This window comes from Vibrio sp. YT-18 (assembly GCF_033337345.1).
Lineage (GTDB): Bacteria > Pseudomonadota > Gammaproteobacteria > Enterobacterales > Vibrionaceae > Vibrio > Vibrio alginolyticus.
The window spans coordinates 57,672-161,742 of sequence record NZ_JAWOQO010000011.1; the positions used below are offsets into that span (position 1 = coordinate 57,672).

The window sequence follows — 104,071 nt, forward strand, 5'->3', positions numbered from 1 at the left end:
TTCTTGATAGCGTTCGATCTTCTCTTGCTGACGCAGCGCGTTTTGCACCAGTTGCAAGTGATCAGAAGCCGCTTGGTAGTCTTGCTCTAAAGAAGATTCTGATTCGATCAGCAGTTCCAGCTCTTCTTGAACGCGATTAAGCAGATTGTTTTGCTCAATCAAGGTCTCGCGAGAACCAAATAACTCTGAACGCAAAGACAATGTCTGTTCTAGTTTTTTACGACGCTCGTTAGCATGGCGCATATAGTCCGCTGCCACGTAGTTAGTCGACTCTGTGATCAAGTGTTTGAACAAGTCACGGTCTGCTTGCGTAGTTTTGATCGCTTCTAGCGTCATGCGGTTTTCACGCAGCGCCGATTCCATATCTTGGAACGCTTTCTTCACGCCGCCGTTTTGTGGCAGAAGGTAGTCACGTAGCGAACGGGTAATCGCACTTGAGATACCACCGTAAAGCGATGCTTCGATCAGGCGGTAGAATTTAGAACGGTCACCAGAGTTACGCAGTTTCTTCGGAATCACACCGAATTCAAACATTTGCGCGTGGTAATCCACGATCGAAGAGAAGGCTTTAAATTGAACACCTTCAAATTCTGCGATCGATTCTTTTACTTCGTTGATTTGACGTACACGAGCTTGAGTCGCTGATACGCTTTCAATCAAGATATCCGTTGGTTTCACATGGCTTGGAAGACCTTGGATAACAAACGGTTTGATGTCTACTTTCTTATCACGACCCGCAACTTGCTGCAGTTTTACTGCGAACAATAGGCGTTGGTTACGTGAGTTCACCACATCTAGCGCCGCATAACATGCGCCCGGCTGTAGCTTACCGTACAAACCTTTGTCGCGAGACGATTGGCTGCTGCCTGCTTCTGTGGTGTTACGGAAGTGCAGTAGCGTTTGGTCAGGAATCAATGCGGTGATGAACGCCGCCATTGTGGTTGATTTACCTGCACCGTTACCACCTGATAGCGTGGTGACCAGACCATCGATGTCAAACGTACGGGCAAAGAAGCCGTTCCAGTTGACCATGGTCAGCGATTGGTATTTACCGCGTTCAATCATGCTCATGCTTCACCCTCTTCTGTCGTTTCTTCTTGGGCTTGGTCGTCTTGATCTTCTTCAGACAATAGGCTGCCTTGGCTTGGCTCTTTGGTGTGCACTACTGCTTCACCATCACGGATCAGACGCAGTTGCGCTTCACGCATGTCATCGCCAATACGTACATCGGCACCAAAGCGGAATACCGCTTCACTGATGCTGAACTTACCGGTTTCACCGATGTTGATGATCATGCCTAGGCGACGCAGACGACGAAGTGACGTACGTACTTTTTCAAACAGCTTTTCTTTATCAAGGTCAGAACCGGTAGCACGGTTCGTCACTAGCTTCATCAGCTTATTTTCATCTGCTAGAGCAAGCAGTTCGTCGTACAGCTCTTGGTTAGTGAAGATGCCTTCGTGCGCAAGACGCTCTGGGCTTAGATAAAGGAAACACAGTACCTTGCCCACCAGCATATCCAGTTCAGAAAGAACACTACGGCCAATCAGAGACGTTGAACGAGGACGAAGATAGAAGAAACCTTCTGGCGCTTTCACCAATTCGGTGTTGTAGCGTTGGTAGAAAGAAGAAAGCTCAAGTTCGAAATCCGACAGCAACGCGTGGTTGTCTAGATCTTCACTTGAGATATGACGCCCTGCTCGAAGCATGCTGTCTAGCGCTGGGAACAGAGGGTTAGAAATTGCTTTTGCCAGATTCTCTGACATGTATTCATTAGTATCGGTCGATGACATTCGCTTGTACCTTTGCCCCAAATTCGTTGATTGCTTTCCAGTCTGGTTGAATCGCTTGGTAATCCGATTCTGAATACCCTAGACGTACAGCTTGATCGACGATAATGCGAGCTAAATCAAAATGATGAGTATAAGGGTGCTGTGCAAGGTAATCTCGCAGTACCACACTCAAATCGATTGGTGTGCCTTGATCTTTATGCGCTTTTAGCATGTCACCAATTCGTTCAGACAGCTCATCATTGACTTGTTGAAACTCTTCGTATTCTACTTCCATCGGAACTTGACCCGTGACCTCGTCATCACGCAGTACTAGGGCCTCATCACGAAGGTCAGAAAGCCTCTCCGCATCTGCATAAGTCAGATACCAAGGCGCATCGAAGTATTCTTTGACGGATTGACGCAGACGCGAGCTAAACGCACGGTTCTTATCCATATCGATTGCAGTACGAATAAACTTGTGCACGTGTCGGTCATAACCAATCCAAAGGTCGATAGCTTGCTGGCCCCAGCTTGTGATTCGGTCTAGTTTCATTTGCAGACCAAACAAAGCTTCTTCGATAAACTCCAGCTCAGGGTCACCGTAAACAATTTCTTGAATATCGAGGATCTGAGTTTGCAGTTCATCACTGGCGGCTTGCAGCGTATCTTGAAGTTCACGCAACGTGCTTGATGTTTCTGACAGAAGTGCTTCACAGTTGTTGATCGCTTCGCGCCAGTCTTTGTTAAGCAGGTCAGCAATCTGTTGTTTCACTGACTGTTGCTGCTCATCCATAACACGTTGGTTGAGGTCAATTTGATCGAAGATTTCGCCTACAGAATATTTTAAAACACCGTATACGTTTTTCTTCCAGTGACCCGGTGTGCCACCTTTTTGTGCTGCCTCAATCGCTTTCGCCATTTCATCCGCTACCATGGATAGCTGGATAGATAGACGCAGTTTTGAGAACTCACGATGGCGCACGTAGTAGTCGGTTATTCCTATCGCTAATGGCGACAAGCGGTAAATGCTCGCTCCGTCAGTAATCTCACTGACAAAACGGCTCATAAGACGCTGCTTAACCATCTCGTTGATCGCATTGTTCGCACGAAAAGCGGAGGCTTCGCCGGTCTCATCAAATAGTCGAGTGACGATGGCAAATGCATCATGCAGTTCACCTTCACCCAGTTCTTCATCGAACCTTTCATTACTCAGTACGGCAATGGCTATCAAAAATGCCAATCGCTCTGTGGTCAGGTTCAACGAGAAATCGTGCTGCTTAACCCAGCCAACCAGCTCATCGATTGGTTGCTCTGCAGCATTGAGAGTCATCTCACTCATTGTTATTCCTGTTTATCGTTCTTTTTAGCCCACACATGAATGTAGCGGCCTAATGAGAGGTATGGCTCTTGTCGACAAAATTGTTTTTCTAGCGCCAACACATCTTCAAACTCGTAATCACCCATGTATTCCATATTGCCTATGTAATCACTAAATGAGCGAATACCAGATTTGCCACAAATATTAAAACCTGAATTTTCTATCCACTGGTAGACTTCTTCAGGTTTTAAGCCTTTTTGCGGCTGTAGTTTAAATCTTTTTCGGTGAGGCATGCCGTCTAATATATGAGGAATGTTGCCACAAACCACGTTTTTATAGACTAAACCGTGGTGGTTGTAGAACATGACTGATGCGATGCCTCCCGGTTTTACTTGTTCTAGAACTGTTTCAAGTGCGGCCTTAGGATCAACCAGCCACTCCATCACAGCATGGAACATAACCAGATCGACCTGTCCATCCATATGTTCACCGATGGATTGGACAGGCGAATGAATCAGGCGATACTGCTCAAGCAAACCGTTTTTTTCAATATCCTGCTTAGCCAACTGCAGCATTTCCGAAGATAGATCACATAAAGCGATTCGATGTCCGAGCTTAGCAAGCTTTTGCGACATTTGTGCCAAACCACCACCAGCGTCTAACACTTCTAGGGGTTGCTGGTCAGCATCTAATTCACTTAGAATCTGTAGAAAATCTTCCCACACAATGATTTGGCGGATCTCCCCTTTATCGGAGCCGTAAATATTTTTTGCAAATTTGTGGGCGATATCGTCGAAATTGCGGTCTTCTGTCACTTCTGCTGAGTTATCATAACGGATTGTGCCGCTATTCTGGCACAAGGAAAGCAGGAATAAAGAGGGATACCCTCATTTTTATTATCAATTGATGTTTTTTCGGACTATTTATGTATGTTTGAGCTGAAAAAAGTAGTGTCAGCCGTGCTTATGCCCCTTCCGGCATTGCTGCTGATAGGCTTGTTGGGTCTTGCTCTCATTAGTTTTACTACAAAACGTAAAACTGGCTGCTTCGTTGTTCTATTCTCTTTTGTTGGCATTTTTCTTGTTGCCTTCCAACCTGTTTCAACCAAGCTTCTTATGCCGTTAGAGCGAGAGCATAAAGCCTTTTTGCCAGTTTCTGGCACCATCGACTACGTGATGGTTTTAGGGAATGGTCATGTTATCGATGACGAAATTCCACCCACCTCACAGTTAAGCCGTGCAGCATTAATGCGCTTAACTGAGGGCATTCGTATTTTAAGAATGTATCCAGGCGCGAAATTAATCTTATCCGGCTATGCTGGCGGATCTGAAATTAGCCACGCGCGAATGATGGCGAACGTTGCCCTTGCGTTGGGAGTCGCGAAATCCGATATCATTTTATTAGAAGATGCGAAAGATACGTGGGAAGAGGCGCGTCAAGCGGCTGCATTCGTTCAACAAAAGGAGATGGTGTTAGTCACTTCTGCGAGTCACATGAGCCGTGCATTGTATGAGTTCAACGCAGCAGGCATTAAACCAATCCCAGCCCCGACCAACTTCTTAGCTATTAGCGAGATAAGTCAACCTTGGGATAAATACTCACCTAAAGCGCGTTACTTAGAACAAACAGAGCTTTATTGGCATGAGTACTTGGGCAGTATTTGGCAAAGGTTGCGTGATACTGTCGGCCAAACACCAATGGTTGAAGCAAACTAGTATTATCTTGAAGCCACAAAAAAGGAGAGCCGAAGCTCTCCTTTTCTTTTTACGATTGAGTTATGTTCAAACTAGTCACCAGCAAACATATAGCCTTCGCCGTGCACCGTTACAAAAATCTGTGGGTTCTTAGGATCGAACTCCATTTTTGCGCGCATACGTCGAATAAGAACATCAATGGTGCGGTCATTCGGCGCATCCACTCGATGGCTGATCATGTTCAAAATACGCTCACGACTTAACACCTGGTTAGGATAAGACGATAATGCCACCAAAAGTTCATACTCTGCTTTAGTTAGTTTTACTGGCTCACCGTTGCGGCTAAGTGCGCGACGTTGAATGTCGAATGTCCACTCCCCAAAGCGCACAATGTGCTCTTCACTGGTTTCATTCGCTTTCGAGCTGCCACTGCGCGCCGCTGAAATACGCCACAGCAAGTTTTTAACGCGAACTAACAGCTCTCTCAGTTCAAAAGGTTTTGTCACATAATCGTCAGCACCCATTTCTAGGCCTACGATTTTATCAATGCTATCCGTGCGTCCTGTTACTAATATGATACCAATATCCGATTGGCTACGTAACTCACGAGTAAGCATCAGGCCGTCTTCACCAGGCAGGTTAATATCCAGCATGATCAGGTCTACATCGCCCGCTTGCAAAACTTCACGCATTTCTGCGCCACTCTCTGCTTCGCTGACTTGGTAGCCCTCATTTTGGAAATATCCCGCAAGCTTACTACGAGTTACAACATCATCTTCTACGACTAATACGTGATAGCTCATTTACACCACTTTTCTGTCTTCTTATTATCCAAGACGTATTCTATTCATAACTAGTAACATTTCTAGTCATAGATACATTAAAACGCAAGATTTAGCGTTTTTATTGATTCAAAACAAGCTTGCCCATTGCTATTAATAAACGGTCATTTTTGACCATAAAACATAACAATTATAGTTACTGCTATTCATTTTAATTGATTACACTTAGGGGATATCCCTAATTGACTTTGTGATGCATGACTTGAAGCATCATTCAGGAGCCCAAAATGCAAGAAGTGAAAGCTTTTAATGAGAAACGCGCTGAAATTTACTGGTGGTTTTCGAGCTTGTTCGCAAAAGAACTAACAGAGAAAGAATTGGAAGCCTATCACAGTGTTGAAATTCGCAGTTTTCTCGCAGGTTTAGGTGAAAATGAGTCGCTAAAACCAGCCGTTGATAGCCTAGTTGATGCATTGAATCGGTTACAAGATCGTGAAGATGCACAACTAGAGCTTGCAGCTGACTTTTGTGAACTGTTTTTGAAGACAGAAAAATACGGCGCTCTTCCTTACGCATCCATGTACATTGGTGAATCAGGTTTACTGAATGACAAGCCAGCTGAGGAAATGGAAAAGTTGATGGCTGAATTTGGCGTTCAAGTAGACGAAAACCTAAAGGAACCTGCGGATCACTTAGCCGTTGAGCTCGACTTTCTCGGGAACATGATTATCCGCTCAAACGAGCTTGAACAAGAAAAACACATGGAAGAAGCCTTCGTTAAACAAAACGACTTTATCCAGCAACAATTGATGTCTTGGTTACCTCAGTTTTCAGACAAATGTAAACAATTCGACGAATTTGGATTTTACTCGAGTGTCGCGAAACTATTAGTTGCATTTTGTAAACTAGACAGCGCCTACCTTCTTGGTGAATAATTGCCGCCTATTTTTAGGGAGCCTGCCTATCGGGCTTCCTGTATGCCTGAAAGTGACCAATTGTAAGTAACTTGGGTATAATATTCGTTTGCCTTAACTTAGCGCAAAGACGCTTGGTTATTTAGCAGTCAAAATGTGACTTCAAATACACAAATCTCTTGCTGAAAACATTGCTAGTCAGTCCACATAGGGCTAAAATGTGAGCGCAAACGATTAAATATGATTTATATGTAAACCGCTGAAATATAGCGGTTTTTGTGTTTTCTTAACAGGTTGATGGCAATTTCTCATCAGATAGAAAAAAGATAAAATTCATCGACCGATGCTGCTACGTACCCTTTTGTCGCACTTGGATCAACCGCTGCCGAGACACTTAGCGCCAATTTTATATTGCTAGGTGTGAAACCATTAGAGCATCAGGTACATCCAATACGACATATTTCAGTAGCTCGATACAGGACACCATTTATGGCCACGATAAAAGACGTTGCTCGCTTAGCCGGCGTTTCCACTACGACAGTTTCGCACGTTATCAATAAAACGCGTTTCGTTGCAGAAGCAACGCAAGAAAAAGTAATGAAAGCCGTTGACGAGCTGAATTACGCGCCAAGTGCCGTTGCACGCAGCCTAAAATGCAACTCAACTCGTACGATTGGCATGTTAGTAACTCAATCAACTAACCTATTTTTCTCAGAAGTGATTGATGGCGTTGAGAGCTACTGTTACCGCCAAGGCTATACTCTGATTTTATGTAACACAGGCGGGATTTACGAAAAACAACGCGATTACATTCGTATGCTGGCTGAAAAGCGCGTTGATGGCATCCTAGTGATGTGTTCTGACTTAACCGAAGAACTAAAAGAGATGCTTGACCGTCATGCGGACATTCCTAAAGTGGTCATGGATTGGGGCCCAGAGAGCTCACAAGCAGACAAGATCATGGATAACTCAGAAGAAGGTGGCTACATTGCAACCAAACATCTGATTGACAATGGTCATACGGATATCGCTTGTCTAAGCGGTCATTTTGAAAAGCTTGCTTGCCAAGAGCGCATTGCAGGTTTCCGTCGCGCAATGAGCGAAGCGAACCTAGCTGTAAATGAAGACTGGATCCTTGAAGGTAACTTTGAATGTGATACGGCCGTATTAGTTGCAGATAAAATTACCGCAATGGACAAGCGCCCGACGGCGGTATTCTGTTTTAACGACACAATGGCTCTAGGCCTAATGAGCCGCTTGCAACAAAACGGGATCAAAATTCCTGAAGATATTTCAGTGATCGGCTACGACAACATCGAGCTTGCGGAATACTTCTCTCCACCGCTAACGACTATCCACCAACCTAAACGTCGTGTTGGTAAAAATGCATTCGAAATTCTACTTGAGCGTATCAAAGATAAAGAACACGAAAAACGAATTTTCGAAATGCAACCTGAGCTTGTAATTCGAAATACTGTGAAAAAAATGAACTAAATTTCACTGTATTTAACCGTGTTAAATAAGCGCTCTACAGGGGCGCTTATTTTTTTGGAAAAATTAAGCATTCTCTAATACTTCACACCACTCTAATAACAATTGACTAACGTTAACTCCCTGTTTTATATAAATGTAATATATATTAAGAACTCCTTTTCAAAGGCCAATTTGCACCTTTCCATATGCAAAATAGAGCATTCAATCTATCATTTTTATTGAACCGAAATCACACTTTTAACGCTAAACCGTGATGTTAATTCAATATAAGAAGTATGCTCATTGTGTCACGCACAGGGCAAACCATTCGAAAGAGTGGGACGCAAAGCCTCCGGCCTGAACCATATTACGATATGGAAGGTAGCGGGGTTACCGATGGCAAGTGTGTAAGCAATGACTTTACTCTGTAATGACATTGTTTTTACGCATGTTTGCTACTCTCTCGGACCTGACTTTTGGTGGCGTAATATTAATTACACCGAGATAACAAAACATGGATAAACCGATACTCAAAGACTCTATGAAGCTATTTGAGGCACTTGGTAATATCAAGTCGCGCTCAATGTTTGGTGGCTTCGGACTATTCGCTGATGAAACAATGTTTGCACTAGTGGTAAACAATCAGCTTCATATCAGAGCAGACCAAAAAACTTCATCTGACTTCGAGAAACAAGGGCTAAAGCCTTACGTTTATAAAAAACGTGGCTTCCCAGTCGTTACAAAGTACTACGCTATTTCCAGCGATTTATGGGAATCAAGCGAACGCTTAATCGAAGTAGCGAATCAATCATTGAAAAAGGCAAAGCTTGAGAAAGAACAGCAAGCAAGTACAAAGCCTAACCGTTTGAAAGATTTGCCTAACTTACGACTGGCTACCGAGCGCATGCTAAAAAAAGCCGGCATCGAATCCGTAGAGAAGCTTGAAGAGGAAGGTGCGCTTAACGCCTATAAAGCGATAAGAGATACGCACTCTGCAACCGTCAACATTGAGTTGCTATGGGCACTAGAAGGTGCTATCAACGGCACTCATTGGAGTGTGGTACCTCAAGCTCGCCGAGATGAGTTGATGAACGGCCTCCAATAAAAGTCGGCCTAAAAACTATCTTGTAAAACCGCAGTCTAATCTGCGGTTTTTTTGTGAAATTTTTTCGGTTTTCCTACTGTCTTATTACATATATCCCAAATTGGAATCAAAATTATGAATAAGAAACTGATATTAGGTCTCATCCTACTAGCGGCTATCGTCTTTTTAGGTATTAACTTTGGCCAGTATTTAACCTTAGAGAATGCAAAAGCCCAACAAGAAGCACTAACTACATACATCGATCAGAATTTTGTATTCTCGGCTGCGATTTACTTTTTTACCTACATTGCAATTACCGCTTTTTCTATCCCAGGAGCGGCAGTAGTCACCTTACTTGGTGCAGCCTTATTTGGTTTTTGGACAAGCTTGCTACTGGTTTCTTTCGCTAGCACTATGGGGGCAACACTGGCCTTCTTGAGCAGCCGATACTTATTGCGTGACTGGGTACAAAACAAATTCGGAAATAAACTCAACGCAATTAATCAAGGTGTCGAAAAAGACGGAGCTTTTTATCTATTTTCCTTGCGTCTAATCCCTGTATTCCCTTTCTTTCTAATCAACTTACTGATGGGCTTAACACCGATGTCTGTAGGTCGATTTTATCTCACTAGCCAAATAGGTATGCTGCCAGGCACAGCCGTATATCTGAATGCAGGTACTCAATTAGCAACAATTGAAAGCCTATCGGGCATTGTTTCACCCGCAGTATTAGCGTCTTTTGCGCTATTGGGACTATTTCCAATCATCACTAAATGGGTTATGAATAAAGTAAGGCCGACACCAAGTCAGCAAAACTCGTAATTGGTGAAGTGGGTATTTTGATGAAAATATTTATCGCTAAAAACCCAGCAGAAGCACACATTGTATGTGAGCTGCTTAAAGTGGAACAAATTTACTGTGAAGTTCGCGGAGAAGGTATTTTCGGCTTAAAAGGAGAACTGCCGTTTGGTGATGATACCGATCCTTATGTGTGGCTTTTTGACACGGCACAAAAGATGAAAGCTGAAGAAATAGTAAAAGCATATCGAAAACAATCCGATAGGCATGAGTATCAAGATTGGCAATGCCCAAAATGTCATGAAATAAACGAAGGGCAATTTGGTGCATGTTGGCAATGTGGATATCAACTAGGAGAGCTATAGCGGCTCTCCTATTCAGTGGATGCACTCAGTTTTAAGCACATACAGCTTGCTGTTTAATAAACTCGATGGAGTGTTGATTGAAGTCTTCTGGACGCTCTACATTGCATACATGACCACAATTCGGGATTTCTCGTAGAATGCTGAGCTTATGTGCTGCAACCATTTCTTTGACAGGTTTAATAAACATGTAATCCCTGTCGCCCATTAAGTAAAGAGTCGGAATGGGTAACTCTCGATCTTTAAAATATTTCATTAACGGATTTACATCAGCGGCAAGAATAAACCAACGTTTAAATTCTTTTTGGCAAAGCTTCTTGGCTTCGCGAATAAAAAGGTGGCGAGATTCTCGTTGGCTTCTTTGAGGCATAACAATATAAGCGAACAGTTTGTAGAGCCACATGTACGGTAGGATATGCTTACAAAAATTACCTAATTTCACCAATATCTGAGAACGAGTGTTAAGCCTTGTGACAGCACCGCCGAGCACCATCGAACGTACGCGCTCTGATGACAATTCAGCAAGGTTTCGAACAATAATAGTACCAAGCGACATACCGACAAAATGAGCGGATTGGATCTTTAAATGGTCCAATACTTTCAAAATATCTTGGGTAACTTCCGTAAAGGTATAACGGCTAGCAATGAGCTCTTTAAGTAACTGATTTGACTTTCCATGACCTCTTAAATCGATCAGCAATAAGTTAAAGTGTTGCTTGTAAGCTTTAATTTGCTTGAACCAGATAGAAGAGCTACCACCAGCACCGTGCACAAATACAACCCACTCATTACTAGTAGGGTGCAAATAGGTTTTATGAAAAAGTAGCGGCTGGGTCATATTGAGTATCAAAAAGATCGTGCTATTGAGTAAAAAGCCATCCTACCACACTCCCCTTACTCAAGATAATAAAGGCACCTCATTCGGTGCCTTTCGTTACAATTTTAAGTCAAACTAACGCTGAGTGGTAAAGCTGCAAATAAGATTCTGCGGCCTTTTGCCAACAAAAGTCTTGTTGCATCGCGTGCAACTGTACTTTATTCACTTCAGGCTCGTTTTGAGCGTAGAGCAACAGTGCCCTCAGCATCGTTAACAACAATGCCTGCGGTGTCGGTTCGAAAAAAACAAACCCCGTTGCTTCAGATGAGTTTACATCATAATCGCTAACGCTGTCCTTTAAGCCACCAACACCGCGTACTATCGGTAATGTCCCATAAGCCATACTATAGATTTGGTTTAAGCCACATGGTTCAAACTCAGAAGGCATCAAGAAGAAATCAGAACCAGCTTCAACGATATGCGCAAGTTCATTGTCATACGCTTCTACAAAGGCAAATTTGCTAGAAAACTGCGCGGCAACCTCTCGTAGCTGAGCGGCAAGAATAGGGTCTCCGGTCCCAACGACAACTAGCTGAACATCGTGCTTCAAAAAATCGGCCAAAGCAGGCAACAAGTAATGAACGCCTTTCTGCTGGGTCAATCGACAAACCATACCGAACATAGCTACATTTTTTTCGGGCAAATTTAGTCGTTGTTGTAATGCTTTTTTACAAGCTTTCTTCCCTTGCGACATACTTTGCTGGTCGGCGCAGTAATTAACTGGCAAGTAAGTATCCGTTTCCGGGTTCCAAGCACTGTAATCACAACCGTTCAAAATACCAACTAAGTCCTGCGCGCGTTGCTGAAACTCCCAAGCCATGCCGTGACTGCCAAGCTCTGTTTTTAGTTCCTCTGCGTACGTAGGGCTAACCGCGTTTATCTTATCTGCATTCATTACACCAGCTTTAAGCATCGTAATATGCGTTGCACTCACCGCAGCATCGGGAACGTTTCTACAATGAAACTCTGGCAAACACTGCACATCTTCATAACTAAATACGCCTTTAAAGACCGCATTGTGAATTGAAATGACGCTTTTAGTATGAGCAAAAAACGGATCATTGCCATACCTGTGCTTGAGCAAAAATGGAACAAGACCTGTGTGCCAATCGTTCGCGTGTATGATATTAGGTTGAAAGGCGAGCTTGGGTAACATATCGAGACATGCTGCACTAAAAAACGCAAAGCGCTCGCCGTTATCAGTATACGCTTGGTTGTTCTCCGCATACATTGATGGTCGATTGAAATACGGCGGACAATCAATCAGGTAAACAGGATTTTGACCTAACATGAGCCGCAAAACTCGATACTCCGTATGCGGCCATGATGTTAATTCTGTTTCTAATACAACTTCTGCGTCTGCGAGTTTATCAATACTGCTGTACGCAGGGATGGTAATTCTTACGTCTTGCTGTAAGTTTTGAAGGGCTTCCGGTAGTGCCTTGGCAACATCTGCCAAGCCACCACTTTTAATGAGGCCTTCAACCTCAGAAGCTACAAACAGAATAGATAAGTTGTTAGTAGCCAACTCGAGCTCCTTTCGGAATAACAACAATGCCCTCCTCAGACACGTGGAAGTGTTTTTTATCTTCTTGAAGATTCACACCAATCTGAGTACCAGGAGCAATATCGGCATCCTTGTCGACAATCACACGACGTAAAACACAGCCTTCGCCAATTTTTACGTCACCAAGAAGTATACATTCGCTGATATCGCAAGCAGAAGCAATATTACTGCGAAAACCAAGCACCGACTTTTCGATTCTTGAGCCTCTAACATAGCTGCCATTACACACTAAACTATCGATTATCTGCACACGACCATTATCAGAGTCGGTAAATGTCGCAGGTGGCAATGGTGGGTAGTAGGTGTGCAATGGCCATTTACGGTTGTACAGCGAAAATGGAGCATCTTTTTCTAGCAGATCCATATGCGCTTGCCAATACGCATCAATAGTTCCGACATCACGCCAGTACACCTCTTCTTTTTCGCCACTGATTTTGTTGGTACTGAAGTCATACACGAACACATCACCTCTAGGGAACATCTTTGGAATGATGTCCTTTCCAAAATCATGTGATGAAGCTTCATTATCCGCATCTTCGACCAACTCTGAGAACAGTACCTGAGCTTCAAAAACATAGTTACCCATTGAAACTAAAGCGTAATCAGGGTCCCCAGGAATCGATTTCGGATTTGCTGGTTTTTCTTCAAAGCCAATCATACGACCTTCACTATCCACTTCGATAACCCCAAATTGCGACGCCTCTTTTAGTGGCATGCGCAATGCAGATACCGTCAGAGAAGCCTGCTTTTCTGAGTGGAAGTTCAGCATTTGTTTGATATCCATCTTATAGATATGGTCAGAGCCAAAAATACAAACTTGCTCTGGTTCCTCTAATTCCATAAAACGCAGGTTTTGATAGATCGCGTCCGCCGTCCCTTCGTACCAACGTTTACCAGTACGCATTTGAGCGGGAATAGGATCGATAAAGCGGTCTGTAATGCCGTTGATGTTCCACCCCTTTTTTAAGTGATGGAATAAAGATTGAGATTTAAATTGGGTTAGGACGTAAATGCGCATCAGATCCGCATTAACAAAATTGTTTAGAGCAAAATCGATCAATCGATAACTACCACCAAACGGTACCGAAGGTTTACTGCGAGATTCCGTTAAAGGTCTCAAACGAGAGCCTTCACCGCCAGCAAGAATCATTCCCAAAACACCAGCCATTTGTTGTTCTCCATATCGTTATAGCTTGGATTTGGTACTCGCTTGAATGAGTCATACTCGGGGAGTCAAGCGAATACATTTAGCAACCGTCTCTGAGTTTCTGTGAACTCTTACAACACGGATAAAAAAGCTACGGCACTTCCAGTATGCAACGTCCACTCTTTCCTTATTTTTTGACGCAAACAATGCACACAGTTGCACTAATTTTTGTAATAAATTATCTAAGCGGGTTCTAAATTACAATTTTTAATACGCCATTCTGTGTACCATACAGCTCTTGCGTACTCAAGACGATATCTAGATCACACATGGAAAAGCAAACGATTACATTGTGAAAACAATTTACGAACGGATTCACTACACCACCGATTTTTTAGCCCAATGTATAACAAATATGTGAATGCAAAATGAAAGTTACAACGAATATTTTTTACATAAAAAATACATCAGCGACTACGAAATATTGATGCTGGGATCTTCTCGCGTCAGCAAAACTCAGTCAAAGCAGCAAAGATCTATACGAACAACACAGTGGCCTTTACGCAAAACAAAACGCAAAAAAGGCAGCGATATCGCTGCCTTTTTACATTACTTAGATCGTACGTTTTTATGCTTTCGCTTTTTTACGCTTATCAGTGACTTCCCACTTACCGTCAACAAAGAGCGCTGTCCAACCAGATGGTTTGCCATTCTCTTCCGAACGAACGTAGTTCTCTTTTGTTTTGCGACTAAAGCGTACGACTGCAGGACGACCATCAGGATCTTCTTGCGGTGCGGTCGCTAGGTATTTGAACTTCTCAGGTAAACGCTCTTCAAAACGTGCCAGTTCAGCAACCAAAGGAGCACGTGTCTCGCGCGATTTCGGGAAGTTGCTTGCCGCCATAAATAGACCTGAAGCACCATCACGAAGTACGAAATACGCATCTGAGTTTTCACATGGCAACTCGGGGAAATGAACAGGATCTTCTTTCGGTGGCGCGACTTCGCCATTCTTAAGAATCTTACGAGTGTTCTTACACGTTTCGCTCGTACAATCCATGTATTTACCAAAGCGACCGTTCTTAAGCACCATATCAGAGCCACATTTGTCACACTCAACAACTGGACCATCGTAGCCTTTTACTTTGAACTCGCCGTATTCAACAAGGTAGCCTTCACAATTCGGGTTATTACCACAAACATGCATCTTACGCTTGTCATCAATCAGGTATGCGTCCATCGCTGTTTCACAGATCGGACAACGCTTTTTAGCACGAAGAGCTGCGGTTTCAACGTCTTCTTCTAGAACGTTAATAATACCTTCTTCGTCACCCAAGTTGATGGTTGTCTTACAACGCTCTTTTGGTGGTAACGCGTAACCTGAACAGCCTAAGAACACACCTGTCGAAGCAGTACGGATGCCCATTGGACGGCTACACGTCGGACACTCGATATCCGTCATGACGATGTGGTTTAACTTCATACCGCCTTCTGACTCATCCAGCTCCGCTTTTTCAAGATCGCCAGTAAAATCAGCAAAGAAGTTGTCTAACACAGCTTTCCAGTTCACTTCACCTTCAGCGATTTGGTCCAATTTCTGTTCCATACGCGCAGTAAAGTCGTAGTTCATCAAATCGTTAAAGCTGTCATCAAGGCGGTCAGTAACAATTTCACCCATTTTTTCAGCGTAGAAACGGCGCTGATCAACTTTCACATAGCCACGATCTTGAATCGTAGAAATGATCGATGCGTAAGTCGACGGACGACCAATGCCTCGTTTCTCCAGCTCTTTAACCAGTGCTGCTTCAGTGTAGCGCGCAGGTGGCTTTGTAAAGTGCTGTTTAGGGTCAAGTGACTCTAAGCTTAGCTTATCGCCAAGTTGTACCGCTGGAAGGATTGTATCCTCGTTTTTGCCCATTGGACGCTGTACACGAGTCCAGCCGTCAAATTTAAGGATACGACCTTTCGCTTTAAGCGTGTATTCTGCCGCTTTTACGCTGATGGTTGTTGAATCGTATTCTGCTGGCGTCATTTGACACGCTACAAACTGATTCCAAATCAAAGCATAAAGTTTGTGCGCATCAGCATCGACACCTTGCAGGTCTTCCGCCTTAACACCCACATTTGAAGGACGGATCGCTTCGTGCGCTTCCTGTGCCCCTTCTTTGCTACCGTACGCCAATGGTTTCGCTGGCAGGTACTTATCACCAAACTCAGAACCAATAAAGTCACGTACAGCGTCCACAGCCTCGGCACTTAGGTTAGTCGAGTCAGTACGCATGTAAGTGATGTAACCGGCCTCATAGAGGCGCTGAGCTAGCATCATGGTCTTTTTCACGCCGTAGCCCAGACGTGTACTCGCTGCCTGTTGAAGCGTAGAGGTGATGTAAGGTGCTGAAGGCTTGCTCTTTGTAGGACGGTCTTCACGCTTACATACTTCGTAACTTGCATTCTCAAGTACAGACATCGCTGCTTTGGTTTCTGCCTCATTAACTGGCTTAAACGCAGAACCGTCTTTCTGCGCAACAAGCAGTTTAAAGTCCGCTTTGTCTTTCGTTTTCGTATTCGCATGAATGTCCCAGAATTCTTCTGGTACAAACGCGTTAATCTCACGCTCACGCTCAACTAACAATTTCACCGCAACAGACTGCACTCGACCAGCAGATAAGCCACGAGCCACTTTTTTCCAAAGTAAAGGTGAAACCATAAAACCAACGACACGGTCCATGAAGCGACGTGCTTGTTGGGCATTTACACCATCCATGTTCAGCTCGCCAGGTGTCTGGAAAGCTTGTTGGATCGCGTTTTTCGTAATTTCGTTAAAAACTACACGTTTGTATCGCTCTTCATCGCCACCGATGATCTCACGAAGGTGCCATGCGATTGCTTCCCCTTCGCGGTCCAAATCGGTTGCGAGATAAACGCAATCTGCGTCTTTGGCGAGTTTTTGTAGTTCGTTGACAACTTTTTCTTTGCCTGGAAGGATTTGGTAATTCGCTTCCCAGTCATGATATGGGTTAATCCCCATTTTTTTGATCAACGCTTTGCGGTCTTTCTCTTTTTTAACGCGCGCTTTCTCTTCCGGACTCATCCCTTTAGTTGAGATGGCTGCGGCTTTTTTCTCACCAGTGCTTTGACCGGCCGTAGGCAGATCACGCACATGACCAACACTAGACTTAACAATAAAGTCTTTACCAAGGTACTTATTTATCGTCTTTGCCTTGGCTGGTGACTCCACTATAACGAGTGATTTACCCATAACTGACTCTAACGTCCTTCATAATAATGCGGGTAGAAACCTTGTTTAAAGGCCACCCGCATAATGTTCTATTTCATTGCTTCTTTTTTTACTATTGTGCGAGATGAAAAGAAGATCAACTGCTTTTTTGAAATTCAGATCCGATTGGTTGACAATTCATCGTCTTTATACTTCAAAGAGACAGGGTTCTGAAAGGTATTGAGCGGCATATCTAAACAGGCAAACTTAGCATCCGCTAATCCAATGCAATAAATTTTGTTACCCATCACAAAATAGTTTGGTTCAATGTTCTGCCATCTTCCTCCGCATCATGCTTATACTCTAAAAATTGATCTGTTTAGTCTTACTGAACGATTGACTGAATTAATCATGCAAACCCATTTTAGTTGTAGGTATACTCAGCGCTCTTAACTGAATAGAATGGTAGAAAGAATATGTCTGATAGAACGTTTATCGAAGAGTTCGACCTTCTTTTGATCGCTAACCAAATCATCCAAGAGCACGATGATTACATCGAGGGAATGCGAGCAACAAGCGTAGAAGAAAAAGAAGGTGTTTTAGTTTTTAAAGGTGAATACTTCCTTGATGACAAAGGTTTACCAACTTCAAATACGACTGCAGTATTCAATATGTTTAAATACTTAGCGCATCACCTTTCTAAGGAATTTACGCTGGTTAAATAGTATTGGGAAACAAAAAAGCCAGAGTGTTATTCACTCTGGCTTTCCGGTTTCAGGTCAGAATATTTAGCAGCTTAAAGCCTTAAGTTTGTCGAAGTAGTCAGGGAACGTTTTCGACGTACACTTTGGATCGTTAATCGTCACAGGCGTATCACTAAGTGCCACCAGCGAAAAACACATCGCCATTCGATGATCATCGTAAGTATCAATCGCAGCATGCTTTAACTGAGAGACAGGTTTGACGATGATGTAGTCTTCCCCTTCTTCCACTTCCGCACCAACTTTACGTAACTCAGTCGCCATAGCTGACAAACGGTCTGTTTCTTTTACACGCCAGTTATAAACGTTACGAATAGCGGTAGTGCCTTCGGCAAATAGCGCTGTTGTCGCGATGGTCATTGCAGCATCAGGGATATGGTTGTAATCCATATCAATGCCTTTTAATTGACCAACACGTGAAATTACGTAGTCATCACCCCATTCAATTTCTGCACCCATTTTTTCAAGCGCATCAGCAAATTGAATATCACCTTGAATGCTGTTTTTACCGATACCCGTGACTTTAACTTCTCCGCCTTTGATGGCTGCCGCCGCCAAGAAGTAAGAAGCAGAAGACGCGTCACCTTCAACCAAGAAATCGCCTGGAGCGATGTATTGCTGACCGGCTGGGATCACAAACTCTTGATAGTCGTTGTTGATCACATCGACTCCAAACTGCTTCATGATATGCAGGGTGATATCGATATAAGGCTTAGAAACCAAATCGCCTTCGATGTTGATGCGAATTTCACCTTCAGCCAATGGCGCAGACATTAAGAAAGCGGTCAAGAACTGACTTGAAATGGACCCATCGATAGAAACTGTACCTGCTTTTAGGCCAGTACCAATTATTTTGAGAGGCGGAAAGTTCTCGTTTTCCATGTACTCAACGTTCGCACCAGCATCTTTCAGTGCCGTGACAAGGTGACCAATTGGACGCTCTTTCATACGAGGTTCGCCCGTCAGTACATACTCCCCTTCTCCAAGACAAAGAGCCGCAGCTAATGGTCGCATCGCAGTGCCAGCATTGCCGAGAAATAACTCTACCGGCTCTGAGACAGAAAACGGGCGCCCAAGGCCGTCAACGAGACATTCTGTTTTATCTTCGGAAAGTTGGTATTGAACGCCTAGTTTAGTCAGCGCATTCAGCATATGGCGAATATCATCACTGTCGAGGAGATTAGTAAGGCGAGTTCTGCCTTTAGCAAGAGCAGCAAGTAAAAGAGCTCGATTAGAAACGCTTTTAGAGCCAGGAAGGTTCACTTCCCCTTGAATTTTATTGATAGGTTGTAACGTTAGGCTTTCCATTAAAAGTTGATAATCCTTTGTGCCCTCAACATACGATTTTTTATGAGGGCTAAACAATTCTTCGTGAATTCAGACTACCCAAAAAAACACGACAAAACCAGAGTAAATCGGCGCTAATTTATGAATATCCTCAAGCAGCCTAAAGATACAGAATTAAAGGCATTGCCAGCGATGTAAATAAGAGCGAAAGAAGCACGGCGAAACAGCAAACTATTTCGACTTGATTTGACAATAAGCCAGCCCGACTGTACATGCTTGATTAGGCTTCGTTAGGCTAAAACAACCTAGGGTTAATAAGTGATATCAACCCTGACTCCATCATCAAAATATAAAATACGAACTTCATCCCCTCGACTAAATAACATATTTTTATCAACATCTTGGATGACATTAATTAGCTTATCACCCTTCACTTTGATGAGTAGCTCAACTAACTTATATTCAACCGTGTATTGGTAATTACTTTGGTTTTGAGCAACTGCGGCACCTGCAAGCGCACCCACTGCCGTCGCGACTTCTCTTCCCGTACCGCCACCAAATTGATTACCGACTAAACCACCGATAGTGGCACCAAGTAGTGTCTTCCAACCGTTACTTTTCGACTGAACAACCTCTTGTTGAGTAATATAACGGACAGAGTCAATCTTCCCGTAAACTACTTCATTAACTGGCTTGGCAACATTTCTTTCATAGGCTGCGTTGGCGACAAGTGATAAAAACAGTATGATCCCAAGCCATACTTTTACGATATTTCTTAACCAGGTCATCATAAACTCCTCTGACTCCAATGTTGGTAACGACTTCTTATGGCTATTTATTTAACTGAACTCGATGAAACGTTCAACTTCCCCTCACCCTATAAAGCACTCAGCGACCCCAATGGTTTGCTGGCTTTTGGTGGTGACTTAAACCCCATGAGAATCCTCAATGGTTACTATCAAGGCATTTTCCCTTGGTATGGTCCTGGTGAACCTATTTTATGGTGGAGCCCTTCTCCGCGCGCCGTGTTTGACCCATTGCAGTTTAAGCCATCTAAAAGTCTCAAAAAATTTCAGCGTAAACATAACTATAAAGTAACACTCAATTTCGCGACAGAAGAAGTGATTAGACTATGTTCTTCAACACGCCCTGCAGAGGAAACATGGCTCAACGAGGAAATGCAAGCTTCCTACATTGAGTTAGCCAAACTTGGTCACTGTCACTCTGTAGAAGTATGGCATGACAACAACCTGATTGGCGGACTATATGGCATCTGCGTGGGCCAACTTTTTTGCGGGGAGTCGATGTTTAGCCTAAAAGATAACGCATCCAAAATTGCATTGTGGTACTTATGCAACCATTTGGCGTCAAAGCAAGGTCAATTAATCGATTGCCAAGTTATGAATTCTCACTTGGCATCACTTGGCGCATTTGAACTTGAGCGTGACGAATTTATGCAAAAACTACTATCTTTAAGAGAAAAGCAAACACTATTTGATGCCTATCAGCCCCAAGTTTTGCAGGATTCAGTATGAGTACGGATATACAACATATTCGAATAGGGTTGACGAATAATCACCCTTGTAGTTATTTGCCTGAACGGCAAGAGCGGGTTGCGGTGGCGCTTGATGAAAGGCTGCATACTGAAGAAAATTACCAGTTGCTCATGGCTAACGGTTTTCGTCGTAGCGGAGATACCATATATAAACCGCATTGCGAGCATTGCACCGCTTGCCAGCCAATTCGAGTCTCGATTCCAGACGTTAGACTATCAAAAAGTCAGAAGAGGCTGCTTAATAAAGCACAGTCTTTACGCTGGGAAATGAAACCTGAAATGGATGAGGAATGGTTTGAGCTTTACAGTCGGTACATCTGCAAACGGCATAGAAACGGCACTATGTACCCACCAAAGCGTGATGAGTTTGCTCGATTTGCTCAAACGAGCTGGCTGACAACGTCGTTTTTACACATTTACGATGAATCAGATCAATTGCTCGCCATTGCAGTGACAGATTTGATGCCACAATGCTCGAGTGCTTTTTATACTTTTTTTGACCCTGACTACGAGTTATCTCTTGGCACGTTAGCAGTGCTTTATCAAATTAAATACTGCCAAGAAAACAAACAGCAGTGGCTATATTTGGGATATCAGATTGATGAGTGCCCAGCAATGAGCTACAAAACACGCTTTCAACGCCACCAAAGGCTAGTAAATCAGCGTTGGCGAGGGTAGAATACGCCTCAACTTTACATAATTACTATTTAGCGGCAGAATATAGCCCGCTAATATTGCCTAATTTCTAAAGAGGATTAAATGGCTAAAGAAGACGTAATCGAGATGCAAGGCACAGTCCTTGACACTCTACCAAACACTATGTTCCGTGTTGAACTTGAAAACGGTCACGTTGTGACTGCTCACATCTCTGGCAAGATGCGTAAGAACTACATCCGTATCCTAACGGGTGACAAAGTAACTGTAGAGATGACTCCATACGACCTGTCAAAAGGCCGCATCGTCTTCCGCGCTCGTTAATCTCTGATTTTCGGATGCAATAAAAAACGGAGCAAGCTGCTCCGTTTTTTATTGCACAATTTTTTCCGATTTAGTTCAGATAAAAAAGCGCACGATCTTCTCGTGCGCTTTTGCGTTTGTTACCGAATAACGATTAATGCATCGCTGTCTCTTTCTCACTTAAGTATTCAAACTCAAGCGTATTGTTGACCAGCGTTACTTTCACTGTACCGCCGTCAACTAAAGATCCAAACAACAGTTCGTTAGCCAAAGGCTTCTTAAGCTGTTCTTGGATAACACGCCCCATTGGGCGAGCCCCCATAGCTTTGTCATAACCTTTATGTGCTAACCAATGGCGAGCGTCTTGCGATACTTCCATTGAAACGCCTCTCGCATCAAGTTGCACTTGCAGTTCAACAATGAACTTATCAACCACTTGATGGATAACGCTTTCATCAAGGCTGTTAAACCAGATGATGTTATCAAGACGGTTACGGAACTCAGGAGTAAACACCTTCTTAATTTCCGCCATTGCATCGTGACTGTTGTCTTGTTGAATCAAACCAATTGATTTCTTCTCGGTTTCCGCCACACCTGCGTTAGTTGTCATAACAAGAATGACATTACGGAAGTCTGCTTTGCGACCATTGTTGTCCGTTAGCGTACCGTTATCCATGACTTGCAACAGCAGGTTAAAGATATCAGGGTGCGCTTTTTCAATCTCATCAAGTAATACGACTGAATGTGGGTGCTTAATAACAGCATCAGTTAGCAAACCACCTTGGTCATAACCGACATAACCAGGAGGCGCACCAATTAAGCGACTTACGGAGTGACGCTCACCATACTCAGACATATCAAAACGAAGTAGCTCGATACCTAGAAGCTTAGATAACTGCACTGTCACCTCTGTTTTACCAACCCCTGTTGGGCCTGCAAACAAAAATGAACCAACAGGTTTGTTGTCTACACCCAAACCTGCACGTGTCAGCTTGATCGCCTCGGACAATGCATCAATCGCATTATCTTGACCAAATACCAACATCTTCATTTTGCTATCTAAGTTTTTCAAAATGTCTTTATCTGAAGAAGAAACCGACTTCTCTGGAATTCGCGCCATTTTGGCAACCATTGATTCGATATCAGCCACTCCGACCGTTTTTTTACGACGGCTTGCAGGAGCAAGACGACTACGCGCACCAGCTTCATCAATGACATCAATGGCCTTATCTGGTAGATGGCGTTCATTAATGTATTTAGCCGACAGTTCTACCGCGGCACGCAGTGCTTTATTGGTATAACGTACTTCATGGTGAGCTTCGTACTTCGGCTTCAAGCCCATCAAGATTTTAGTTGTGTCATCTAATGAAGGCTCTACAACGTCTATCTTTTGGAAACGGCGAGACAACGCACGCTCTTTCTCGAAAATGTTGCTGTATTCTTGGTATGTCGTCGAACCAATACAACGCAACTTACCGCTACTCAAAAGAGGCTTAATAAGATTTGCTGCATCGACTTGACCACCAGATGCCGCGCCTGCACCGATGATGGTATGTATTTCATCGATGAACAAAATGGCATCTTCTTCTTTTTCAAGTTGTTTCAAAATCGCCTTGAAGCGCTTTTCAAAATCACCGCGATATTTGGTACCAGCGAGCAAAGAGCCAATATCTAGTGAATAAATCACGCTGTTTTGAATGACCTCAGGGACCTGCCCTTCGACAATTCGCCATGCAAGACCTTCCGCAATGGCTGTTTTACCAACCCCTGCCTCACCCACTAGTAGTGGATTATTCTTGCGGCGTCGACAAAGTACCTGAATAGTGCGCTCTAACTCTTTATCACGTCCAATTAGTGGGTCGATGTTTCCATCTTTAGCGACTTGATTAAGATTCGTCGCAAAGCTTTCTAGGCGTTCTTCAGAATTAGGCTCTTCAACACTTTCTGAGCTAAACGAGTCTGATGATGAATCCTCACCTGCACCTGATGCTTTAGTAATACCGTGGGAGATGAAATTAACAATATCTAATCGGGAGATGTCATTTTTCTTCAGTAAGTAAGCGGCATGCGACTCTTGTTCACTGAAGATAGCAACAAGCACGTTGGCGCCTGTTACTTCATTACGACCAGACGACTGTACATGAAAGACGGCGCGTTGTAGTACACGTTGAAAACTCAAAGTCGGCTGCGTTTCACGCGTCTCATCACTATCTGGGATAAGAGGCGTAGTTTGATCGATGAAAATATCGAGTTCGTTGCGTAAAGCGTCAAGATCCGCCTTACAAGCTAGAAGGGCTTCCTTAGCTGCATCATTTTCCAACAATGCAAGTAGGAGGTGTTCGACAGTCATAAACTCGTGGCGTTTATCTCGCGCCCGAGCAAATGCACCGTTAAGGCTTGACTCTAGTTCTTTATTTAGCATAAGTACCTCCCGAAAAAACAACTGGGGTTGTTCGAGCAAGTCTTCTTTGTTTACGCTTGCTCCATAGTGCAAAGTAGCGGATGTTCATTTTCCCTTGCGTACATCGTAACTTGCGCTACTTTTGTTTCGGCAATTTCTGCGCTGTATGTGCCGCAGATTGCCTTTCCTTCATAGTGGACCTGAAGCATGATTTGAGTTGCTTTATCAATATCATGTGAGAAAAATCGCTCAAGCACCTCTATGACGAAATCCATAGGTGTATAGTCATCATTATTGAGTACGACATTGTACAGCTTAGGTGGCTGGACTTTCGTACTTTCTCGCTCCAGAAGATCAGAGTCCGGAGTGACCCATTCAAAATTTTTACTCATGGCAATCTAAAGATATCGTATCAAAGGGTTGATGTTTTCGACCTATAAAAACAATCTACCACAAGCGTGCAGCGCGGTGTAGTGAGTTATGGCACCGAATTCGATCTTTGATCGATAAAAGTTGCTACCTAATATAGAGACTAATGCACGTCTTGATACGGCGCAAATAAAAGATGCTTGTCGATAAGTTACACATTTTTTCTTATAAAAGAACTTTCTATTTATTGCTTTCGGACTATTGCAAACCACCCCATCATCTTCTATCTGGATCACACTTCCTCATTGAGAATACGGTAATTATCACGAAAACTTCATTTTTTATTCAGTCAGAGGATTCTTCTCCCATAAGCAACACGGACAGTATGGCTTTTTCAGTATGAGCCACTTCATAGGCAAATTGACTAAACTTCTGCGTATATACGAAAAACTGTTTGCAAATTTGTTAATCTCAAAAGTGATTTGTTTTCAATTATGTTTCTGTTTGTTGCTCACTGCTATTGACTGTCGAAATTCATTGACTACAGTGGAAAGTGTCGATGCATAAATCATCATTTTGAAACCTCTCTTCTTTAAGTGGTTTGATGAATGTGACTTATCATTGATTTGACGTTTGTTGGCATTCGCTGACAATAGTAGTACCAAGTTAAAGGTATAACTTGGTTGCAGTAACAACATCAGTAAAAAATGCATGAGGGATGTAAAGCATGGCTACAGGTACAGTAAAGTGGTTTAACAATGCCAAAGGATTTGGGTTTATTTGTTCAGATGAAGAAGAGGGAGATATCTTTGCCCACTACTCAACTATCCAGATGGACGGTTATCGTACACTGAAAGCAGGCCAACAAGTCTCTTACGAGATTGAAAAAGGTCCCAAAGGCTGTCACGCGAGTAGCGTCGTGCCTCTTGAAGGCCAAACCAAATAATTAGAGCGCTGTCGAAATATAAAAATATTGCTCTCGAAACGCCACGTTGATGTTTTGAAGAGAAAAATAAACCCGCCAAGATAGCGGGTTTCTTACTATTTAGAGCACGTGTTACAAAAGGAACACTTACAACGCACTTACAGGATAGGAAACGCGCCGAAAACGACGTGTTTTTACACTAACTTACTTGTTAATGATTGCGTTAAAGGTTTCGCTTGGACGCATCAATTTAGAAACCAATGCATCGTCTAGTAAGTAGTAACCTCCTAGCTCACCTTTCACGCCTTGCGCATTATTTAGCTCAGCAACGATCGTTTCTTCCTGCTCTGACAGCGCTTTTGCAATTGGTGCAAATTCAGCAGCAAGATCCGCATCATCCGTTTGCTCTGAAAGCGCTTTCGCCCAGTAAAGTGCAAGATAGAAGTGGCTTCCACGGTTATCTAGCTCACCCACTTTACGTGACGGAGATTTGTTGGTGTCTAAAAACTCACCGGTCGCTTTATCTAGTGTATCTGCGAGAACCTGAGCCTTAGGATTGTTTGTCGCTACACTTAAATGCTCTAACGAAGCTGCAAGCGCTAGGAACTCGCCCAAAGAATCCCAACGAAGGTGATTCTCTTTTTCTACTTGTTGAACGTGCTTAGGAGCAGAACCACCAGCGCCTGTTTCAAATAGACCACCACCATTCATCAATGGAACAATAGATAGCATCTTAGCAGACGTACCTAACTCTAGAATTGGGAACAAGTCTGTTAGGTAGTCACGAAGAACATTACCTGTAACAGAGATAGTATCTAGGCCCGCTTTCATACGCTCTAGTGAGTACTTACAAGCTTCAACAGGAGATAGGATCTTAATCTCTAGACCGTCAGTATCGTGATCTGGTAGGTAGGCGTTTACTTTCTTGATGAGCTCAGCATCGTGCGCGCGGTTTTCATCTAGCCAGAATACAGCTGGAACACCTGTTGCACGTGCGCGAGTCACTGCTAGTTTAACCCAATCTTGGATTGGTGCGTCTTTAACCTGACACATACGGAAGATATCACCTTCTTCAACCGCTTGCTCTAACAGTACGTTACCTGAAGCATCAACAACGCGAACAGTACCCGCAGCGTCTAGAATGAATGTCTTGTCGTGAGAACCATACTCTTCAGCTTTCTGAGCCATTAGACCAACGTTAGGTACGCTACCCATAGTGGTTGGATCAAATGCGCCGTGCTCTTTACAGAAATCAATAACCGCTTGGTAAATACCTGCGTAGCTACGATCTGGAATCATCGCTTTGGTGTCTTTTTGTTTACCATCTGGTCCCCACATTTGACCCGAAGAGCGAAGCATTGCTGGCATAGAAGCATCTACAATAATGTCACTTGGTACATGTAAGTTTGTGATACCACGATCAGAGTCAACCATCGCAAGTTCTGGTTGAGTTTGGTAAACCGCTTGAATGGCCGCTTCAATTTCTGCTTTTTGCGCTTCAGGTAGAGACTCAATTTTTGAGTAAACATCACCGATGCCATTGTTTACATCAACGCCTAGCTCTTCAAACAGCTTACCGTACTTATCGAAAACGTCTTTGTAGTAAACTTTTACTGCATGACCGAAAATGACAGGGTCAGAAACTTTCATCATCGTCGCTTTCATATGAAGAGACAGCAGCACGTCTTGCGCTTTCGCTTCAGCAATCTCTTTCTCGAAAAATTCAACCAACGCCTTCTTCTTCATTACTGAAGTATCAATGACTTCTTTATCTAGTAATGGGAACGCAGACTTAAGCTCTTTAACTGTACCATCATTACCGACAAACTCGATTTTGACCTCTGTTGCACCAGAGATAGTTGTAGACTTTTCGCTACCAAAGAAGTCATTGTCTGACATGCTCGCAACATGAGACTTAGATTCTGCTGACCATGCACCCATTGAGTGTGGGTTTTTCTTCGCGTAGTTCTTAACCGAAGTCGGAGCACGACGGTCTGAGTTACCTTCACGAAGTACTGGGTTAACCGCACTACCTTTGATTTTGTCGTAAGCCGCTTTAATCGCTTTCTCTTCGTACGTGCTCGGCTCTTCTGGGTAGTTTGGTAAATCGTAACCTTTCGCCTGAAGCTCTTTAATCGCCGCTTTAAGCTGAGGAACTGAAGCTGAAATGTTAGGTAGCTTGATGATATTTGCTTCTGGAGTTTGAGCTAGTTCACCAAGCTCAGTCAACGCATCGCCAATGCGCTGTTCTTCTTTTAGATGCTCTGGGAAGTTAGCGATAATTCGACCTGCTAGTGAAATATCACGAGTATCTACATTGATGCCAGACGATGCTGTGAATGATTGAATGATTGGTAGTAATGAATAAGTTGCTAGCGCCGGCGCTTCATCAGTGATGGTGTAGATAATTGTAGGTTTTTCTGTAGGCATGAAATTTCCCTATTTTTTAATCAACTTGTTGGCTGATCAACTCAGCGTCTGAGTTGGTTTAATTGACGCATTGCTGCGCGTTAGCAGTACATGTCTCCTCACTAACGCCACATGCGGTTCGCACTCTTTGTTGTAGTTTGAAGCTCTAAGCTCTGAATCCATGAGTGCACTGATATAATTAAACAAATAACACGAATTAGTCTATCATTCTGTGCGCGTTTGTTAGTTTTAGGCGCGCAAATCATATCCGATCATGAGAAAACTTAAAACTTTCAAACACAGTTCATTTACATTTTTGCAGGGTAGTTAACATGTCATCTCGTACAGGTCAGGAAAAAGGTCGCAGTCGTAACCAGTCTAAAACGGGCCATTTTAAACACTCAGGAGCTCGCAATGGCTCGAAGACTCGTACTCAGCAAGACCGCCGCCCTAATCGCCCAACAAAGAGCCAAAAGCCAAAAGTGCCCCCTAAAGATCGTAAAGTCATTATTTTCAATAAGCCTTACGATACGCTCAGTCAATTTACCGATGGCGATGGTCGCAAAACGTTAGCGGACTATATCCCGATCAAAAATGTCTATGCGGCTGGCCGATTGGACCGAGACAGCGAAGGTTTAATGGTACTCACTAACGATGGCATCTTGCAGGCGAAGCTAACGCAGCCAAAGTCAAAATCGCCGAAGACTTATTGGGTTCAAGTCGATGGCGCTCCTCAGGAGCAAGATCTTGAAAAATTGAGAAAGGGAGTAGAGCTAAAAGATGGTATGACTCTACCAGCCGAAGTTGAAGTTATTCCAGAACCACAAGTCTGGGACAGAACGCCTCCTGTTCGTTTTCGAGCAAATATCCCTACAACTTGGTTAGCCATTACCATTATTGAAGGAAGAAATCGTCAGGTGCGTCGCATGACTGCGCACATTGGCTTCCCTACCTTGCGCCTCATTCGTCATTCGATGGGTGATATCGTCCTTAACGACCTAATGCCTGGTGAATGGAGAGAAATCTCTCTCTAATAAGCAGAAAAGATAAAAGCAGGCTTAAAGCCTGCTTTTTAGATTCGTACTTTTTCAGTTAAGCCCTATCTAATGAACTAAGGGATTACTGCTCAGCAAGCCAGTTTTTAAAGGCCTCTTTTTCCGCCGGAGACGCTTTCTGGTACATCGTCTTTAATACATCAACCATTGGGCTGTCGTTCGATGCGCCTGTTGAACGGGTATCACTAGTCTCAACTCGAGGCTCGATATCACTTACTGATTGTTGATGCTGATTCACAGTTACATAGCTAACAGCAACACTCGCGATACCGCCAGCAATATTGTAGTTACGAGTTTCTTGAGGGTAATTACGACCAATTTGAACACCATCTGACTCTAATACATCTTCGACCAAAGCAATAGGTTGGCCTTTGGTATCCAGTAATTGCCAATCTAGAGGCGAGATGTTGTTTTGCGCTTGGCGAAGAGTTTTAAACTCTGGCAGTTCAAACGTTAGCTTTTCGTTTTCAGCATCAAATTTAGCAACGATTACATCACTGTAAACCGTCTTAAGGTTTTCGTTAATTTCGAATGTAGGTTGATATTTGAAGACAATTTGATTCGTTCCGTCAGGTAGTTCGATTGTCTTCTCACTAGAAAAAAGACCACCTTCTAGATCTGGCTTCTCCATGTTGACGGCCAATAACTTCACGTCTTCTGGAACCACTAAAGTCGTTGCAGCGTAGAGGTTTGTACTGGCAAAAATAGACAGTGCCATTGCCACTTTTAATGATAACTGCATAGAATTTTTCATCCTTATCTTCATAGTAAAAGACCCAGCATATAGCTGGGTCTTACAATATCAAACTGGGTATTGATTACCAGTAGAAACGAGCACCAACACCGAAGTTAGTTGCGTCGTCTGTGTCTTTGTTGTCGAAGTCAGTACCTTCGAAAGTGTAACCCGCTTCTGCGAATACACGTGCCCATTTAGAGAACTTGTATTCAACACCAGCGTAGAACCAAGAAGAGTCTGCGTCTACTTTACCTGCTTCGTCAGTAGACTGAGCTAGGTACTCGTAACCAGAGTATAGAGTTGTTTTAGGAGCGACAGCGAACATACCAGCTACAACGATGTAGTGTGAATCAACTGTTGATTTACCTAGCTTATCTTCGTTTTCGTTGTAGTAGTACGTAGCACCTAGAGTGTGCTCGTTTAGTGCGTACTCAGCAGTTACTTCAAAAGATAGGTTTTCGTTATCAGTACGCTCTGTGTGAGAAACTGTTTGCTCTACACCATTAAGAACTAGTTTTTTCTCTTTAGTTACGTTGATGTCGTTGTTCGCAGTAAGTACACCAGCATGTAGAGATAGGTCGTTGAAAGATTTACCAACGAATACTTCTAGTACTTCTTCGTTAGAATCTTTTTCGCCTAGCGCGTAACCAGCTTTTAGCCAGAACGCGTCATTTTCGTAAGCGTATTTGATTTGAGAATCGTTGTTCCAAGCGTGACCGTATGCAGTTTCCGCTGCGTTACCACCGAAGAAGTAAGAGTAATCTGCGAAGTATACGTCATCAGCCCAAGTACCTTCTTTACCGAAGCGAAGAGTACCCATATCACCCATATCAAAACCGATGATGTGGCGACGTACGTATACAGAGTCATCTGTACGCTCGCTTGAATCAGCACCTGCGTCGTAGTTGTCACCTAGAGCAACACCGATTTCAACTTCACCCAGAACTTTTAGGCTTTCGTCAACAACGTAAACCGCGTTCACACCAGTACGAGAAGAGCTAGTGTTTAGCTCTGCTGTGTGATCAGTTTTTTCTGTGAATAGAAGAGTTGGACGTAGCTGACCGTAGAAATCTACAGAACCTTCTTCAGATTTGAATACTTCAGCTGCGTTCACTGAAGTTGCAGACGCAACTACAGCTAGTGCTAATAGAGTTTTTTTCATAATTAATCCACTGCCTTTTCTTAGTTCGGGATATCCTTGTCCGGTTCCCTTTTTTTATATGTTTGAGGTAGAGCGTTAACAAAACGTTATACAGCACCTCCTCAAAATCTGGAGCTAAGAGTGCAAAAGATTATTCTGGCTGTCAAATTTTCTAAATACCAATGTAAAAAAAACAAAATACCATTATAAAACAATAACTTGATAAGTTTACCTTTATTTATTCGACGAACATCTAACCAATCTCCATTATTATTTGTAATTTACAAAATTATTAACAAATGGTTTTTTAATCCAATAAATAAATTTAAAAAAACAAAAAAAAGAATAAAAACCCACAAATCAGACCAAGTTGGAGTTTTATATTTTTCATATAATGAAATTAATTTCATTAAGATAAGGTTCAATATTTTTTTGTGAAGGAGATCTACATTCCTTATAAAAGCATTCCGTTTTGTGAACTACTGTACAACTAGTGATGTGTGCTACTATTCGCCTCCAACGCATTTGAGGCCCGTATGCTGACCAGTAACATTCAAAAATCGATTCGTAATAGCTATCAAAACCTTCAAGATCAACTTGATAACTTTGTGCCTAGAAGAGCACAAAACTACCTTGTTGCAGAGATTGCAAAAACGCTGTGCGGTCAGTATCACAAATCTAACCGAATACTCGTTGCAGAAGCAGGGACTGGAATTGGTAAATCGCTCTCCTATCTAATGGCGACCATTCCCGTGGCTGTACATAACAATAGAAAAGTGGTTATCTCAACGGCGACCGTCGCTCTGCAAGAGCAGCTCATAAATAAAGACCTCCCTCTTTTTCGTCGGATTACCGACCGAGAGTTTTCTTTTATTTTGGCAAAAGGCCGTCAACGCTATTGTTGTGCAGAAAAGCTCGCTACTGCTAGCGGTGCTGATGGTGGCCAGTTAGCCATGTTTGAAACCAAACCTAAGCAAAAAGATATAGAGCTGTTAGAAACAATGCATCGCTCTCTTGCGCAAGGTAAATGGGACGGTGACCGTGATTCTTGGCCTAAACCCATCGACGATAAGCTTTGGCAACTGATTGTCAGTGATAAACACAGTTGCAATAACAGTTTACCAGGCCACCGCGGCTGCCCATTCCAAAAAGCGCGCTCAGAGTTGGATAAAAACGATGTCATCATTGCTAACCACTCTCTCGTCATGGCAGACGCAGATTTAGGTGGCGGCGTGATTTTACCTGAGCCAGAAAATACGATATACGTCTTCGACGAGGCACATCACTTACCTCACGTCGCTCGTGACCATGCTTCAGCATCTGCGAGTTTAAAAGGTGCGGCAGCATGGCTTGAGAAGTTAAATCAGTCGATTAGTAAGTTTTCATCACTCGCAGACGAGAAACGCGTAGCTCGATTTCGCAACGACCTTCAAGACGCGGTTCAGAACTTGATACCGGCACTGACTCAATTGCCCAAACAGTTCGACCCAGCTCAATTTGAAGAGGGTATCTACCGCTTCGAACACGGTGAACTACCTGAGTGGCTAGAGAACCAATCCAAAGAACTAAAACAGTTCAGTAAAAAAGCAAATCAGAGCGTGGCAAAAATTGCCGACCTTATTGCGGAAAGAGTAAAAGACGGGGAGCTTGCGACAAGGTTGGCTGAACCAGCGCTTGCAGAGCTCGGTTTCTACATTCAAAGGTTAGAAAACCTAGCGCAAGTATGGCATTTAATGGCTGAACCAACTCGTGAAAAAGGTGCGCCTTTAGCTCGCTGGTTAGAAACCCACCCCGATCGCGAGGGTGATTTCATTGTGAGTGTTTCGCCACTTGAAATTGGATGGCAACTCGACCAACAGATTTGGAGCAGATGTATTGGCGCCATTTTGGTTTCCGCAACGATACGTGCATTAAACTCTTTCCATTACTTTTGCCATCAGGTTGGTATTGATGGAAAACCAGAATCAGGCACTCAGTTTTTAGCGCTTGCGTCACCATTCGATTACCAAAACCAGGCAGAATTGCTCATCCCTGCGATGAAATATGAACCACCAGCGCCTCAATTTACTGAATATCTTATCGAGATATTGCCTAAGTACTTGGAAGACAAGAAAGCCAACTTAGTATTATTCTCATCCTATTGGCAGATGAACCAAGTCGCGAAGGCACTCTCTTCGGAGTTCATAAAAAAAGGCTGGGCGTTGCAAGTTCAAGGTGAAAGCTCACGTCAAGAAATTCTAAAAAAACATAAAAAGTTAATAGAATCAAATAAAACCAGCGTCTTATTTGGTACTGGCAGTTTCTCTGAGGGGCTAGACTTACCTGGCGAATTACTTGAAAACTTGGTGATTACAAAAATTCCATTTGGCGTTCCAACCTCCCCTGTTGAGCAGGCTCATTCCGAATACATTGAGAAAAAAGGAGGAAACCCGTTTATGCAAATAACTGTACCAGACGCAAGCAAAAAGCTGATCCAGAGCGTAGGTCGCTTACTGCGTAAAGAGAGAGATTCTGGTAGAGTAACGATTCTTGATCGACGCCTAGTCACTAAGCGATACGGACAAGCCTTAATCGACTCACTACCTCCATTTAAACGTAAAATAGAATATTAGAAGAATCACCATTTATGGAAATGATTGAGCCAACCATGCTGTTGGTGTTGGCGCTTGTCGCTTTTGTCGCAGGATTTATTGATGCAGTTGCCGGTGGTGGTGGCATGCTTACCGTACCTGCTCTACTGTCGCTGGGCTTGCCGCCTCATATTGCACTAGGCACCAATAAACTTGCCGCTACCTTTGCTTCTTCTACTGCGGCATTTACGTACTACAAAAAACGTCTATTCAAGCCTCAATGCTGGCGGCGTGCATTCGTGGCGACACTCTTCGGAGCGACATTAGGTACGCTATTTGTAGATGCGATTAGTACGGATTGGCTGGAAAAAGGATTGCCGCTTGTTATTTTGGCGGCAGCGTTGTATACCGTTTTTCATAAAACGCCCCACTCTGCTCATCAAAGTCCAATACCCGAGCCTTGCCCAAAACTTCATAAAAAACAGTACATGCAAGGCTTATCCATAGGATTCTACGACGGACTCGCAGGGCCTGGAACTGGGGCTTTTTGGACAGTAAGTTCAATGGCGCTGTACCGGCTGAATATCTTGCTCGCCTCTGGCTTAGCAAAAGCAATGAACTTTACCAGTAACTTTACCTCTTTGATCACTTTTGCATTCCTCGGACATATCAACTGGGTGCTAGGCTTAACAATGGGAGTATGTTTAATGGCTGGTGCTTTTGTTGGCGCGCACTCCGCTATTAGATTTGGTTCTAAATTCATTCGTCCTGTATTTGTTACTGTCGTCAGCATACTAGCCATTAAATTGGCTTATGACGCATGGTTTGTAGGTTTGTCATGAACATTTCTCAACTCCAGGAAAATCTAGAACAAATGGCGAAGCAAGCCGCTGTTCTTGACCGTCAAAGAGGCGAACATCATGTTCCGCTTTTTGATGAGCGTTTATTTGGTTGCCGCTCTCGCTTACTTACTCCTTGCGTAAAAGAAGCAAAAGCCACGCTGGATGCGATTGTGCGTGAGCAAAATGAAGGTAAGCTCACCGCTTTGCGTGCTGAGTACCTCACTGAACGGTTAGTGGCGCAAATCGGTGCGATTCAACGCGAGATTTCTACCACTAAAATTCGTAAGAATGAAATCAAACATAGCAGCTATTTCCGCAAGCCTATCAACGTGCTTTATCAGGAACTCGCTCAACACCAAGAGTGGGCAAGACGCTTGCGCGAGATGGTGTTATTAAAAGAACGTGCTGTCGAAAGCGCTCCGAGTTTTATGCGTGCCGACGCTCAAAAAGTATTACTAGCAACCGAGCAACGTTTAGCGCGTTGTGAAGCAGCACTTCTTAAGCTAGAGAACCAAATTACACATAGGGAAAAACATCAATAATGGCTGATCAACCAACCTCGCCTTTAGATGACGCACCTGAAGAGATCAAACTGGCTGTCGATTTAATCTATTTGCTTGAGAGCAATGAGATAGATCCAGAAGTTGCGCTTAACGCTTTAAAGATCGTGCAAAACGACTTAGAAAACAAATTAAAAGCAAAGTAGCTCAGAGCGTTTCAATCCTTTCACCGAGACTCATTTTCAGTGCTCTTACACAATGATACTATTCATAAAAAAGTACGCCCCCAAAAGGATAAATAATGAAAGTAATCAGCTTTAACATCAATGGACTACGTGCGCGACTGCACCAACTCCAAGCGCTAATCGACAAACACCAACCTGATGTGATTGGTCTTCAGGAAATTAAAGTTCACGATGAAGCATTCCCGATTGAAGCTGTCGAAGCCATGGGCTACAAAGTGTATTTCCATGGTCAAAAAGCACATTACGGCGTAGCAATGCTTTGTAAGCAAGAGCCTCTACACGTACAAAAAGGGTTCCCGACGGATAACGAGGAACATCAAAAGCGCATGATCATGGCAACGTTTTTAAATGAAAACGGCGAAAAGGTCACTGTGCTAAACGGCTATTTCCCTCAAGGGGATAACATCAGCCACGAAACCAAATTCCCATACAAGCGCCAATTCTATAAAGATCTGATGACCTACCTAAACGATCATCACAATAACGACGAGCAATTGATTGTTATGGGTGACATCAACATCAGCCCTATTGATGCAGATATCGGTATCGGCGAACCAAACCGTAAACGTTGGCTAAAAACAGGTAAATGTTCATTCCAACCTGAAGAGCGCGAATGGTTGAAAACCTTACTAGACTGGGGCTTTGTGGACACCTTCCGTAAGCTATACCCAGAGGTGAACGATCAATTTTCGTGGTTTGACTACCGTTCTCGCGGTTTTGATGATAACCGTGGCCTACGAATTGATGTCATTTTGGCAACCCCTTCTCTAGCGGAAAAGTGTATTGAATCTGGTATCGACTATGAGCTTCGTGGTATCGAGAAGCCTTCAGATCACGCACCAATCTGGTCAACATTTAAGTAATATATTGCAAAGCTATAAGCGAGACTCAACGCTAAGCTTAGTCCAATAAAAAGGGAGACTCTGTCTCCCTTTTCATACAAATTACCAGTTAATCACTGATTCAGCGGCCAAACCGTTTGACCATCAATAGTTATCGGTGTTTGAGCAAATTCGTTCAGACAGTAGCCTGTATTACTACTTGCAAAGTAAGTGAGCGGCATCGGCGGTAGATTCAGCGCCACAACCTGCTGTTTCGCTTTTTCTGTGAACGAGAACCCCCACATATCGAGATAGTTAGTCATATCTCGCTGAGAGATGTAGCTCAGAGCAATAAGCAACCAGTCGTTGTTCGAGATGCTATTTGCTTCTTCCCGAGAGTAGTTGGCAAAACCAATGCTCAATCGTCTCTCATCCCAAAGCGCGTCGTCCGATTTTAAGCGGTTAAACTCACGTTCAATCAGGTGCAAGCGCGCCAATAAATGCCAACCATTTTTAAGCACACCTTCATGCTGCGCCGCCATCATCATTTGAATGTAAACACGAGCGCCCCAACTCCAACTGGTTTGATTTTGCGCAGCCATGTATGCGTTTGGATCCGCTTGAGTTCGGCTAGCTTGCAATAATTCAAACTGGCCTTTGAAATCCAAGCTTTGGCAAGTTGAAACTTTTCCCGTATTATGGAAGAAACGAGACTTACTGTAATACGAGTAGTAATTGGTCGTTGAATGCCCTTCCCAGCCTGAAAATCGGAATCGACCTTTTTCTAAACCATGACCAAGCTCATGTAAATCACCGTGACCGAGTGGGCTGAATGACCAGTAAGCATCGTAAGGGTTACCCGAACAACCATAACCACACGTCGCTTGGTCAGCGTTCATGTGCTTCACTATATCAATATTGGCGATTTCCCAACCTTGGTTTTGGGCGTATTGAATAATTTCAGGCACTTCATCTATGCCCGGCCCTTGGAAACCTGCCAGCACATGCGGGTAGTTGTGAACATATTCTTCTGTTGCAAGCGCCATTTCCGAAGGGGTAGACCACATTTCATCGTTGACCGACTCCAACATTTTGTCGCGCTTTGAGTGTACTTCAAACCCAGGAGTGATCAGCTCAGCCCAATCGAATAAATTGGCTTCTAACTGTTGAATAAAAGCGTCGTTGTCCTTCTCACTTCTCCAAACTGGATGCTGTGCCACATGATTAAATTTCAGTTCAACCGGAACATCATTTTTGTCAAAGTGAACCTGTACTGGGCCGCCATAAGGAGAAGTCAGCGTGATGGTTTCACCCGGCTTCACTTCATAGCCGAATGAAGTCAGCAGTTTTGGTCGTGTGTATCCATCTTTGCTGAACTCATGAGTTGCACCACTTCTTAAAGTGTTGATGACAATCTTAGTCGCCACATCATTGCTGTCATTACGTTTAACCGTAAAGGTTTCCCCAGGAAGCGCATATACACCAGCCGAACGGAAGTTACGCTTTGATTCCATATTAATCGTTGCACTGATTCTCTTTATTTCAGGGCTAAACTCACTACGGCTGAAGTTCCCCATATTTGGTTGTTTTGGGTTTACGCTTCGGCTGTTGTATTGCACGTAATCGGCAAAGTACGACTTTAGGAATTCGGTCGTTTGGGTTGACTGTTTGTCCATCGGGAAGACAACCGTTTGACGATAATGATCAGCCAGCAATACCATGAGTTTTTCGTATTGGTAGCCGTTTTGATTAAACAAATCTACTTTTTGTTCATCAAGCTTTTGCAACCAATGGCGAATGCTGTTTGCCCCTGCATAAAATTGACTGTCCATATTCGCAGTGTCAGGGCAGGATTTGTCATCACACTTTGACAAGTCAACGTTGAAATTTTGAGATTCAAAACGAGACAACAGCGCTTGTTGTGTGATGACAGAGTCCGGCACAACGTTCATCAACGATGAAGGATCCCAGTCGACCAAGCCTAACTTACGCCAATAGTTATCTCCCACATAATCAACATGGAATCTTCCCAAAATGTCTTGGCCAAGATCAGTTAGTCCTCCATCCCAATGCAGGTATAGAACAGGAATTTGGGCTTGCTCAGCGTATTCCAAAGCTTCGAGTACTGGTTTGTTGGTATCTCCAGATTGCAGATGCTGTGACAAGATCAATAAGTTTGGAGTATTGGTTTGCAAGCAGCTAAGTAGCTTCGAACCATCGCATAGGTTGGCCTCGTTAAACACCAACTCTTGTGAAACATTGTCTTTCAGCCAATTCCGAGTCGCTTGCTCATCCGGAAAGTAATAAGACTGATCCATTTGCGCGATGACGACGTTTGAAGTAACTCCGCCCGACAACCAAGTGACCAGGTTACTTAACCATTTCGTCATCGCTGCGTTGGAAGAGTCGGGAAAACGTTGTGCCGTTCTAAATGGGTTACTACCTAATAGTGCGTAACGTTGACCATTAGACTTTTCCCCGGCAACGCCAATTGACAGAGCTTGATCTTTGTAACCGCTTGCCATGGCCTTATTGGTCATCAAGATGGTGTCGTTGAAGCCATACTGAGGTGCCAAGATCGCGGCATCATGGGTTGGATCCCAATAAAGACCTGAAAGGTTTTTCGCAATTGCAGATTTGATCGTATTCGACTGCATCTTGTGAGCTTCTACAACCTGACGACTTTTACGAATGAATTCGCTCGGGTCAGAAACGAGCAGTGCATTACCAGTTTCAAGAGCTTGTTGAACTGGAGCTGGCGTTGGTTTTACTTGAGCATTAGGTTGTGATTCTCCCTCTCCCCCACCACATCCTGTGGCTAAGGCGGCAATGCCCAACGATAGAATTGTTTTTTTCATTTTTACTTACTAAACAATGAGTTTACCGAATGTTAATGTAAGTTGATGAATAATAAGAAAGAGTCTTTTACATCGACTGAAAAAATAGGAATGAAGATAACAAAATTATCAAAAGCAATAGCACCCACTCCGATGCTATTGCCTCTATTGATAATTAGCTTAAAGGACGCAGATAAGCTAAGAAACGCTTCTCTGCCACTTTGAAACACCACAAGATCATAAACGTCAGTGCCATGTAGAACAGCCCCGCCGTCAGGAAAGACTCAAATGGTGCATAGTAGCGCGAGTTAACTAGACGCGCAGCACCAGTTAAATCCATGATGGTAACGATGCCCGCGACTGCACTTCCGTGCAGCATAAATATGACCTCGTTTGAATAAGCTGGTAATGCTCGACGCAATGCACTCGGCAAGATAATACGTCTGTATGTCATAAACTTACTCATGCCATACGCTTTCGCAGCTTCCACCTCACCTTTCGGCAAACCATTAATCGCACCACGAATAATTTCTGCGGTGTAAGCCGATGTATTCAGAATAAAAGCGACCAAAGCACAGAACCAAGCGTTCTCCCATAAGGTATCTTTCACAGGGAAAAACTGATCCATGCCGTAGTAAATCAAATACAGCTGAACCAATAGCGGCGTTCCACGGAAAAAGTAAATGAATCCCCAAGAAGGTAAGCTTAGAGCGTAATTGGTACTATTGCGTGCCACGGCTAATGGGATAGAGACACACAAGCCAATAACCAACGCTAATCCCACTAACCAAACTGTTGTCCAAAGTCCCTGAAGATAAGTTGGAAAGCTTTCAATAATCAAAGAAAAGTCCATAACTTACCTCGCATGAATACTGAACTTACGCTCAACAAGCTTGAGTAGCCCGGTCGAAACGCTGGTAAAAAATAGAAAGATGAGCGCGACAGCCATGTAAAAGGTGAACGGCATTTTGGTCGTACCTGCTGCCAATGAGCTCATTCTCACCATGTCATCCAGACCAATAATGGAAACTAACGCAGTGGTCTTAAGTAACACTAACCAGTTATTACCAAATCCAGGTAATGCATGACGAATCATCTGAGGAAGCAAGATTCTTCTAAACGATAAAGCAGAGCTCATCCCATAAGCTTTCGCCGCTTCTAATTCACCCTTGTCCACCGCCATGATCGCTCCACGAAAAGTCTCCGCCATGTAGGCGCCAAAGATAAAACCAATCGTGAGTACACCAGCTATAAATGGGCTGACATCAATATAATCAGGTAAGTAAGACGTCCATTCATGGTTTGGATCACTCGAGGCAAACCACTCGTTGAGCGTTTCGTTGATGGAGTAAAGGCTGTTATTTAAAAGTATTTGTCCACCAAAGAAAATTAGCATCATCAGAACCAAATCTGGAATGCCGCGAATGACTGTGGTGTAAAGAGTGGCAATCGCCCTTGCCCATTTGTAAGGTGCTAACTTAGCTAATGCGCCAAGCATGCCTAAGACCATGGCGAGAATGAGTGAAAGCACTGCAACTTCTATTGTTACTAAAGCTCCTTTCAAAATCGAAGCTTCGTATCCTTGTAAATCTAGCATAGGTGAGTTCCTAATCCCTAAACTCAAAAAATCGACCGTTGACTACTTCTAGGAACAAGCCAACGGTCGCTTAATTACGGTTTATTCACCGTACACATCGTAGTTAAAGTATTTACCAGCAATTTCTTGGTAAACACCTTTCTCACGTAGTGAAATAATTGCTGCGTCGAGTTTCTTCGTCAGATCTTTGTCTTGTTTACGAACAGCGATACCCATACCTTCGCCAAACCATTTTGGATCGGTTAACGACGGTCCAACAAACTCATAAGCTTCGCCACCGGCTTTGTTGATCACACCCTCTTCTAGAGCAGAAGCATCACCTAAAACAGCAGCAATTCGACCATTTTCTAGATCAAGATACGCTTCATCAAAAGAGCCATAACGCACAATTTCAACATCATCGCCGTAGTTGTCAGTTAAGTACTTGTCATGTGTCGTCGCACGTTGCACGCCAATTTTGACATCTTTAAGATTATCAAAATCTAGACCCGCACCTTTCTTAGCGATAAATTTATTTGGAATTTGTGCGTACTTGCCAGTGAAATCGACTTTTTTCTTGCGCTCTTCAGTGATAGACATTGCTGCGATGATGGCATCGTACTTACGTGCAAGCAGAGAAGGAATAATACCATCCCAATCTTGAGCGACGATTTTGCACTTCACTTGCATCTCTTCACAGAGTGCATTTGCCATGTCTACGTCAAAGCCTTTTATTGAGCCATCAGTTTCTGTCCAGCTAAACGGAGGGTAAGCACCTTCGATACCAAAGCGAACTGTTTTCCATTCTTTCGCTTGGGCAACACCTGATACTGCTGTTGCAGCAATCGTTGCTGCTAATAACCACTTTTTCATTTCCATACTCCTGTGATTGCTATTTTATTTCGTTTTGTTTGTTGTGTTGGCTTAGGAGGCAATAGTCTGCCGCCTAACAAATATTAGTAAATGGATGAGATAAACTGCTGTAATCGTTCTGAATCCGGGTTTGTAAATAGCTTAGCTGGATTTCCCTGTTCTTCCACTAAGCCTTGATGTAAAAACATCACATGGTTTGATACGTCACGTGCAAACGCCATTTCGTGCGTGACCACCAGCATAGTTCGCCCTTCATCTGCCAAATCTCTCATTACCCCCAGAACTTCTCCTACAAGTTCTGGGTCAAGCGCAGAAGTTGGCTCGTCAAACAACATCACCTCTGGGTCAACTGCTAGCGCACGGGCAATAGCTGCACGTTGCTGCTGGCCGCCAGATAAGTGCCCAGGGTAATAATCTTTACGCTCATACAAGCCTACTTTCTTAAGCAAGACTTCTGCATTTTCAATCGCTTGAGCTTTTGGCACGCCTAAGACATGAACAGGCGCTTCAATCACGTTTTCTAGTACGGTTAGGTGAGACCAGAGGTTGAAACCTTGGAAAACCATTGCCAGGCGTGAGCGAATACGTTGGACTTGCTTTTCATTAGCAGGAACAGATTCACCTGCTCTGTTGTTCTTCATTTGGATTAATTCACCATTTACCCAAATTTCGCCCGCGGTAGGCGTTTCTAGCAAGTTGATACATCTGAGAAAGGTACTCTTACCTGAGCCGGAAGAGCCAATGATGGAGATAACATCTCCTTTGTGCGCGGCAAGTGAAATGCCTTTTAAAACTTCATTTTGTCCAAATGTTTTGTGCAGGTCTTTTATATCTAGCGCTGGTACATCATTCATGCGCCCTACTCCCTGTGTTTTTGTCACTGCAATTAAGGGACTCCGCCCTCTCTAATTCGGAACAAATTAGCACCGCCCCTTGAAACTTGCAACAAATTATTAACCTAAATAATTCGAATAGAAAGATACGATAGACAAATTAATATGCAATATATAGCAACATATTCTTCAAAAGTTGAATATTAAATATAAAAAAGCCCCTTTCAAAGGGGCTTAATAAATTTACAAAAGTGTTAATTGAAACCTATTCGAGGTCGCAATGAATTAATTAAAACGACTGACTACCAACGAGTTTGAAGTACGTAATGTCACTTCATTTTCTAAGCCTTCTTTTTCAGAAGTAATGATGCCATCTAGGTCTTCATCTAGTTCAGGCTCTGACGCTTCACCATTGGAGAAGAAGCTCATGAAAACTTTAGAATCAATATTACTATCTTCATTCACTACTAAAGCAGTGCGATTAAAATCGTCCGAAGCTGAAACTTTCAAACCGTTAACGGCCGATGTTGGGAAGTTGTAGTAATGCAATTCTGGAACAACAACAGAATCACTATCACTTGTTGTGAAAATGCGATGTGTGACTCTGTAGTCGCCTGAAGTTGCAAAGTAAGCGACACGAGTAAAGCCTTCAGTAGACGATGTTAAGCCCATGTCCAGATCAATCACGGAATCTGCACTTCCTTGCGCTGATACACTTGGTTTTGTGTTCGGCAGGTTATCAATATTTAAGTAAGCACTCGGATCAACGTCAATATCCCATCCGTCAGAGATCGTTTCGTTAAGTAGAGACTCCCAACCATTAACTTGATTCTCTGAGAACGCCATGTATACCCAAGTTTCTTTATTCGTTGCACTAGGGCGATTATATTCAACGGCCGTTTTATCCAGCTTCAACGCGTCATATGCAAAGCCGTTAGTAACAAAGCCAATGTTGAGCGAGTCGTAAGTATAGTCAGAAGACGAATAAATGTTTGACGTATTATCCGCTCTAACTAAGGCTATCTCACCAGTTCCCCACGAACCAATACCATACTGGTAAAGCGCTTTGTCGCTTGAACCTGATTCATACTGAAACAATGCCGTTGGTTCACCTTTAAGCCCCATCAGTTCATCAGTAGGCAACATATCAGGGTTCGGAGACGTGAAAATATCGGTTTGCGAGACAAAGTTGTAATCTCCGCCACCTGATTCAGCGTTTCGGTAATCTAAGTTAGTAAACTTATTGCTTGCTAAGTTACCGCCAGTAAAGCATTTGTTCAAAGAGTCTCGGTTTAGTGCAAAAGTAGCATTACGTAGTTTCTTATCTTCCAAGAACTCTTTTGAAAACGTGTTTACGCGAGCTTCTTTGCCGTTAAATTCTATTGCTTGAAACGTTACAAAGCCGCCGTCAGGGATATCTTCAAGATAAAACTTAAAGTTATCAGTGGTAGGTTTGATAATGTCTCCGGATCTTTTGCCATCGGCATCAGAGTAGTAACCGATAACATAGTTGGTCACTTGCTCTTTTGACGCTGCACTATAGGTTAAAACCGTTTTATCGCCGTTCAGCTCAGTTTTGTGGTCATATACAGTACAACCTTTCGTAGTTGCTTCACTTTCAGCCATTGTTGCTGGTATAGCAAAATCAAAAGTAAACGCAGTTTTCGGCGCTGCACCACCGCCACCACCGCCACCGCCGCCACAACCGACCATTAACCCTGAGATGATTGCCACTAGTGGCAGTACTTTAAGCTGTTTCATGTCTTTTTCCTAAACTGAGCGGCAATGATTAGCCAAAAAATTGTCTTTGCTCTGTCCAAAGCAAGAATAAAGCCAGCTTTATATAATCATCGTGAATATTGACATTTAATCTGCATCTCGTGCAAAAGGACAAAAAGTTCTAATTTTATGCAACTTGTGTAATGAAATTACACAAGTTCTCCGCATCTCATTCGCATGCCAGAAACTTTCTGTAGTTTTATTTCACAACCATTCTTAAAGTGATCTAAATCAATCACCCTAAATGGCTATCTTGCTAGACTCCTGCCAAAAGATGAGGCTTTTTTTGTGCCTCAACACAATAAGTTATTAGCTATGCTTAGGCACAGTGTCGACGTGTAACAAATCTAACAATAGCTAGCATAAGCGTGCCGCAGGATGCGGATTAACACAATTGAATGAAGAATTCATAACTTTTAAATATATGAGGAATCTATGTCAGACGCAGTTAACAAAACGCACTCTGATTCAGATATCGAGACCAAGAGCTACCGTGAGCTTCATCGTCCAGCATCTGAGTTCGCAAGCCGTTCAGACTACCTAGACCACGAACTACAAATCATGAAGCCACGTCGTTTTGGCTTGAACTTGCCAGGTCGTGACTTCCGCTTTGAGCTTGAAGACCTTGTTCCAGCACTTGCTGGTACTATCGGTATTATCGCAATGTACTCTGCGGTAATGATGTCTTGGGCTGAAGGTCTTACTGCAGCATGGGACCACGTAAACTTAGGCAAGGACTTTGCTATCGAAGTTGCGCGTGTAGAAATGCTCATCCCTGCACTTCTTTTCTGTGTACTTGCCTCTGGTTTTATTAACCCTAAAGCCAACCTAGCAGGCAACCACGGCCCAATGATCCCTCTTATTGGTACCATCGCTCTTGCTGGTGCTCACCCTCTTGCATTAGCAATTCTCATTGGTGTGTTTGGTTTGATTTTGAGCCTCTTAAAAGGTGGGTCAAAACTGGTTAACCTCACCTCTGAAGGTACGGCTGGTGGCCTTCTTATTTTCTTAGGTTTAACCGGAACCATGAGCCAAATTAACTCTATTCAAGCTTGGGCTGTTGGTTTGCAATCCGATACGGTTGCCGCTGGTAGCATGGGTTACATCGGTCTAATTGTTCTTGCGGTTACCATTGGCTTATACGCGTTCCTTGCTAAAGTGAACAAACGCTGGCTAGCGATCCCTGTTTGTGCCTTCACTGGGCTTGCAATCGCACTTGCTCTTGGCGCAGGCTTCGATATTAAATTCGTAACCGAGACAGGCCTTCCAAACCTAAATCCAATCTACTGGTGGGGTTCAACAGAAGAAGGTTGGATGCTTGGTCTTCCTAATATGGAACACTTCATCGCTTCTCTACCATTCGCCATTCTTGCGGTAGCAATGTGGTCACCTGACTTCTTGGGTCACCGTATCTTCCAAGAGATGAACTACCCACGTAAGAGTGAGAAAGTGCTGATGGACGTTGATGACACAATGACAATGTGTTCCGTTCGCCAAATGGTCGGTACTGCAGTGGGTGGTGGTAACATCACATCATCTTGGGGGACTTACATGATCCCTGCTGCAATCGCGAAACGCCCTATTCCTGCTGGTGCCATCTTACTAGGCTCTCTATGTATTATTGTTGCAATCCTTGGTTTTCCTATGGACGTTGCAGTATGGCCTCCAGTTATGCGCGTTGCTCTTCTCGTTGGTGTATCTCTACCACTGCTTGAAGCTGGCATGCAGATGGTGAAGGACTCGAAAGACTCACAAGCAGCAGGCATTTGTATCTTTGGTTCTGCCGTTGTTAATCCAGTTCTAGCTTGGGCACTAACTATGCTTTTAGATAACAACGGTTTAATTGGAGATAAAGAGCGCGCGTCTCGCCTATCATTTGTAGACAAGATTGTGATCCCAGTAAGCGTACTTGTTATCTGTTTAGTTGCTATGCTTGCAGTTGGTATGCTTGAAGGCCAGTATGGCATCCAAGCTTGGCTATAAGCTAGCAGTCCAGAAATTTGTGGGTAGCGCTCGTCGCTACCCCATTTTTATCGAGATTTTTGAGGATTTATTGATTTAGTTTAAGGTTTGCAAAAAAATTTTAGTTTAACCTCTAACTGTTGCTTAAAAAGAGAAACGTTAAAACTAGTGACAATATTTATAGTTTTGTAAATCGAATACGTAAATTTAAGACTATAAATATTGTTATTCATAAGAGTGTACTGTTCCCCTCTTTTATCTGGGGATAGCTGGCTCAACGGCGAAGCAGTACGTATTTTTTTCTACTAAAAAGGTAGGTATGTCATGGCAGAGCAATTTGCTAAAGCTTGGGAAGGTTTTGCTGCAGGCGACTGGCAAAACGAAGTAAACGTTCGTGATTTCATTCAGAAGAACTACACTCCGTACGAAGGCGACGAATCTTTCCTAGTTTCTGAAGGTACTGAAGCGACTAACAAGCTTTGGGCTAAGGTAATGGAAGGCATCAAACAAGAGAACGCGACTCACGCTCCTGTTGATTTTGATACTTCAGTTATCTCTACCATCACTGCTCACGATGCAGGCTACATCGAAAAAGACCTAGAAACTATCGTAGGTCTTCAAACTGACGCTCCTCTAAAACGTGCGATCATCCCTAACGGTGGTATCCGCATGGTTGAAGGTTCATGCAAAGCCTACGACCGCGAGCTAGACCCACAAGTTAAAAAAATCTACACAGAATACCGTAAAACTCACAACCAAGGCGTTTTCGATATCTACACTCCTCAAATCATGGCGTGTCGTAAATCTGGCGTACTGACTGGTCTTCCAGATGCATACGGTCGTGGTCGTATCATCGGTGACTACCGTCGTGTTGCTCTATACGGTATTGACTTCCTAATGAAGGATAAATTCGCGCAGTTCTCTTCTCTACAAGAGCGTTTTGAGAACGGCGAAGACCTACAAATGACAATGCAGCTTCGTGAAGAGATCGCAGAGCAACACCGTGCTCTAGGTCAAATCAAAGAAATGGCTGCAAAATACGGTTGTGATATTTCTCGTCCTGCTGAAACTGCGCAAGAAGCTATTCAGTGGACTTACTTCGGTTACCTAGCTGCTGTTAAATCTCAAAACGGTGCGGCTATGTCTCTAGGTCGTACTTCTACGTTCCTAGACATCTTCATCGAACGTGATATCGCGGCTGGTAAGCTAACTGAAGAACAAGCTCAGGAAATGATCGACCACTTCGTAATGAAACTACGTATGGTTCGTTTCCTACGTACTCCTGAGTACGATGATCTATTTTCTGGCGACCCTATCTGGGCAACTGAGTCTATGGGTGGTATGGGTCTTGACGGTCGTACGCTAGTTACTCGTACAAACTTCCGTTTCCTAAACTCACTATACACTATGGGTCCTTCTCCAGAGCCAAACATCACTGTTCTTTGGTCTGAGCAACTACCTGAAGGCTTCAAGAAGTTCTGTGCGAAAGTATCTATCGATACTTCTTCTATTCAGTACGAAAATGACGACCTAATGCGTCCAGACATGAACTCTGACGACTACGCGATCGCATGTTGTGTATCCCCAATGGTTGTTGGTAAGCAAATGCAGTTCTTCGGTGCTCGTGCGAACCTTGCGAAAACAATGCTTTACACCATCAACGGTGGTGTGGATGAGAAGCTAAAAATCCAAGTTGGCCCGCAAATGCCTAAGATCGAAGGCGATGTTCTTAACTACGATGAACTGTGGGAGAAAATGGACCACTTCATGGATTGGCTAGCGAAACAATATGTGACTGCACTAAACGCTATCCACTTCATGCACGATAAGTACAGCTACGAAGCGGCACTAATGGCTCTACACGACCGTGACGTTAAACGTACTATGGCTTGTGGTATTGCTGGTCTATCTGTTGCGGCTGACTCACTATCTGCAATTAAATACGCAAAAGTTAAGCCAATTCGTGACGAAGACGGTCTAGCAATCGACTTCGAAATCGAAGGCGATTACCCTAAATTCGGTAACAACGACCCACGCGTTGATGACATTGCATGTGAACTTGTTTCTGTATTTATGGGCAAAATCCGTAAGCTTAAGACTTACCGTGATGCAATCCCTACTCAGTCAATTCTTACTATCACTTCAAACGTGGTTTACGGTAAGAAAACTGGTAACACGCCTGACGGTCGTCGTGCTGGTGCTCCATTTGCTCCAGGTGCAAACCCAATGCACGGTCGTGACGAGAAAGGTGCTGTAGCATCACTAACTTCAGTTGCTAAACTGCCGTTTGCTGACGCACAAGATGGTATCTCTTACACATTCTCTATCATACCTAACGCACTAGGTAAAGATGAGGGCTCACAACGCGCTAACCTTGCTGGTCTGATGGATGGTTACTTCCACCACGAAGCGGGTATCGAAGGTGGTCAACACCTCAACGTGAACGTTCTTAACCGTGAAACTCTAGAAGACGCAGTTAAGCACCCAGAGAAATACCCTCAGCTAACAATCCGTGTATCTGGTTACGCTGTTCGCTTCAACTCTCTAACTGCAGAGCAACAAGCTGACGTAATCGCGCGTACATTCACTGAGTCTCTATAAGACTATAGCGAAATAACGTTCTATTAATACAACAAAGGCTGATGCTAAGTAGCATCAGCCTTTTTTTATTTCTTGAATGAAAGTTGTGATATCGCGAAAGACTTTTGCCCGCATTCTTACGTATGATGCGAAAAAAGTTAGCAAATAAAGTCTATGAGATTTAGTAAATTAATTATTCTTACCCTTCTTTCTCCAGTTGCAATAGCATCCACTAAGTCTACGGTTTCTTTTACCATCGACAACGATGGTATTTTTGGCGTCGATCAAGACTATACGAATGGTGTTTTCCTTTCTTACGCGACAGACCAACTGACACAAGAAAGCCAATGGAAATGGCTGAGTCTAGCTAACTCAGAGCACGCCAATATCGATAAAATAGAGTTGGTTCTTGGCCACAAAATGTGGACTCCAAGCGACATTGAAGCCGATTATCCACTAATCAATGATCGCCCATATGCCGGTTACCTACACACCGAAATCAACTACCTTTCCCTAACGAGTGACAAAGCTGTACGGTACAATTTCACCATAGGAGCTACGGGTGAAAGTTCGCTATCAGAAAAGGCGCAAGAAATCGTTCACGGAATAACAGGATCGACGGACCCTCAAGGTTGGGATTACCAGATTGAAGATAAAGTTGCGTTCAGCCTTGGTTACCGCGTATTTAACAAATTGATGCGCAGCGAAGAACAAAAAACACAATGGGAGATCACCAACATTAACGACATCAATGCGGGTAACTTCCGTAGTGATGTCTCTCAAGGCGTCATGTTTCGTTGGGGTACAAACCTAGCGAATAGCATCGGAGCCGCCAATATCAGTGTCGAAAGCCCTTTCTCAGCAAGTATGATCGCTCAGAACACGTCGAGTTGGTTCTTGTTCACCGGGTTTGAAGGTCGTTACCGCTTTAATGACATGACTATCGAAGGAGATCGTCCTGGCATTCCTGAACCGTCAGCGCCATACGACGTCACACTGCAAAATTGGCAAGCAAGTGCCGTCGCGGGGGTATCTTGGTACAACCAAAATTACGGTGCAAGCATCACCTTTACAATTAAAACATCGGATTATGAAGAAGCCCAAACCGATGTTTATGGGACAGGCTCGTTCTCCGTGTTCGCCTTTTTCTAAAAACTGGATTATCCCAGCATCGAAGTCAATCTAGATACACGGCAAGTTCTCGGGATAGGTATTAACCACCTCGTGTTCAAGCGTTTATGTAGATTGGCTCCATCTATTTTCTTTCTTCAAATAACCTTGCCTTTAGTACCGACAAAGCTGTTTTAACCCTGCTTTTTGTAATAAAATAACAGCTAGAATTTACTAGTAATGAGAGCAAAAGATGTCAACAGCTGGTCGTATTCACTCATTTGAGTCATGTGGTACCGTAGACGGACCTGGTATTCGATTTATCGTCTTCTTGCAAGGTTGTTTAATGCGCTGTAAGTATTGCCATAACCGCGATACTTGGGACACGCATGATGGCAAAGAAGTCACGGTTGAAGAAATCATTTCCGAAGCGAAAAGTTACCGCCACTTCATGAATGCATCAGGTGGTGGCGTTACTTGTTCTGGCGGCGAAGCGATGCTTCAACCGGAATTCGTACGTGATTTTTTCCGCGCTGCTAAAGCCGAAGGCATTCATACATGTCTAGATACTAACGGTTATGTTCGTAAGCACACTGATGTTATCGATGAAGTACTGGATGCAACAGACTTAGTCATGCTTGACATCAAACACATGAAAGACGAAGTGCACCAAGATCTCATCGGTGTATCCAACCGACGCACATTGGACTTTGCTCGTTACTTACAAAAAATCGGAAAGAAAACATGGATTCGCTATGTCGTCGTGCCTGGTTACACAGATGACCCAGAAGCAGCACACATGCTTGGTGAATTTATTAAAGACATGGATAACATCGAAAAGGTCGAGTTACTTCCTTACCACAAATTAGGGGTTCATAAGTGGGAAGCGTTAGGCTTAGAATACCCACTCGAAGGCGTAAACCCGCCACCGAAAGAAACCATGGATGAAATTCAATCCATTCTTGCTCAATACAACGATAACGTAAAATACTAAGTGAACCGCAAGACTAACCTCTTTAAAATACCAGCTTATTGCTGGTATTTTTTTGATTATATCTAAGCCTTATCAGTGAGTTTCTCTGCGGTCATTTAGGTAGAAAAAGAACGATAGAAATGATTGCGTCATGTTCGCATAGGAAGGAAGTAACATGGATTTGTTTAACTTAGGCTCTCTTGTTGTCTCAATTTGGATAGTAGTAGTCTACTGCCTACCAGATTGGAAAAAAGTCGTTTGGCCCAAACTGGAAAAAGAGAAAGGATTTCAGCACCTCGTTTTTGCAACGCTCTTCTTTTTCAGTATTTTATGGACAGCTCAAGCAGGTGTAAAAGAAGGATTACAGATTCATTTTCTTGCACTAACAACACTGACGATGATGTATGGTTGGCGCATGGCATTTCTAATCAGTATCCCTGCAATGCTGGTCAACCACCTACTACATGATGTGTCCTTGCTACTCTTACCCACGTCGTTAGTTCTATCTGCCCTAATTCCGATTTTCATTAGTTACTTAGTGTTTCTTCTGAGTTACCACTACTTGCCACGAAACATTTTTGTTTTCATCTTCGTTGCTGGATTTTTCAATGGCGCGATAACAGGAAGTCTGCACCTCATCATTAACTCTTTTTATCACCTATCAGTTGGTCACTACGATTGGGAAACCATTCAACATAACTACTTTGTTTTTGTGCCGTTGCTCGCCTTTCCAGAAGGTCTATTAAATGGTATGGCACTGGCGGTTTTAACCGTATTCAAGCCAGAGTGGCTGAGAGTATTTTCAGACCGAGACTACATATACAATCATTACCATAAATAAGTGTTTTCAAACTGGTCAAAAGTGACAGTTCTTGCCATTTTTTAGTATTAAATATGTGTTGAGATCATGTTTCACTCATGTCTTAAGCGTTAACCTAAGCACATTAAAAATGTATTAGATATCTAGTGAGGTCACCATGGAAATGTCAAACGCTCAACGTTTGATTCTATCAAACCAATACAACCTTATGTCTCAACTTGATCCAAGTAATGCAGCCAAATACAAACGCTTACAAACGATCGTTGAACGTGGTTATGAACTACAAATGCGAGAGTTGAACAAAGATTTCGGCTGCCTCTCAGAAGCAGAATGTCGTGAGATCATCGACGTTATGGAGATGTATCATGCGATGCAAGAATCTTACAACATGCTAGACGATGAAGATCGCAGCAACGTAGATCAGCGCCGCTTGAAGTTCTTGGGATTTGATATCGCTTCAGAAGCACAACAAGTACATTACGTACGTTTTCTCATCGATTCTGAAGGTTTGTACCCTCAGTTTGACAAGGCAGATCATCACTTTAACAGCCAAATGCCGATGCTAGATAAATACCGCCGTATGCTGCAAACTTGGCGTAACTGCCCTCGTCAGTATCATTTATGTGAAAACGAACTAGCGCAAATCTTCAGCGCATAAAATGGTCGTCTAAGAATGAGGAGAGCGCCCGCTCTCCTTGTTATTTACCCTGTCACAAACTTATCTAAGACTTTGCTCTCTTCCTAGCTCTTTCACTTGCCTTGCTCAATGTAGAACAACGAATCACTGAGACTCTTCTGTCTTTGCCAAATATTTGATTTCTATTGCACCTATTCACGACATAAATTCGTCCTTAATAAAAGAGTGATTCAAATGTCACTTTTACAATAAATTCATAATTGTTAAGCAAAATTGCAAATCCCCGACTAGGCTTAAGTAGAGAAAGGCTGTGATTGAAAAATTCATATCCACCGCTCACCGTTGTAACGAAAAAACCGTCCATAAAGCAAAGTCTTTGGTGTCGCCAATCTTACATTCTGTACGAACCAAATGTGATAACAGGACGTATATTCAAACAACAACGAGCATAACTGTTGGTGGAAAGCCTGAATCAACGTTCGTCGGTAGACTGACTATTAAAGGGGAAAGCGACATGAGTATTTTCGACCACTATCAATCAAGATATGAAGCTGCAAAAGATGAAGAGATGTCGTTACAGGAGTTTTTAGCCCTGTGTAAAGATGACAAAAGCGCTTATGCTAATGCAGCAGAACGCCTACTGATGGCGATTGGTGAACCAGAGATAATCGATACGGCAAAGGATCCGAGACTAAGCCGAATCTTCTCGAATCGTGTTATCTCTCGTTATGAAACCTTTAAAGACTTTTATGGCATGGAAGATGCCATAGAACAAATTGTGTCTTACCTAAAACATGCGGCGCAAGGCCTAGAAGAGCGTAAGCAGATTCTTTACCTACTCGGCCCTGTAGGTGGCGGTAAGTCTTCGCTTGCAGAAAAGCTTAAGGCTCTGATGGAACAGATGCCTATTTATGTTCTTACTGCTAACGGCGAACGCAGCCCAGTGAATGACCATCCATTCTGCCTATTCAAAGCCACAGAAGATGGCGATATTTTGAAAAAAGAATATGGCATCGAGCACCGTTATCTTCGCTCGATCATGTCTCCTTGGGCCGCTAAACGTCTTCACGAGTTTGGTGGTGATATCACCAAATTTAAAGTAGTGAAAGTACGCCCTTCTATCCTTGACCAAATCGGTATTGCCAAAACTGAACCAGGCGATGAAAACAACCAAGATATCTCATCATTGGTTGGTAAAGTCGATATTCGTAAGCTTGAACACTATTCGCAAGACGATCCAGACGCTTACAGCTACTCCGGTGCGCTGTGTAAAGCAAACCAAGGTTTAATGGAATTCGTTGAGATGTTCAAAGCACCAATCAAAGTGCTTCACCCACTGTTAACAGCAACGCAAGAAGGCAACTTCAACGGTACAGAAGGCCTTTCTGCGATTCCATTCGACGGTATGATTCTGGCTCACTCAAACGAATCTGAGTGGCAGACCTTCCGTAACAACAAGAACAATGAAGCGTTCTTGGACCGTGTTTATATTGTGAAAGTACCTTACTGTCTACGTGTTTCAGAAGAAGTCAAAATCTACCAAAAACTTCTTGAAAACAGTGAGTTGTCTCAAGCCCCTTGTTCACCAAGCACGCTCGAGACTCTGGCACAATTCAGTATTCTTTCTCGACTTAAAGAGCCTGAGAACTCGTCCATCTTCTCTAAGATGCGCGTATACGACGGTGAAACGCTGAAAGATACGGATCCAAAGGCAAAAAGCTATCAAGAGTATCGTGATTATGCTGGTGTCGATGAAGGCATGAACGGTCTCTCAACACGTTTTGCCTTTAAGATTTTGTCACGCGTATTTAACTTCGACCAAACCGAAGTGGCAGCCAACCCTGTACATCTATTCTATGTGATTGAACAACAGGTTGAGCGCGAACAGTTCCCTGCTGAAACAGCAGAGAAATATCTCGAGTTCTTGAAAGGCTACCTAGTACCTCGATACGTTGAATTTATCGGTAAAGAGATTCAGACCGCTTATCTTGAGTCTTACTCTGAATACGGCCAAAACATCTTCGATCGATATGTCACCTATGCAGACTTCTGGATTCAAGACCAAGAGTACCGAGATCCAGAAACTGGTCAGCTATTTGATCGCTCTTCACTGAATGCTGAGCTAGAGAAGATCGAAAAAACAGCTGGTATTTCTAACCCGAAAGATTTCCGAAACGAAATCGTTAACTTTGTGCTTCGTGCGAAAGCGAATAACAATGGTCAAAACCCGGTTTGGACCAGCTACGAAAAACTGCGCACAGTAATCGAGAAGAAAATGTTCTCCAATACCGAAGAGCTACTTCCGGTTATCTCATTTAATGCGAAAACCTCTTCTGAAGATCAGAAGAAGCACGACGACTTTGTCGCTCGCATGATGGAAAAAGGCTATACCGAGAAACAGGTTCGCCTACTTTCTGAGTGGTACCTACGAGTACGTAAGTCATCCTAACCCAGTATTGAGTTAGGTCGCTTGTGAAACATGAAGAGGGCTATTTCATGGCGCAATTTATAGACCGAAGGCTCAATGGCAAGAACAAGAGCGCTGTTAATCGACAGCGCTTCTTGAAGCGCCACAAAGAGCAAATAAAAGAGTCGGTAGCAGACGCAGTGAATCGACGCTCGATTACGAATACGGAAACGGGCGAAGACGTCTCTATCCCTCACAAAGACATCAACGAGCCTATATTTCATCAAGGCAAAGGTGGTGTTCGCGAACGAGTTCATCCCGGTAACGACCAATTCATTACTGGTGATAAAATTGAGCGTCCCAAAGGTGGCGGTCAGGGTAGCGGCTCAGGAGAAGGGAACGCCAGTCCAGATGGAGAAGGCCAAGACGAATTTGTATTCCAAATATCAAAAGATGAGTACCTCGATATTTTGTTCGAAGATCTCGAGCTGCCTAATCTAGAAAAAAACCAAATTGCCAAAATCACTGAATGGAAAACACACCGTGCAGGCTTTCAAACTGCCGGTATCCCTTCCAATATCGCCGTAGTACGTTCTCTGCAACAATCTCTTGCGCGCCGTACTGCAATGACTGCTGGTAAGAAACGACTTCTTAAAGAGTTAGAAGACGAACTTGCTCGCATCAAAAATATTGAACCTGCTCAGCAGTTTGAAGAGAACCGCTTGAAGGCTGAAATTGAAGAACTGCGCAAGAAAATCGAAAGCGTGCCGTTCATCGATACCTTCGACTTACGCTTCAAGAACTATGAGAAACGCCCGGTACCATCGAGCCAAGCGGTCATGTTCTGTCTAATGGACGTATCCGGTTCGATGGATCAGGCAACGAAAGACATCGCAAAACGCTTCTATGTTCTTTTGTACTTGTTCTTAACTCGTACCTACGAGAATGTCGAAGTCGTCTTTATCCGCCACCATACCCAAGCGAAGGAAGTGGACGAGCACGAATTTTTCTACTCACAAGAAACCGGGGGTACCATTGTATCTAGCGCGCTCAAGTTAATGGATGAAATAGTAAAAGAGCGATACCCGATTGGTCAGTGGAACATATATGCAGCTCAAGCATCCGACGGTGACAACTGGGCAGATGATTCGCCAAGATGCCGGGATCTGTTAGTGAACAAATTACTTCCAAACTGTCAGTACTACTCTTACATAGAGATCACGCGGCGCTCGCACCAAACTCTATGGCATGAGTACGAAAAACTCACTGAAGAGTTTCCTAATTTCGCAATGAAAAACATTCGCTCTGTGGAGGATATTTTCCCAGTCTTTCGTGAACTATTCCAAAAAGAAACGGCGTAAGGAGGCTAGCGATGAATACCGCAACGAGAAACCTCTCAGGAGAGGCGCCTAAGAAGCGTAACAGTAAAGTGTTGCCAGATGGACCAGATTGGACATTTGAGCTGTTAGAGCGATACCACAAAGAAATTAAGCGTGTCGCGGAGCATTATCGCCTAGACACTTACCCTAACCAAATAGAAGTGATTACTTCAGAGCAGATGATGGATGCCTATTCAAGTATCGGCATGCCAATCAATTACAACCACTGGTCATTTGGTAAAAAATTCATTCAAACAGAGCAGAACTATAAACATGGTCAAATGGGGTTAGCCTACGAGATTGTGATTAACTCCGACCCTTGTATTGCTTATTTGATGGAAGAAAATACGGTAACAATGCAAGCACTCGTTATAGCGCACGCGTGTTACGGCCATAACTCTTTTTTCAAAGGTAATTACCTATTCCAAACGTGGACTGACGCCAGCTCTATTATCGACTATCTGCTGTTCGCCAAAAAGTATTTAGCCGAGTGTGAAGAACGATATGGCGTAAAAGAAGTGGAAAAACTGCTCGACTCTTGTCACGCGTTAATGAACTTTGGTGTAGACCGCTACAAGCGTCCAGAGAAAATCTCAATTACAGAGGAAAAAGCAAGACAAGAAGAACGCGAAGCATACCTACAATCTCAAGTTAATGAGCTTTGGCGCACGGTACCGACAGCCAAGACGAAAGAGGAAGACATTAAAGAGCGATTCCCAAGCGAGCCTCAGGAAAACTTGCTCTACTTCTTCGAAAAACATGCGCCGTTGCTAGAGCCGTGGCAACGTGAAGTTGTTCGGATCGTCCGTAAGATCAGTCAGTATTTTTATCCGCAAAAACAAACGCAAGTCATGAATGAGGGCTGGGCAACGTTCTGGCACTATACCATACTCAACCATCTTTATGATGAGGGCTTGGTGTCTGAAAAGTTCATTCTAGAGTTCTTACATAGCCACACCAGTGTCGTGGCTCAGCCGCCTTATAACAGTCCTTACTTTAATGGCATTAACCCCTACGCGTTAGGCTTTGCCATGTTCCGAGATATTAAGCGTATCTGCGAAGAACCAACTGATGAGGACAAGGAGTGGTTTCCAGACCTAGCAGGAACCGACTGGTTAGATGCAGTGCATTTCGCGATGCATAATTTCAAAGATGAAAGCTTTATTAGCCAATACCTTTCTCCGAAATTAATGCGTGATTTCAAGCTGTTTGCGATCAACGATGATGATCATAAGAACTTTATTGAAGTCGCTGCTATACACGATGAGATGGGTTATAAACGCATTAGAGAAACCTTAGCCGCTCAGTATAACTTATCTAATCTTGAGCCAAACATTCAGGTGTTCAATGTCGATGTCCGTGGTGATCGATCGCTTACGTTGCAGTACGTTCCTCACAACCGCATCCCACTTGATGATAGTTACGAAGAAGTTCTAAAGCACGTGTATCGATTATGGGGCTTTGATGTCATTCTCCAAGAAGTGAAAGACACCGGTCACCGAGAGGTGTTAGCGACCTGCCCTAAACGGAACCAATACGACACTAACATTTAACTAATACCGCGATACAAGTAAAACAAAAAGGCTCCTAATTCAGGAGCCTTGTTTATTCTTAAATCTATATGAGCATTTGTTACGCTTGCTTCTCAACAATCGCGCGCACGGCTTCTAGGTCTTCGGGCGTATCAACCCCTGCCGCTGGTGCTTCTTTCGCTACCGCCACATGAATTTTTTCACCGTACCAAAGCACTCGCAGTTGCTCAAGACACTCAATCTGCTCTAATGCACTTGGTGCCCAGTTGACATACGTATTAATGAAACCAGCTCGATAAGCATAAATACCAATATGACGCATTAATGGGTTGGCAATAGTTTTGTCTTGTTTAGCAAAGTTATCGCGATCCCAAGGGATGGTTGCTCGACTAAAGTACAACGCATAGCCTTGCTCATCTGCGACAACTTTAACAGCGTTCGGGTTGAACACTTCCTCTTCCGAGTCTATTTCTACAGCTAACGTCGCCATCGGGGCTTCACACCCAGATAAGTTATCAGCAACCTGACGAATGATGGACGGCGGAATCAAAGGCTCATCCCCTTGCACATTAACAATAATGTGGTCTGACGGAATAGCCATCTTTTCAACAACTTCGGCAAGACGCTCCGTACCTGATTCGTGGTGGGGAGAGGTCATACAAACTTTACCACCAAATGACGAAACCGCTTTCGCAACACGCTCGTCATCAGTTGCAACGATGACATCTTCCGCACCCGCTTGTAGCGCTTGTTCATAAACCCACTGAACCATAGGCTTACCACCAATATCCGCTAGCGGTTTACCAGGCAAACGGCTCGATGCGTAGCGCGAAGGGATGACAACCGTAAAAGACATTAGCGTCCCTCATCCATGCTCATAGTGCGAGCTTCAGGCTCTAGCAGAACTGGAATACCCTCTTTGATCGGGTAAGCAAGGCGATCCAATTTGCAGATCAACTCTTGATTATCTTTATCATACGTCAGCTTACCTTTGCAAACAGGGCAAGCTACAATCTCAAGTAGACGGTGATCCATAAGCCGCTTTAACCTCTTTTATTCTATTTAAAATTTGCTCTGCATCGTTTGATTCAAACTGGGCAGATACAGGCAGATACCACCAATTATCTTGCGCATAATGGCTGCACTTGACGGCATCTTTCTCGGTCATAATCACATTGGTCCCTTGTTGAGCCAATGCTTCTAATTCTTGTTGATCAAAGTCTTGATGGTCAGCAAAACCTTTTGTGACTTTAACATCTGCGTTCATCGAGTTTAGTGTATGAAAAAAACGCGGAGGATGCCCAATGCCCGCAAATGCGACGAGATCTTTCAACTCCGAGACATCCACATGTTGCTTAGTCTTAAGATTAATAGCTTTAGAGGGTGCTAAAGCCATTGCGATTTCGCCCGTATGCGCTTGACCGCCATTGGTGATGATAAAGTCGACTTCTTTAAGTCGCTCAATACCTTCACGTAAAGGACCTAATGGAATCAGGCTTTCATTCCCAAACCGGCGATTCCCATCCACAATCACTAACTCAATATCACGGCCTAACGCATAATGTTGTAATCCATCATCCGTAATTATGATATCCACATCCAAATCTAGCAGTGCTTTCACTGCATTTGAACGCACAGGATCTACCGCAACAGGTGCTCCTGTACGGCGATGAATCAACTTAGGTTCATCGCCACAATGCTTCGCTGGCGTATCTTCTTTTAGCACTAACGGATAGGCAGGAGCCTTTGCCCCATAACCACGAGAAACAACCCCCGGCTTAAAGCCCATTTGCTGTAGTTGCTCAACAAGCCACACAACAACTGGTGTTTTACCATTGCCACCAGCAGTGATATTGCCAACCACAACAACAGGTATAGGCGCATTATAAGCTTGCTTGCGGCCAGTTTGGTATTGCTTTCGCTTTGACTTGCTTATCGCTCCAAATAATAAACTCAGTGGCCACAAAAGCGGCCACAAGAGGTATTTTATTGGATGGTTTTCAAACCAGATTTTTTCAATCACCGCGCTTATTCACCAAACTGAATACGGTGCAATTGTGCATACGCACCATTTTTCTCAATAAGCTCAGCGTGGTTGCCACGTTCAATGATGGCACCATCATCAACCACAAGAATTTCATCGGCTTTCTCGATTGTGGATAAGCGGTGCGCTATTACAAGTACCGTTTTGTCTTTTTGCAGCTCATCAAGTGCAGCTTGAATAGCTCGCTCGGATTCGGTATCCAAAGCCGAAGTTGCCTCATCAAGAATCAGCACTGGAGCATCACGCAATAGAGCTCGCGCAATCGCAACACGTTGGCGTTGACCACCAGACAAGCTAGCACCATTTTCACCAATCATGGTATCAAGTCCATCATCCATTTTGCCGATGAACTCCATCGCATGCGCGAGTGTTGCCGCTTTCTCGATATCACTGCGCTCATATTGGCCATCCGTTGCGTACGCAATATTGTTTGCTATCGTGTCATTAAACAAATGAACATTTTGCGATACTAGTGCAAATTGCTGACGTAAATTCTTTAGCTCGTAATCACGAATATCATGCCCATCTAATGTGATAGAACCACTGTCAACATCATAGAAGCGGTTGAACAAGTTCGCGATGGTACTTTTACCTGAGCCAGAACGGCCAACTAGCGCCACCGTTTTTCCTCTTGGAATATCGAAGCTGACATTTTCCAATGCTGGTTTTTCTGCACCAGTGTAAGTAAAGCTTACGTTTTTAACTGAAACATCGCCATTTGCGCGTTCAACTGTCAACTTACCTTCGTTTTTCTCAGGCTCGAGGTCAATTAACGCGAAGAGCGTTTGGCTCGCGGCCATACCACGTTGGAACTGAGAAGTAACGTTAGTCAGCGCTTTAAGTGGGCGCATCAGACCAAACATTGCAGAGAACACAACAGTAAATGTACCTGGAGTCAGTTGCTCTTTAATCGAATCAATACTTGCTAAATAAAGAACGGCAACAATTGCAAGTGATGCAATCATTTGGATGATAGGGTTAGCCGCCGCTTGAGCCGTCACCAACTTCATGCTTTGTTGACGCATTTGGTTGCTGACTTTTTCAAATCGTTTACGTTCGATGTCTTGGCCGCCATAGCTCAACACAACTTTATGGCCTTTCAGCATCTGCTCTGCTGATGCAGTTACGTTACCCATCATGGTCTGCATATTTTTGGATATTTTTCTAAAACGTTTAGAAACAACACCAATACCCCATGCCACAACGGGAGCAACAGCAAACAGCACTAGCGACAATTGCCAGCTGTTGTAAAACATCAAGACTAACAGACCAATGATACTTGCGCCTTCACGCACAATGCTCACCAACGCTTGGCTAGTTGCCGCTGATACTTGCTCTGAGTCGTAGGTTATACGCGACAATAAGTTGCCCGTCTTTTCCTTATCAAAGTAAGACACTGGCATATGCATAAAGTGATTGAACACCATGCGACGGACTTGCATAACTACGTTGCCAGATACCCAGCTCAAACAGTAGGTGGAGACAAATCCACTTATGCCACGGATGAACATCATGGCAAAAATAATCAATGGAAGCGTGCGTAAAAAATCAGATTCAGCGTTCCCAAAACCTTCATCGAGTAGTGGTTTTAGTAGGGAAATCATATAGGTATCTGATATAGCATTAATAACTAATGCAATGACTGCAACGACAAGACCTGACTTATAAAGGCGAATAAATTGCCATAGACGCTTAAACGTCTGCCAAGTCGTTTCATCAGTATTTATCGACATAGAAGTGCTTTATTTTCTTACATTAAGACTCTCATTCTACTCCCTTACGCAGCATCTGCCTATACCAAGGCTCAAATGTATCGCTACGTTTGGTTTCTGAGCGCCAATTATCACGGTGAATAAAGAAGCTTACCTGACCACCCTCACCAGTATCAAGCCAAGTGACGCCAAGTTTTCGGTATGAAGCAACGACACTTTCCGCTGGCATTCCCCATCGATTGTTTTTTGCTAAAGAAGCAACCGCCACACTCGGGCTCACCGCCTCAATAAATCGAGGATTCGATGAACTTTTACTCCCGTGGTGAGGGACTAGCATCACATCGCTTTGTAACTTTCCGGGTTCTCTAAGCAAAATCCACTCGCTAATGGCCTCAATATCACCAGTAAAAAGCATACTAAAGTTAGAAATAGGGTCAGTAAGTCGTAATACACAGGAGTGCGGATTATACGCACGTTGAACAAGTGCAGGAGGCCAGAGCACTTCCATCTTTAATCCTTGCCATTTCCATTGGTCGCCTCTAGTGCAAGGCTCATATCCGATAAAGAATTGACTACTAAGTTTACGCTGTGGAGAAAAGGCATCTTCAATGAAAAAGCGGCCGCCTGCGTGATCATTATCGGAATGGCTTAGAATCAGTGTATCTATGCTTTCATAACCTCGTTGATGCAAAACCGGAGTGACGACCTGCTCTGCGATACTGCCGCTTTGCCATGCTTTACCAGTGTCATACAGCAACACCTTGTCGTCTTTTTCTACAACCACTGCAAGGCCATGACCTACATCTAATACATCGATACGCCAATGCGGTTCATACTCCGATGCAAGCTTGATACTAATAACGATGCCGAGTAACAAATACCACGCGTACTGAGACATGAACCGTTGAAATATTAAGCAAACCACTATAGCCATAACCAGCATTGTCATTTCCATGCTAATAGGTTGCCAAGAACCTATTGCGTACTGTATTGACGTGCTCAATGGCTGTAATGACCAGTCCACCAAATGCCACAGAGGCTTCGCTATCATTTCAAGAAACAAAGATGAGAACAGGGCTAGAAACATCAAGGGTACAACGATAAATCCGAACCAAGGAATAAATACCAAGTTGTAGGCTATTGAGGACAAACTAAAACCGGAGAAGAAATGGCCACTAACAGGTACGATTAAAGCGCTCAACATCAATTGAGTAAGCAATAACGCTTTTAACCTCGCTTTCCAACCTCCCCTTTGATGTCGAATCAAATTAATTGCGAGCAATACCGCACAAACGGATAGGTATGATAACCAAAAGCTCATACTGTAGGATGCAAAAGGTTGGACAAGCAGTTGTAGAGATACTGCAAGCAAAAGAACTCGCCAAGAAGTCCAGTGCACCAGAGTATACTTCAGGAGAACGTAAACAACGCATACCGACACTGCTCGCGTAGTAGGCAGAGAGAAATCCGCTAACCAAGCGTAGGCAACAGCAAAGATCAGCCCATATAAGCTAGGCAACAACTGGTATTGGGGTAATAGATAACGAACGGTACCGCCCACGACTAGCCCAAAAGTAAACGCCATACCAATATGTAAACCAGAAATGGAGACCAAATGCAGTAAACCACTGTCCCTGAGCGCTTGCCAATCTTCCTTAGACAACCAAGAACGGTCAGCAAAAACTAACGCACTTATTAACGAGAAATGATGAAGGGAAGACACATCATCAGCGACATCGGCAATAATGGATTGACGCAGAGATACATTAGAACGAACAATCCACTTAGCATCTTTGTTAACAACCGCTCGGGCGATAATATTTTTACCCATCGCGTGCTTTTCAGCATCAAAGCCAGCTTCGTTGCGTAGACCTGTAATCGGCTTTAACGAGATGGATGTCGTAAACTCACTGTTAACATCGAGTGGAAAAGGCGTAATAAGACGGATTTTAGGTTTAAGAAAAGGTAACAGAGTTTGAGAATTTACCGCTTCTATAGCGACAATACCTTCATAACCGTGACTTATTTGCGTAAAAGGGCTGTCAACTTTACCAATTATGGTAATATTCTCCCCTGCTTGAAAAAGGGCTTGTCTCTGAGACTCCAATACATTGCCGTGGACGATGACAACCATAAAGCCCGCAATTGCGCCTATGCTAATTAAGCCACGACGTAATTTGATTATTGAGCCAGTGGTTATTATTCCCAGCAGCAACCAACGCCAATCTGGTATTGTCGGCCACCAAGCTGACGAGATTACGCTCGCTACAAATAACGCCAAGGTCCAACTTTTTTCTGAGAGAGTCATGCTGTCCTATGCCTAGAAAGCTGATAAAACGCTTCATGCCAGATCATGAATTGATCAAACGCCAAAAAGCATTGAAGGTCTTCGGCAATGTGTTGTACAACCCAAACTTGTGGTGCTTAAACCGACGCTCGGCATCAGGGGCTTTTGCTGTCGGGTTATTTATGGCTTTTGTTCCGCTGCCGAGCCAAATGATCATGGCCGCTGGTTTGGCCATTATGTTGGGTGTCAATCTGCCCCTCTCCGTCGCTTTGGTATGGATCAGCAATCCTATCACTATGCCTGTGCTATTTTACTTTGCGTACAAGCTAGGTGCTCTAGTGATGCGTCTTCCCCCGCAACCTTTTCACTTTGAACTATCGTGGGAATTCATCATGCAGCAAATGAGCACCATTGGACCTCCATTTCTATTGGGCTGCGCAATTTGTGGGGTTGTATCCGCGATTATTGGCTACTTCGGAATTCGAGGGCTTTGGCGCTACTCCGTGGTACGGAGCTGGCAAAAACGCAAAATAAGATAAGACCTTACTGCGTAAAAATCAGCATTTGAGCTATCAGTTGAGGGGCATCTAACAGTTAGAATGAAACGCGATGTTACTCAAGTCGGATAAATACAAAAAAAGGACCGAATTCGGTCCTTTTTTTTTCGCATATTGTAAAACAATCAGCTATTTAGAACTCAGTACAGCCGCCGGATTCAGCCTTGCGGCACGAGAAGCGGGATACCACGTCGCAAGTAAACTAAGCACTATCGCCGTCACTGACACCAATGCCACATCTGGCCAGTGTAGTTGTGATGGTAAGAAGTCAACAAAGTAAATATCACCCGATAAAAACTGATGACCAATTAAGCTCTCTAACCCTTTAATTAACGGAGTCAGGTTTAACGCCACTAAGACACCGATAACACTGCCGACGAGACTGCCAAATACACCAGAGAATACACCTTGCCAAACAAAGATCCGTTTGATTAGGCTATCTTTTGCTCCCATTGTTCGCAAAATTGCAATTTCCGCCGCTCGGTCTTTCACTGCCATCATCAACGTAGACACAATATTAAAACATGCCACGCCAATCACCAGTACCATCACCAAGTACATAATGGTGCGCACGAGCTGAATATCGCGATACAAAAAACCAAACTTTTGCTGCCAGCTTTTCAAATACACGTAAACATCAACCATGCTACCAACCTCGCGAACAATAGAAGGCGCATTGAGAACATCGTCAGTTTTTAGTGAAATGCCTGTGACCCCTTCCCCTAACCTCGCGTATTGCTGCGCATCAGCTAATGGTACTAACGCTAGAGAGTGGTCGATTTGGCCATTCAACGTTAAGAACCCTGACACCTTCACGCGCACACGCTTAGGAGCCTGCACTTTATTTGCGCCGCCTGTTTGCGGAATCATTAACGTAACGTAATCCCCCACGGCGACATTTAGCTCGTTTGCTACACCTCGGCCTAAGATCACTTGCTGCTGACCGGCATAAAAGTTTTGCCAAGCTTCTTGGTCAATAAAATTCGACAAGCTCGACACCGCTTGCTCGAAAGTAGGCTCTACGCCACGAACTTCTATCGCTTTTAGCTTACTGCCTTTTTCTGCCAAACCCGTAAAACGAACGTACGGTGCTGCCGCGACAACATGTTCATGTTTTAGAGCTTGATTCATCGTTTTGGTGTAGTCATGAAGTGGTCCATTAACACCTTCTAACTCGCCGTGTGGGATCACAGACAACACACGCGATTGCAGCTCGCGCTCAAAGCCATTCATTGCAGACAAACCGATAATGATCACAGCAACGCCAACCGCTATACCAATGGTCGAAGAAAGCGATATGAAAGACACCATCTTGTTGCGCTTTTTCGCTCGACTGAAGCGACCACCAATCATCAAAGCTAAAGAGGTAAACAAAACTAGCCCTCCGCAGATGCTGTATCAGTCACAAAACGATCTACGAGCAAACCATCTTGCATGTGCATTTGACGATCCATTTTTGCTGCCAGCTCTTTGTCATGCGTGACAACCAAAAATGCAATGTTTGACTCTTTATTGAGCTCGCGCATCAAATCATAGATAGACAGTGCCGTATTGTGATCTAAGTTCCCCGTAGGTTCATCAGCCAAGACCAGATCAGGTTTATTCACCAATGCACGCGCAATCGCAACACGCTGACGCTCACCGCCCGATAACTCGGAGGGTCTATGTTGCATCCGATGACTCAAACCAACTTTATCTAACAGCGCTTTAGCCGCCTGTTTTGCATCCGCTACTTTAGCACCGCCAATCATCAGTGGCATCGCCACATTTTCAAGCGCAGTAAAGTCAGCCAACAAGTGATGAAACTGGTATACAAAACCAAGGTGCTTGTTGCGTAATGCCGCCTGTTTGTTCGAGCTCAAAGCTGATAGGTTTTGCCCTAGAAAATCAACTTCACCATGAGTTGCGTCATCTAACGCACCTAAAATATGCAATAAGGTACTTTTTCCCGAACCAGAAGAGCCAACAATAGAAACCAACTCCCCTTTGTCGATATCGAAACTTACGCCTTTCAACACTTCCGTATCTAACGAACCCTCTCGGTAGACTTTACGAATATCACGACATTCTAATAGCTTATTCATAGCGAAGTGCCTCAGCAGGTTTAACAGAAGATGCTCGATAAGAAGGATAAAGTGTAGCAGCAAGGCTAAGAGCAATCGCCAACACCACCACTAAAAGAATTTGCAGTGAATCAATCAAGATGGGTAGATGACCACCAAAGCTGAATAGCGCCACACCAGCAGATTCAAGAATCGCATTTAGATTAAGTGACAAGATCACGCCCGCAGCGCCACCAACAATCGCGCCAATTACACCACTGCTTGCACCTTGCACCATGAAAATGGTCATCACTTGAGATTGAGTCATGCCTTGAGTTTTCAATATTGCGACTTCTGATTGCTTCTCCATTACCACCATGATTAAAGCGGAGATAATATTGAATGCAGCGACACCCACAATTAGACCTAGCATAAGTCCCATCATGTTCTTTTCCATTTTCACCGCTTGGAAAAGCTCACCACGCTGTTCGCGCCAATCACTCCATTCCCATCCATCAGGCATGGGTTGGTCAGCAAAATCCGTCACCATAAATGGGTCAGAGAAAAAGACACGCCAACCAGAAACCGTGTCTTTAGGGAAACGCATCAGCTTAGATGCATCCGTCATGTTCACAATCATTAATTGACCATCAACGTCCGATCCCGTATTGAAAATGCCTGAGACAGTAAAGTTTCGCTGGCTAGGAATACGACCAAGTGGGGTAAACTGCGTCGCGTTGGTCACCATCAAGCGTACTTTATCCCCGATTGAGACCTTTAGTGAACGCGCCAAACTGTGACCCAAAAATACATTGTAGTCACCTGCTTGAAGTGACGATAATCGTCCGGCAATCAAATGGTTGCTAATCGGATCGCCTTTCTTAGGTTCAATACCGATGAGGTAACCAGCCGTCAGCTGTGCAGAACTCTGAATAACAGCCTCTCCTCTAACGATAGGCTCCGGCTGAGATTCACTCGACATCGCTTGAACAAATGGAGGGGCAGACTCGGTCATAGGCGCTTTTCCATCGTGTTGCGAAACCACGGCATGAGGTAGCACACCTAAAATGCGTTCTTTTAACTGCGATTCAAACCCGTTCATCACAGAAAGAACCGTCACCAACGCCATTACACCGATCGTAATACCCGCCGTCGACATATAAGAAACAAATCGGCTGAACCTATCTCCAGAGCGTCCCCGAAGATACCTTAAGCCAATAAACAATGAGATAGGATGATACATATAAGACAAACCAACTGGTTGTTTTGATATAAAGCTTTAGCGGATTATCTTACCTTACTCTTCTCATTAAGAAGACAAGAGAATCGCTAAATTTGTCAACGACATGCAATAAGTCTGTATTTAGGGCAAAAAGTTCAAGGACAAATCAGCTAAACTTGATAACTTCATTCAGTTAGCGATAATCAGTGCCCTATTTCTCTTTGTTTGTTGAGTGAACAGGGAGCGCTCACTGGCAAAAGGATCGACTATATGACAGAGCAAGAATACTTTACCGTCCATCATAACCTCACCATCAACGTCGAAACGTTGAGTGCGGACTTTGCTTTGCCAGATGAAGAAACATTTGCCTCCGAAATTCCAGCACCATTTATTGTCGCCAGTGAATTTAGTCACTTAGATATGTTGGCAGACAACGCGCGTCTAGAGCTGAAAAACAAAGAGTTAAAGCATGTGATCAACTTGCTTGATACGCAAAACGCGAAACTTAACCTCTTGTTGAGCTTTATGCTTTCACAACAAGATGACGCCTCCATTCGATATCAAACGACGCAGTTTGGTGCTAGTCAACTCAGTTTCCGCTCAGATACAGCGTTAACTACTCAACAACTCGTTCGTGTTAAACTGTTCCTCGATCACCCTGCTGCGGCGATTTACTGTTACGCTCAAGTAGAAGAATGTGATGCTTCAGAGCAAGATTTCATTATCACGCTTAGATACAAGATGCTCCGAGAATCTGATCAAGATTTACTGATAAAGGCGGCACTGTATCAACAACAAAAACTTTTACGTCAGCGCTCGATGGAGCGAGATAAAAAATAATTCCTATGACAAAAGCAACGATTCTTTCCGTCACCAACCCTTCAGAGCGTGGCGACAAAAAACAGCTAGGTAATTTGCCGGGCGCAGCTCTACCTCTAGCCATTGCAGAGCTAGCCAAGCAGCATTCGAGTCACTCGCTACTCGTTGTGCCTGACCCGCAAATCGCTTTAAAGCTTCAGGCAGAGATTGAGCAATTCACCGACCAAACGGTAAGCCTGTTCCCCGACTGGGAAACGCTGCCTTACGATAACTTTTCTCCGCATCAAGAAATCATCTCTGAACGTATCGCTCGCCTATACCAACTGCCAAGTCAACGTGATGGCATAACCATCGTCCCGGTCAGTACAGTATTGCAACGCCAATCGCCACGTGATTTTCTGTTGCAACACACTTTAATGGTGAAAACTGGTGATCGGCTCTCGCTAGAGAAGTTACGTGTACAACTTGAAAATTCTGGCTACCGCCATGTAGATCAAGTATTTGGACCAGGTGAATATGCAAGTCGTGGGTCTATTCTGGATCTCTTTCCTATGGGCAGCAATGACCCGTACCGCATCGACTTCTTTGATGATGAAATAGATACCATTCGCACGTTTGATCCAGAGAACCAACGCTCTATCGACGATATTCAGCAAATCCAATTGCTGCCTGCACATGAGTTCCCAACCACTAAAGAAGCGATTGAAGATTTCCGTACACGTTGGCGCACCCAGTTCGACGCACGCCGCGAGCCTGAATCAATCTACATGCAAGTGACCAAAGGCACGTGGCCCGCTGGTATTGAGTATTGGCAGCCGCTGTTTTTTGACCATACCGAGACTTTATTTGAATATTTGCCAGAAGACTCTCAAGTCATCACATATGGTGATATCGAATCTGCGGTCGATACTTTCTTAACCGATGTCGAATATCGATACGACCAGAAAAAAGTTGATCCGCTGCGTCCTCTTTTGACTCCTGAACAGCTTTGGTTGAAAAAAGACGAACTTTTCAGTCAACTAAAACAGCTCCCTATCGCTCAATTGAGCCTAGATAAAGTGGTTAAGCGTGCCGGTCGTCAAAACCTACCAGTACAATCGTTAGCCGAGCTTGGCGTTCAACAACAAAATAAAGAGCCGCTCTCGCGCCTTCGTCAGTTTAGTGAGCAATTCAGCGGCAAAATCGTTTTCTCGGTAGAGTCAGAAGGTCGTCGTGAAGCACTAACGGAGCTGTTGCAAGGCATCAAAGTTCGGCCAGTCGTACATGGCTCACTTTACCAAGCTCTAGACTCGGGTGATCGATTCAGCTTGGTCTTAGGCGCAGCAGAGCATGGTTTCATTCACGAAGAGCTGAACTTCGCTCTGATCTGTGAAAGTGATCTACTCGGTGACCGTGTTATCCAGCGACGCCGCAAAGATAAAAAAGCCGTCAACAGTGACACCGTTATTCGCCACCTTGCCGAACTAAAACCCGGCCAACCTGTGGTTCATATTGATCACGGTATTGGCCGCTACATCGGTTTACAAACACTTGAAGCCGGTGGTATGAAAACGGAATACGTCACCCTTGAGTATCAAAACGATGCCAAGCTCTACGTGCCAGTTTCATCACTGAATCTTATCAGCCGTTATTCTGGCGGCGCTGAAGAGAGTGCGCCACTGCATAAATTAGGTGGTGAAGCGTGGGCAAAAGCACGTCGTAAAGCGGCAGAAAAAGTGCGTGATGTCGCGGCAGAATTGCTGGATGTGTATGCAAAACGAGAATTAAAACCGGGCTTCAAATTTGAGCTAGATCGTGGGCAATACGCAACATTTAAAGCAACATTCCCGTTTGAAGAAACAGATGACCAAGCGATGGCCATCAATGCCGTATTGTCAGACATGTGCCAGGCAAAAGCAATGGATCGCTTAGTATGTGGTGACGTGGGCTTTGGTAAAACGGAAGTCGCTATGCGCGCAGCATTTGTCGCAACGGATAATAGTAAACAGGTCGCCGTACTCGTACCAACAACCTTACTTGCTCAGCAGCATTTCGAAAACTTCCGTGACCGTTTTGCCAACTTACCAATCCGAGTTGAAGTACTGTCTCGTTTTAAATCTGCCAAAGAACAAAAAGTCATTCTGCAAGACGTTGCCGATGGTAAAGTCGATATTGTCGTTGGTACGCATAAGCTGCTTTCGAGCGACATTAAATTCAAAGATTTAGGTTTGTTGATCGTTGATGAGGAACACCGCTTTGGGGTTCGTCAAAAAGAAAAAGTCAAAGCAATGCGTGCGGATGTGGACATTCTTACCCTCACCGCAACACCAATTCCACGCACACTGAATATGGCAATGAGTGGCATGCGAGACCTGTCGATCATCGCGACACCTCCTGCACGCCGTTTAGCCATTAAAACCTTTGTTCGACAAAAAGAAGAGCCAGTGGTCCGTGAAGCGGTACTGCGTGAAATTATGCGTGGTGGTCAGGTTTACTTCCTGCACAATCAGGTTGAAAGCATTGAAAAAACGGCAGAAGACTTACAGAAACTCATCCCAGAGGCACGCATTACCGTGGCTCATGGTCAAATGCGCGAGCGCGAACTTGAGCGAATCATGAATGACTTCTACCATCAGCGCTTTAATGTGTTGGTGTGTACAACCATCATCGAAACCGGTATCGACGTACCAACGGCGAATACCATAATCATGGATCGTGCGGACAATCTTGGCTTGGCGCAGTTGCATCAATTACGTGGCCGTGTTGGACGTTCACACCATCAGGCCTATGCTTACTTATTAACGCCACATCCAAAAGCCATGACCAAAGATGCCATCAAGCGTCTTGATGCGATTACTTCACTGGAAGACTTAGGTGCTGGCTTTACGTTAGCAACCCACGATTTAGAAATCCGTGGTGCTGGTGAGCTGCTTGGTGATGAGCAAAGTGGGCAAATTCAATCCGTTGGTTTTACACTTTATATGGAAATGCTGGAACAAGCAGTGCAAGCATTAAAAGAAGGCAAGGAGCCATCTTTGGATGAGCTGCTTCGTGAGCAAACTGAAGTGGAAATGCGAATCCCAGCGCTCTTACCAGATGATTACATTCCGGATGTAAACACACGACTGTCGATGTACAAACGCATTGCGAGTGTCACAAGCAGTGATGAACTATCAGAGCTAAAAGTGGAACTGATTGATCGCTTTGGTTTGCTTCCAGACGCAACAAAGAACTTACTTGCCGTCTCAGAATTGAAAATTTCGGCTGGTAGTTTAAAAGCGAAAAAGATAGAAGCCCATGATAAAGGTGGATTTATCGAGTTTTACCCTGATGCTGACATAAATCCAGCGTATTTAGTTAAACTGCTGCAATCACAGCCGCAAAAATTTGCAATGGAAGGTCCAACTAAGTTCAAGTTTAGCGTACCATTGGTGGACCGACGTAAACGCATTCAGTTTGTTCAAGACTTACTGAATGATTTTAAACAGAATTTATTACCAACGAGCTAATAGTCGAATGAGAATACTGATCCCGTTATTGCTTCTATGTGTCTCAATGCCCTCTTGGGCACAGCGCCAATTTGATATTGAAGTGATCATTTTCAAGCGAGCAGTCGACGCTGAAAGCACAACAGAATCTTGGCCGAATCAACTGCCAAAAATCGATATGGAAAATGTCGGTAGCCTAGAGAGTGAATCCTACCGCCGCTCTAAAGGCGTGACACTTTTGCCAAGTTCTTCTTTCCGTCTCAACGCGCAAGAAGCGGCACTAAATAATCATGCCGGCTTTAAAGTGCTTAAACACGTAGCCTGGCGTCAAGGTGACCGAGGTAAATCTAGCGCCCCAATTTTCCGCATCGTTGGCGGGCGAGATTTCTCTGATTCTTATCAAGCAGATGGCCGCCCAATCAATGGCAATCAAACATTTTCCAGCGACGGTTACAGTGAAGAGACGGTCAATGGTCCTTTATATGAACTAGATGGTCGATTCCAAATATACGTACAGCATTACCTCTTCGCCGAAACAACACTAGATCTGCGCGAACCAAGTGTTAGAGAGGTGCGTTTTGAACCAACCTCAACTGAGCAATTGGCGGATGACTTAGGTGAAGTAGATGGTAACGTCCAAGTAGGTAACTTGGCAGAAATATCGCCGACAGTAACCGAAGAGAAATTCCTGAAGAGTTATCGAATGGATCAAAAACGTCGTATGCGTAGCAGCGAAACTCATTACCTAGATAACCCGTTGATGGGTATGATCATTCAAGTTCGTCGGGTTCGATAAGCACGAGCGGTTCGACAAAGCGCAGCAAAGCTGCGCTTTGTTTTTATCTGCTATACCTCAGTTATTCCTAACCAACGCAGAGCAAGGAAAATAGCTGCGTTCAAGTATAAATAGACAGCTTTCAATTTACTTACACTCAACATGGAAGTCGTATTAGTTCATGAGTCCAGACTTTGAAATCATTGCGCCCCGCTTAGCGCTCAAGCTCATCCCTGCTGAAGAAGCACATTCACTACAACGATTACTTGCAGAATCCCCTTCGCTGCACCAATGGCTTGACTGGTGTGATAAAAACGTCACATTGAAAACCGCGCAGGACTTTCTGTTGGCAACCCGTCTTAACTGGGTCAAAACTGAGGCTTTTGGTTTCGGTATCTATGAGCGGCAAAGTAACACTTTGGTTGGAATGGCAGCGGTTAATGAGTTATATCATACGTTTAATATGGCGAGTATTGGTTACTGGGTTGCCGACCGCTATCAACGGCAAGGCTATGCCCAAGAAGCCGTTAAAGCCTTAGCAGAATTCTGCTTCGCAAAGCTAAGTTTAACTCGACTAGAGATTGTTTGTGACCCCGACAACGAAGCTAGCCAAGCCTTAATTGAGTCCGTCGGTGCACAAAAAGAAGCCATCGCCAGAAACCGGTTTATTTTTCATGGTAAGCCTAAAGATGGCGTTGTGTACTCACTTTTACCGACAGATCTAACATAAACAAAAAGCCACCGACTTGCGGTGGCTTCTGCATTTTTTAAGATACAACACATCCACACAGAGTGGATTTAAAACCTTAGTGCAGCTTAAGGTTTGGACGCAGCACGCGATTAATGCGGCCGACGAGCATCATCAGACCGGTTTTGAATACACCGTGCAACGCCATTAGGTGCATGCGATACAATGAGATGTAAACGACACGAGCAATACGGCCTTCTACCATCATCGACCCTTTAGTTAGGTTCCCCATCAGACTACCAACGGTTGAGAAGCGACTTAGAGACACTAATGAACCGTGATCTTTATATACATAGTCTTTCAACTCGCGCCCGTTGATCTTCGCGACGATGTTACTAAATGCCTGGCTTGCCATTTGGTGTGCAGCTTGAGCGCGTGGCGGCACGAACGAACCGTCAGACTGGGTGCATTGTGCTAAGTCACCAATAACAAAGATGTCATCATCTCGTGTTGTCTGTAGTGTGTTTTTCACTACAAGCTGATTGATACGGTTCGTTTCTAAGCCAGCGATATCTTTAATAAAGTCTGGAGCTTTGATACCCGCAGCCCAAACCATGATTTGAGCTGGGATCTTCTCACCATCTTTTGTAGTAAGGCCATCTTTTTCAGCTTTAGTCACCATAGTGGCGGTGCGCACGTTTACGCCCAACTTCACCAACTCTTGATGAGCAGCAGAAGAAATACGTGGAGGTAACGCTGGTAAAATACGCTCACCTGCTTCAATCAGATTGACGTTCAACTTGCTAGAATCAAGATCACCGAAGCCATAAGTGCGCAGCTCTTTAACAGCATTATGTAACTCAGCTGATAGTTCAACGCCAGTTGCACCAGCACCAACAATCGCAATATCGACCGTACCGTTACCGTTTTTCGCGTGCAGCTTTAGGAACTCGTTGTTCATTTCTGTACGGAAACGGTGTGCTTGCTCAGGGCTGTCTAGGAAAATACAGTTTTCACGAACGCCAGGCGTGTTGAAGTCGTTTGATGTCGAGCCAATCGCCATCACTAGAATGTCGTATTCTAGCTCACGGCTTGGCATAAGAAGTTCACCGTGTTCGTCTTTAAGCTCACTTAAGATGATCACTTTACGTTCACGGTCGATGTCTTGAAGACTACCCATTTGGAAGTCGAAGCTGTGGTTTTTTGCATGAGCTCGATAGCTCAGTGCATCTACTCCTTCGTCCAAAGAACCTGTAGCAACCTCATGCAATAATGGCTTCCACAAGTGGCTCGCTTTTCGATCGACTAGCGTAATTCGCGCACGGTTTTTGCGACCTAGAGTTCGACCAAGCTTAGTTGCCAACTCAAGACCACCTGCACCGCCGCCTACAACGATAATGCGTGTCACAATGATTTTCCTCTACAAAAATGAATATATGGGGTTCAGCTCGATGCATGACTCACAAACATTTGTGGCATCCATCCAACCGATGAATTCTTGGTTCTTAGAGGTGTCTCAATTACTTGGATTAAAAAACTGCCACTCACCTTGATTCTTTATCTATCAATGACTTGTCAGGGTTTGGCATGTTTATCTGGTACGCATACGACGCCAGAATTTTTTGGGCAAGTTTATTACTCGCTCTCAATTTTTTTTGATATTTATCAAATTATTTTAGTCCGGTTCATTATATAGAGACCAACTTTGAAGGCAACCAAAATCCGTGTAACGAGTACGGATTGACTACTTTTCGACTACTCTACAACAAGGTGTTCGTGCTACATAGGAGCGAAGTAAGAAAACGGTAAGGAGAACACAATATTCAAAGCGTTAAACCAAGAAAATGTGCCTTTCAAAGAGACAGTGGCTCGGCATACTCAAGAGAAGAAATCGCAGCAAAGCAGCCGATAAAAACGCCGCTTTACTGTCTACACTCAACATTAGTAAGTATTTTTAAATGCCTTTATCGCTTGTAAATGATGAGAGATTTTTTTGAACTTATGAGACTGAGTTTCATCCCAAATGATTTGATAGTGTTTTTCTAACTCAGCTGCCGTTTTCGAATTGTCATGCACTTCATCATCTTTAGAGAGAATCACTAAGCAGTGCGCTTGATTTTTCGCTCGGAACTGATCAACACATTTTGTTGCGATATCTTCATACTCTTCTGGGCGATCGATTCGACCAGCCATCGTTTTTTCTGGGTGCAAGTTCGGGTTGAACATCACTTGCTTGATACCGCATAGAAAACCAATTCGCTCAGACCAGTAACCACCTAAACCTACCCCACAGATTAACGGGTTTGGGTCATCAGATTGATCGATAACTTTAGACACTTCTTTTAACAAGTGTTGCATGTCGTGCTTTGGGTGAAGGGTGCTGTAATTGATAAAACGAACGTCGTCGTCGATAAATTGCAGTTGAAGAACTTTTTCGTGGTTACCCGGGCTTGTGCTGTCAAAGCCGTGTAAGTAAATAATCATCTGTACCTCTCCCTGTGTGTATCTGGTACTTTTATTAAAACTACCACTATTTCCTTACTGTTAAAGGGGAAAATATCACGAGTTCTCAAAACAGTGATCTTCCATACACAATGAGCCTTTCAACTCATACGCACTGTTTAAGTATTGTTCATTTCCCCACAATTTATAGGCAAGTAGATACCAGAGCATCGCCATCACCAAGGTTCTTGGTTGCCAAGCATGTACACCTCTCAGCCAAAGAGACACATCTTCGATACCTCGAATTTGGCAATACTGCTTTACCGCTTCTTCCACAGGCGAATTCGCGACCTGAATAGTTAAGGTCAAATCAAGCCTAGGGTCAGCAATCCCGGCATACTCCCAATCAATGACTTTCACCCCATTCTCTCCTCGCACTAGGTTATAACACCCCAGATCGAAGTGACATAGGGCAAGTGGAACAGGTTCAACGTTCGGTTCCGTGCGCCACTTCATGTACAAAGCATCAAACTCCGTACCCACATACTGACCATCAAGCTCAAGCCAATAATTATCGATGCGAGAAATATATGAAAATGGAACCAAAGGAATTGCGCTTATCGGATATTGATGAATCTTCGCCGCAATGGATAATAAATCGCTTAGTGCTAAGCCTGACTCCGTCAGAGCCTCTCCTTCTATCCATTCCACCAGCAACCCTTGCTCATGAATAAAAACTGGCTTGGGGCCAATTTCCAATGAAGAGACTGCATTCAGCACTTGATATTCACTGTGACGAGAAATTGAAAAAGCCTTGCAGACATGACTGGTCGGTCGCCAGATGTATGCAAGGCCTTGAGAAGATTCCAACCGCCAACAGCGGTTGGTTAGCCCCCCGGTAACAGTTTGTACTTTTACCGGAGGCTCCGTAAAGAAGCCATCGAGAGCGTTAAGACTCGGATCTAACTGTTTTGCTTGTTGCCAAGAAAACCATGCCATTGATGACTTCTCCACCCTGTTCGATTAAAGACCGAATAGGCTCTTAGATTGCGCTTTACGAATTTCAGTTTCATCCGCCCACTCAATCAAACCTGTTTCTAGGTCCATTAGGCGCATGGTCATCTTGTAGTATACATCTTTATCGCTACCTGCATTTTTCACAATGCTAGATAGGTTGCCGTAAAGCATGTATTGAGCACCAACCATTTTACCAAATTGGATCGCTGTGCTTTGGTTAACAAGCTCATCCGTGTTTTGGAAGTTAAGTTGTTCACGCACAGACTCAACACGATCCATATCAACAAAGCGGAACTTACCTGAGTTCAACATCTTAGTAGAGATCGTGTCAGTAATGGATTCAGTGTCAATATGTTCACTGGTTTTGTTCTTAATTCGCTCAACAAAAACGATAGGACGTTGGTCACGAGTAATTGCTGCTACAGAGCCCGACATCATCATGCTATCCACCATTTCAGCCGCGATTTTTTGTAAATCTGTTGAGCCAAAATCGATAGTCGTGGTTTCTGTTGCTTGCGCATCGCCGTAAGAGACTTTGTTAGAACAGCCACCTAAAATGACGGCAAGACCTAAAAGAGCAATAATACTTTTTTTCATGAGAGTTCCTTAGTTTTTCAATACCAGCGCATCGTTAGCGCGGCAGCTTCGGCAGAGCCGTTAAGATTAATCGTCTTGTGCTTCTCTAATTTGCACACGGAATTTTGTGCCATTTGGATTCACAGTAACTTCAGATAACGTGACTTGCTCAAATCCTCGCACAATCATTTTTCTCCACGGACCAGGTTTGGTATTCACTTCTAAACCATTGTTGTCATACCAATAAAATCGGTAAAGAATGTGCTGATCACCTTTGTAATTGCTACTCAGCTGCACGACTCCTCGTGGGCGATCATCAACGTAAGTGGTGGTGATGTTGTCAACTAATAAGCGACTACCTAAAACGTTATCATTAAAAAATACTTTTTGCGTTTGGCCATCAATTCGAATACCAGCCGTGTTTTCGGCGCATCCAACTAAACCAATAGCCATTGCTAAACAAGCAAGCCATGCTTTCATTACAGTCTCCCTAGCTGTTTATGCCACACGGTTGAGTGTGCTCCCTGACGAGATACCCATACCAATGTAGTCTGCTGTGCAGGCACTTCAAACTGATAGGTTTGATCACCCAAGTTTAAACTTTGTGTTCCCGGTTTCACGATTTTTGAAGCCGTTTTCACTTGCGCTGGCAATGTTTGCCAACTTCTCGTATCTGGCTGTTCGGTCAATGTGTTCCATACATTGAAAAGTATGTTGCCCACATCATCGCCTTTTTTCGCCGCCTCTTTTCGGATTCGATCTTTTGCCCAAACACGAAGAGCTTGACGGATCACTATTGTAGTAAGACGTTCATTAAGATCGTTTTGCGCCATCGCATTAACATCAGTCAGCGTACTGGAAGGCAATACCTGACCATTTAAAACAACATCGCTAAAACGTTGAGCACCTCGGTTCTGATAATAAGGAAGCGCCAACGAATAAATCGCGCCATTATCGCGACTGCCGTAAATTGGTAAATCAATACGCCACCCTTTCATCGCCTCAACAACACCCTGCTCATCAATAACGATGACTCGCCCTTGTGACTGAGTTAATCCAGAAGGTGCTTTACCATACCGCTTCTCTAGCATGCGCAAGTCTTCACGCATGCCCAGCTTCTTAGCAGCGTATAAGGTGCTTTCCACAACTTGCTTGTTGTCTGGCATTACAGCGAGTGCTCGTCGGTAATCAACATAAGCACTGTTTAAGTCTCGCGACGCTTCATATAACAAGCCAGAAAGATAGAACAGATAACCATTTTGTACCGCGCTTAGTTTTTTACCAGCATCAGGGTAGTTCGCTAACACACTGCCTAAATTGGCAGACATGCCTTGCTTGTTAAGGTCTTTCTCTGCTGCTTTTAGCTCTTTTTCACGCGCCTTTCTTGCTGCTTCCTGAACTTGATTAGCTCGACGCACTTCAACTAGTGCCCCTTCTAAATCGTTTTTCTGTAAGTAATTTAGTCCTAGATACAGGTGCAAAAAGCCAAGTTCGTAATCGGCGGGATGATAATCTTGGAGATTGTCGTTCACTGCGAGAGAGCCGACGCTCGTTGCCGTGTCTGACACAGATATCGTCGCTCGATCTTGTTGAACACGTACGGCACGATCGCTGCTTTCTAGCGCATTCAAACTTGTTGGGTAATCTTCAGCAAGAAAAGAGATGCGACCTTTTTCAAAATTGCCAAGTATCTCGCCACCCACTTCACTTGATTGAAGTTGTTTTGCTTTGGCATATTCCCCTGCAACAACGGCTTGATAAACTTCTTGATTCTGGTTGCTGTAATGGCTAAACAGATTGCCCGCAGATAAATTCGCGCAGCCAGAGGCCATTAAAGCCCAGCTCATCAGCCCTAACAGCTTTACACCTAGTTTCACATTTATCTCCACAAATGTGTCATTCGACAGGAAAAAGAAGTGGGTGAATCGCCACCCACTTTTAAAAGCTTAGCTCAATACCATTGGACCTAGAGGGCGGCCGCCCAGTAGGTGCATGTGAATATGGTAAACCTCTTGGCCACCATGTGGATTACAATTAACGATTAGGCGATAGCCGTCTTCAGCAATACCTTCTTCTTTCGCTAACTTTCTAGCAACAGTGAACAAACGCCCCATCATTGCTTCATCTTCAGCTTCTACATCATTCGTTGTTGGGATCAGTTTATTCGGAATAATGAGAATATGGCTTGGTGTGCGAGGGTTAATGTCGCGAAACGCAGTCACCAAATCATCTTGATAAAGGATATCGGCAGGGATTTCCTTGCGAATAATTTTACTAAAGATCGTTTCTTCCGCCATGAGGACTCCATTTTATAAACGTAATTAGACCCCAATTAGTATGCGCCAACCAAAAGCGGAGCTCAATAAAAACAGTGTTCACTTAACATTATTAATCAAATGCTAATTAACGAAGCTTTTTTTGTCGTATGCGTCATAAAATGCGCGTCACAAACTGAATACAATCCAATGAATTTTGTTACTTTTTTAAGACAATTATTATTTTTATACCCAAGTAAACTCAAAAATGCTTGGGTAGCTTGTCTATTTTTGGGAGAGGAAGCTCACTTATGCGAGGTTCAGTTATTAAAAGGATGTATGCCGGCTTTGCACTGATCATCATCCTATTTGCCGTCACAATTGCCATTATGATGGGAGGAATGAGTGATATTCACGGAAAATTTGGCACGGTTTCTAAATCATCCCTACCGTTGGTATCGTTATCTAATCAAACCAGTGTTGAGCTGCTTTCTGCCGACAAATCATTTAAAGACTTCCTGACGACAGAGAATAAACAACGCATGGATGAAATGCGTCAGGAATTTGCTAGATCTCAACAGCGCTTCGAATCCACATTGGCTCAACTGAAAACCGCAAGCCAAACCTACCCTTCTCTTGCCGAACCGTTTTCACAGTTAAAAACGTTAGAGCAGAGCTATTTTACAGAAGCTCTAGAGGCCATGGACAACTACGAAGCAATGTTCGCGGCTCAAGAAGAAGTGCAAAAATCCTCACGCCGCTTCCAAAAACTGAATACCGAACTGTCGGTTGGTCTTAAAGAATATGTGGCAGATCAAACCAGCATTTCTGTCAAAGTCATGGCAAAGAGCTACTTTATCAAGTTAAAAGATGCCGAAGTAATTACCTCTGATGCCCTCGCCAGTTCCAACCCTGAGTTTGTTACGCAAGCCGTAGCTAAAAACCGCAAAGCAGTAACGCACTTGAATTACGCATTCCGCGGGTTGGTGACTCAGCTTCCTGAGCTAGAAAAAGCATTTGGCGAATCTGTAGAGCAATTTACTCGTGACGTCGGTATGCGTGGCGGTGTGCTAGACCAACATAATAATTACCTCAATGCTCGCGCCGCTTTGTATAACAATATCGCCAACCTAGCAAATAAAGTGGATTCAACCATGGCGATTCTTGAGCAATTTACGACAACCGCAACAGATAAGCTCAATGAATCATTGGCAGATGCAGGTGACATATATTCGGCCGGTGTAACGAAAGCCATCATCATTGGCGTTATTGTCGTTTTACTCGCGACAGCGATTGGCTACCACATCGCACAAAGCGTTCGCGAGCCGTTGACTCGTATTCTAAAAGTGTTAGAAGGCCTGACTGAAGGTGATATGACACAGCGTATCGACATTCGCTATAACAACGAATTCAGCCGTGTGAGTGGACACATTAACTCACTCGCCGACAACCTTCACGAGATCTTGGTGAAACTCAACGAAGCGTCAGAAAACCTATCGTCAACCGCGACAACCAACGAACGCACCTCTTCGCAAGCACAAATTAAATTGAGCTCTCAACGCGAACAAACAGCAAACGTCGCTACCGCGATGACAGAAATGTCTCATTCAGTGCAGGAAGTCGCGCAAAGTGCGCAAGGCTCGTTAGAAATGGTGCAACGCGTCGAATCTGCCTCTGAAGAAGGTAGGAATGTTATGAGCAGTAATATCTCAACCATTAATCAACTAGAAACACGTTTGAACGAATCGGTCTCCGCAGTTTCTGAGCTACAAAAAATGAGTGGTCAAATTGGGTCTATCCTTGATGTGATCCGCAACATTGCGGAGCAAACCAACCTACTGGCATTGAACGCGGCAATTGAAGCGGCTCGCGCTGGTGAACAAGGTCGCGGCTTCGCGGTAGTGGCAGATGAAGTACGAGTACTCGCATCAAGAACGACTCAATCAACCACTGAAATTGAATCCATGATCAGTAATCTGCAAGCTAGCTCGCAATCGGCGAACCAAGTCATACAAAGCTGTATGAGCGATATGGAGATGTCGGTTGAGCAAGCATCAAAAGCGAACAGCTCAATGGAAGAGATCCAGGCGCTAATCATCGAAATCAGCCAAATGAGTACGCACATTTCACAAGCAGCAGCAGAGCAAAGTGAAACATCAACAGACATTGCTCGCAGCATTGAAGATATCAACAGTATCGCCGATGAAAGTTTCCAAGCCATGTCGAGTATCGCACAAACCAGTGAATCACTGACCCACTTGGCTCATCAGCAAAATGAATTGGTCCACCGCTTTAAGTTATAAATACTTTATAACTAAGAGCATTAATTAGTGCAATCAACTGTATAAGGGCGACTTTTTGTTAAGTCGCCCTTGTTTTTTGTCGGCCATGTCTACATATGATTAATAAGGCCAGCTCATCCCCTTGCACAACTCTTTTCGAGCGGCCTCATAAAAAGGAAAATCTATGGCTGTTCATGTTGGTATTATCGACCAAGACCCAGTGAGATTGGTCACTCCTCTATTAGATAATCGTACGCTAAGCACACATATCGTCTTCATCGGAGACAAGAGCCAGTTAGATATATTTGACCGACTGAGTGCCGTTTTAGATCAACGAGAAATTACTTCTGAATTTTTTGAAATTCCATCCGCTGTTAATACATCTCTGATCAAACAAGCAATTCAAAAACTGGCAAAAGACCTCCATGAACGCGGCGAAGATGTAAAATTGAACGCGAGCTGTGGTCTTCGTCATCGCTTGTTGTCGGTGTACGAAGTTTTCCGTACCTATCGCTGGCCAATTTTTGTGGTTGAGCCTAGTAGCGATAAGCTTTGTTGGTTATACCCTGATGGCAAAGAAGATACCCAAGTCGAAGATCACATTACGATTGCAGATTACCTCACTATCTTTGGTGCACGCGGCGAGTTTCACCACGTTGATTTACCACCTCTTCTTGATAAAAAATTGTATGAACTTGGTGAACGATGGGCCTCAAATGCGCTTGAGCTTGGGCCAGGTCTAGCAACACTTAACTACCTTGCAACCACATGCCGCAAAGAACAAAAGCTTGATGTCGAGCTCTCCGAAAAACAGCAGGGCTACCGTGAGCTCAACATGTTGCTTTCAGATTTAGTAGAAGCAGAAATCGCCACCTATGAGAATGGCGTTTTAACGTTTGCAGATGAAGATGCTCGACGCTTTTCAAACGGTGAGTGGTTAGAAACTTTGGTTCACAGCACCGTGAAGCAAATCCAAGACACCATGCCGACGATCCAAGATCGATCGTTAAATGTTCAGGTTTATCGCAAACTTGGTGAAAGTGAAGTACGCAATGAGTTAGATGTCGCAACAGTTGTAAACAACAAGCTGCACATCATCGAATGCAAAACCAAAGGCATGAGAGATGACGGCGACGATACTTTATATAAGTTAGAATCGCTTCGCGATCTATTAGGTGGCTTACAAGCGCGCGCAATGTTGGTGAGCTTCCGTCCTCTTCGTCACAATGACATTACTCGTGCTGAAGACTTAGGGCTAGCCCTGATTGGCCCTGATGAGCTTAAAGATTTAAGAACGCACTTAACTGCTTGGTTTAAAGACGCGGGCGGTTCAGACGAGATATAGTGCCATTAAGAAAAGCTAAAGTTCACAACGATAAAAAGCAGCATTAATGCTGCTTTTTTATACCTAAATTTTAGCTGTACGCATTTCTATAAGTAGAAAAAAACCAAAGGTTAGCCTCTGGTTTTTTCTGTTTGTTTAAATGCCAACTATAGCGGCTTAAAGCATTTTACGCGCTGCTTCTACAACCACTTTAATTGAACGCGCTTCCGTTTCTTTCAGAGTTGAATGATCTGGAATCTCTTTTTGTGTACGGTTGATGATAACACCAGCCACACAACCCGCTTTTAAACCAGAGCTCGCACACATTGTTAGCAGTGTTGCAGACTCCATCTCGAAGTTAAGTACGCCCATGTCTTGCCATTCTTGCATAGAGCCTTGGAAACGCTTAACAACACGACCAGAGAACGTATCGTAACGTTCTTGACCAGGGTAGAACGTGTCGCTTGATGCAGTCACACCCATGTGAACTGTAGCGCCAGACTCTTCTACCGCTGCTTTCATTGCGGTTGCTACTTCAAAGTCAGCAACTGCTGGGAATTCCATAGGAGCAAAGTGTAGGCTCGCACCGTCAAGACGAACTGACCCCGTCGTTACGATCATGTCACCCACGTTTACATGCGGTTGAATTGCACCCGTTGTACCAACACGTAGGAAAGTGCGAACACCAAGCTGTGCCAATTCCTCAACTGCGATAGAGGTAGAAGGACCACCAATACCTGTAGAACAAACCACAACAGGTTTACCGTCTAGCTCTGCACGGTATAGCGTGTATTCACGATGGCTTGCTAGAAATACTGGATTTTCCATTTGTTCTGCGATTTTTTGAACACGCGCTGGGTCACCAGGAATGATCGCTAGAGTCGCACCATTAAGATCAGCTTCAGTAACACCTAAATGGAATACAGCTTGAGACATAAGTCGCTCCTTATTGTGGCTTATTTTATGAACAATAAGCTCATTAATCAGTTATTGGGTACAGATGCACTGTAGCGAACCTTTCACCAACATAGAGTGATCACAATCACAATGACAAAATGTAATGAAAATGAAATTTCAAACAAAACTGGTATTGATCACACTTTAAGGGGCGTTAGATCATTTTGTTGCATAGCAATGCGTGATTTCAAGGACGAGAAAAACGTCTGATCGCATCAGGTGAATACGGTTAAAAAAGCCCGGTACACGAATGCCTCGGGCTATTAATGAGTGGGATTAATGGTTAGGTCAGTTATTTGATCTGCTTGGACTCAAAACGAAGTAATCTCAACGCATTCAATGTCACCAGTGCTGTTGCACCACTGTCGGCTAATACAGCAACCCACAACCCAGTAACACCAAGTAAACTTGTCACTAAGAATACACCTTTCAAACCTAGCGCTAACGCGACATTCTGACGAATGTTACTTAGCGTCGCACGCGACAGTTCTATCATGGCAGGTAGCTCAATCAAACGGTTGTGTGTTAACGCCGCATCAGCAGTCTCGAGCGCAACATCCGTACCGCCTCCCATCGCAATGCCGATACTCGAAGCTTTCATGGCTGGAGCATCATTGATACCGTCTCCCACCATCGCAACGGTATGTTGTTGTGATAGCTTCTCGACGTAATGCACCTTGTCTGCAGGTAACAAACTCGCTTTATAATCCAAGCCTATTCTATTTGCCATTGCTTCTGCACTTCTCGGGTTGTCACCCGTTAGCATCACCGACGTGACCCCAAGTTCCTTCAACATTGCGATGGCTTGCTGGGCATCTGAGCGCAATGTATCTTGCCATGCGATCACGCCAATGACCTCGTCATCGAAACGCACAATGACAACCGTTTTACCTTGTTGTTCCAACGTAACCACTTGCTCTTTGGCTTCTTGAGAAAGTGGAAAGTCTGCCTTTGAAGGCGTGACCACTTGGACCATTTTTCCATCGACGTAACCTGTGACACCAGAGCCTACTTGCGCGGTTTTATCCAACGCTTCAGGAATAGTAAGCCCCTGCTCTTGCACTTTGGTAACTAAAGAAACCGCTAGAGGATGACTTGAACCAACCTCGATTGACGCAGTTAGGCTAAGTAACTTGTCTTCATCCATATCAAAAGCAAAGACGTCGGTCACTTCTGGTTTACCTTGCGTCAGTGTCCCAGTTTTATCAAATGCGACAGACTCAACCTTGCCAAGCAACTCAAGCGCCGCACCACCTTTGATCAATGCGCCCCGCTTAGCAGCTGCCGCCAAGCCAGAAGTGATCGCCGCAGGCGTTGAAATTACTAATGCACATGGACAAGCAATCAACAACAGGGCGAGTCCTCGATAGATCCACGTTTCCCACGGTTGGGCAAATAGTAATGGCGGCGTAACGATAACCATCAGAGACACCAACATCATTAGTGGCGTATACCAACGGCTAAATTTATCAAGAAAGCGTTCTAATGGTGCCTTACGGGATTCTGCTTCTTCAATCAAATGAAGAATTCGATCTATCGCATTCTCGCCCTGACGGGAAGTCACCTGTAAACGAACCACTTTATCGACAACCACAGCCCCGGCCATCACTTTGCCACCGGTTTGATGCTCAACGGGAACAGATTCTCCCGTTAACGCACTTTCGTCAAAACTCGCAAGCGCATCTTGCAAAACACCGTCGGCAGGCAAACGACCTCCGGGTGCGACTTCTATGATATCCCCTGGTTTAAGCTGAGCAGCTGGTACTTCTTTACGTTCACCATCAATTATTAAAATTGAATTTTCTGGGACTAAGTCCATTAACGCCTGGACACCGCTTCGCGCGCGAGATGATGCATATGCTTCTAACTTTTCACCAATAAGGAAAAGCAATAACACCATTGCGGCTTCGGCGGTTTCACCTAAATATAAAGCGCCGAGCGCCGCTACACTCATTAACGTTTCAATCGCAAAAGGCGTACCGCTACGCGCCAACTTAAATGCTTTGAGCGCGATTGGGTATAAACCAAGTAAACACGTCAAAGTGAATAACCAAGCGCTTATTTGAGGGTCGATCTTAGAAATTACTGCCGCAGTAGCCATTGCACCAGCAATCGAGAGAATTTGGATGTTGTCTCTTATGACGCCAAGCCAGCCTTTCTTTGTAGTGCTTGGTTTTGGAGCATCCAGTGAAGAGAGCGGGAAACCCGTTTTTTGGGCTGTCTGCTCTATCGTAGCTATCAGCTCTAGACCATCAAAATCGACGACCAGTTTTTCTGTTGCAAACAAAACCTTGGCTTGGCTGACGCCTTGTAAAGACGTAATGGCTTTCTCAAGCTTTTGCGCACAAGATGGGCAATCCATACCTGACACAAGCCAAGCGTTCCGAACGGAGGAATTACTCTCCCTTGTGGGATCGTCTTCCTCGCCTGTGTCAACGCTGCAGCCTCCTCCACTACAGCAAGAGCTTTCAGAAACATCAACACTGGCCTGAGAGATATTGAGCGAAGATTTTACTGGCGCACAGCATGACTCGCTTGCACCAAGCGGCACCACAGTTTTGATTTTGCTAGATTGGCAACCTTGATGTTTTGTACACATAATTTTTTCCTTATTGGTATCGGTGATTTACCTATTGCTAAGGATAAACCTTAGAGTAAGCTCCAAGGTCAAGATAAATTTGTACAGTTCGGCGATAGAAAATAAAAAAGACGCCGAAGCGTCTTTCCAAACCAGTTTAAAAGCAATATTCCGTAAAATTTAAACAGAGAGGTTAAACGGGATGCTTAAAACACTCATTTAATGTCATTCCGATGGCACGCAGCACGTCTCTTCTTGTGATAACACCAACCAACTTACCTTTGCCATCCACCACTGGATACATTTTCGGCTTTCCAACTTTCATCATGTCAGCCAGTTCAATTACTGACATTTCTGGAGAAACAGATAAGACATCATCATGCATACACTCTTGTACCGTATGTGTATCTTGGCAGTGATAACTTGCTTTCACCAACTTATCTAATAAGTCTTGCTCCGATAAAAACCCAACCACTTTTTCATTTTCATCAATGACAGGGCCACCTAGTGTGACACTTTGCATTACTTTGTTTAAAGCTGCCGAAAGTGACATATCTTTCGTGAAAGTCACCGCTTGCAACGTCATGTAATCTTTTACTTTTAATGAATGCATTCTTATCTCCTTAAGGGCATTTTATTGCGGCCTTTAGATAAGTGTCGCCTAATTTCCTGATTTTACTAAATGGAAAGGAGTAATTTTATTTATAGGCACAGCCTATTGAACTAAAACAAAATTAACTCACCGAACAACATTCACTGTATTTCGTTAGACGCAAGATTCAGCCAGGCTGATTTTTCTAGGCAATAAATACAACAAAGCCAGTCAAATAGACTGGCTTTGTTATTAAGTAATTGTTGCATTAGCTATGTTGGCGGCGCATGTTGTCTAAAATAATGCCAGTCGCCATCGCGACATTCAGTGATTCGGCACCGCCAAACGCCGGAATCGTGATCTTATCTGTCACGAATTTTGCTGCGGCTTCGCGCACACCATGAGATTCGCTGCCCATCAACAAAATACCTTCAGCAGCGAAATCCGTTTTATGAACGCTCTCTCCTTCCAAAAACGCGCCATATACTGGCAATTTGGCGTGTTCCAAGTAACTTGGCAAATCCACCAAACTCACTTGTACGCGGCCAAAGCTGCCCATGGTCGCACTGATCGTTTTAGGATTATAAGGATCAGCACAATCTGTACTCGCAATAATGTGCTTGATGCCATACCAGTCTGCAACACGAATAATCGTACCTAGATTACCAGGGTCGGATACACCATCTAGCGCAATCATCAAGCCTTTCGCTTGAGGCTCTTTTACACTCGGAATTTCAACCACAGCAATGGCCGCATTATTGCTCACAAGCGTGCTCGCTTTGGTCAATTCATCAAGCGATGCTTCAACACAATCAAAACGATTTAGCGTACCAGCATTTTGTTCGAGAAATGCCGCTGTTGCAAAAACCTGCTTCACCTTCAATGAACTACTTGCTAGCTCTAGTACGTTCTTTTCACCCTGAACTAGGAATAAGCCATGCGCTTTACGCTGTTTCTTTTGACCTAAAGCACGAAGCAGTTTTAATTGGTTTTTTGAAATCATTAAAGTATCCCAGGTGAAAATGGTTATTCGACGAGCGTACCCTAAACAATCTTCACGAAAGTTCGGTATCGAGCGGATGAGATTATAAATTATACCTAAATAACCTCAAGAAGCTTGATCATCAGAAGACGTTGAACACCAAGCGTAGCCAAAATAAAAGAAGGCTCAAAAACGAAAAAAGCCCTGCGATAACGCAGGGCTTTCAAAGGGTGGGACCCCAGCCACATCCCGGCACACAAGTCACACGCTGCGGCTGCTTCCTTCCGGACCTGACCGAGTTCACGAGCTATTGTTGCGAGAGGACCAGAGCCCCATAATTCTTTTCGAGAGGTCTTGCCTCAATCGATGGGGCGATTATTCAGTATCAGCTCTCATAATGCAAGAGCAAAAACCTTGAATTTCATCATTTCATTACCGTTTGAACAAAACTCGATCAATTCATTCCTTTATGATGAAACCATACAGTCACGATAAGAGGAGTCGTGCCGTGAGGACTGCTTACTCATGTACATGTCTTCATCAGCCAAATGCATCGCTTGCTCTAAGCTCATGTGCCGTTCCCTTTTTGCAGAGAAACCAATAGAGATACTTATAGACTCCAAATCACTACATAATTTGCCTTTCACGTCGATTCTACTGAGCTCTCTCATTGCTCTAGTTAACTCGGCTTGCGTTGGATAACCCAGCAATATGAACTCATCCCCTCCAATTCGATAACATCTTCCCGACCAGACATAATGAATTTTTAGTGCCAGTAGTTGTAAAACTTCGTCCCCAGCGCGATGCCCATAAGTGTCATTGATTCGTTTGAAATGATTAATGTCTAAGTAAAGTATGGATAGATCTTTGTTTACTCCTTTTCGATACTTTACTTGCAACGCACGACGGTTCCTTAACCCTGTTAAGTTGTCAGTGTTCGATTGACGGTAAAGATAAAGCGAAACACAAATAGCAAACAATAACACAAAGATAAACACAGCTTGTGTTTGCGTCGCTAATCGAATCTCATATTCAAGTGCGGTACGCCAATCTGGGCGTACATCGTACTGAGCAATGATCTTATCAACTTCTAACATCGCTATCGCTCGACTGAAGAAAGGCGCAAGCATGGCTCCTTTTTCATTCGCGACCAATCCAACAGAGAGTTGTGACTCATAAAACTCGCCAATAGCGGTATCCTGCTCTATCGGAACCAATTCACTGAGACGTAAAAAATGATTGAGCATCGCCGTATCCATCGGAATGTAATCGACTTCTTCATTTAGTAGCCCCTGAATGAGCTCTTGTTGGGTACGATAACGTTTGAGTTCTTTTAGCGGTAACAGTTGCGTCATCATTTGATCGAAAAAGTCATCCTTAACTACGCCAATCCGCTCAGATATCAACTGTGAAACATGAGAGTATGTGCTCGGTTTGTAACCTAAACGCTTGACCATCACCGATGCTGGCGCGTAATGGGGCTTTGGAAAGTAGCTAAATGCGCGCCGCTCACGGCTGACCGTTAACGGCGCCAAAATTTCGAAATTACCTTGGATAAACTCATGGTACATAGAACCCCAGCTTTCACCAGGCTCACTAATGATCAAGCAGTTTAAAGCCAAGATCTCACAGCTTCTCAGGACTACATCAGCCGTCATCCCTTCGACACTACCATCTGCGTTGTATACAACATATGGAAAGATAGATTCGAGCTTAATCCGTATTGGTTCATTAAAATCAAGGGGTAATAAACGAATAGAATCACGCAACGCTGCTCGCCTTAATTCAAATTGATACTGGGAAATTTCTTCGCGAAGCTGCTTTTGCACCGCTTCCCCGTGAATAAACGTAGCGAACGTGTCCAACTCTTCAAGATGATGATCTTTTTTACTGATGATGGATACGGGCTTTATCGAAATCTGATCATTGAGCATCTTGGCGTCAAACCCCTCCATCAGCATCGGCTTGAGCTGGTTAATGGCATCGACAACGCCATCCACAGCACCTGAACGTAGCAGTGTTACTGCTTGTTCGTGACCTTGATAAGAGATCTGTTCTAGCTCAGGGTAGTGTTGTTTAAGTAATTGGGCATAAACTGTATCTTTGGGGACGCCAACACGCGAAATGTCACTCAACGTCGAATCTTTTAAACCAAAGAGGTAGGTATATTCGATATTTGTTGGGCGGGAATAACTAAAACGTTGAGCACGTTCTTGTGTGTAAGTGATATTCGCAGCAAAGTCCGCTTCCCCATTCGCTACTGAATTTAGAATGGCATCAAAGCTGGAGTAGTTCACGTATTGAACGGTAAAGCCAAACTCCTTTGAAGCAGCATTGAAAAGAACACGAGTGACGACATCATCCGCTTCAGTCGCGACTTTATAATGAGCAATTAAAGGGGCTTCGGCTTTTACATTCAAACTCAAGAGGCAACATGCAAAAAGCAACAGTGTTCGAGCAAAAGTTGTCATGACAAACTTATCTTAAATCAACCACTTATATTGTGGTTATTATTATTGGAAGTGTAGTAAATATGAAATGAAGAACATATACTAATCTCCATTTTGTTCCACAACCAATTCGATACTCTGCCGCACATGTCACTTTTTACCTGACTAAAAACTCATAATTCAGCCTGTTCATCGCTACTACGTAAAATATAGTCAGTCATCCAAGCCGTCCCTAACAAACAGATCCAAACCACGAAAACAGGGTTTGGCACATCCGTGGTCGGGCTGACGACTAAAGCGGCAAAACCCACAGTCGGCAATGTCCAACATAATAATTTGCTCCAACGAATGGTATGTTGAAGCTTCGCAAGTGCTTCCATTGACGCTAACATTCCCGTCAAACTTAACGCCATAAGAACGGCGTACGGTAGGCCTGCAATCCACAATGGGAGCAACAAAAACAACGGCCACCAGCTGTGTTTATTGGATGGCGTCCAATGCGCAGCCGACCACCACATCGCCATAACCGCAATGGTTTGAACCACTGTAACCCAAGCAGAACCATCCAGCTTACCGCCTTGCTGTGTGACCATAAGACCAACTTGCAGTGTAAGTACAATAAGACCAGCGGTGAGCAACACACCTAAAGAGCTTCTACGAGAAAATACCACCATTAAAAGTGGGAAAAGGATCAAAACACCAACCGACAAAGCAATTGGCTGCATTGAGAGTGTCGCACCAAAAGCCATCATCGCGCCCAGCAATACTAAGCCAGCGAACCCACCTTGTGGCAGAACCCACAGCGCGGGGATCATAAGTGCAAGAACGGGAATGTCACCCTCGCTCAAACTCATCGCCCGAACACAGACAACAGCGAGTAAGGTCGTAACGAAAAATTGAAGTGTCGATAAAATCATAGCGCCTCCTGGCTTCCCCACCTACTTGGTAACTCAACGGCAAAAACTGGGATTGAAAGTCGTTGAGAGGGTCTAGATTCAAGCTTAGCTTGCGTTTGCTTCATGCTGTTTAAGGCTCATCAACCAACGACACTAAAGAACAGAAAATGTAATTCTTCAAAGTGAGTCGCTGGCAACACAAGGGTTAAGAACCGTTAGCAATATACAAGTCCAATGGTTTACCATTCCTTAGTAACCCAAAATAGACACTTTTGAGTATGGACCAATTTTTAGCGCAAATCTTTGCTGTAATTCACCAAATTCCAAAAGGAAAAGTCTCCACCTATGGGGAAATTGCCAAAATGGCCGGTTATCCGGGCTATGCGAGACATGTTGGTAAAGCACTGGGCAACTTACCAGAAGGCAGTAAACTCCCCTGGTTTAGAGTGGTAAATAGCCAAGGAAAAATATCTTTAAAAGGCAGAGACTTAGAGCGACAAAAAAAGAAATTAGAAGCAGAAGGGATTGAAGTATCGGAAGTTGGCAAAACTTCACTTAAAAAATACAAATGGCAGCCTTAAGCTGCCATTTTTTGTTCTCAGTACGTCGTATTAACGTGTTCCAACTAGACGAATATCTAATTGGTGAGTTTGTGCTTCATCTGTAATAACACCGTTATGTGTGTCGCTGATAAAACGCAGCTTTCCATCTACCTCAATGCGAGCACGAACGCTGTAACGATGGTTTGGTTTGATTTCATTGCTGTCGTAACTCAACTCAAAAGAAAGAGGAACTTGCTTACCTTCTGTTTCGAATGTCTGTTTCGCCAACACTTTTGCTGGCGCATCCGCCAAGGACACATCTTCTAACGCAATAGTAACCACTGCGTTTGGTGGCAAGGCAATCCGCTCGCGATAAGCCACTGTACCTGTAATCGTCTTCATTGACGCTTCTGTAGATTCCATTTCTGTATTTTGAGAAGTTTGGCAACCCACTAACGCAGCCCCAAAGAGTAGAGAAGTAACAAGTAGTAGTGTTTTTTTCATATATTCCTCGAAAAGAGCATTAAACCGAAGCAATTATAGGTGTGGAATATAAAACTGTCTGCTTCCTGTCACTTTATTTGACAATAGTTTGACTGAGTTAGAATTTATCAAACAATTGATTTTGTTTCATAATTGGAACAATACTATTTCTAAGTTACTCAATAGTTCTTAACTATGCCACTTCACAAGAGTGAGGCTGTTGAGGTAACTTGGAATGAAAGACAACGGTGAGGAGACACAATGAGTAAACCACTACGAGAATTGCTCAGCCTACTACAACTCGAAAAATTAGAAGAAGGCTTGTTTCGTGGCCAAAGTGAAAACCTAGGTTTGCCTCAAGTTTATGGCGGTCAAGTAATTGGGCAAGCGCTTTCTGCTGCGCGCTACACCGTTGAAGAAACACGCACGGTACACTCCTTCCATAGCTATTTTTTGTACCCTGGCGATCCAGAAAAACCTATTATTTATGATGTAGAAAATCTGAGAGATGGCCGTAGCTTTAGCACTAGACGCGTAAAGGCAATTCAAAATGGACGCCCTATTTTTTACCTAACCGCATCCTACCATGGCGATCAACCTGGGTTTGATCATCAAAAAGAAATGCCAGATATCCCTGGTCCAGAAAACTTTGCCTCAGAGAGTGAGCTCGCAAGCCATATTGCAGAATTTCTACCCAAACGCTTACGCAAAACATTTTGCGGGGAAAAGCCAATCGAAACTCGCCCCGTTACGGTTATCAACCCTTTGAAGCCCAAAAAAGCAGAACCCAAACAGTACCTTTGGATTCGTGCTAATGGTGAAATGCCAGAGAATCAGCTAATTCACCAGTACCTTCTGGCCTACGCATCCGATTGGGGATTCCTTGTAACAGCAATGCATCCACATGAAGTCTCATTAATGACGCCTAACTTTCAAGTGGCCACCATTGACCACTCTATCTGGTTCCATCGCCCGTTTAAGATGGATGAATGGCTTCTATATGCGATAGAGAGCCCAACGGCGAGCAATACTCGTGGGTTGGTCCGTGGCGAAATATACAACCAGCAAGGTCACTTAGTGGCGACCGCCGTGCAAGAAGGGGTGATGCGCTACACGAAATAGCTCGTGTTCGCTAGACGAAAAAAGGAGTGCTGTTCCGCACTCCTTTTTTAATGGGTATCAAACGATGATTAATTTGGTTGATACTTCATGTTAACAACCGACCATTCGTAAAGTGATTTCGGGTAACCATATTCGCCTTTCCCGTAAATGACATTTGGGTCGGCATAGAATCCACCTTTATTCGTTGCTAAAAATTCACGAACCCCACGACGGTAAGTAATCACAGGTGCTACTAACTCATACTCTACCTTTTCCATCTTCGAGTCATCAATTATTAAGAACCGAGTCATACGAATCGTGCTGCCGCTGGTGCAGTATCCTGGGTCATCATAGTCAATTGCTTCAAAAGGCTTGAGATCATCTTCGAACAGCTCTGATGTACATCCATCAAATCGAGCTAAGTGTACCCACGCTCCTTTTATTAGAGTTGGGTCATCGTTACCCACCGGCTTGAATGCAAGTAGTGCAATCTTACCTTTGCCGTATAATTTCAATTCTTCGTCCGTTGGCTCACGCACTGAACGAACGTTCATCAAACCAAACTCACTTTCTTCTAAGTTAGAAAACTCACGTGCATTTAGCGTGCTAAACAATACTGTTTGTTCAGTTTCAAGCAATGTATATTGATCCGCAACACCTTCATCTGCAAAGCTTAGATACAGCTGGACTTTCTTACTTTCCAACGCTTTGTAATCTCGAGATTCTCCTTCCGAAATGTCGAGAGAAATCCAACGTCTTTTTACTGGCGGGAGATCAAGTAACGTCAGCTCTTCCTTATCAACATCTAATGAAGCGACTCCTTTAATTGTTGAGCTGGATATTTGATAGCTGCGGTTTCCTATTGGTGTACCAAAGTCTAGCTTAACCTTTTTAAATGGTTCAAATTCCACCTTCATTGTAGAAGCACTTAAACCAGGGTGATTCGCTTTGTTAATAGTGCCATTTACGACGATTGTTTTAGCTTTGTAGTTGCGCCCAGTAAGGGTAACCTCTAATTGGTACGTGCCTGCATGCAGGATTTTCAAACGCCCTGTATCAGGAGAAACTAGCTCGACCACAGGGTCTTTTTGGTTAATAAGACGGTAACTTGCCTTCGCAATCCCACCACTCATCACTGGTGAGATAACACTACCAGCGGAGAATTCTACCGTTGGGTAAGTAACCGATACCGGGTTTGTGCCTTGTTTAATCGTGACCGAGAAACTACTTTCACCCGGATCCACTTTGTCGTCCCCCGCATCCGAAACAATAATTTTTGTGCTACCCGCGTTAAGAATTTGCATGGCACCCGTTTGGCTGTTTAAGGAAACCACATCTATTGCTGCGTTGTCTGCAAATCGGTACGTAACTTCCCCAACCGTACCAGAGATTTTCGGCGCAACAAATGTTTGGCCAACCTTCCAAATCTCTTCCACATCGGATTGAACTTCAATTCGGCTCGGCGCGCTCAAAATTGTCACGTAGACTTTTTGATCAGGACCAACGGTATAATTCGCGCTCTCTTTTCTGCGCACAGTTAGCGTCGCTTTACCCGCTTTATACACATGGAGACGTCCTTCACTAAAACCACCGACAACATCTGGTGCGGTGTTATCTACAATCTCAATTTGCTCGTCAGCACTCAAACCAAAATCACGGTGAAGATCAAAACTGTATTTGTTGCTGTATACAACGTCATAATCGTGCGTTGCCATCGGTTGGCCTTCAGCCTTTGCAACTTTGATGACGACATTAAATTGAATAGGTTGGTAGAACTCCCCACCATCGTCTTCAAACTTAAGGTCGTACTCACCCGCAGTCACTACCTCCAACTTGCCGTCAGTCATTCGTAAGCCATTAGGTAAGCTGCTAACTAGATTTACGTTACCTTTTTGCCCTTTAAACGCCAGAGGGATTGAAAGATTTGGTTGATAAGTAAGCGGCATTTCAATGTCTTTTATAACTGGATGAGGCGCGCGATTAACTTCAAGATCAAAACGAGTTTTGCTTGCAGGATAATTACGCATGTCATGCTCGTAAATTTCCACTTCAGCAGCACCAACACCTTTGATCAGTAATGCTTCACCATTTTCTGTTTTAGCAACAACGTCTTCACCACGAATGATTCTCAGCTCATAGTCACCGTAGGCGTTCGTCACCTTAGGGAAAATTCGTCCACCTTCCTCATAAGTTGTGACAATATCCGCTGCGCTGATTTCTTGACGCTTGCCTTGTTTTACATCCACAAAAAATTGCGCTGTTTGCTGTTTATCTAGAAACGCGTCGCTGTAAGTTGCAGTCGCTTCAACCGTTAATCGCCCAACATTATGAACAAGAAGCAAACCCGTTTCAGGGTCTAGCAACTCGGCCACCTTGCTGTCTGGTACGCTATTTATGATTTTGTAAGAAATACGTTGCGTTTGAGCTTTATCTAGACGCACTGGTTCTAACGTCAACCCTTCTCGATACTCGTCTTCAAGCAAAGCGAACTGTAATTGCCCCGGAGCGACTGCATGCAGTTTAACCGTAGCGCGAACTTGTTTCGGCAAGTAAAAGTCGTTACCTGAATCAGTAATCAGCACCGATGCCTGACCAACTGAACCTAATGAATATACCGACCCGTTCTCATCAACACGAATCAAGTTATGACCACTTTCTACCTCATAACTCAGTTCGCCTTTTTGGCCACGGACGATCAACGCTTTTCCTTCTGACTCAATCGCATTGAAATTCAGATCACTCACTGAAAGTTCAGTATTGATACCTCGCTCTACAGTCACAGAAAATCTTGCTTCAGAAGATTCATAAGCAGAGCTACTATCTGTAGCAAGAATAGTCGCCGTTCCTGGGCGCAGAATTTGTAGTATTCCTGAGTCATTAATTTTCACGACATTTGGCGGATTAGAATCAATGACTTGGTAAGATACCGACCCATGTACATTGCTCAGTTTTGCTTCAGTAACCGTTCCCACTCCTTCAAACTTCAATACCGTGTCTTCCACTTTTAATTGCGGACGGTTCTGCTTTGTTATCGTAGTTGGTGTCTTCGTATTGTTCGGCTTAGAGTCTCCCCCACCGCCACAGCCAGCAAGTAAAGCTGCGAGAAAAAGCAAATAGTAATTTCTGTTCATTTTTAGTAATACTTTGTTACATACAAGATGGGGCGATAATAATACGATGTTTTATTAATCACTATCCCCATTTTTGAGTACTTTATTACTTAAGTAATTGCTACTGTATTCATCCTAAAAACAAATACTCAAAAATAGCGACCAAATTACATGAAAACACAAAAAGCAAACGTTTAAATCAAACTCTTCCATTAATTTAGTAAAAATTAATATTCAATAAAATAAAACATGAAAAAGAAAGAGAAAAAATTGCGTTATTTTTTCTTTCATTATGATGTAAAGGATTAATGGACTGTAAAAACAAATGGTTAATGAAAAATAGAAGAGAGAATAAATATCGTTTATATTTATAAAAATCTGGTAGGAAATAGTTTTAAAAGCATAATCAAACTACCTTTTAACATTTAAAATACTAAAAGGTAGAATTAACATTAGATAGAATTCTTATAGGGCGAGTTATTTTAGGATTGGTAACTCTGTTGTGTATTTAATGGACTCCATAGCAAATGTTGAAGTCACATTAGATAGCCCTTTTACGCTATTAACTAACCGCTTATAGAATTCGTCAAAACACTTCATATCTTTGACTAGTACTTTCATCATGTAGTCATACTCGCCAGCCATACGATAAAACTCCATTACCTCAGGAAAGTCACTCACAGTTGTAACAAAATGGTGATACCAACCTTCGGAATGATCAATCGTTTTTAACTGAACAAATGCAATGAAAGATAGCTCGAGCTTTTCTGCACTTAACAACGCCACGCGTTTTTCGATGTAGCCCTCTTCTTCCAACCTTTTCAAGCGCTTCCAGCATGGTGTTGTAGTAAGATTGACTCGCTCAGCCACGTCATTTAATGACAAGGTGCTGTCGGTTTGTAGTAAAGCAAGCAGCTGCTTATCTATTCGATCTAAACTCATTTCTATAAAACCCATAAAATGCAGAAAATTTTTCTACAGATATCTTTATTAAGAGTAACAATAGCAAAGTTTTTCTCGGAAATTATAGATAAATTATCCCTATCTAATACTTATCTATCGATTTCCCAAGGAGAGACGCCATGTGTACTGACCACAATTGGATCAACAATGCAGTGCGTAAAATTGAAGCAGACTTCCAACGTTCTGCTGATACTCACTTATTTAAACTCGAACTACCTTCTCTTGATGGTATCGATATCTATCTAAAAGATGAGAGTACGCACCCTACAGGCTCTCTTAAGCATCGATTGGCGCGCTCATTATTTCTTTACGCTATTTGTAATGGATGGATTGGTCCTGAAACCACTGTAATCGAGGCGTCCTCAGGCAGCACTGCCGTTTCGGAAGCGTATTTTGCGCGTTTACTTGGCTTACCGTTCATTGCCGTCATGCCGAAAACCACTGCACGTAAAAAGATCGAACAAATTGAATTTTACGGTGGTAAAGCGCACCTTGTTGAACGATCAGATCAGATTTATGACGAGTCTCGACGCTTGGCTCAAGAACTAAATGGTCACTACATGGACCAGTTTACTTATGCTGAACGCGCTACTGACTGGCGCGGTAACAACAACATCGCGAACTCTATCTTTAGCCAAATGGAGTTAGAAGATCACCCGATTCCTAGCTGGGTAGTGATGAGTCCTGGAACAGGCGGCACATCCGCAACCATTGGCCGTTTTATTCGTTACCAAAAATACGACACCAAGCTTTGCGTGGTAGACCCTGAAAACTCAGTGTTTTACGACGCTTTCCAGTCAGGAAACCACTCATTGAAAGGTGATACTGGCAGCAAAATTGAAGGTATCGGTCGACCACGTGTCGAGCCAAGCTTTATTGCAGGTGTTATTGACGAGATGCGCAAAATTCCAGACGCTGCCAGTGTGGCAACCGCCCATTGGGTATCTCAGCTGATTGGGCGTAAAGTCGGCGCATCAACAGGCACCAATCTTTACGGTGTGCTGCAATTGGCTTGTGAGATGAAACAACGCGGTGAGAAGGGTTCCATCGTGACGCTTCTATGTGATTCTGGAGAGCGTTACCTAGATACGTATTATGACTTAACATGGGTAAAAGAGAACATCGGCGATATTCAACCTTACTTAGCTCAACTCGAAGTCATTCAAGCAAAAGGTTGCGTTGAGCCAGCTTGTTGCGGCTCAACTAACGCTTAACGTGCAAACTGGACTTTAAAAAAACAGCCCAACTTCATGCGGGCTGTTTTTATCGCTGGGTTTTACTTTTTCTGGCGCGCTTCAAACGCAGCCAATTGTTCTGGCGTTGCCGCTGGTTGATGATTTTGTTTCCATTCATCGTAAGTCATGCCGTAAACACGTTCGCGAGCGTCATCAATATCTAAATCCAAACCGAGATTTTCAGCCTCAGATTTATACCATTTGCTAAAGCAGTTGCGACAGAAGCCCGCAAGGATCATCAGGTCGATGTTTTGTACGTCTTTGTTGGCATCTAAATGCGCCAATAAACGGCGAAATGTCGCCGCGTCTAACTTATCTTGTTCTTCTTGAGTCAAGTTTTTGTATTTGAATTCAGCCACTTTCCTTTCCTTCTCTCTTATTTAACTAGCTTTCGTCACCATATCTAGTTAGTCGGTAGTCATGAGTAAGAAGTATGCTTTAGCGCAACAATTCCCATTCTAAAATCACTACCTTTGATAAAAGCTGATATGATAATTACCATCCATCCTATTGATTAAATTAACATTTAAACAAATCATTACAACGGTCTTTTACCAAGGTTATCGTCTAGTTATGAAAAACGCCATTCTATTATTGTCTGCCTTGACCATTAGCGTGCCAACTTTAGCTGCTCAAGAACAAGCTCATCAATCTTATTTTTATCTGGGTACTGGTAACGTTGGTTTTGATACACCGTACTTCGGCTCGGATAGAGACAATGAGTGGTCAACACCACATATCACAGTTGGCTGGGGTTACCATGTAAACCAATACCTCGCGTTTGAAGGGGTTCTGCGCTATTCACAAAATGAACTTAAGAACGATGCTCTAAAAACTGACTTAGATCTTCACTATTACCAAGCAGGTATGTCTGCTGTTGTAACAAGTGATAACTTAGGCGATACGCCGCTGTCACTGTTTGGTCGCGTAACTGCGCTTGGCACTCAAGCTGAAATGTATGTTCCAAACGAACAAAAAGTCACAGATGATTCAGGCGCGCTATTCAACATCGGTGCTGGTGTCCATTGGGATATGAGCAAAGATATCTGGTTACGCGCAGAGTACATTTATAATGTCGCAGATATGGGTTTTGAAGATTTTTACGACGGCTACGAAGGTGTACAAATCAGCCTAGGGAAACGCTTCTAATCGAACGCTTCCGAGCTAACTTTAAACCGATAAAGAGAAGCCGAGGTTATTACCTCGGCTTTTATGTTTTAACGTTTGATTTAAGGGTGCGCTATACGGCCCTTCGTATCATGGCTAATTGCTTTGTTTAACTCTACTTCTACATGACCTGGTGCTTGTGTTTTCGCCGAAATCAATCGGTACATTGCCGGGATAACAAACAAGGTCACCAATGTCGCAAACCCCATCCCGAAAAAGATTACCGTACCCACGGCAATACGGCTCTCATAACCCGCCCCTGTCGATACTATCAACGGAATTGCGCCAGCAAGTGTGGTAAAAGCAGTCATCAAGATTGGACGTAGACGTCGCGCAGCTGCATCAATGATCGCTTTTTCAAACTCAACGCCACGATCACGTAGCTGATTGGCAAATTCTACGATCAAAATACCGTTTTTCGTCACCATACCAATCAACATGATCATGCCGATCTGACTATAAATGTTCATACCTTGGCCCATAATAACCAAACCAAGAAAGCCACCAAATACACCCATCGGCACCGTAAACATGACCACTAACGGGTTTACGAAGCTTTCAAACTGAGCCGCCAACACGAGATACGCCACTAGCAGTGCCAATGCAAACACAACAGCAACACTCGCTTGGTTCTCTTTAAAGTCTTTCGACTCCCCCGAATAACTCACCGAAATGTCACCCGGTAAGTTGTCGATGGCTTCCTGGTCTAGGTAATTCAGCGCATCTCCTAATGTATAACCTTCCGACAGGTTGGCAGTAATAGTGATGGACTTCTGTTTGTTGTAGTGAGAAAGACGAATAGAGGCCGCCACTTCTTCAATTTTTGTGACCGCATCTAACGTCACTAGCTGACCGCTATTCGTGCGCAGATAAATCTGACTTAAATCTGCAGCATTATTAAAGCTATTTTCATCACCGCGAAGATACACATCGTACTCTTCGCCACGCTCAACATAAGTCGTTTCGCTTTTACCACCGAGCATGATTTCTAGGGTGTCAGAAATGTCTTTAACACTGACTCCTAGCTCTGCGGCACGCTGTCGGTCAACTGTAACCAATAACTCAGGCGTTTTTTCCGAGTAATCTATCTCTGCTCCTTCCATCATTGGTGATTCTTCTGCTTTGTTCTTTAGCATTTCAGCCCAAACAACGAGCTCATCGTAATCAGAGCCGCCTAATACGAACTGAACTGGCTCACTCGAACCACCTTGGAAACCTGGCATAAATGGGAACACTCGAACATCTGGGATACCTGCCAATTCTTTCCGTACTTTGTTAAGGGCTTGCTGAGCCGTGATATCACGTTCGTTCCAATCTTCTAGAATCATGATCACAAAGCCTGTCTGGTCTCCTGCCTGGCCACCAAACGCTGGCGTTTGGATGCTGAATGACTTCAGATAACCTTGCCCTAGTAATGGCATCAATCGGTCTTCGACAATATCCATATTGGCTGACATACGATTGTACGACGTAGCATCTGCACCGCGCACAAACGCGAATATCACACCGCGATCTTCTTGTGGGGTCAGCTGGGCCGGTACCTGATTCATCAAGAAATAGCTACCGCCCAAACAAGCTAGAATCACCAGCGGAGCAGCCCAACGTACTTTCAATGCACCTTTCAATAATGCGCGATAGCCACTCTCAAGCTTGCTAAACAAGCGATCAACCGCTTCATTGAATCGATTTGGTTTTACATTCGCTTTCAAAATCTGACTACCTAATACAGGAGTCAGCGTCAGGGCAATCAAAGAGGAGAATATGACCGACATAGCCAGCAATACAGAAAACTCTGTAAATAGTAGACCTACCATGCCATCCATAAAAGAGATCGGTAAGAACACCATCACCAGCACTAATGTTGTTGCTATAACAGCAAAACCAACCTCTCTTGTGCCTTTATATGCGGCGAGTAATGGCGATTCACCGCGTTCAATATGGTGGAAGATATTCTCTACAACCACAATTGCGTCATCCACCACCAAACCAATCGATAATATCAACGCCATCAAGGTGATCAAGTTGATAGAAAACCCAAAGTAGTACGCGGCAATGAACGAAGAAATCAGAGAAACAGGTACCGTAACCGCAGGAATTAAGGTTGCACGAGCTTGGCCGATGAAAATGTACAATACCAAAATCACCAAGCCGCCCGTGATAAATAGCGTGCTGTACACCTCTTCGATTGAACGCTCGATAAACACTGTCGCGTCGTAATCTATCGCAAGACGTGTACCTTCTGGTAAGAACTTCTGGATGTTATCGACTTCAGACCTAACCAGCTTCGCTACTTCTAACGGGTTTGCGTCTGACTGCGGTACCACACCAAGACTGATGTTTACTACACCATCACTTTTGAAGGTTGAGTTTTCGTTTTCTGCACCAATGAAGACATCTGCTACATCTTTTAAATAGATAGGTGTATTGTCGCTTGCGCGTTTAATGACAAGATATTGAAAATTTTCAGGCGTGTTATAAGTACGAGCCGTACGCACGGACATTACTGTTGAGTCGTTGCGAACTTCACCTCCTGGGCTTTCTAGGTTCTCACTTCGCAAAGCTGATGTAATGTCCGAAGCTGTAACTGAACGTCCAGCCATTAGTTCTGGCTTAAGCTTCACGTACATTACCTTGTACAAACCACCGGAGAGATCAATGGAGCTAACCCCTGAGATCAGGCTAAAGCGGTCCATCAATACACGTTCGGCATAATCCGTTAATTGAGTACGGTCCATCTCTGCAGAACTGAGATTGATGTAGAGCGATGCCTCTCCCGAGCCATTGTTCTTATAAACAATAGGGTCATCCGCTTCATCAGGTAGCGAGCGCTGAGCACGAGCTACGGCATCACGCACGTCGCTCACACCTTTGTTGAGATCGTAACCTAGCTCAAACGTGATCGTGATACGCGACATGCTGTTACGAGTAGTGGAGCTAATTTCATCAACCCCACTGATCCCAGAAAGCTGGTCTTCCAAAACGGAGGTAATTTGGCTTTCAATAATAGTCGCCGATGCACCCTCATAACGCGTACTGATAGAAACGACTGGGCTTTCTATATCAGGCATTTCACGAACGGCTAATTTGGTGAATGACACAAAGCCAAACACACACAACAGCATGCTCAGAACCAACGCCGCGACAGGGCGTTTAACTGAAACGTCGGACAGTAACATTAGTTTTCTTCCTCATCCGATTCACTGTCATTGCGTGTCACATCCGTGGTGTTCGCTTTTAGTGGCGCGACAATTTCTTTCACTTCGACACCATCACGCATGTTAACAATGCCTTGAACCACAATCTTGTCACCAATCTCAACACCAGATTCGATCACGACCTCGTTACCAACACGAGCACCTAGCGACACTTCTTGACGAGTAGCTTTGTTGCTTTCATCAATTACATATACAAAACGTTTAGTTCCGGAGTATTCAAGCGCTTGAACAGGAATGATTGGCGCCTTAATAGCAGGAAATGCTAGTGAAGCGTTCATCAACATGCCCGGCTTCAATTGATTTTCTGGGTTATCAAACTCAATACGCACGCGAAGATTCAGTGTTTCGGCGCTGATACGCGTATCAATACCTGTGACTTGACCAGTAAAGATCTGGCTACCCCATGCACTGGTTTTAGCAATGACTTCCATACCAATAGAAAGCATCGATAAATAGCGCTCCGGTACTTGTAAATCCAGTTCCATGACGGAAAGATCATCCAACGTCAAAAGTTCAGTACCCGCACTGACCATTTTGCCGCGGCTAAAATCGATAAAACCAACAGTGCCAGAAAATGGGGCAGTAATATGGAGATCAGCTAAATTGGCTTGAGCAGCATCAAGCCTCGCTTGTGCTATTTCAACACTGGCTTTTTGTGCATCGATTTCAGTTTGAGTAATCGCATTCCGCTTAACCAAACGTTGGAACTCTTTTAACTTACGCTGTTCATCTTTTAGATACGCCTTTGCCTCAATCAAAGCGGCTTGAGCCTTATCGTCATCTAACTTAATTAATAGCTGGTCTTGCTGGACATTTTGATTCGCTTTAACAGCGATTTGATTCACTTTGCCGGCGACTTCCGATGCGACAACCACAGACTCCGCTGCCTTTAATTTGCCGATAAGAGTTAAGGATTGATTGATCTCGTGCGTTTCTACTTGTTCAGTCACAACGGTAACCGCTGAGCCTCCTCGCATCGCAGCGCAAACCGATGGAGAACTCAGTAATATAGAAAGCGTTAAAACAGATAACGATAACGTGGCTTTCATGCTCATGATATTGACTTCTAAACGAATAAACTTATGTCATTAAACTGCTTACAGTTTATCAGTAGATACGGTGTTTAACGTCAAGTAGTGTAAATTCAAGTAAAAAGCGCGCCTCTCTTCTGTTCAAAGGACAAACAAAACGCTGACTTTCTACCATCTTTGCCCAAAAAGACAGCATTCAACGTAAAAACGTAAGAAAAACGCTTTACAGCCTGAGCGAGTTTGCTATGATTCGCTCCGCACTTGGGAGATGAGTTGGGAAAACATCTTACTAAGTATAAAAATCCTCTGGAGGGGTTCCCGAGTGGCCAAAGGGAGCAGACTGTAAATCTGCCGGCACTGCCTTCGATGGTTCGAATCCGTCC

86 protein-coding genes, 1 tRNA gene, 1 other RNA gene and 1 riboswitch (1 of these 89 running past the window's edge) are annotated in these 104,071 nt (G+C 43.8%); of the genes, 38 read left to right on the forward strand and 50 right to left on the reverse strand.

Translation table 11 applies throughout. The features are described 5' to 3' along the window. The 4 genes in view from mukB to cmoM are tightly spaced (at most 2 nt apart) and all read right to left on the reverse strand, a layout consistent with a single transcriptional unit that may run on beyond the window. A protein-coding gene (mukB, locus tag R7M72_RS15800) for a chromosome partition protein MukB (protein ID WP_318056254.1) crosses the window boundary here: on the reverse strand, positions 1-1,065 show its 5' portion. Its footprint begins 3,399 nt before the window's first position; the window shows 1,065 of its 4,464 coding nt (coding positions 1-1,065); its start codon is at positions 1,063-1,065; its stop codon lies off the left edge, out of view. A gap of 2 nt (positions 1,066-1,067) precedes the next feature. Continuing rightward, positions 1,068-1,793, reverse strand: coding sequence for a chromosome partition protein MukE (gene mukE, locus R7M72_RS15805; protein WP_005378379.1), 726 nt, complete (start codon positions 1,791-1,793; stop codon positions 1,068-1,070). Then, positions 1,774-3,111, reverse strand: a complete 1,338-nt coding sequence (mukF, locus tag R7M72_RS15810; protein WP_213966496.1) for a chromosome partition protein MukF — start codon at positions 3,109-3,111, stop codon at positions 1,774-1,776. The genes mukE and mukF overlap by 20 nt, the downstream gene beginning before the upstream one ends. 2 nt (positions 3,112-3,113) lie before the next feature. After that, positions 3,114-3,905 (reverse strand): tRNA uridine 5-oxyacetic acid(34) methyltransferase CmoM, encoded by a 792-nt coding sequence (cmoM, locus tag R7M72_RS15815; RefSeq protein WP_318056255.1) that lies wholly within the window; start codon positions 3,903-3,905, stop codon positions 3,114-3,116. Positions 3,906-4,019: 114 nt separating this feature from the next. Here cmoM and elyC point away from each other — a divergent pair, with 114 nt between their 5' ends. Further along, entirely contained in the window at positions 4,020-4,805 is a 786-nt protein-coding gene (gene elyC / locus R7M72_RS15820) for an envelope biogenesis factor ElyC (RefSeq protein ID WP_213966495.1), read from the forward strand. Positions 4,806-4,876: 71 nt separating this feature from the next. On the opposite strand, the gene torR is transcribed toward elyC, so the two are convergent. After that, positions 4,877-5,587, reverse strand: a complete 711-nt coding sequence (torR, locus tag R7M72_RS15825) for a two-component system response regulator TorR (protein WP_005378370.1) — start codon at positions 5,585-5,587, stop codon at positions 4,877-4,879. A gap of 266 nt (positions 5,588-5,853) precedes the next feature. Here torR and torD point away from each other — a divergent pair, with 266 nt between their 5' ends. The 5 genes from torD to R7M72_RS15850 all read left to right on the forward strand — a co-directional run bounded on the left by torD (position 5,854) and on the right by R7M72_RS15850 (position 10,200). Further along, complete coding sequence (gene torD / locus R7M72_RS15830; protein WP_017820035.1) at positions 5,854-6,501, forward strand: molecular chaperone TorD; 648 nt, start codon at positions 5,854-5,856, stop codon at positions 6,499-6,501. Between the two features lie 468 nt (positions 6,502-6,969). Beyond that, on the forward strand, positions 6,970-7,974 hold the full coding sequence (gene purR, locus R7M72_RS15835) for an HTH-type transcriptional repressor PurR (RefSeq protein ID WP_005378368.1): 1,005 nt from the start codon (positions 6,970-6,972) through the stop codon (positions 7,972-7,974). Between the two features lie 287 nt (positions 7,975-8,261). Continuing rightward, positions 8,262-8,351, forward strand: a riboswitch (cyclic di-GMP riboswitch). Positions 8,352-8,467: 116 nt separating this feature from the next. Further along, positions 8,468-9,058 carry a TfoX/Sxy family DNA transformation protein gene (locus R7M72_RS15840; protein WP_005378367.1) on the forward strand — a complete coding sequence of 197 codons (591 nt, stop codon included), beginning with the start codon at positions 8,468-8,470 and terminating at the stop codon, positions 9,056-9,058. Positions 9,059-9,172: 114 nt separating this feature from the next. After that, positions 9,173-9,859 (forward strand): TVP38/TMEM64 family protein, encoded by a 687-nt coding sequence (locus R7M72_RS15845; protein ID WP_005378366.1) that lies wholly within the window; start codon positions 9,173-9,175, stop codon positions 9,857-9,859. Positions 9,860-9,879: 20 nt separating this feature from the next. Continuing rightward, positions 9,880-10,200: a DUF2007 domain-containing protein gene (locus R7M72_RS15850; RefSeq protein WP_017820033.1), complete on the forward strand. Its 321-nt coding sequence runs from the start codon at positions 9,880-9,882 to the stop codon at positions 10,198-10,200. A gap of 31 nt (positions 10,201-10,231) precedes the next feature. On the opposite strand, the gene R7M72_RS15855 is transcribed toward R7M72_RS15850, so the two are convergent. From R7M72_RS15855 to topA, 4 genes are all read right to left on the reverse strand, one after another. Continuing rightward, positions 10,232-11,035 carry an alpha/beta fold hydrolase gene (locus tag R7M72_RS15855; RefSeq protein ID WP_017820032.1) on the reverse strand — a complete coding sequence of 268 codons (804 nt, stop codon included), beginning with the start codon at positions 11,033-11,035 and terminating at the stop codon, positions 10,232-10,234. 109 nt (positions 11,036-11,144) lie between these two features. Next, on the reverse strand, positions 11,145-12,602 hold the full coding sequence (gene glgA / locus R7M72_RS15860) for a glycogen synthase GlgA (protein ID WP_315956934.1): 1,458 nt from the start codon (positions 12,600-12,602) through the stop codon (positions 11,145-11,147). Then, on the reverse strand, positions 12,592-13,809 hold the full coding sequence (gene glgC, locus R7M72_RS15865; protein WP_017634726.1) for a glucose-1-phosphate adenylyltransferase: 1,218 nt from the start codon (positions 13,807-13,809) through the stop codon (positions 12,592-12,594). Before glgC ends, glgA begins: the two co-directional genes overlap by 11 nt. 607 nt (positions 13,810-14,416) lie before the next feature. Further along, entirely contained in the window at positions 14,417-17,047 is a 2,631-nt protein-coding gene (gene topA, locus R7M72_RS15870; RefSeq protein ID WP_054576377.1) for a type I DNA topoisomerase, read from the reverse strand. A gap of 434 nt (positions 17,048-17,481) precedes the next feature. Between topA and R7M72_RS15875 the strand changes: the two genes are divergently transcribed. Further along, positions 17,482-17,730, forward strand: a complete 249-nt coding sequence (locus tag R7M72_RS15875) for a YciN family protein (protein ID WP_005387884.1) — start codon at positions 17,482-17,484, stop codon at positions 17,728-17,730. Between the two features lie 63 nt (positions 17,731-17,793). On the opposite strand, the gene aroA is transcribed toward R7M72_RS15875, so the two are convergent. Beyond that, the gene (aroA, locus tag R7M72_RS15880; RefSeq protein WP_017634728.1) at positions 17,794-19,074 is read right to left on the reverse strand and encodes a 3-phosphoshikimate 1-carboxyvinyltransferase; all 1,281 of its coding nucleotides are present in this window, start codon (positions 19,072-19,074) and stop codon (positions 17,794-17,796) included. 290 nt (positions 19,075-19,364) lie between these two features. Beyond that, the gene (locus R7M72_RS15885) at positions 19,365-19,841 is read right to left on the reverse strand and encodes a glycine zipper 2TM domain-containing protein (RefSeq protein WP_318056244.1); all 477 of its coding nucleotides are present in this window, start codon (positions 19,839-19,841) and stop codon (positions 19,365-19,367) included. A gap of 39 nt (positions 19,842-19,880) precedes the next feature. Between R7M72_RS15885 and aat the strand changes: the two genes are divergently transcribed. The 3 genes from aat to infA all read left to right on the forward strand — a co-directional run bounded on the left by aat (position 19,881) and on the right by infA (position 21,586). Beyond that, positions 19,881-20,588, forward strand: a complete 708-nt coding sequence (aat, locus tag R7M72_RS15890; RefSeq protein WP_005387881.1) for a leucyl/phenylalanyl-tRNA--protein transferase — start codon at positions 19,881-19,883, stop codon at positions 20,586-20,588. After that, complete coding sequence (locus R7M72_RS15895; RefSeq protein WP_047100846.1) at positions 20,585-21,286, forward strand: arginyltransferase; 702 nt, start codon at positions 20,585-20,587, stop codon at positions 21,284-21,286. The genes aat and R7M72_RS15895 overlap by 4 nt, the downstream gene beginning before the upstream one ends. A gap of 81 nt (positions 21,287-21,367) precedes the next feature. Then, positions 21,368-21,586, forward strand: coding sequence for a translation initiation factor IF-1 (infA, locus tag R7M72_RS15900; RefSeq protein WP_001040192.1), 219 nt, complete (start codon positions 21,368-21,370; stop codon positions 21,584-21,586). Between the two features lie 133 nt (positions 21,587-21,719). On the opposite strand, the gene clpA is transcribed toward infA, so the two are convergent. Further along, positions 21,720-23,987, reverse strand: a complete 2,268-nt coding sequence (gene clpA / locus R7M72_RS15905; protein WP_318056245.1) for an ATP-dependent Clp protease ATP-binding subunit ClpA — start codon at positions 23,985-23,987, stop codon at positions 21,720-21,722. A 50-nt stretch (positions 23,988-24,037) separates the two neighbouring features. Next, on the reverse strand, positions 24,038-24,358 hold the full coding sequence (gene clpS / locus R7M72_RS15910) for an ATP-dependent Clp protease adapter ClpS (protein ID WP_005378419.1): 321 nt from the start codon (positions 24,356-24,358) through the stop codon (positions 24,038-24,040). Between the two features lie 704 nt (positions 24,359-25,062). Here clpS and cspD point away from each other — a divergent pair. Further along, positions 25,063-25,281, forward strand: a complete 219-nt coding sequence (gene cspD, locus R7M72_RS15915) for a cold shock domain-containing protein CspD (protein ID WP_213910983.1) — start codon at positions 25,063-25,065, stop codon at positions 25,279-25,281. Between the two features lie 183 nt (positions 25,282-25,464). Here cspD and R7M72_RS15920 read toward each other — a convergent pair whose 3' ends face one another. Beyond that, complete coding sequence (locus tag R7M72_RS15920) at positions 25,465-27,690, reverse strand: NADP-dependent isocitrate dehydrogenase (RefSeq protein WP_005378404.1); 2,226 nt, start codon at positions 27,688-27,690, stop codon at positions 25,465-25,467. A gap of 311 nt (positions 27,691-28,001) precedes the next feature. On the opposite strand from R7M72_RS15920, the gene R7M72_RS15925 reads away from it, so the two are divergent. Beyond that, positions 28,002-28,703 carry a pseudouridine synthase gene (locus R7M72_RS15925; RefSeq protein ID WP_042522115.1) on the forward strand — a complete coding sequence of 234 codons (702 nt, stop codon included), beginning with the start codon at positions 28,002-28,004 and terminating at the stop codon, positions 28,701-28,703. A gap of 85 nt (positions 28,704-28,788) precedes the next feature. Here R7M72_RS15925 and R7M72_RS15930 read toward each other — a convergent pair whose 3' ends face one another. After that, positions 28,789-29,466, reverse strand: a complete 678-nt coding sequence (locus R7M72_RS15930) for a DUF2057 family protein (protein WP_318056246.1) — start codon at positions 29,464-29,466, stop codon at positions 28,789-28,791. Positions 29,467-29,542: 76 nt separating this feature from the next. Then, complete coding sequence (locus R7M72_RS15935; RefSeq protein WP_005378424.1) at positions 29,543-30,622, reverse strand: porin; 1,080 nt, start codon at positions 30,620-30,622, stop codon at positions 29,543-29,545. A gap of 515 nt (positions 30,623-31,137) precedes the next feature. Here R7M72_RS15935 and dinG point away from each other — a divergent pair. The 5 genes from dinG to xthA all read left to right on the forward strand — a co-directional run bounded on the left by dinG (position 31,138) and on the right by xthA (position 35,621). Further along, positions 31,138-33,213 carry an ATP-dependent DNA helicase DinG gene (gene dinG, locus R7M72_RS15940; protein ID WP_318056247.1) on the forward strand — a complete coding sequence of 692 codons (2,076 nt, stop codon included), beginning with the start codon at positions 31,138-31,140 and terminating at the stop codon, positions 33,211-33,213. Between the two features lie 14 nt (positions 33,214-33,227). Continuing rightward, positions 33,228-34,013 carry a sulfite exporter TauE/SafE family protein gene (locus R7M72_RS15945; RefSeq protein WP_005378430.1) on the forward strand — a complete coding sequence of 262 codons (786 nt, stop codon included), beginning with the start codon at positions 33,228-33,230 and terminating at the stop codon, positions 34,011-34,013. Further along, positions 34,010-34,555, forward strand: a complete 546-nt coding sequence (locus R7M72_RS15950; RefSeq protein WP_171344558.1) for a primosomal replication protein — start codon at positions 34,010-34,012, stop codon at positions 34,553-34,555. Before R7M72_RS15945 ends, R7M72_RS15950 begins: the two co-directional genes overlap by 4 nt. Beyond that, positions 34,555-34,719 (forward strand): pleiotropic regulatory protein RsmS, encoded by a 165-nt coding sequence (rsmS, locus tag R7M72_RS15955; protein WP_005378432.1) that lies wholly within the window; start codon positions 34,555-34,557, stop codon positions 34,717-34,719. The genes R7M72_RS15950 and rsmS overlap by 1 nt, the downstream gene beginning before the upstream one ends. Positions 34,720-34,814: 95 nt before the next feature. Continuing rightward, complete coding sequence (gene xthA / locus R7M72_RS15960; protein ID WP_005378433.1) at positions 34,815-35,621, forward strand: exodeoxyribonuclease III; 807 nt, start codon at positions 34,815-34,817, stop codon at positions 35,619-35,621. Between the two features lie 92 nt (positions 35,622-35,713). Here the strand turns inward: xthA and R7M72_RS15965 are convergent, their stop codons facing one another. The 6 genes from R7M72_RS15965 to R7M72_RS15990 all read right to left on the reverse strand — a co-directional run bounded on the left by R7M72_RS15965 (position 35,714) and on the right by R7M72_RS15990 (position 43,459). Beyond that, positions 35,714-38,437 (reverse strand): ImpA family metalloprotease, encoded by a 2,724-nt coding sequence (locus R7M72_RS15965; RefSeq protein ID WP_213915681.1) that lies wholly within the window; start codon positions 38,435-38,437, stop codon positions 35,714-35,716. A gap of 154 nt (positions 38,438-38,591) precedes the next feature. Continuing rightward, positions 38,592-39,269 (reverse strand): ABC transporter permease, encoded by a 678-nt coding sequence (locus tag R7M72_RS15970; RefSeq protein ID WP_005378435.1) that lies wholly within the window; start codon positions 39,267-39,269, stop codon positions 38,592-38,594. A gap of 3 nt (positions 39,270-39,272) precedes the next feature. Continuing rightward, positions 39,273-40,013 carry an ABC transporter permease gene (locus R7M72_RS15975; RefSeq protein WP_005378436.1) on the reverse strand — a complete coding sequence of 247 codons (741 nt, stop codon included), beginning with the start codon at positions 40,011-40,013 and terminating at the stop codon, positions 39,273-39,275. An 81-nt stretch (positions 40,014-40,094) separates the two neighbouring features. Then, positions 40,095-40,865 (reverse strand): ABC transporter substrate-binding protein, encoded by a 771-nt coding sequence (locus R7M72_RS15980; RefSeq protein WP_005378437.1) that lies wholly within the window; start codon positions 40,863-40,865, stop codon positions 40,095-40,097. A gap of 83 nt (positions 40,866-40,948) precedes the next feature. Then, a complete protein-coding gene (locus R7M72_RS15985) occupies positions 40,949-41,719 on the reverse strand; it encodes an ABC transporter ATP-binding protein (RefSeq protein ID WP_005378438.1) in 771 nt (256 codons plus the stop codon). A gap of 264 nt (positions 41,720-41,983) precedes the next feature. Continuing rightward, positions 41,984-43,459, reverse strand: a complete 1,476-nt coding sequence (locus R7M72_RS15990) for a 54K polar flagellar sheath protein A (RefSeq protein ID WP_318056248.1) — start codon at positions 43,457-43,459, stop codon at positions 41,984-41,986. 453 nt (positions 43,460-43,912) lie between these two features. On the opposite strand from R7M72_RS15990, the gene R7M72_RS15995 reads away from it, so the two are divergent. The 9 genes from R7M72_RS15995 to R7M72_RS16035 all read left to right on the forward strand — a co-directional run bounded on the left by R7M72_RS15995 (position 43,913) and on the right by R7M72_RS16035 (position 56,898). Further along, positions 43,913-45,460 carry a DUF3360 family protein gene (locus tag R7M72_RS15995; protein WP_005378441.1) on the forward strand — a complete coding sequence of 516 codons (1,548 nt, stop codon included), beginning with the start codon at positions 43,913-43,915 and terminating at the stop codon, positions 45,458-45,460. A gap of 303 nt (positions 45,461-45,763) precedes the next feature. Next, complete coding sequence (pflB, locus tag R7M72_RS16000) at positions 45,764-48,040, forward strand: formate C-acetyltransferase (protein ID WP_318056249.1); 2,277 nt, start codon at positions 45,764-45,766, stop codon at positions 48,038-48,040. Positions 48,041-48,193: 153 nt separating this feature from the next. Next, complete coding sequence (locus R7M72_RS16005; protein ID WP_318056250.1) at positions 48,194-49,171, forward strand: lipid A deacylase LpxR family protein; 978 nt, start codon at positions 48,194-48,196, stop codon at positions 49,169-49,171. A 211-nt stretch (positions 49,172-49,382) separates the two neighbouring features. Next, positions 49,383-50,123, forward strand: a complete 741-nt coding sequence (gene pflA / locus R7M72_RS16010; RefSeq protein ID WP_318056251.1) for a pyruvate formate lyase 1-activating protein — start codon at positions 49,383-49,385, stop codon at positions 50,121-50,123. Positions 50,124-50,277: 154 nt separating this feature from the next. Further along, complete coding sequence (locus R7M72_RS16015) at positions 50,278-50,943, forward strand: energy-coupling factor ABC transporter permease (protein ID WP_054575461.1); 666 nt, start codon at positions 50,278-50,280, stop codon at positions 50,941-50,943. Positions 50,944-51,079: 136 nt separating this feature from the next. Beyond that, positions 51,080-51,580, forward strand: coding sequence for a YfbU family protein (locus R7M72_RS16020; protein ID WP_005378446.1), 501 nt, complete (start codon positions 51,080-51,082; stop codon positions 51,578-51,580). Between the two features lie 493 nt (positions 51,581-52,073). Next, positions 52,074-54,008, forward strand: coding sequence for a PrkA family serine protein kinase (locus R7M72_RS16025; protein ID WP_005378447.1), 1,935 nt, complete (start codon positions 52,074-52,076; stop codon positions 54,006-54,008). A 47-nt stretch (positions 54,009-54,055) separates the two neighbouring features. After that, entirely contained in the window at positions 54,056-55,327 is a 1,272-nt protein-coding gene (locus R7M72_RS16030; protein ID WP_005378448.1) for a YeaH/YhbH family protein, read from the forward strand. An 11-nt stretch (positions 55,328-55,338) separates the two neighbouring features. Then, positions 55,339-56,898, forward strand: a complete 1,560-nt coding sequence (locus R7M72_RS16035) for a SpoVR family protein (protein WP_005378449.1) — start codon at positions 55,339-55,341, stop codon at positions 56,896-56,898. Positions 56,899-56,977: 79 nt separating this feature from the next. Here the strand turns inward: R7M72_RS16035 and kdsB are convergent, their stop codons facing one another. The 5 genes from kdsB to R7M72_RS16060 are packed head-to-tail and all read right to left on the reverse strand — an operon-like array spanning position 56,978 to position 62,941. Next, positions 56,978-57,733 carry a 3-deoxy-manno-octulosonate cytidylyltransferase gene (gene kdsB / locus R7M72_RS16040; protein ID WP_017820020.1) on the reverse strand — a complete coding sequence of 252 codons (756 nt, stop codon included), beginning with the start codon at positions 57,731-57,733 and terminating at the stop codon, positions 56,978-56,980. Beyond that, the gene (locus R7M72_RS16045) at positions 57,733-57,912 is read right to left on the reverse strand and encodes a Trm112 family protein (protein ID WP_005378451.1); all 180 of its coding nucleotides are present in this window, start codon (positions 57,910-57,912) and stop codon (positions 57,733-57,735) included. The genes kdsB and R7M72_RS16045 overlap by 1 nt, the downstream gene beginning before the upstream one ends. Then, positions 57,893-58,900, reverse strand: coding sequence for a tetraacyldisaccharide 4'-kinase (gene lpxK, locus R7M72_RS16050; protein ID WP_053303249.1), 1,008 nt, complete (start codon positions 58,898-58,900; stop codon positions 57,893-57,895). Before lpxK ends, R7M72_RS16045 begins: the two co-directional genes overlap by 20 nt. Before the next feature lie 5 nt (positions 58,901-58,905). Further along, positions 58,906-60,654 carry a lipid A ABC transporter ATP-binding protein/permease MsbA gene (gene msbA / locus R7M72_RS16055; protein ID WP_042522131.1) on the reverse strand — a complete coding sequence of 583 codons (1,749 nt, stop codon included), beginning with the start codon at positions 60,652-60,654 and terminating at the stop codon, positions 58,906-58,908. A 31-nt stretch (positions 60,655-60,685) separates the two neighbouring features. Continuing rightward, entirely contained in the window at positions 60,686-62,941 is a 2,256-nt protein-coding gene (locus R7M72_RS16060) for a DNA internalization-related competence protein ComEC/Rec2 (RefSeq protein WP_064376275.1), read from the reverse strand. Between the two features lie 8 nt (positions 62,942-62,949). On the opposite strand from R7M72_RS16060, the gene R7M72_RS16065 reads away from it, so the two are divergent. Continuing rightward, positions 62,950-63,459 carry a DUF2062 domain-containing protein gene (locus tag R7M72_RS16065; protein WP_005387834.1) on the forward strand — a complete coding sequence of 170 codons (510 nt, stop codon included), beginning with the start codon at positions 62,950-62,952 and terminating at the stop codon, positions 63,457-63,459. A gap of 147 nt (positions 63,460-63,606) precedes the next feature. Here the strand turns inward: R7M72_RS16065 and lolE are convergent, their stop codons facing one another. Genes lolE through lolC form a run of 3 tightly spaced genes read right to left on the reverse strand, consistent with a single transcriptional unit; the run spans position 63,607 to position 66,762 of the window. Continuing rightward, the gene (lolE, locus tag R7M72_RS16070) at positions 63,607-64,851 is read right to left on the reverse strand and encodes a lipoprotein-releasing ABC transporter permease subunit LolE (protein WP_025766930.1); all 1,245 of its coding nucleotides are present in this window, start codon (positions 64,849-64,851) and stop codon (positions 63,607-63,609) included. A gap of 2 nt (positions 64,852-64,853) precedes the next feature. Beyond that, positions 64,854-65,561 (reverse strand): lipoprotein-releasing ABC transporter ATP-binding protein LolD, encoded by a 708-nt coding sequence (gene lolD, locus R7M72_RS16075; protein WP_005378457.1) that lies wholly within the window; start codon positions 65,559-65,561, stop codon positions 64,854-64,856. Continuing rightward, positions 65,554-66,762: a lipoprotein-releasing ABC transporter permease subunit LolC gene (gene lolC / locus R7M72_RS16080; RefSeq protein WP_315956922.1), complete on the reverse strand. Its 1,209-nt coding sequence runs from the start codon at positions 66,760-66,762 to the stop codon at positions 65,554-65,556. Before lolC ends, lolD begins: the two co-directional genes overlap by 8 nt. Positions 66,763-67,011: 249 nt before the next feature. On the opposite strand from lolC, the gene R7M72_RS16085 reads away from it, so the two are divergent. The 4 genes from R7M72_RS16085 (at position 67,012) to R7M72_RS16100 (ending at position 72,532) form a co-directional block, all read left to right on the forward strand. Beyond that, positions 67,012-67,581 (forward strand): hypothetical protein, encoded by a 570-nt coding sequence (locus R7M72_RS16085; RefSeq protein ID WP_017634743.1) that lies wholly within the window; start codon positions 67,012-67,014, stop codon positions 67,579-67,581. A 5-nt stretch (positions 67,582-67,586) separates the two neighbouring features. After that, positions 67,587-71,048 carry a transcription-repair coupling factor gene (gene mfd / locus R7M72_RS16090; RefSeq protein ID WP_170897183.1) on the forward strand — a complete coding sequence of 1,154 codons (3,462 nt, stop codon included), beginning with the start codon at positions 67,587-67,589 and terminating at the stop codon, positions 71,046-71,048. Positions 71,049-71,055: 7 nt separating this feature from the next. Further along, positions 71,056-71,823 carry a peptidoglycan binding protein CsiV gene (locus R7M72_RS16095; protein WP_021707672.1) on the forward strand — a complete coding sequence of 256 codons (768 nt, stop codon included), beginning with the start codon at positions 71,056-71,058 and terminating at the stop codon, positions 71,821-71,823. A 160-nt stretch (positions 71,824-71,983) separates the two neighbouring features. Further along, a complete protein-coding gene (locus R7M72_RS16100) occupies positions 71,984-72,532 on the forward strand; it encodes a GNAT family N-acetyltransferase (protein ID WP_025766936.1) in 549 nt (182 codons plus the stop codon). Positions 72,533-72,608: 76 nt separating this feature from the next. Here the strand turns inward: R7M72_RS16100 and R7M72_RS16105 are convergent, their stop codons facing one another. The 7 genes from R7M72_RS16105 to hinT form a co-directional block, all read right to left on the reverse strand. After that, positions 72,609-73,898 (reverse strand): NAD(P)/FAD-dependent oxidoreductase, encoded by a 1,290-nt coding sequence (locus tag R7M72_RS16105; protein ID WP_025766937.1) that lies wholly within the window; start codon positions 73,896-73,898, stop codon positions 72,609-72,611. A gap of 533 nt (positions 73,899-74,431) precedes the next feature. Then, a complete protein-coding gene (gene ycfP, locus R7M72_RS16110) occupies positions 74,432-74,974 on the reverse strand; it encodes an alpha/beta hydrolase YcfP (protein WP_005378464.1) in 543 nt (180 codons plus the stop codon). A 75-nt stretch (positions 74,975-75,049) separates the two neighbouring features. Continuing rightward, complete coding sequence (thiK, locus tag R7M72_RS16115; protein WP_318056252.1) at positions 75,050-75,931, reverse strand: thiamine kinase; 882 nt, start codon at positions 75,929-75,931, stop codon at positions 75,050-75,052. 24 nt (positions 75,932-75,955) lie between these two features. Beyond that, on the reverse strand, positions 75,956-76,546 hold the full coding sequence (gene lpoB, locus R7M72_RS16120) for a penicillin-binding protein activator LpoB (RefSeq protein WP_005378467.1): 591 nt from the start codon (positions 76,544-76,546) through the stop codon (positions 75,956-75,958). Between the two features lie 66 nt (positions 76,547-76,612). Further along, positions 76,613-77,005: a YcfL family protein gene (locus R7M72_RS16125; RefSeq protein ID WP_025766939.1), complete on the reverse strand. Its 393-nt coding sequence runs from the start codon at positions 77,003-77,005 to the stop codon at positions 76,613-76,615. Beyond that, positions 77,005-78,402: a COG3014 family protein gene (locus R7M72_RS16130; protein WP_171345289.1), complete on the reverse strand. Its 1,398-nt coding sequence runs from the start codon at positions 78,400-78,402 to the stop codon at positions 77,005-77,007. The genes R7M72_RS16125 and R7M72_RS16130 overlap by 1 nt, the downstream gene beginning before the upstream one ends. A 69-nt stretch (positions 78,403-78,471) precedes the next feature. Continuing rightward, the gene (hinT, locus tag R7M72_RS16135) at positions 78,472-78,822 is read right to left on the reverse strand and encodes a purine nucleoside phosphoramidase (RefSeq protein ID WP_005378473.1); all 351 of its coding nucleotides are present in this window, start codon (positions 78,820-78,822) and stop codon (positions 78,472-78,474) included. Positions 78,823-79,091: 269 nt separating this feature from the next. Between hinT and R7M72_RS16140 the strand changes: the two genes are divergently transcribed. Continuing rightward, positions 79,092-81,083 carry a methyl-accepting chemotaxis protein gene (locus tag R7M72_RS16140; RefSeq protein ID WP_170890541.1) on the forward strand — a complete coding sequence of 664 codons (1,992 nt, stop codon included), beginning with the start codon at positions 79,092-79,094 and terminating at the stop codon, positions 81,081-81,083. Between the two features lie 163 nt (positions 81,084-81,246). Further along, entirely contained in the window at positions 81,247-82,407 is a 1,161-nt protein-coding gene (locus R7M72_RS16145; RefSeq protein WP_005378476.1) for a DUF1887 family protein, read from the forward strand. A gap of 156 nt (positions 82,408-82,563) precedes the next feature. On the opposite strand, the gene udp is transcribed toward R7M72_RS16145, so the two are convergent. The 7 genes from udp to R7M72_RS16180 form a co-directional block, all read right to left on the reverse strand. Continuing rightward, the gene (gene udp / locus R7M72_RS16150) at positions 82,564-83,322 is read right to left on the reverse strand and encodes a uridine phosphorylase (protein WP_005378479.1); all 759 of its coding nucleotides are present in this window, start codon (positions 83,320-83,322) and stop codon (positions 82,564-82,566) included. Between the two features lie 313 nt (positions 83,323-83,635). Beyond that, on the reverse strand, positions 83,636-85,942 hold the full coding sequence (locus R7M72_RS16155; RefSeq protein WP_158173749.1) for a zinc/cadmium/mercury/lead-transporting ATPase: 2,307 nt from the start codon (positions 85,940-85,942) through the stop codon (positions 83,636-83,638). 172 nt (positions 85,943-86,114) lie between these two features. After that, positions 86,115-86,534, reverse strand: coding sequence for a CBS domain-containing protein (locus R7M72_RS16160; RefSeq protein WP_005378483.1), 420 nt, complete (start codon positions 86,532-86,534; stop codon positions 86,115-86,117). Between the two features lie 247 nt (positions 86,535-86,781). Continuing rightward, positions 86,782-87,516 (reverse strand): RNA methyltransferase, encoded by a 735-nt coding sequence (locus R7M72_RS16165; protein ID WP_005378485.1) that lies wholly within the window; start codon positions 87,514-87,516, stop codon positions 86,782-86,784. A 212-nt stretch (positions 87,517-87,728) separates the two neighbouring features. Beyond that, an RNA gene (gene ffs / locus R7M72_RS16170) (signal recognition particle sRNA small type) lies at positions 87,729-87,825 on the reverse strand. 137 nt (positions 87,826-87,962) lie between these two features. After that, positions 87,963-89,966 (reverse strand): GGDEF domain-containing protein, encoded by a 2,004-nt coding sequence (locus tag R7M72_RS16175; protein WP_158173748.1) that lies wholly within the window; start codon positions 89,964-89,966, stop codon positions 87,963-87,965. 152 nt (positions 89,967-90,118) lie between these two features. Further along, positions 90,119-90,862: a hypothetical protein gene (locus R7M72_RS16180; RefSeq protein WP_005389942.1), complete on the reverse strand. Its 744-nt coding sequence runs from the start codon at positions 90,860-90,862 to the stop codon at positions 90,119-90,121. Positions 90,863-91,119: 257 nt separating this feature from the next. Here R7M72_RS16180 and R7M72_RS16185 point away from each other — a divergent pair, with 257 nt between their 5' ends. Beyond that, on the forward strand, positions 91,120-91,422 hold the full coding sequence (locus tag R7M72_RS16185; protein WP_005378570.1) for a DNA base-flipping protein: 303 nt from the start codon (positions 91,120-91,122) through the stop codon (positions 91,420-91,422). A gap of 30 nt (positions 91,423-91,452) precedes the next feature. Here the strand turns inward: R7M72_RS16185 and R7M72_RS16190 are convergent, their stop codons facing one another. Next, a complete protein-coding gene (locus tag R7M72_RS16190) occupies positions 91,453-91,887 on the reverse strand; it encodes a YbaY family lipoprotein (RefSeq protein ID WP_005378572.1) in 435 nt (144 codons plus the stop codon). Between the two features lie 240 nt (positions 91,888-92,127). On the opposite strand from R7M72_RS16190, the gene tesB reads away from it, so the two are divergent. After that, positions 92,128-92,988: an acyl-CoA thioesterase II gene (gene tesB / locus R7M72_RS16195; protein WP_005378575.1), complete on the forward strand. Its 861-nt coding sequence runs from the start codon at positions 92,128-92,130 to the stop codon at positions 92,986-92,988. Between the two features lie 68 nt (positions 92,989-93,056). Here tesB and R7M72_RS16200 read toward each other — a convergent pair whose 3' ends face one another. After that, positions 93,057-96,098, reverse strand: a complete 3,042-nt coding sequence (locus tag R7M72_RS16200; protein WP_053303256.1) for a hypothetical protein — start codon at positions 96,096-96,098, stop codon at positions 93,057-93,059. A gap of 456 nt (positions 96,099-96,554) precedes the next feature. Continuing rightward, positions 96,555-97,019: an Lrp/AsnC family transcriptional regulator gene (locus R7M72_RS16205; protein WP_025998626.1), complete on the reverse strand. Its 465-nt coding sequence runs from the start codon at positions 97,017-97,019 to the stop codon at positions 96,555-96,557. Between the two features lie 140 nt (positions 97,020-97,159). Between R7M72_RS16205 and R7M72_RS16210 the strand changes: the two genes are divergently transcribed. After that, positions 97,160-98,254 carry a PLP-dependent cysteine synthase family protein gene (locus tag R7M72_RS16210; RefSeq protein WP_005389952.1) on the forward strand — a complete coding sequence of 365 codons (1,095 nt, stop codon included), beginning with the start codon at positions 97,160-97,162 and terminating at the stop codon, positions 98,252-98,254. Positions 98,255-98,316: 62 nt separating this feature from the next. Here R7M72_RS16210 and R7M72_RS16215 read toward each other — a convergent pair whose 3' ends face one another. Then, positions 98,317-98,634 (reverse strand): DUF1244 domain-containing protein, encoded by a 318-nt coding sequence (locus R7M72_RS16215; RefSeq protein WP_005378586.1) that lies wholly within the window; start codon positions 98,632-98,634, stop codon positions 98,317-98,319. Between the two features lie 214 nt (positions 98,635-98,848). On the opposite strand from R7M72_RS16215, the gene R7M72_RS16220 reads away from it, so the two are divergent. Beyond that, on the forward strand, positions 98,849-99,424 hold the full coding sequence (locus R7M72_RS16220) for a porin family protein (RefSeq protein ID WP_017634755.1): 576 nt from the start codon (positions 98,849-98,851) through the stop codon (positions 99,422-99,424). 80 nt (positions 99,425-99,504) lie between these two features. Here R7M72_RS16220 and vmeF read toward each other — a convergent pair whose 3' ends face one another. Further along, complete coding sequence (gene vmeF, locus R7M72_RS16225) at positions 99,505-102,618, reverse strand: multidrug efflux RND transporter permease subunit VmeF (RefSeq protein ID WP_318056253.1); 3,114 nt, start codon at positions 102,616-102,618, stop codon at positions 99,505-99,507. Further along, entirely contained in the window at positions 102,618-103,712 is a 1,095-nt protein-coding gene (locus R7M72_RS16230; RefSeq protein WP_206955003.1) for an efflux RND transporter periplasmic adaptor subunit, read from the reverse strand. Before R7M72_RS16230 ends, vmeF begins: the two co-directional genes overlap by 1 nt. Before the next feature lie 292 nt (positions 103,713-104,004). On the opposite strand from R7M72_RS16230, the gene R7M72_RS16235 reads away from it, so the two are divergent. Beyond that, a tRNA-Tyr gene (locus R7M72_RS16235) sits at positions 104,005-104,071 on the forward strand.

Excerpts from the sequence above, each read along its gene's own strand:
- mukE (WP_005378379.1), bottom strand. The coding sequence starts at position 1,793 with ATGTCATCGACCGATACTAATGAATACATGTCAGAGAATCTGGCAAAA.
- mukF (WP_213966496.1), bottom strand. The coding sequence starts at position 3,111 with ATGAGTGAGATGACTCTCAATGCTGCAGAGCAACCAATCGATGAGCTG.
- elyC (WP_213966495.1), top strand. The coding sequence starts at position 4,020 with ATGTTTGAGCTGAAAAAAGTAGTGTCAGCCGTGCTTATGCCCCTTCCG.
- torR (WP_005378370.1), bottom strand. The coding sequence starts at position 5,587 with ATGAGCTATCACGTATTAGTCGTAGAAGATGATGTTGTAACTCGTAGT.
- torD (WP_017820035.1), top strand. The coding sequence starts at position 5,854 with ATGCAAGAAGTGAAAGCTTTTAATGAGAAACGCGCTGAAATTTACTGG.
- purR (WP_005378368.1), top strand. The coding sequence starts at position 6,970 with ATGGCCACGATAAAAGACGTTGCTCGCTTAGCCGGCGTTTCCACTACG.
- R7M72_RS15840 (WP_005378367.1), top strand. The coding sequence starts at position 8,468 with ATGGATAAACCGATACTCAAAGACTCTATGAAGCTATTTGAGGCACTT.
- R7M72_RS15845 (WP_005378366.1), top strand. The coding sequence starts at position 9,173 with ATGAATAAGAAACTGATATTAGGTCTCATCCTACTAGCGGCTATCGTC.
- R7M72_RS15850 (WP_017820033.1), top strand. The coding sequence starts at position 9,880 with ATGAAAATATTTATCGCTAAAAACCCAGCAGAAGCACACATTGTATGT.
- R7M72_RS15855 (WP_017820032.1), bottom strand. The coding sequence starts at position 11,035 with ATGACCCAGCCGCTACTTTTTCATAAAACCTATTTGCACCCTACTAGT.
- glgC (WP_017634726.1), bottom strand. The coding sequence starts at position 13,809 with ATGGCTGGTGTTTTGGGAATGATTCTTGCTGGCGGTGAAGGCTCTCGT.
- topA (WP_054576377.1), bottom strand. The coding sequence starts at position 17,047 with ATGGGTAAATCACTCGTTATAGTGGAGTCACCAGCCAAGGCAAAGACG.
- R7M72_RS15875 (WP_005387884.1), top strand. The coding sequence starts at position 17,482 with ATGTCTGATAGAACGTTTATCGAAGAGTTCGACCTTCTTTTGATCGCT.
- aroA (WP_017634728.1), bottom strand. The coding sequence starts at position 19,074 with ATGGAAAGCCTAACGTTACAACCTATCAATAAAATTCAAGGGGAAGTG.
- R7M72_RS15885 (WP_318056244.1), bottom strand. The coding sequence starts at position 19,841 with ATGACCTGGTTAAGAAATATCGTAAAAGTATGGCTTGGGATCATACTG.
- aat (WP_005387881.1), top strand. The coding sequence starts at position 19,881 with ATGGCTATTTATTTAACTGAACTCGATGAAACGTTCAACTTCCCCTCA.
- R7M72_RS15895 (WP_047100846.1), top strand. The coding sequence starts at position 20,585 with ATGAGTACGGATATACAACATATTCGAATAGGGTTGACGAATAATCAC.
- infA (WP_001040192.1), top strand. The coding sequence starts at position 21,368 with ATGGCTAAAGAAGACGTAATCGAGATGCAAGGCACAGTCCTTGACACT.
- clpA (WP_318056245.1), bottom strand. The coding sequence starts at position 23,987 with ATGCTAAATAAAGAACTAGAGTCAAGCCTTAACGGTGCATTTGCTCGG.
- clpS (WP_005378419.1), bottom strand. The coding sequence starts at position 24,358 with ATGAGTAAAAATTTTGAATGGGTCACTCCGGACTCTGATCTTCTGGAG.
- cspD (WP_213910983.1), top strand. The coding sequence starts at position 25,063 with ATGGCTACAGGTACAGTAAAGTGGTTTAACAATGCCAAAGGATTTGGG.
- R7M72_RS15920 (WP_005378404.1), bottom strand. The coding sequence starts at position 27,690 with ATGCCTACAGAAAAACCTACAATTATCTACACCATCACTGATGAAGCG.
- R7M72_RS15925 (WP_042522115.1), top strand. The coding sequence starts at position 28,002 with ATGTCATCTCGTACAGGTCAGGAAAAAGGTCGCAGTCGTAACCAGTCT.
- R7M72_RS15930 (WP_318056246.1), bottom strand. The coding sequence starts at position 29,466 with ATGCAGTTATCATTAAAAGTGGCAATGGCACTGTCTATTTTTGCCAGT.
- R7M72_RS15935 (WP_005378424.1), bottom strand. The coding sequence starts at position 30,622 with ATGAAAAAAACTCTATTAGCACTAGCTGTAGTTGCGTCTGCAACTTCA.
- dinG (WP_318056247.1), top strand. The coding sequence starts at position 31,138 with ATGCTGACCAGTAACATTCAAAAATCGATTCGTAATAGCTATCAAAAC.
- R7M72_RS15945 (WP_005378430.1), top strand. The coding sequence starts at position 33,228 with ATGGAAATGATTGAGCCAACCATGCTGTTGGTGTTGGCGCTTGTCGCT.
- R7M72_RS15950 (WP_171344558.1), top strand. The coding sequence starts at position 34,010 with ATGAACATTTCTCAACTCCAGGAAAATCTAGAACAAATGGCGAAGCAA.
- rsmS (WP_005378432.1), top strand. The coding sequence starts at position 34,555 with ATGGCTGATCAACCAACCTCGCCTTTAGATGACGCACCTGAAGAGATC.
- xthA (WP_005378433.1), top strand. The coding sequence starts at position 34,815 with ATGAAAGTAATCAGCTTTAACATCAATGGACTACGTGCGCGACTGCAC.
- R7M72_RS15965 (WP_213915681.1), bottom strand. The coding sequence starts at position 38,437 with ATGAAAAAAACAATTCTATCGTTGGGCATTGCCGCCTTAGCCACAGGA.
- R7M72_RS15970 (WP_005378435.1), bottom strand. The coding sequence starts at position 39,269 with ATGGACTTTTCTTTGATTATTGAAAGCTTTCCAACTTATCTTCAGGGA.
- R7M72_RS15975 (WP_005378436.1), bottom strand. The coding sequence starts at position 40,013 with ATGCTAGATTTACAAGGATACGAAGCTTCGATTTTGAAAGGAGCTTTA.
- R7M72_RS15980 (WP_005378437.1), bottom strand. The coding sequence starts at position 40,865 with ATGAAAAAGTGGTTATTAGCAGCAACGATTGCTGCAACAGCAGTATCA.
- R7M72_RS15985 (WP_005378438.1), bottom strand. The coding sequence starts at position 41,719 with ATGAATGATGTACCAGCGCTAGATATAAAAGACCTGCACAAAACATTT.
- R7M72_RS15990 (WP_318056248.1), bottom strand. The coding sequence starts at position 43,459 with ATGAAACAGCTTAAAGTACTGCCACTAGTGGCAATCATCTCAGGGTTA.
- R7M72_RS15995 (WP_005378441.1), top strand. The coding sequence starts at position 43,913 with ATGTCAGACGCAGTTAACAAAACGCACTCTGATTCAGATATCGAGACC.
- pflB (WP_318056249.1), top strand. The coding sequence starts at position 45,764 with ATGGCAGAGCAATTTGCTAAAGCTTGGGAAGGTTTTGCTGCAGGCGAC.
- R7M72_RS16005 (WP_318056250.1), top strand. The coding sequence starts at position 48,194 with ATGAGATTTAGTAAATTAATTATTCTTACCCTTCTTTCTCCAGTTGCA.
- pflA (WP_318056251.1), top strand. The coding sequence starts at position 49,383 with ATGTCAACAGCTGGTCGTATTCACTCATTTGAGTCATGTGGTACCGTA.
- R7M72_RS16015 (WP_054575461.1), top strand. The coding sequence starts at position 50,278 with ATGGATTTGTTTAACTTAGGCTCTCTTGTTGTCTCAATTTGGATAGTA.
- R7M72_RS16020 (WP_005378446.1), top strand. The coding sequence starts at position 51,080 with ATGGAAATGTCAAACGCTCAACGTTTGATTCTATCAAACCAATACAAC.
- R7M72_RS16025 (WP_005378447.1), top strand. The coding sequence starts at position 52,074 with ATGAGTATTTTCGACCACTATCAATCAAGATATGAAGCTGCAAAAGAT.
- R7M72_RS16030 (WP_005378448.1), top strand. The coding sequence starts at position 54,056 with ATGGCGCAATTTATAGACCGAAGGCTCAATGGCAAGAACAAGAGCGCT.
- R7M72_RS16035 (WP_005378449.1), top strand. The coding sequence starts at position 55,339 with ATGAATACCGCAACGAGAAACCTCTCAGGAGAGGCGCCTAAGAAGCGT.
- kdsB (WP_017820020.1), bottom strand. The coding sequence starts at position 57,733 with ATGTCTTTTACGGTTGTCATCCCTTCGCGCTACGCATCGAGCCGTTTG.
- R7M72_RS16045 (WP_005378451.1), bottom strand. The coding sequence starts at position 57,912 with ATGGATCACCGTCTACTTGAGATTGTAGCTTGCCCTGTTTGCAAAGGT.
- msbA (WP_042522131.1), bottom strand. The coding sequence starts at position 60,654 with ATGTCGATAAATACTGATGAAACGACTTGGCAGACGTTTAAGCGTCTA.
- R7M72_RS16060 (WP_064376275.1), bottom strand. The coding sequence starts at position 62,941 with ATGACTCTCTCAGAAAAAAGTTGGACCTTGGCGTTATTTGTAGCGAGC.
- R7M72_RS16065 (WP_005387834.1), top strand. The coding sequence starts at position 62,950 with ATGCCTAGAAAGCTGATAAAACGCTTCATGCCAGATCATGAATTGATC.
- lolD (WP_005378457.1), bottom strand. The coding sequence starts at position 65,561 with ATGAATAAGCTATTAGAATGTCGTGATATTCGTAAAGTCTACCGAGAG.
- lolC (WP_315956922.1), bottom strand. The coding sequence starts at position 66,762 with ATGTATCATCCTATCTCATTGTTTATTGGCTTAAGGTATCTTCGGGGA.
- R7M72_RS16085 (WP_017634743.1), top strand. The coding sequence starts at position 67,012 with ATGACAGAGCAAGAATACTTTACCGTCCATCATAACCTCACCATCAAC.
- mfd (WP_170897183.1), top strand. The coding sequence starts at position 67,587 with ATGACAAAAGCAACGATTCTTTCCGTCACCAACCCTTCAGAGCGTGGC.
- R7M72_RS16095 (WP_021707672.1), top strand. The coding sequence starts at position 71,056 with ATGAGAATACTGATCCCGTTATTGCTTCTATGTGTCTCAATGCCCTCT.
- R7M72_RS16100 (WP_025766936.1), top strand. The coding sequence starts at position 71,984 with ATGAGTCCAGACTTTGAAATCATTGCGCCCCGCTTAGCGCTCAAGCTC.
- ycfP (WP_005378464.1), bottom strand. The coding sequence starts at position 74,974 with ATGATTATTTACTTACACGGCTTTGACAGCACAAGCCCGGGTAACCAC.
- thiK (WP_318056252.1), bottom strand. The coding sequence starts at position 75,931 with ATGGCATGGTTTTCTTGGCAACAAGCAAAACAGTTAGATCCGAGTCTT.
- lpoB (WP_005378467.1), bottom strand. The coding sequence starts at position 76,546 with ATGAAAAAAAGTATTATTGCTCTTTTAGGTCTTGCCGTCATTTTAGGT.
- R7M72_RS16125 (WP_025766939.1), bottom strand. The coding sequence starts at position 77,005 with ATGAAAGCATGGCTTGCTTGTTTAGCAATGGCTATTGGTTTAGTTGGA.
- hinT (WP_005378473.1), bottom strand. The coding sequence starts at position 78,822 with ATGGCGGAAGAAACGATCTTTAGTAAAATTATTCGCAAGGAAATCCCT.
- R7M72_RS16140 (WP_170890541.1), top strand. The coding sequence starts at position 79,092 with ATGCGAGGTTCAGTTATTAAAAGGATGTATGCCGGCTTTGCACTGATC.
- R7M72_RS16145 (WP_005378476.1), top strand. The coding sequence starts at position 81,247 with ATGGCTGTTCATGTTGGTATTATCGACCAAGACCCAGTGAGATTGGTC.
- udp (WP_005378479.1), bottom strand. The coding sequence starts at position 83,322 with ATGTCTCAAGCTGTATTCCATTTAGGTGTTACTGAAGCTGATCTTAAT.
- R7M72_RS16155 (WP_158173749.1), bottom strand. The coding sequence starts at position 85,942 with ATGTGTACAAAACATCAAGGTTGCCAATCTAGCAAAATCAAAACTGTG.
- R7M72_RS16160 (WP_005378483.1), bottom strand. The coding sequence starts at position 86,534 with ATGCATTCATTAAAAGTAAAAGATTACATGACGTTGCAAGCGGTGACT.
- R7M72_RS16165 (WP_005378485.1), bottom strand. The coding sequence starts at position 87,516 with ATGATTTCAAAAAACCAATTAAAACTGCTTCGTGCTTTAGGTCAAAAG.
- R7M72_RS16175 (WP_158173748.1), bottom strand. The coding sequence starts at position 89,966 with ATGACAACTTTTGCTCGAACACTGTTGCTTTTTGCATGTTGCCTCTTG.
- R7M72_RS16180 (WP_005389942.1), bottom strand. The coding sequence starts at position 90,862 with ATGATTTTATCGACACTTCAATTTTTCGTTACGACCTTACTCGCTGTT.
- R7M72_RS16185 (WP_005378570.1), top strand. The coding sequence starts at position 91,120 with ATGGACCAATTTTTAGCGCAAATCTTTGCTGTAATTCACCAAATTCCA.
- R7M72_RS16190 (WP_005378572.1), bottom strand. The coding sequence starts at position 91,887 with ATGAAAAAAACACTACTACTTGTTACTTCTCTACTCTTTGGGGCTGCG.
- tesB (WP_005378575.1), top strand. The coding sequence starts at position 92,128 with ATGAGTAAACCACTACGAGAATTGCTCAGCCTACTACAACTCGAAAAA.
- R7M72_RS16200 (WP_053303256.1), bottom strand. The coding sequence starts at position 96,098 with ATGAACAGAAATTACTATTTGCTTTTTCTCGCAGCTTTACTTGCTGGC.
- R7M72_RS16205 (WP_025998626.1), bottom strand. The coding sequence starts at position 97,019 with ATGAGTTTAGATCGAATAGATAAGCAGCTGCTTGCTTTACTACAAACC.
- R7M72_RS16210 (WP_005389952.1), top strand. The coding sequence starts at position 97,160 with ATGTGTACTGACCACAATTGGATCAACAATGCAGTGCGTAAAATTGAA.
- R7M72_RS16220 (WP_017634755.1), top strand. The coding sequence starts at position 98,849 with ATGAAAAACGCCATTCTATTATTGTCTGCCTTGACCATTAGCGTGCCA.
- vmeF (WP_318056253.1), bottom strand. The coding sequence starts at position 102,618 with ATGTTACTGTCCGACGTTTCAGTTAAACGCCCTGTCGCGGCGTTGGTT.
- R7M72_RS16230 (WP_206955003.1), bottom strand. The coding sequence starts at position 103,712 with ATGAGCATGAAAGCCACGTTATCGTTATCTGTTTTAACGCTTTCTATA.